Origin of the sequence: Arthrobacter sp. UYEF36, from assembly GCF_040547025.1 — a bacterium.
In the GTDB taxonomy this organism is placed as follows: domain Bacteria; phylum Actinomycetota; class Actinomycetes; order Actinomycetales; family Micrococcaceae; genus Arthrobacter.
Window position 1 is genome coordinate 1 of the sequence record NZ_JBEPOX010000011.1, and the last position, 111,658, is coordinate 111,658.

109 protein-coding genes and 1 pseudogene (1 of these 110 cut by a window edge) are annotated in these 111,658 nt (G+C 68.2%); 29 read left to right on the forward strand and 81 right to left on the reverse strand.

Going from position 1 to position 111,658, the window contains the following annotated elements; translation table 11 throughout:
• Positions 1-436: 436 nt before the first annotated feature.
• The 5 genes from tyrS to ABIB29_RS15515 form a co-directional block, all read right to left on the reverse strand.
• Positions 437-1,750: a tyrosine--tRNA ligase gene (tyrS, locus tag ABIB29_RS15495; RefSeq protein WP_354173701.1), complete on the reverse strand. Its 1,314-nt coding sequence runs from the start codon at positions 1,748-1,750 to the stop codon at positions 437-439.
• Between the two features lie 75 nt (positions 1,751-1,825).
• On the reverse strand, positions 1,826-4,054 hold the full coding sequence (locus ABIB29_RS15500) for a HelD family protein (protein ID WP_354173702.1): 2,229 nt from the start codon (positions 4,052-4,054) through the stop codon (positions 1,826-1,828).
• A 160-nt stretch (positions 4,055-4,214) separates the two neighbouring features.
• Positions 4,215-4,757 (reverse strand): adenine phosphoribosyltransferase, encoded by a 543-nt coding sequence (locus tag ABIB29_RS15505; RefSeq protein ID WP_354173863.1) that lies wholly within the window; start codon positions 4,755-4,757, stop codon positions 4,215-4,217.
• Positions 4,758-4,783: 26 nt separating this feature from the next.
• On the reverse strand, positions 4,784-5,392 hold the full coding sequence (locus ABIB29_RS15510; protein WP_354173703.1) for a hypothetical protein: 609 nt from the start codon (positions 5,390-5,392) through the stop codon (positions 4,784-4,786).
• A gap of 60 nt (positions 5,393-5,452) precedes the next feature.
• Positions 5,453-6,136 (reverse strand): DNA-3-methyladenine glycosylase, encoded by a 684-nt coding sequence (locus ABIB29_RS15515; RefSeq protein WP_354173704.1) that lies wholly within the window; start codon positions 6,134-6,136, stop codon positions 5,453-5,455.
• Between the two features lie 88 nt (positions 6,137-6,224).
• Between ABIB29_RS15515 and ABIB29_RS15520 the strand changes: the two genes are divergently transcribed.
• Together ABIB29_RS15520 and ABIB29_RS15525 are read left to right on the forward strand one after the other, a co-directional pair.
• The gene (locus ABIB29_RS15520) at positions 6,225-7,760 is read left to right on the forward strand and encodes a DNA-3-methyladenine glycosylase 2 family protein (protein WP_354173705.1); all 1,536 of its coding nucleotides are present in this window, start codon (positions 6,225-6,227) and stop codon (positions 7,758-7,760) included.
• Positions 7,757-8,278 (forward strand): methylated-DNA--[protein]-cysteine S-methyltransferase, encoded by a 522-nt coding sequence (locus tag ABIB29_RS15525; protein ID WP_354173706.1) that lies wholly within the window; start codon positions 7,757-7,759, stop codon positions 8,276-8,278. Before ABIB29_RS15520 ends, ABIB29_RS15525 begins: the two co-directional genes overlap by 4 nt.
• 72 nt (positions 8,279-8,350) lie before the next feature.
• Here the strand turns inward: ABIB29_RS15525 and ABIB29_RS15530 are convergent, their stop codons facing one another.
• The 10 genes from ABIB29_RS15530 to argC form a co-directional block, all read right to left on the reverse strand.
• Positions 8,351-9,091, reverse strand: coding sequence for a maleylpyruvate isomerase family mycothiol-dependent enzyme (locus ABIB29_RS15530; RefSeq protein ID WP_354173707.1), 741 nt, complete (start codon positions 9,089-9,091; stop codon positions 8,351-8,353).
• A 39-nt stretch (positions 9,092-9,130) separates the two neighbouring features.
• Positions 9,131-9,661, reverse strand: coding sequence for a pyridoxine/pyridoxamine 5'-phosphate oxidase (locus ABIB29_RS15535; RefSeq protein ID WP_354173708.1), 531 nt, complete (start codon positions 9,659-9,661; stop codon positions 9,131-9,133).
• 138 nt (positions 9,662-9,799) lie between these two features.
• Complete coding sequence (gene argH, locus ABIB29_RS15540; RefSeq protein ID WP_354173709.1) at positions 9,800-11,236, reverse strand: argininosuccinate lyase; 1,437 nt, start codon at positions 11,234-11,236, stop codon at positions 9,800-9,802.
• Between the two features lie 5 nt (positions 11,237-11,241).
• A complete protein-coding gene (locus tag ABIB29_RS15545) occupies positions 11,242-12,447 on the reverse strand; it encodes an argininosuccinate synthase (RefSeq protein WP_354173710.1) in 1,206 nt (401 codons plus the stop codon).
• A 104-nt stretch (positions 12,448-12,551) separates the two neighbouring features.
• Complete coding sequence (locus ABIB29_RS15550) at positions 12,552-13,085, reverse strand: arginine repressor (protein WP_354173711.1); 534 nt, start codon at positions 13,083-13,085, stop codon at positions 12,552-12,554.
• Positions 13,085-14,095 carry an ornithine carbamoyltransferase gene (argF, locus tag ABIB29_RS15555; RefSeq protein ID WP_354173712.1) on the reverse strand — a complete coding sequence of 337 codons (1,011 nt, stop codon included), beginning with the start codon at positions 14,093-14,095 and terminating at the stop codon, positions 13,085-13,087. The genes ABIB29_RS15550 and argF overlap by 1 nt, the downstream gene beginning before the upstream one ends.
• A gap of 20 nt (positions 14,096-14,115) precedes the next feature.
• The gene (locus ABIB29_RS15560; RefSeq protein WP_354173864.1) at positions 14,116-15,354 is read right to left on the reverse strand and encodes an acetylornithine transaminase; all 1,239 of its coding nucleotides are present in this window, start codon (positions 15,352-15,354) and stop codon (positions 14,116-14,118) included.
• A 53-nt stretch (positions 15,355-15,407) separates the two neighbouring features.
• Positions 15,408-16,364 carry an acetylglutamate kinase gene (gene argB, locus ABIB29_RS15565; protein ID WP_354173713.1) on the reverse strand — a complete coding sequence of 319 codons (957 nt, stop codon included), beginning with the start codon at positions 16,362-16,364 and terminating at the stop codon, positions 15,408-15,410.
• A 24-nt stretch (positions 16,365-16,388) separates the two neighbouring features.
• The gene (argJ, locus tag ABIB29_RS15570) at positions 16,389-17,555 is read right to left on the reverse strand and encodes a bifunctional glutamate N-acetyltransferase/amino-acid acetyltransferase ArgJ (protein WP_354173714.1); all 1,167 of its coding nucleotides are present in this window, start codon (positions 17,553-17,555) and stop codon (positions 16,389-16,391) included.
• On the reverse strand, positions 17,552-18,583 hold the full coding sequence (gene argC, locus ABIB29_RS15575) for an N-acetyl-gamma-glutamyl-phosphate reductase (protein WP_354173715.1): 1,032 nt from the start codon (positions 18,581-18,583) through the stop codon (positions 17,552-17,554). The genes argJ and argC overlap by 4 nt, the downstream gene beginning before the upstream one ends.
• A 232-nt stretch (positions 18,584-18,815) precedes the next feature.
• Between argC and ABIB29_RS15580 the strand changes: the two genes are divergently transcribed.
• The 4 genes from ABIB29_RS15580 (at position 18,816) to ABIB29_RS15595 (ending at position 26,634) form a co-directional block, all read left to right on the forward strand.
• Positions 18,816-19,907, forward strand: coding sequence for a fatty acid desaturase family protein (locus ABIB29_RS15580; RefSeq protein ID WP_354173716.1), 1,092 nt, complete (start codon positions 18,816-18,818; stop codon positions 19,905-19,907).
• Between the two features lie 235 nt (positions 19,908-20,142).
• The gene (locus ABIB29_RS15585) at positions 20,143-21,105 is read left to right on the forward strand and encodes a quinone oxidoreductase family protein (protein WP_354173717.1); all 963 of its coding nucleotides are present in this window, start codon (positions 20,143-20,145) and stop codon (positions 21,103-21,105) included.
• Between the two features lie 174 nt (positions 21,106-21,279).
• Complete coding sequence (locus ABIB29_RS15590) at positions 21,280-25,203, forward strand: Pls/PosA family non-ribosomal peptide synthetase (RefSeq protein WP_354173865.1); 3,924 nt, start codon at positions 21,280-21,282, stop codon at positions 25,201-25,203.
• 45 nt (positions 25,204-25,248) lie between these two features.
• Positions 25,249-26,634 carry a M1 family metallopeptidase gene (locus ABIB29_RS15595; RefSeq protein ID WP_354173718.1) on the forward strand — a complete coding sequence of 462 codons (1,386 nt, stop codon included), beginning with the start codon at positions 25,249-25,251 and terminating at the stop codon, positions 26,632-26,634.
• A gap of 15 nt (positions 26,635-26,649) precedes the next feature.
• On the opposite strand, the gene ABIB29_RS15600 is transcribed toward ABIB29_RS15595, so the two are convergent.
• From ABIB29_RS15600 to pheS, 5 genes are all read right to left on the reverse strand, one after another.
• Positions 26,650-28,131 carry an HNH endonuclease signature motif containing protein gene (locus tag ABIB29_RS15600; protein ID WP_354173719.1) on the reverse strand — a complete coding sequence of 494 codons (1,482 nt, stop codon included), beginning with the start codon at positions 28,129-28,131 and terminating at the stop codon, positions 26,650-26,652.
• Positions 28,132-28,236: 105 nt separating this feature from the next.
• Positions 28,237-28,494, reverse strand: a complete 258-nt coding sequence (locus ABIB29_RS15605) for a hypothetical protein (RefSeq protein WP_354173720.1) — start codon at positions 28,492-28,494, stop codon at positions 28,237-28,239.
• A 259-nt stretch (positions 28,495-28,753) separates the two neighbouring features.
• Positions 28,754-29,302, reverse strand: a complete 549-nt coding sequence (locus ABIB29_RS15610; protein ID WP_354173721.1) for a 4'-phosphopantetheinyl transferase family protein — start codon at positions 29,300-29,302, stop codon at positions 28,754-28,756.
• Positions 29,303-29,448: 146 nt separating this feature from the next.
• Positions 29,449-31,992: a phenylalanine--tRNA ligase subunit beta gene (pheT, locus tag ABIB29_RS15615; protein ID WP_354173722.1), complete on the reverse strand. Its 2,544-nt coding sequence runs from the start codon at positions 31,990-31,992 to the stop codon at positions 29,449-29,451.
• A gap of 2 nt (positions 31,993-31,994) precedes the next feature.
• Positions 31,995-33,056 (reverse strand): phenylalanine--tRNA ligase subunit alpha, encoded by a 1,062-nt coding sequence (gene pheS, locus ABIB29_RS15620; protein WP_354173723.1) that lies wholly within the window; start codon positions 33,054-33,056, stop codon positions 31,995-31,997.
• Between the two features lie 278 nt (positions 33,057-33,334).
• On the opposite strand from pheS, the gene ABIB29_RS15625 reads away from it, so the two are divergent.
• Positions 33,335-33,841, forward strand: a complete 507-nt coding sequence (locus tag ABIB29_RS15625) for a hypothetical protein (RefSeq protein WP_354173724.1) — start codon at positions 33,335-33,337, stop codon at positions 33,839-33,841.
• 1 nt (position 33,842) lies between these two features.
• Positions 33,843-34,481 (forward strand): SIMPL domain-containing protein, encoded by a 639-nt coding sequence (locus tag ABIB29_RS15630; RefSeq protein WP_354173725.1) that lies wholly within the window; start codon positions 33,843-33,845, stop codon positions 34,479-34,481.
• Positions 34,482-34,529: 48 nt separating this feature from the next.
• On the opposite strand, the gene pcp is transcribed toward ABIB29_RS15630, so the two are convergent.
• Entirely contained in the window at positions 34,530-35,171 is a 642-nt protein-coding gene (gene pcp / locus ABIB29_RS15635; RefSeq protein WP_354173726.1) for a pyroglutamyl-peptidase I, read from the reverse strand.
• 231 nt (positions 35,172-35,402) lie between these two features.
• Between pcp and ABIB29_RS15640 the strand changes: the two genes are divergently transcribed.
• Positions 35,403-36,593, forward strand: coding sequence for an Rv2578c family radical SAM protein (locus tag ABIB29_RS15640; RefSeq protein ID WP_354173727.1), 1,191 nt, complete (start codon positions 35,403-35,405; stop codon positions 36,591-36,593).
• A gap of 8 nt (positions 36,594-36,601) precedes the next feature.
• On the opposite strand, the gene ABIB29_RS15645 is transcribed toward ABIB29_RS15640, so the two are convergent.
• The 4 genes from ABIB29_RS15645 to ABIB29_RS15660 form a co-directional block, all read right to left on the reverse strand.
• The gene (locus tag ABIB29_RS15645) at positions 36,602-37,975 is read right to left on the reverse strand and encodes an NAD(P)(+) transhydrogenase (Re/Si-specific) subunit beta (RefSeq protein ID WP_354173728.1); all 1,374 of its coding nucleotides are present in this window, start codon (positions 37,973-37,975) and stop codon (positions 36,602-36,604) included.
• Entirely contained in the window at positions 37,972-38,289 is a 318-nt protein-coding gene (locus ABIB29_RS15650; protein ID WP_354173866.1) for an NAD(P) transhydrogenase subunit alpha part 2, read from the reverse strand. Before ABIB29_RS15650 ends, ABIB29_RS15645 begins: the two co-directional genes overlap by 4 nt.
• Positions 38,289-39,446 (reverse strand): NAD(P) transhydrogenase subunit alpha, encoded by a 1,158-nt coding sequence (locus ABIB29_RS15655; RefSeq protein ID WP_354173729.1) that lies wholly within the window; start codon positions 39,444-39,446, stop codon positions 38,289-38,291. Before ABIB29_RS15655 ends, ABIB29_RS15650 begins: the two co-directional genes overlap by 1 nt.
• Before the next feature lie 85 nt (positions 39,447-39,531).
• Entirely contained in the window at positions 39,532-39,987 is a 456-nt protein-coding gene (locus ABIB29_RS15660) for a (deoxy)nucleoside triphosphate pyrophosphohydrolase (RefSeq protein WP_354173730.1), read from the reverse strand.
• Positions 39,988-40,158: 171 nt separating this feature from the next.
• Here ABIB29_RS15660 and ABIB29_RS15665 point away from each other — a divergent pair, with 171 nt between their 5' ends.
• Positions 40,159-41,367, forward strand: a complete 1,209-nt coding sequence (locus ABIB29_RS15665; protein WP_354173731.1) for an MFS transporter — start codon at positions 40,159-40,161, stop codon at positions 41,365-41,367.
• 45 nt (positions 41,368-41,412) lie between these two features.
• On the opposite strand, the pseudogene ABIB29_RS15670 reads toward ABIB29_RS15665, so the two are convergent.
• A pseudogene (locus tag ABIB29_RS15670) lies at positions 41,413-41,523 on the reverse strand (cation diffusion facilitator family transporter); the annotation flags it as partial.
• 263 nt (positions 41,524-41,786) lie between these two features.
• On the opposite strand from ABIB29_RS15670, the gene ABIB29_RS15675 reads away from it, so the two are divergent.
• Entirely contained in the window at positions 41,787-42,053 is a 267-nt protein-coding gene (locus ABIB29_RS15675; protein ID WP_354173732.1) for a GlsB/YeaQ/YmgE family stress response membrane protein, read from the forward strand.
• A 110-nt stretch (positions 42,054-42,163) separates the two neighbouring features.
• Here the strand turns inward: ABIB29_RS15675 and ABIB29_RS15680 are convergent, their stop codons facing one another.
• From ABIB29_RS15680 to infC, 4 genes are all read right to left on the reverse strand, one after another.
• The gene (locus ABIB29_RS15680) at positions 42,164-43,078 is read right to left on the reverse strand and encodes a TrmH family RNA methyltransferase (RefSeq protein WP_354173733.1); all 915 of its coding nucleotides are present in this window, start codon (positions 43,076-43,078) and stop codon (positions 42,164-42,166) included.
• A 65-nt stretch (positions 43,079-43,143) separates the two neighbouring features.
• The gene (gene rplT, locus ABIB29_RS15685; RefSeq protein WP_354173734.1) at positions 43,144-43,623 is read right to left on the reverse strand and encodes a 50S ribosomal protein L20; all 480 of its coding nucleotides are present in this window, start codon (positions 43,621-43,623) and stop codon (positions 43,144-43,146) included.
• Positions 43,624-43,742: 119 nt separating this feature from the next.
• Complete coding sequence (gene rpmI / locus ABIB29_RS15690) at positions 43,743-43,937, reverse strand: 50S ribosomal protein L35 (RefSeq protein WP_009358635.1); 195 nt, start codon at positions 43,935-43,937, stop codon at positions 43,743-43,745.
• 115 nt (positions 43,938-44,052) lie between these two features.
• Entirely contained in the window at positions 44,053-45,171 is a 1,119-nt protein-coding gene (infC, locus tag ABIB29_RS15695; protein WP_502915629.1) for a translation initiation factor IF-3, read from the reverse strand.
• 458 nt (positions 45,172-45,629) lie between these two features.
• Between infC and ABIB29_RS15700 the strand changes: the two genes are divergently transcribed.
• Entirely contained in the window at positions 45,630-46,016 is a 387-nt protein-coding gene (locus ABIB29_RS15700; protein ID WP_354173736.1) for a DUF1844 domain-containing protein, read from the forward strand.
• 137 nt (positions 46,017-46,153) lie between these two features.
• Here ABIB29_RS15700 and ABIB29_RS15705 read toward each other — a convergent pair whose 3' ends face one another.
• From ABIB29_RS15705 to ABIB29_RS15740, 8 genes are all read right to left on the reverse strand, one after another.
• The gene (locus tag ABIB29_RS15705) at positions 46,154-47,488 is read right to left on the reverse strand and encodes an MFS transporter (protein ID WP_354173737.1); all 1,335 of its coding nucleotides are present in this window, start codon (positions 47,486-47,488) and stop codon (positions 46,154-46,156) included.
• Positions 47,489-47,548: 60 nt separating this feature from the next.
• Positions 47,549-48,448 carry an SseB family protein gene (locus ABIB29_RS15710; protein WP_354173738.1) on the reverse strand — a complete coding sequence of 300 codons (900 nt, stop codon included), beginning with the start codon at positions 48,446-48,448 and terminating at the stop codon, positions 47,549-47,551.
• A gap of 13 nt (positions 48,449-48,461) precedes the next feature.
• Positions 48,462-49,208, reverse strand: a complete 747-nt coding sequence (gene priA, locus ABIB29_RS15715; protein ID WP_354173739.1) for a bifunctional 1-(5-phosphoribosyl)-5-((5-phosphoribosylamino)methylideneamino)imidazole-4-carboxamide isomerase/phosphoribosylanthranilate isomerase PriA — start codon at positions 49,206-49,208, stop codon at positions 48,462-48,464.
• A gap of 50 nt (positions 49,209-49,258) precedes the next feature.
• Entirely contained in the window at positions 49,259-49,414 is a 156-nt protein-coding gene (locus tag ABIB29_RS15720; protein ID WP_354173740.1) for a CG2302 family histidine operon protein, read from the reverse strand.
• On the reverse strand, positions 49,415-50,170 hold the full coding sequence (gene hisH / locus ABIB29_RS15725) for an imidazole glycerol phosphate synthase subunit HisH (RefSeq protein WP_354173741.1): 756 nt from the start codon (positions 50,168-50,170) through the stop codon (positions 49,415-49,417). It abuts the gene before it with no gap.
• Positions 50,167-50,793: an imidazoleglycerol-phosphate dehydratase HisB gene (gene hisB, locus ABIB29_RS15730; protein WP_354173742.1), complete on the reverse strand. Its 627-nt coding sequence runs from the start codon at positions 50,791-50,793 to the stop codon at positions 50,167-50,169. Before hisB ends, hisH begins: the two co-directional genes overlap by 4 nt.
• Before the next feature lie 65 nt (positions 50,794-50,858).
• On the reverse strand, positions 50,859-51,977 hold the full coding sequence (locus tag ABIB29_RS15735; RefSeq protein ID WP_354173743.1) for a histidinol-phosphate transaminase: 1,119 nt from the start codon (positions 51,975-51,977) through the stop codon (positions 50,859-50,861).
• 56 nt (positions 51,978-52,033) lie between these two features.
• A complete protein-coding gene (locus tag ABIB29_RS15740) occupies positions 52,034-52,522 on the reverse strand; it encodes a LysM peptidoglycan-binding domain-containing protein (protein WP_354173744.1) in 489 nt (162 codons plus the stop codon).
• 359 nt (positions 52,523-52,881) lie between these two features.
• Here ABIB29_RS15740 and lexA point away from each other — a divergent pair, with 359 nt between their 5' ends.
• Positions 52,882-53,634 (forward strand): transcriptional repressor LexA, encoded by a 753-nt coding sequence (lexA, locus tag ABIB29_RS15745; RefSeq protein WP_354173745.1) that lies wholly within the window; start codon positions 52,882-52,884, stop codon positions 53,632-53,634.
• Between the two features lie 79 nt (positions 53,635-53,713).
• Here the strand turns inward: lexA and ABIB29_RS15750 are convergent, their stop codons facing one another.
• Positions 53,714-55,858, reverse strand: coding sequence for an ATP-dependent DNA helicase (locus tag ABIB29_RS15750; protein ID WP_354173746.1), 2,145 nt, complete (start codon positions 55,856-55,858; stop codon positions 53,714-53,716).
• Positions 55,851-57,419, reverse strand: a complete 1,569-nt coding sequence (hflX, locus tag ABIB29_RS15755; RefSeq protein WP_354173747.1) for a GTPase HflX — start codon at positions 57,417-57,419, stop codon at positions 55,851-55,853. Before hflX ends, ABIB29_RS15750 begins: the two co-directional genes overlap by 8 nt.
• A gap of 464 nt (positions 57,420-57,883) precedes the next feature.
• Here hflX and ABIB29_RS15760 point away from each other — a divergent pair, with 464 nt between their 5' ends.
• Positions 57,884-58,498: a class I SAM-dependent methyltransferase gene (locus ABIB29_RS15760; protein WP_354173748.1), complete on the forward strand. Its 615-nt coding sequence runs from the start codon at positions 57,884-57,886 to the stop codon at positions 58,496-58,498.
• Here the strand turns inward: ABIB29_RS15760 and dapF are convergent.
• The 6 genes from dapF to ABIB29_RS15790 form a co-directional block, all read right to left on the reverse strand.
• Positions 58,479-59,435: a diaminopimelate epimerase gene (gene dapF / locus ABIB29_RS15765; RefSeq protein ID WP_354173749.1), complete on the reverse strand. Its 957-nt coding sequence runs from the start codon at positions 59,433-59,435 to the stop codon at positions 58,479-58,481. The genes ABIB29_RS15760 and dapF overlap by 20 nt on opposite strands.
• A gap of 73 nt (positions 59,436-59,508) precedes the next feature.
• Entirely contained in the window at positions 59,509-60,435 is a 927-nt protein-coding gene (gene miaA, locus ABIB29_RS15770; protein WP_354173867.1) for a tRNA (adenosine(37)-N6)-dimethylallyltransferase MiaA, read from the reverse strand.
• A 61-nt stretch (positions 60,436-60,496) separates the two neighbouring features.
• The gene (miaB, locus tag ABIB29_RS15775; RefSeq protein WP_354173750.1) at positions 60,497-62,071 is read right to left on the reverse strand and encodes a tRNA (N6-isopentenyl adenosine(37)-C2)-methylthiotransferase MiaB; all 1,575 of its coding nucleotides are present in this window, start codon (positions 62,069-62,071) and stop codon (positions 60,497-60,499) included.
• A gap of 39 nt (positions 62,072-62,110) precedes the next feature.
• Positions 62,111-62,596 carry a regulatory protein RecX gene (locus ABIB29_RS15780; RefSeq protein WP_354173868.1) on the reverse strand — a complete coding sequence of 162 codons (486 nt, stop codon included), beginning with the start codon at positions 62,594-62,596 and terminating at the stop codon, positions 62,111-62,113.
• 148 nt (positions 62,597-62,744) lie between these two features.
• Positions 62,745-63,797, reverse strand: a complete 1,053-nt coding sequence (gene recA, locus ABIB29_RS15785; RefSeq protein WP_224049150.1) for a recombinase RecA — start codon at positions 63,795-63,797, stop codon at positions 62,745-62,747.
• Positions 63,798-64,112: 315 nt separating this feature from the next.
• The gene (locus tag ABIB29_RS15790; protein ID WP_354173751.1) at positions 64,113-64,331 is read right to left on the reverse strand and encodes a DUF3046 domain-containing protein; all 219 of its coding nucleotides are present in this window, start codon (positions 64,329-64,331) and stop codon (positions 64,113-64,115) included.
• Positions 64,332-64,375: 44 nt separating this feature from the next.
• Between ABIB29_RS15790 and ABIB29_RS15795 the strand changes: the two genes are divergently transcribed.
• Positions 64,376-64,885, forward strand: a complete 510-nt coding sequence (locus ABIB29_RS15795; protein WP_354173752.1) for a MarR family winged helix-turn-helix transcriptional regulator — start codon at positions 64,376-64,378, stop codon at positions 64,883-64,885.
• Positions 64,886-65,012: 127 nt separating this feature from the next.
• Here ABIB29_RS15795 and ABIB29_RS15800 read toward each other — a convergent pair whose 3' ends face one another.
• The 8 genes from ABIB29_RS15800 to ABIB29_RS15835 all read right to left on the reverse strand — a co-directional run bounded on the left by ABIB29_RS15800 (position 65,013) and on the right by ABIB29_RS15835 (position 73,913).
• Complete coding sequence (locus ABIB29_RS15800; RefSeq protein ID WP_354173753.1) at positions 65,013-65,465, reverse strand: helix-turn-helix domain-containing protein; 453 nt, start codon at positions 65,463-65,465, stop codon at positions 65,013-65,015.
• Between the two features lie 140 nt (positions 65,466-65,605).
• A complete protein-coding gene (locus ABIB29_RS15805; protein ID WP_354173754.1) occupies positions 65,606-66,118 on the reverse strand; it encodes a CinA family protein in 513 nt (170 codons plus the stop codon).
• Positions 66,115-66,756 (reverse strand): CDP-diacylglycerol--glycerol-3-phosphate 3-phosphatidyltransferase, encoded by a 642-nt coding sequence (pgsA, locus tag ABIB29_RS15810; RefSeq protein ID WP_354173755.1) that lies wholly within the window; start codon positions 66,754-66,756, stop codon positions 66,115-66,117. The genes ABIB29_RS15805 and pgsA overlap by 4 nt, the downstream gene beginning before the upstream one ends.
• A gap of 9 nt (positions 66,757-66,765) precedes the next feature.
• Positions 66,766-69,732 carry an FtsK/SpoIIIE family DNA translocase gene (locus tag ABIB29_RS15815; protein WP_354173756.1) on the reverse strand — a complete coding sequence of 989 codons (2,967 nt, stop codon included), beginning with the start codon at positions 69,730-69,732 and terminating at the stop codon, positions 66,766-66,768.
• 173 nt (positions 69,733-69,905) lie between these two features.
• Complete coding sequence (locus ABIB29_RS15820; RefSeq protein WP_354173757.1) at positions 69,906-71,597, reverse strand: ribonuclease J; 1,692 nt, start codon at positions 71,595-71,597, stop codon at positions 69,906-69,908.
• A gap of 60 nt (positions 71,598-71,657) precedes the next feature.
• Positions 71,658-72,566 (reverse strand): 4-hydroxy-tetrahydrodipicolinate synthase, encoded by a 909-nt coding sequence (gene dapA, locus ABIB29_RS15825; RefSeq protein ID WP_354173758.1) that lies wholly within the window; start codon positions 72,564-72,566, stop codon positions 71,658-71,660.
• 78 nt (positions 72,567-72,644) lie between these two features.
• Positions 72,645-73,448 (reverse strand): carbon-nitrogen hydrolase family protein, encoded by an 804-nt coding sequence (locus ABIB29_RS15830; protein WP_354173759.1) that lies wholly within the window; start codon positions 73,446-73,448, stop codon positions 72,645-72,647.
• Positions 73,449-73,508: 60 nt separating this feature from the next.
• Positions 73,509-73,913, reverse strand: coding sequence for a hypothetical protein (locus ABIB29_RS15835; protein ID WP_354173760.1), 405 nt, complete (start codon positions 73,911-73,913; stop codon positions 73,509-73,511).
• Positions 73,914-74,010: 97 nt separating this feature from the next.
• Between ABIB29_RS15835 and ABIB29_RS15840 the strand changes: the two genes are divergently transcribed.
• Positions 74,011-75,285, forward strand: coding sequence for a heparan-alpha-glucosaminide N-acetyltransferase domain-containing protein (locus tag ABIB29_RS15840; protein ID WP_354173761.1), 1,275 nt, complete (start codon positions 74,011-74,013; stop codon positions 75,283-75,285).
• A 31-nt stretch (positions 75,286-75,316) separates the two neighbouring features.
• Here ABIB29_RS15840 and ABIB29_RS15845 read toward each other — a convergent pair whose 3' ends face one another.
• The 7 genes from ABIB29_RS15845 to ABIB29_RS15875 all read right to left on the reverse strand — a co-directional run bounded on the left by ABIB29_RS15845 (position 75,317) and on the right by ABIB29_RS15875 (position 81,090).
• On the reverse strand, positions 75,317-75,799 hold the full coding sequence (locus tag ABIB29_RS15845) for a hypothetical protein (RefSeq protein WP_354173869.1): 483 nt from the start codon (positions 75,797-75,799) through the stop codon (positions 75,317-75,319).
• Positions 75,800-75,804: 5 nt separating this feature from the next.
• On the reverse strand, positions 75,805-76,563 hold the full coding sequence (gene dapB / locus ABIB29_RS15850) for a 4-hydroxy-tetrahydrodipicolinate reductase (RefSeq protein ID WP_354173762.1): 759 nt from the start codon (positions 76,561-76,563) through the stop codon (positions 75,805-75,807).
• Between the two features lie 108 nt (positions 76,564-76,671).
• On the reverse strand, positions 76,672-77,166 hold the full coding sequence (locus ABIB29_RS15855; protein ID WP_354173763.1) for a molybdenum cofactor biosynthesis protein MoaE: 495 nt from the start codon (positions 77,164-77,166) through the stop codon (positions 76,672-76,674).
• Positions 77,156-77,668 carry a MogA/MoaB family molybdenum cofactor biosynthesis protein gene (locus tag ABIB29_RS15860; RefSeq protein WP_354173764.1) on the reverse strand — a complete coding sequence of 171 codons (513 nt, stop codon included), beginning with the start codon at positions 77,666-77,668 and terminating at the stop codon, positions 77,156-77,158. Before ABIB29_RS15860 ends, ABIB29_RS15855 begins: the two co-directional genes overlap by 11 nt.
• The gene (gene moaC / locus ABIB29_RS15865) at positions 77,665-78,168 is read right to left on the reverse strand and encodes a cyclic pyranopterin monophosphate synthase MoaC (protein WP_354173765.1); all 504 of its coding nucleotides are present in this window, start codon (positions 78,166-78,168) and stop codon (positions 77,665-77,667) included. The genes ABIB29_RS15860 and moaC overlap by 4 nt, the downstream gene beginning before the upstream one ends.
• Positions 78,156-79,379 (reverse strand): molybdopterin molybdotransferase MoeA, encoded by a 1,224-nt coding sequence (locus ABIB29_RS15870; RefSeq protein ID WP_354173766.1) that lies wholly within the window; start codon positions 79,377-79,379, stop codon positions 78,156-78,158. Before ABIB29_RS15870 ends, moaC begins: the two co-directional genes overlap by 13 nt.
• A gap of 91 nt (positions 79,380-79,470) precedes the next feature.
• Positions 79,471-81,090 (reverse strand): molybdopterin-dependent oxidoreductase, encoded by a 1,620-nt coding sequence (locus ABIB29_RS15875; RefSeq protein ID WP_354173870.1) that lies wholly within the window; start codon positions 81,088-81,090, stop codon positions 79,471-79,473.
• Positions 81,091-81,297: 207 nt separating this feature from the next.
• Between ABIB29_RS15875 and moaA the strand changes: the two genes are divergently transcribed.
• Together moaA and ABIB29_RS15885 are read left to right on the forward strand one after the other, a co-directional pair.
• Positions 81,298-82,434 carry a GTP 3',8-cyclase MoaA gene (moaA, locus tag ABIB29_RS15880; RefSeq protein ID WP_354173767.1) on the forward strand — a complete coding sequence of 379 codons (1,137 nt, stop codon included), beginning with the start codon at positions 81,298-81,300 and terminating at the stop codon, positions 82,432-82,434.
• Positions 82,435-82,441: 7 nt separating this feature from the next.
• The gene (locus ABIB29_RS15885) at positions 82,442-82,708 is read left to right on the forward strand and encodes a MoaD/ThiS family protein (protein ID WP_354173768.1); all 267 of its coding nucleotides are present in this window, start codon (positions 82,442-82,444) and stop codon (positions 82,706-82,708) included.
• Positions 82,709-82,954: 246 nt separating this feature from the next.
• Here the strand turns inward: ABIB29_RS15885 and ABIB29_RS15890 are convergent, their stop codons facing one another.
• From ABIB29_RS15890 to ABIB29_RS15920, 7 genes are all read right to left on the reverse strand, one after another.
• Positions 82,955-83,440 (reverse strand): DUF1579 domain-containing protein, encoded by a 486-nt coding sequence (locus ABIB29_RS15890; RefSeq protein WP_354173769.1) that lies wholly within the window; start codon positions 83,438-83,440, stop codon positions 82,955-82,957.
• A 26-nt stretch (positions 83,441-83,466) separates the two neighbouring features.
• Positions 83,467-84,810: a M16 family metallopeptidase gene (locus tag ABIB29_RS15895; protein WP_354173770.1), complete on the reverse strand. Its 1,344-nt coding sequence runs from the start codon at positions 84,808-84,810 to the stop codon at positions 83,467-83,469.
• 178 nt (positions 84,811-84,988) lie between these two features.
• On the reverse strand, positions 84,989-87,238 hold the full coding sequence (locus ABIB29_RS15900) for a polyribonucleotide nucleotidyltransferase (RefSeq protein ID WP_354173771.1): 2,250 nt from the start codon (positions 87,236-87,238) through the stop codon (positions 84,989-84,991).
• A 248-nt stretch (positions 87,239-87,486) separates the two neighbouring features.
• A complete protein-coding gene (gene rpsO / locus ABIB29_RS15905) occupies positions 87,487-87,756 on the reverse strand; it encodes a 30S ribosomal protein S15 (protein WP_226760651.1) in 270 nt (89 codons plus the stop codon).
• Between the two features lie 159 nt (positions 87,757-87,915).
• Positions 87,916-89,166 carry a kynureninase gene (locus ABIB29_RS15910; protein ID WP_354173871.1) on the reverse strand — a complete coding sequence of 417 codons (1,251 nt, stop codon included), beginning with the start codon at positions 89,164-89,166 and terminating at the stop codon, positions 87,916-87,918.
• Between the two features lie 62 nt (positions 89,167-89,228).
• Positions 89,229-90,083 (reverse strand): tryptophan 2,3-dioxygenase, encoded by an 855-nt coding sequence (kynA, locus tag ABIB29_RS15915; RefSeq protein ID WP_354173772.1) that lies wholly within the window; start codon positions 90,081-90,083, stop codon positions 89,229-89,231.
• A gap of 129 nt (positions 90,084-90,212) precedes the next feature.
• The gene (locus tag ABIB29_RS15920) at positions 90,213-91,208 is read right to left on the reverse strand and encodes a bifunctional riboflavin kinase/FAD synthetase (RefSeq protein ID WP_354173773.1); all 996 of its coding nucleotides are present in this window, start codon (positions 91,206-91,208) and stop codon (positions 90,213-90,215) included.
• Between the two features lie 236 nt (positions 91,209-91,444).
• On the opposite strand from ABIB29_RS15920, the gene ABIB29_RS15925 reads away from it, so the two are divergent.
• Complete coding sequence (locus tag ABIB29_RS15925) at positions 91,445-92,242, forward strand: DUF937 domain-containing protein (protein WP_354173774.1); 798 nt, start codon at positions 91,445-91,447, stop codon at positions 92,240-92,242.
• A 79-nt stretch (positions 92,243-92,321) separates the two neighbouring features.
• On the opposite strand, the gene ABIB29_RS15930 is transcribed toward ABIB29_RS15925, so the two are convergent.
• Positions 92,322-93,173: a P-loop NTPase family protein gene (locus ABIB29_RS15930; protein ID WP_354173775.1), complete on the reverse strand. Its 852-nt coding sequence runs from the start codon at positions 93,171-93,173 to the stop codon at positions 92,322-92,324.
• Positions 93,174-93,247: 74 nt separating this feature from the next.
• Between ABIB29_RS15930 and ABIB29_RS15935 the strand changes: the two genes are divergently transcribed.
• Positions 93,248-93,445 carry a GNAT family N-acetyltransferase gene (locus ABIB29_RS15935; protein ID WP_354173776.1) on the forward strand — a complete coding sequence of 66 codons (198 nt, stop codon included), beginning with the start codon at positions 93,248-93,250 and terminating at the stop codon, positions 93,443-93,445.
• Positions 93,446-93,492: 47 nt separating this feature from the next.
• On the opposite strand, the gene ABIB29_RS15940 is transcribed toward ABIB29_RS15935, so the two are convergent.
• Entirely contained in the window at positions 93,493-95,211 is a 1,719-nt protein-coding gene (locus ABIB29_RS15940; protein ID WP_354173777.1) for an HNH endonuclease signature motif containing protein, read from the reverse strand.
• A 247-nt stretch (positions 95,212-95,458) separates the two neighbouring features.
• Between ABIB29_RS15940 and ABIB29_RS15945 the strand changes: the two genes are divergently transcribed.
• The 4 genes from ABIB29_RS15945 to ABIB29_RS15960 all read left to right on the forward strand — a co-directional run bounded on the left by ABIB29_RS15945 (position 95,459) and on the right by ABIB29_RS15960 (position 97,759).
• On the forward strand, positions 95,459-96,187 hold the full coding sequence (locus tag ABIB29_RS15945) for a hypothetical protein (RefSeq protein ID WP_354173778.1): 729 nt from the start codon (positions 95,459-95,461) through the stop codon (positions 96,185-96,187).
• A 67-nt stretch (positions 96,188-96,254) separates the two neighbouring features.
• Positions 96,255-96,503 (forward strand): hypothetical protein, encoded by a 249-nt coding sequence (locus ABIB29_RS15950; RefSeq protein ID WP_354173779.1) that lies wholly within the window; start codon positions 96,255-96,257, stop codon positions 96,501-96,503.
• A 262-nt stretch (positions 96,504-96,765) separates the two neighbouring features.
• Positions 96,766-97,257: an NUDIX domain-containing protein gene (locus ABIB29_RS15955; protein WP_354173872.1), complete on the forward strand. Its 492-nt coding sequence runs from the start codon at positions 96,766-96,768 to the stop codon at positions 97,255-97,257.
• A gap of 76 nt (positions 97,258-97,333) precedes the next feature.
• A complete protein-coding gene (locus ABIB29_RS15960) occupies positions 97,334-97,759 on the forward strand; it encodes a VOC family protein (RefSeq protein ID WP_354173780.1) in 426 nt (141 codons plus the stop codon).
• Positions 97,760-97,764: 5 nt separating this feature from the next.
• Here ABIB29_RS15960 and ABIB29_RS15965 read toward each other — a convergent pair whose 3' ends face one another.
• The 3 genes from ABIB29_RS15965 to truB are packed head-to-tail and all read right to left on the reverse strand — an operon-like array spanning position 97,765 to position 99,582.
• Positions 97,765-98,229: a hypothetical protein gene (locus ABIB29_RS15965; protein WP_354173873.1), complete on the reverse strand. Its 465-nt coding sequence runs from the start codon at positions 98,227-98,229 to the stop codon at positions 97,765-97,767.
• 46 nt (positions 98,230-98,275) lie between these two features.
• Positions 98,276-98,629, reverse strand: coding sequence for a hypothetical protein (locus ABIB29_RS15970; protein WP_354173781.1), 354 nt, complete (start codon positions 98,627-98,629; stop codon positions 98,276-98,278).
• The gene (gene truB, locus ABIB29_RS15975; protein WP_354173782.1) at positions 98,629-99,582 is read right to left on the reverse strand and encodes a tRNA pseudouridine(55) synthase TruB; all 954 of its coding nucleotides are present in this window, start codon (positions 99,580-99,582) and stop codon (positions 98,629-98,631) included. Before truB ends, ABIB29_RS15970 begins: the two co-directional genes overlap by 1 nt.
• A 37-nt stretch (positions 99,583-99,619) precedes the next feature.
• Between truB and ABIB29_RS15980 the strand changes: the two genes are divergently transcribed.
• Together ABIB29_RS15980 and ABIB29_RS15985 are read left to right on the forward strand one after the other, a co-directional pair.
• Entirely contained in the window at positions 99,620-100,786 is a 1,167-nt protein-coding gene (locus ABIB29_RS15980; RefSeq protein WP_354173783.1) for a pyridoxal phosphate-dependent aminotransferase, read from the forward strand.
• A gap of 138 nt (positions 100,787-100,924) precedes the next feature.
• Positions 100,925-101,134 (forward strand): hypothetical protein, encoded by a 210-nt coding sequence (locus ABIB29_RS15985; protein ID WP_354173784.1) that lies wholly within the window; start codon positions 100,925-100,927, stop codon positions 101,132-101,134.
• Between the two features lie 45 nt (positions 101,135-101,179).
• Here the strand turns inward: ABIB29_RS15985 and ABIB29_RS15990 are convergent, their stop codons facing one another.
• The 3 genes from ABIB29_RS15990 to ABIB29_RS16000 all read right to left on the reverse strand — a co-directional run bounded on the left by ABIB29_RS15990 (position 101,180) and on the right by ABIB29_RS16000 (position 102,584).
• Positions 101,180-101,527, reverse strand: coding sequence for a CU044_2847 family protein (locus ABIB29_RS15990; protein WP_354173785.1), 348 nt, complete (start codon positions 101,525-101,527; stop codon positions 101,180-101,182).
• Between the two features lie 28 nt (positions 101,528-101,555).
• Positions 101,556-101,993: a thioredoxin gene (gene trxA / locus ABIB29_RS15995; protein ID WP_354173786.1), complete on the reverse strand. Its 438-nt coding sequence runs from the start codon at positions 101,991-101,993 to the stop codon at positions 101,556-101,558.
• Positions 101,994-102,098: 105 nt separating this feature from the next.
• The gene (locus ABIB29_RS16000; protein ID WP_354173787.1) at positions 102,099-102,584 is read right to left on the reverse strand and encodes a nucleoside deaminase; all 486 of its coding nucleotides are present in this window, start codon (positions 102,582-102,584) and stop codon (positions 102,099-102,101) included.
• A gap of 197 nt (positions 102,585-102,781) precedes the next feature.
• Here ABIB29_RS16000 and ABIB29_RS16005 point away from each other — a divergent pair, with 197 nt between their 5' ends.
• Positions 102,782-103,933, forward strand: coding sequence for a ScyD/ScyE family protein (locus ABIB29_RS16005; protein WP_354173788.1), 1,152 nt, complete (start codon positions 102,782-102,784; stop codon positions 103,931-103,933).
• An 84-nt stretch (positions 103,934-104,017) separates the two neighbouring features.
• On the opposite strand, the gene rbfA is transcribed toward ABIB29_RS16005, so the two are convergent.
• The 5 genes from rbfA to rimP all read right to left on the reverse strand — a co-directional run bounded on the left by rbfA (position 104,018) and on the right by rimP (position 110,045).
• Positions 104,018-104,527 carry a 30S ribosome-binding factor RbfA gene (rbfA, locus tag ABIB29_RS16010; protein ID WP_354173789.1) on the reverse strand — a complete coding sequence of 170 codons (510 nt, stop codon included), beginning with the start codon at positions 104,525-104,527 and terminating at the stop codon, positions 104,018-104,020.
• 249 nt (positions 104,528-104,776) lie between these two features.
• Positions 104,777-107,689 carry a translation initiation factor IF-2 gene (infB, locus tag ABIB29_RS16015; protein ID WP_354173790.1) on the reverse strand — a complete coding sequence of 971 codons (2,913 nt, stop codon included), beginning with the start codon at positions 107,687-107,689 and terminating at the stop codon, positions 104,777-104,779.
• A gap of 152 nt (positions 107,690-107,841) precedes the next feature.
• On the reverse strand, positions 107,842-108,183 hold the full coding sequence (locus tag ABIB29_RS16020) for a YlxR family protein (RefSeq protein WP_354173791.1): 342 nt from the start codon (positions 108,181-108,183) through the stop codon (positions 107,842-107,844).
• 264 nt (positions 108,184-108,447) lie between these two features.
• Entirely contained in the window at positions 108,448-109,428 is a 981-nt protein-coding gene (gene nusA / locus ABIB29_RS16025) for a transcription termination factor NusA (protein WP_354173792.1), read from the reverse strand.
• A complete protein-coding gene (gene rimP / locus ABIB29_RS16030; protein WP_354173793.1) occupies positions 109,428-110,045 on the reverse strand; it encodes a ribosome maturation factor RimP in 618 nt (205 codons plus the stop codon). Before rimP ends, nusA begins: the two co-directional genes overlap by 1 nt.
• A 115-nt stretch (positions 110,046-110,160) precedes the next feature.
• On the opposite strand from rimP, the gene ABIB29_RS16035 reads away from it, so the two are divergent.
• Positions 110,161-111,273 (forward strand): ferritin-like domain-containing protein, encoded by a 1,113-nt coding sequence (locus ABIB29_RS16035; protein ID WP_354173794.1) that lies wholly within the window; start codon positions 110,161-110,163, stop codon positions 111,271-111,273.
• Between the two features lie 217 nt (positions 111,274-111,490).
• Positions 111,491-111,658, forward strand: the 5' portion of a protein-coding gene (locus ABIB29_RS16040) for a VIT1/CCC1 transporter family protein (RefSeq protein WP_354173795.1). It continues 564 nt past the right edge of the window; only the first 168 of its 732 coding nucleotides appear in the window; the start codon lies at positions 111,491-111,493; its stop codon lies off the right edge, out of view.

Genomic DNA, 111,658 nt, shown 5'->3' on the forward strand with positions numbered 1-111,658 from the left:
CGGGGTGGCACGATCCAGTCAATTCAACCAATTCAATACAATAAATTGGTATCAACAAACTTGGCACACTATTGAGTTCTCAAACAACAGACACATTCGAAGTACTATTCGAAACAATTCAATGTAATTGAATTCTTTTGTTTCGCTTTTTCTTCGATGCGATATTTGAAGCTTATTTCATTCATATCCACTTTGCAAATCCGGATTTTCACCCGGATTTCACTCGATGGAGCGAATATGCCCAACGAAATGTGAAGCAATTTTTCATTCCTGCGCCACCTGCTCCAGGGGAGCCGAAAGCGCTAGAAGAATTGCTTCTCTAATGTTGTTGGGGTTGGTCGCCACTCTGTGGTGGCGACTCAGAAAACAATACACGCTCCTGCCCGACCTTGCAACCGGGTCGGGCAGGAGCGTGCAGGTGACGTTCGAAGTTGCTCTAGGCCGCGGAGACTTCCACGGTGGCGAGGTTCTTTTTGCCCCGGCGCAGCAGCAGGTAGCGTCCGTGCAGCAGCTGGCCGGGCTCGATCACAGCGTCCGGATCCGCGACCTTGGCGTTGTTGACGTAGGCCCCGCCCTCCCCCACGGTGCGGCGGGCGGCGGATTTGCTCTCCGACAGGCCTGTCGCGACCAGCAGTTCGATAATGCCCAGGCCGCCGGCACCAACGGTGGCCGACGGGAGTTCGGATGTGGCCGCCTTGAGCGTGGCCTCGTCCAGGACACTGAGGTCACCGTTGCCGAACAGCGCGGCAGAGGCTGCGATGACCTTCTCGGTGGCGTCCACACCGTGGACGAGGGAGGTTACCTCGTAGGCGAGCTTCCGCTGTCCTTCGCGGGCGAAGGGCCGCTCGGCTACCGCGGCCTCCAGCGCCTCGATCTCGGCACGGCCCAGGAAGGTAAACACCCTCAGGCGTGCCGCGACGTCACTGTCCGCCGTGTTGAGCCAGAACTGGTAGAAGGCGTACGGGCTGCACATCTCCGGATCGAGCCAGATGGCGTTGCCCTCGCTCTTGCCGAACTTGGTGCCGTCGGCGTTCGTGATGAGGGGGGTACCCAGCGCGTGGACGTGTTTGCCCTCGACCTTGCGGATGAGATCGGTGCCACTGGTGAGATTGCCCCACTGGTCCGAACCGCCGGTCTGAAGGACACAGCCGTAGTCGCGGAACAGCTGCAGGTAGTCCATGCCCTGCAGGATCTGGTAACTGAACTCCGTGTAGCTGATCCCCTCGTCGGAGTTCAGGCGGTTGGCAACAATATCCTTTTTGATCATGGTGCCGACCCGGAAGTGTTTGCCGATACCGCGCAGGAAGTCGATGGCGCTCAGCGGCGCCGTCCAGTCCAGGTTGTTGACCATCCGGGCGGCGTTGTCGCCCTCGAAGCTGAGGAAACGCTGGACCTGGGCCTGCAGTTTCCCGACCCATTCGGCGACCGTCTCGGGGGTGTTGAGCACACGTTCGGCGGTCTGCCGCGGATCTCCGATCAGGCCGGTGGAGCCGCCGACCAGCCCCAGGGGCTTGTGGCCGGCCAACTGGATCCGGCGCATCAGCAGCAGCTGGACCAGGTTGCCCAGGTGCAGGCTTGGTGCGGTCGGATCGAAGCCGCAGTAATAGGTTGCGGGATCGCCGGCGAGGAGCTTTTCCAGCTCCGCCTCATCCGTGGAGACGTGGACCAGGCCTCGCCATTTCAGCTCCTGCCAGACGTTGGCGAAGCTGGGGTCATTCTGCTGGGAACGTAAATCATTTAGCTGGGACACGGAATCTAAGTTAGCAGGATCAAGCCACCGTCAGCGCTTGTGACCGTCAGCGGACCGGGCGCCCGAGGGCGGGACTCAGTCCTCGATGCCGGCCGGCACACCGGCGGAGGCGATGAGCCGAAGCCGCTGGGTGGGCCGGGTCATGGCCACATACAGGTCCCCGACCCGGCCGTGCTCATGGTTGAGCATGGCCGACGGCTCCAGCACCACGACGCCGTCGAACTCCAGGCCCTTGGCCTCCCGGGGGCTGATCACCACGATGTCCTGCACGTAGCTGCCGGCATCCGTGCCGACGCGGCGGCCGTAGACGGCGCGCAGCGCGGCGGTCGCCTCCGGGAGGAGCTCGCCGTCGGCAATGACGGCCAGCAGGCCGCCCTCGAGCGCGCCCAGCTCCTCCGGCAGGACCTCCACGAGCTTGCTGATGACCCCGCCGCGGTCGACGCGGTCGATCACCGGCGACCAGCGGCCCTCCCGGACAGCCTTCGGTGCGGACACCACAAGGCCCGCCGCGTTGGCCATCCGGGCAGCCGCTTCGGCGATCTGCGACGGCGTGCGGTAGTTGACCGTGAGTTCTTCAAGCTGCCAGCGGTCGCCGAACATCGGCGCGAGGGCGCTGTGCCAGGAATTGGCGCCGGCCACGGAACTCGTCTGAGCAATATCGCCCACGATGGTGAAGGACTTCAGCGGGCAGCGGCGGACCAGCAGGCGCCACTGCATCGGCGAGAGCTCCTGGGCCTCGTCCACCACAATGTGCCCGAATGCCCAGCTGCGGTCTGTCGTGGCGCGCTCGGCGGCGGTCAGCCGGGCTTCGCGTTCCTGGTTCTGGTCCACGAGCTCTTCCGCGGAGATCAGGACATCCACGCCGGCTGTTTCCATGTTGACCAGCGTCTGCTTGGCATTCGCCAGGTCACGGGCGCGGTCGTGTTCCTGCTGGGCCAGTCCCCTGCCTGCGGCCGCGTCGAGTTCGCCGAGGAGTTCGGCAGCCTCGTCCAGCAGCGGCACGTCCGCTTCCGTCCACGGGGCGTCGGCGGGCCGGAGCAGCAGTTCGCGCTCGGCCGGGGTGAGGTGGGGGGTGCAGGCTGCCAGGATCGCCGGCCTGCTGAGGAGTTCGCCGATGAGCTTCTCCGGAGTCATCGGCATCCAGCACAGGTTCAGGGCGATCCGCACGTCCCGCGCGGAGCGGACGTCCTCGGCAAGGTAGGAGCGGTCGGCGTTGTTGCCGATGCTGCCGGCTTCCACAAGTTCCGTCATCTGTTCGGTCAGTTCGCGCAGCAGGATCTTGACGAACGAGACCCGGGCCTCGTTGTGCGGCTTGCCGGTCGAGCGGGCCCGGTCCCTGGCCCGGCGGACTTGCCGGGGCGTCAGCAGCAGTTTGCGTCCGTCGACTTCGAGGACGCGGTTTTCCGCCGGAATGCGCTGCCGGTTGGCCACGGCGTGCGCCACGACCTCGGCCATGTCCAGCCTGCCCTTGATGGCCGCGACCTCGGCTTCGGGCTCGGCGACGGCATGGATGCCGGGCATCAGGCGGCCTACGCTCGCCATCACGACGCCGGTTTCGCCGAGCGAGGGCAGGACGCGTTCGATGTACTTCATGAATGACGACGACGGACCCACCAGCAGGACGCCGGCGGTCTTGAGCCGGTCACGGTGGGTGTAGAGCAGATAGGCGGCACGGTGCAGCGCTACGGCGGTCTTGCCGGTGCCGGGACCGCCCTGGACCACAAGGGCGCCGGAGATCGATGAACGGATGATCCGGTCCTGCTCGGACTGGATGGTTCCGACGATGTCCGACATCCGTCCGGTCCGCTTGGAATTCAGGGCCGCCAGCAGGGCGCCCTCGCCCTGGAGGGACTCGTCGTCGGCGAGCAGGTCGGCGTCGAGGACGTCATCCTCGATGGCCTTCACCTCGCGGCCCTGCAGGATCAGGTGGCGGCGGCGGCGCACCCCCTGCCGGTCGAACGCGGTGGCCTGGTAGAAGTGGCCGGCCTCGGGCGCGCGCCAGTCCAGCATGAGGCGCTGGAGGTCGTCGGTGGTGAGGCCGATACGGCCGATGTACTGCGCCTCCCCGGAGTCGAGGTCGAGCCGGCCGAATACGAGCCGGTCGTCGACAGCGTCGAGCTGCGCGAGGCGGTCCTCGTACAGCGCGGCGAACGCGTCCCGCTCGGAGACGTTCTGCATGGTACCCACCGCACCGGCGCGCCGTACCTGCGCCAGCTGGGCGCGCTTTTCCGCCCGCAGCTCATCAAGCCGGGCGTAAAGTCCGGCCACATAGTCGCGTTCATGGGCCAAATCAGCGTCGTGCATCGAACGTTCCCCTATCGAAAAAGACAGACCAACCATTCTACAACCATTTCGGTCTCCCCACCGGCACATGTCAGTTTTTTGCAGGCATTCTACCGAGGCGTCCGGAATCGTCCACCCGCCCCTGCGGCAGCCCGCCGCGGGCCGTGCGTCCGGGTCGGGGCTACAGGCGCAGCAGGGAGCTGACCCGGTGGCCGCCCAGGGCCGAGCGGCCACCGAGTTCGCCGAGTTCCATGACCACGCCCACACCGGCCACCTCGACCCCGCAACGTTCGAACAGCCGCACGGCGGCGCCGAGCGTGCCGCCCGTGGCGAGGACGTCGTCGAGGATCAGGACACGGCTGCCGGGAGCCAGGTCCGTGGTGTGCAGTTCCAGGGTGGCGTTGCCGTATTCCAGCGCGTAGTCCTCGGAGAGGACTTCACGCGGCAGCTTGCCGGCCTTGCGGACCGTGATGACGCCGGTGCCGGTGGCGTACGCCGCGGCGGCGGCCAGCAGGAAGCCGCGGGCTTCCACCCCGGCGACGGCGTCGAACTGGCCCTTGAACGGCTCCACCAGGGCGTTCACGACGGCCTGCAGCGCTGCACCGTCGGCGAAGACCGGGGTCAGGTCCTTGAAAACGATCCCGGGCTTGGGGTAATCGGGGATGGTGGCGCATAGGCTGCTGATCAGCTCGCCCACCGGTGCGTTGGGGTCAATCCGGGACATCGTTCTTTGGTGGTGCTCGCTTTGATTCACCCATCAACCTTACTGGCTGGACCCGCGTCGCTGACCGGTGCGGCCGGTGGCCGCAGCAGCCCATGCGCGAGTGCGTAGTTGACGACTTCGAGGGCCTTGCCGAGTGCGTGCTCCGCGTCGAACCGCCGGGCCGACGCGGATCCCAGGCGGTCGTGGTCCTTTGCCCATTCTGAGCGGTGGAAGCGGTCAGCGTCGCCGTGCAGCAGCCGTCCATAGAGGACGTCCTCGAAAATGTCACGAACGTCCTCCGGGGCTGGTCCGGGCATCACATGCTGCCGGCCCTGGACCATCTCGGCGGTGAACAGATCAGCCACCGCGTCCGTCCCCTCCGCGAGCGTGCGGTCTGCCGTGTAGTTGCAGAGGCGGAGGGCCCGCACCACCAGTTTGAGGGAGACGTGCTCATCCCGGACGATGAACTTGCGCAGCAGGGCAGCCCGGAAGAGTTCCACCCACTGCCGGCGCTCCGCCTCGGGGGTGTCCGCCGGAGCCGGTCCGTCAGCAGTTTCGAACAGCTCGATCATCCGGAAATAGTCGGCGGCCAACTGCGCAAAGATCTCGAGCCTTTCCAGCTCACTGCGTGGTTTCCCGCGCTTGCCCTCACCCATACGATGTCATCCTCCCCGCCGCCGGTCCCAGGGACCGCCGGGACCACCCTGGCTGCCCGGCTAGGCCATCCGCACCTTCGCCGCCTTGTAACGCGAAACCGTCGGGTCACCGCTCAGCCAGAACCGCCAGGGGTAGTCGTGGGTGCCCCCGGCGCCGGAGACGCCGACGCGCGGACCAGCGCTGACGTCCACAGCCTGCTGGGCGGGAAGTTCCAGCCGGAACGGGGCCTGGAGGGCGTCGCGTCCGCTGTCCGCCGTCGTGATGCCGAGTGCTGTGGCGAGCCGGGCCGGGCCGCTCGCCAGGTCCCTGGGGGATTTCGACGTCGGCCGGCGGGTGAGTGCCAGCTCCTCCCCGGACACAATCTCGCCGGCCCGCAGCAGCACGGCGGAGGCCACGCCGGCCGGCCCGCACACGATGTTGGCGCAGTGGTGCATGCCGTAGGTGAAGTAGACGTACAGATGGCCGGCCGCGCCGAACATCGGGGCATTGCGCGCGGTGGCTCCGCGGAAGGTGTGCGAGCCGGGATCCGGGTGCGGCGAGTCATGCGGGCCCAGATAGGCCTCCACCTCCGTGATCCGCACGGACACCGGGCCGCCACTGCCCTCGTGCGTCAGCACCGCGCCGAGCAGCAGGGGCGCCACCTGCCGGGCGTCCAGCGACAGGAGCTCCCGCAGTTCGTCCGCGGGCGGCCCACCGGCAGGGAGTCCACGGCCCGGCGCACTGACAGGGGGCGTCAAAGTCATGCTCCGACTTTAACAAACAGCGTCCTCCCCCCACCACCGTGTCCGATTTCCGCTAGCAGCAGTCCCCGGAAGCTGGCAGGATGAACGCATGGACTTCTGGCAGCGCTACCGAGCAATCGACGCCCGGGACACCCGGTTCGACGGGCAGTTCTACACCGCTGTCCGCACCACGGGCATCTATTGCCGGCCCTCCTGCCCGGCCCGGACCCCCAAAGCCGGGAATGTCACCTTCTACGAAACGTCCGCCGCCGCGCACGACGCCGGCTACCGGGCCTGCAAACGCTGCCTCCCCGAGGCCGTCCCCGGCACCCCGGCCTGGAACGTGCGTTCCGACATCGCCGGCCGCGCGATGCGGCTCATCAACGACGGTGTGATCAACCGCGACGGCGTGGAGGGGCTTGCCGCCCGGCTGGGCTACTCCGCGCGGCAGCTCAACCGGATCCTGAGCCACGAACTCGGCGCGGGACCACTGTCGCTGGCACGGGCCGGCCGCGCCCAGACCGCCCGCACCCTGCTCGTCTCCACGCCCATGAAAGTCGCCGACATTGCCTTCGCTGCCGGCTTCAGCAGCGTGCGCCAGTTCAACGAGACCATCGGCGAGGTCTTCGCCATGACACCCTCGGCGCTGCGGGCCACCGCCCGGCACCACCGTTCCTCCGGCGTGGCCGCGCAGTCGACGACGGCGCTGACGCTGAACCTGCCGTACCGCGAGCCGTTCGACCCGGGGGTCTTCGACTTCCTCGCGGTCCGGGCCATTCCGGGCATCGAGGAAGGCTCGTCCACCTCCTACGCCCGGACCCTGCGCCTGGCCCACGGAGACGCCCGCTTCCGGGTGGACTACGACGCCGGGTCCCCGGGCCGTCCGCTCGTGCTGACCGTCGGCGCCGTCGACCTGCGGGACCTGCCGCCCCTGCTCAGCCGGGTCCGCCGGCTGCTGGACCTCGACGCCGACCCGGTCGCCATCGACGGTGCGCTGGGGTCCGATCCGCGGCTCTCAGCCAGCGTCGCCGCCATTGCCGGGATGCGGATGCCGGGCGCTGTCGACCCCCAGGAGCTGCTGGTCCGGGCCATGATCGGCCAGCAGATCACGGTCGCCGCGGCCCGCACCGCCCTCATCCAACTGTCCGCGGCCGGCAGCGAAAGCCTGGTTCCGGCGGACGGCCTGCACCGGCTGTTCCCGACCGCGGAGCAGATTGCCGGGAACGGCTTTGAACTGCTCCGCGGGCCGCAGCGCCGCATCGATTCCGTCCGCGCCGCCGCCGCGGCGATGGCCTCGGGCGGGCTCGACTTCGGCTACGGCGACGACCTGCCCGGCCTGGAGTCGAAACTGCTGCCCCTCTCCGGCATTGGGCCGTGGACGGTTGGTTACGTGGCGATGCGCGTGATCGGCGCCCCGGATGTCTTCCTGGCCAACGACGCGGCGGTGCGCAATGGCATCCGTGCCCTCGCCCGGGAGTCGGACGGCGCAGCTGTCGTCCCTCAAACCCGCCTCGGTCCTGATTTCCGGGAGCTCAGCCCCTGGCGCTCCTACGCCACGATGCACCTGTGGCGCGCGGCAGCGGCGCGTGCCCCGGCGCGCACGCCGTCCACCGCTCCGAACACTCCGCAGAAAGCGACCCCATGAAAGCCCAGTTGTTGACCTTGTCCACCCCGGACGGCCCGTTCACCATCATTGCCCGGGGCGGGGCCGTCCTGGCCTCGGGGTGGACAGCAGTTCCCGGCGAGTTGACCGGCCAGATCCACACGGACCTGCTGCCCGGCGACTACGAGACCGTCACCGAACTCGGCGGGATCTCTGCGGCGGTCGAGGATTTCTATGCGGGGAATCCCGGGCCCGCAATGGCGGTGCCGGTGCTGCAGAAATCCGGACCGTTCCGGGGACATGCCTGGGACGTCCTCCGGACCGTCGCGCCGGGACACCCTGTGACCTACACCGAGTACGCGGAGCTGTCCGGCAACGTTAAAGCCGTGCGCGCCGCGGCCAGCGCCTGCGCCTTCAACGCTGCAGCACTGTTCGTCCCCTGCCACCGGGTGATCCGCACCGACGGCAGCCTGGGCGGATTCCGCTGGGGACTGGCCATCAAGGAAAGCCTGCTGGACCGGGAGCGCCAAGCGGCCCGCGCCCAAAGTGCGCCGAGGTGAGACTTCGCGCCCATGTCGCGGCGGATCATGGGCGCGAAGTCTGACCTCGGCGTGAAGCTCGGCGCGTGGGACTCAGGGGTTGACAGGAACCCCCGCCGGCCAGGGCAGCAGCGCCGGGAGGTCCACGCCGTCGGCCGCCGCGGTGGCGCGCAGGCTGCCGAGCGTCGGCGTGCGTCCCGCGAGCCAGGCCGCAATATCGGTCAGCATCCCGTTGATGACGGTCGTCCCGCCGCCGGGGGTACCGAGGGACACTGCCGGCAGGCCGAGCGGCTGGAGGACGAACCGCTGCCCTTCCGGCACGCGCGCGGCCAGGAAGTCGAAAAGATGCTCGCAGAAGGGCCGGTTCCAGGTTTCCGGGCCGCGGCCGGTGCCGAGGTCGGTGGCATGGATGACGAGCTCGCGCCAGAGCGCCAGTCCGCCGTCGAAGACGGCTCCCCCGCGGAAGCTGATGGGCGCCCGCCAGCCGCCGTCGTCCAGGGATTCAAAAGCCTGCAGCGCCCGGTCCAGGGCGGCGTCCAAATCGGCCCGGTGTTCCGCGGGGGTGTGCCCGGCGGCCATCCCGATGGCGCGGGTCCGGCCTTCGTAGCCGCCATCGTAGAGCTCGATGGTGTTGCCCTGGGCGGCGTATTCCAGCTGGCGGGCCATCGCGTTGGCGATCCCGCAGACGTGGGCCAGCACGTGGCCGCGGGTCCAGCCCGGCAGTTCCGAGGGGGCCTTGACGTCCTCGTCGGCGAGGCTGGCGGTGATTCCAGCCACGACGCCGGCGGCGCGGCGGAGTTCTTCCAGGAGTTTTTCCGGGGTGATGGTGGTCATGGCGATCATCCTAACCCGCGCGCACTGAATAAATACCGATTAACTGAAAGACTCCGGACCGTAGCGGTGGCGGAGGTGCCGGCGGTCGTGCCGGGCCTGCCAGAACTCGATCTCCCGGGGCCGAAGCGCGTACAGCTGCCAGTCCGGGTTGTCGCTGCCGTCCGCGCCGGGCCGGGCGTGCCAGTCGGACGCGGACGCGGCAGCGGACAGCTCCACCACACTGCCGGCGACACGGACCTGCCGGCCCTGCGGTTGCCAGAAAAAGTTCAGTGCAGCGTGGGGATTGGCCGAGAGTTCGCGGCCCTTCCGGGAGGCGCGGGACGTGGCGAAGTGCCAGCCGTCGTCGTCGATGTCCTTCAGGATCAGCATCCGGGCGGAGGGCCGTCCGAGCTCGTCCGCGGTGGCGAGGCTGCAGGCGTTGGGCTGCGGGACACCGGCGGCCAGCGCCTCTTTGAGCCACTGCCGGAACAGTTCGGCAGGGTCCGTGGGGGCGCCGGCCGGGTCGAAGTCCGGGAGCAGTTCGGGGAAATCGGGCAGGTCACGCAGCAACTGGCGGAAGGTTTCGCTCATGCCGCAATGCTAGCGGGGAGTTTTCGGCGGCAAACGCACAACGCTCCCTCACTTTTGGCAGGAAATCCGCCGACGCTCCTGCAGGCAGTGCAGAAGCGTCGGGGAAAACGCTGCAGGAAGTGAGGGAGCGTGTGGTAGCTACCCGGCGTACGCGCGGACGGCGGCGAGCTCCCCCTCGAGGGCCAGCAGCTGGCGCTCGACGGCGGCCGGTGCGGTGCCGCCCTGGGAGTTGCGGCTGTTCAGCGAGCCCTCGGTGGACAGGACGGTGCGGACCTCCGGCGTCAGGTGCTCCGAAATGGCCGCGTATTCCGCGTCCGTGAGGTCCCAGAGTTCGACGCCGCGGCTTTCGGCCTGCTTGACCGCGGCACCGGAGAGCTCATGCGCCTCGCGGAACGGAACGCCCTGGCGGACCAGCCATTCGGCGATGTCCGTGGCCAGCGCGAAACCCTGCGGCGCCAGGGACTCCATCCGTTCGGTGTTGAACGTCAGCGTCGAGATCATGCCGGAGACTGCCGGGAGCAGGACCTCCAGCGTGTCCGCGGCGTCAAAGACCGGTTCCTTGTCCTCCTGCAGGTCGCGGTTGTACGCGAGCGGCAGGCCCTTCAGGGTGGCCAGCAGCCCGGTCAGGTTGCCGATCAGCCGGCCGGCCTTTCCGCGGGCCAGTTCCGCCACGTCCGGGTTCTTTTTCTGCGGCATGATCGAGGAGCCGGTGGAGTAGGAATCGTGCAGGGTCACGAAGGAGAACTCCTTGGTGGCCCACAGGATGACTTCCTCCGACACGCGGGAAAGGTCCACGCCGATCATGGCCGTGATCCACGCGAACTCGGCGAAGACGTCGCGGGATGCGGTGCCGTCGATCGAGTTGTGCGTGGCGGAGAAGAAACCGAGCTCCGCGGCCACGGCCTCCGGGTCCAGGCCCAGCGAGGAGCCCGCGAGGGCGCCGGAGCCGTACGGCGAGACCCCGGCGCGCTTGTCCCAGTCCGCCAGCCGCTGCACATCGCGCAGCAGCGCCCAGGCGTGGGCCAGCAGGTGGTGGCTGAGCAGCACCGGCTGGGCGTGCTGCAGGTGGGTGCGGCCCGGCATGGCCACGCCCTGGTGCGCCCTGGCCTGGTCCACGAGGGCATCGATCGTGGCGAGCACGCCGCGGGCGATAATCCGGGCGTGGTCGCGGAGGAACATCCGGCCCAGCGTCGCCACCTGGTCGTTGCGGGAGCGGCCCGCACGGAGCTTGCCGCCAAGCTGGGTGCCGGCGCGCTCGATCAGGCCGCGTTCCAGCGACCCGTGCACGTCCTCGTCGGACTCCGCCGGCAGGTACGCTCCGGAGGCGACGTCGTCGTCCAGCCGGCTTAGGGCGTCCAGCATGCCCTCGAGCTCGGTGGCGTCGAGCAGTCCGGCCTTGTGCAGCACGCGGGCGTGCGCCTTGGACCCGGCGATGTCGTAGCGGGCCAGCCGCCAGTCAAAGTGCGTGGACTTGCTCAGCGCGGCGAGGGCGTCGGCGGGGCCGCCGGCGAACCGGCCGCCCCACAGCGCGCCGGTGTTGGTGGCTTCCGACTTGGTGGTTTCCGACTCAGCCACAGAGGCTACTTTCCTGCGACGCGGATGTCGCGGCCGGAGGCCACCTTGGCGGACATGCCCCACAGCTCGATGAAGCCGCGCGCCATCGACTGGTCGAAGGTGTCGCCGGTGTCGTAGGTGGCGAGGTCGAAGTCGTAGAGCGAGGTCTCGGAGCGGCGCCCGTTGACGATCGCCTGGCCGCCATGCAGCACCATGCGGATGTCGCCGGTGACGTAGCGCTGGGTGTCATCGATGAAGGCGTCGAGGGAGCGCTTGAGCGGCGAGAACCACTGGCCGTCGTAGACCAGCTCGGACCAGCGCTGGCCGACGGTGGCCTTGAAACGGGCCTGCTCGCGCTCCACCGTGATGTCTTCGAGGTGCTTGTGCGCGGTGATGAGCGCCATGGCGCCCGGTGCCTCGTAGATTTCGCGGGACTTGATCCCGACGAGGCGGTCTTCGACGACGTCGATGCGGCCGACGCCCTGCGCGCCGGCGCGGCGGTTGAGTTCCTTGATGGCCTGCAGCGGGGTGACCTTGACGCCGTCGATCGCGACCGGGATGCCGGCCTCGAAGGAGATGGTGACCTCATCCGGGGCCGGGGGGAATTCCGGGGTCGCGGTGTAGTCGTAGATGTCCTTGGTGGGGGCGTTCCAGATGTCCTCGAGGTAGCCGGTTTCGACGGCGCGGCCCCAGACGTTCTGGTCGATCGAGTAGGGGTTCTTCTTGGTGGTCTCGATCGGCAGTCCCTTTTCCTCGGCGAAGGCGATGGCCTTGTCGCGGGTCAGGGCGAGGTCGCGGACCGGGGCGATGCACTTCAGGTCCGGGCCGAGGGTCTGGATGCCGACTTCGAAGCGGACCTGGTCGTTGCCCTTGCCCGTGCAGCCGTGGGCCACCGTGGTCGCGCCGAATTCGCGGGCGGCCTTGACGAGGTGCTTTACGATCACCGGGCGCGAGATCGCGGAGACCAGCGGGTAGTGGCCCTGGTACAGGGCGTTGGCCTTCAGCGCGGGCATGCAGTATTCGTCGGCGAACTCGTCGGACGCGTCGGCGACGTAGGCTTCGACGGCGCCGCAGCCCAGGGCGCGCTGGCGGATCGTCTCCAGCGATTCGCCGCCCTGTCCGACGTCGACCGCCACGGCGATAACCTCGGCGCCGGTCGCTTCGCCGATCCAGCCGATGGCCACGGAAGTATCCAGGCCACCGGAGTAGGCCAGCACAATACGCTCAGTCACTTGAAATGCTCCTTAGTTGTTTGGGGAAAATGTCGGGGTAAAAGCTTGTCTACTGAAAGCCTGTCACATCCCTGTGGCAGGCCCAATCTTCAGGCCGGGTAAGGTCAGCCGGTGCCGGCTTCCTCGGCGAGCTGCAGGAAGCGGGCGGCCATGTCGGCCCCGCCGAGCGGATCGCGGGTGACCAGCAGCACGGTGTCGTCCCCGGCGATGGTGCCGAGGATCGAGGGCATCACCGAGTGGTCGATGGCCAGGGCCAGGAAGTTGGCCGCACCCGGCGGTGTCCGCAGCACCACGATGTTGGCGGACGCTTCGGCCGTGACCAGCAGTTCACCGCAGAGCCGGGCCAGCCGCGCGTCGAGGATCTCCTGGGTGACGCCGCTTTTGGCAGCGCGTTCCCCGCCCTCCCCCGGCACCGCGTAGACGAGCACGCCGTCCTTGCCGCGCACCCGCACCGCGCCCAGCTCCACCAGGTCCCGGGACAGCGTGGCCTGGGTGACCTGGACGCCGTCGTCCGCCAGCAGCGCCGCCAGTTCCGCCTGCGAGCGGACCGACTCACCGGTGAGGATCGCGGTGATCCGCGCCTGCCGGGCTGTCTTGGTGGCCGGGCTGGCCCCCGGCGAGGCGGGCTGGACGGACACTATCCGAGTCCTTTCGGTGCCGGCGTCCGATTCGGCGCCAGCCCCTCGACAATAGCCAGCCCGGAGCGGTGCATCAGCCACGCCATCAGGGCTTTCTGGGCGTGCAGCCGGTTCTCCGCCTCGTCCCAGACGATGGACTGCGGGCCGTCGATCACGGCCGCGGCGATTTCGTAGCCGCGGTAGGCGGGCAGGCAGTGCAGCACGACGGCGTCCGGCGCCGCGAGCTTCATCGCGGCCTCGTCCACGGCGTAGCCGCGGAAGAGCTGCAGCCGGGCTTCCTTCTCGTCCTCCTGGCCCATGGACACCCAGGTGTCGGTGGCGACGACGTCGGCTCCGAGCAGCGCCTCGGCGGCGTCCACGGTGACCAGCACCGAGCCGCCGGTCTCCGCCGCACGGTCTTCGGCCGCCGCGATGATGGCCGGGGACGGCAGGTAGCCGTCCGGGCCGGCGATGCGGACATGCATGCCGGCGGTGACGCCGGCCAGCAGGTAGGAGTTGGCCATGTTGTTGGCGGAGTCACCGAGGTAGCTCATGGTGAGGCCCGACAGTTCGCCCTTGTGTTCCTTGATGGTGAGCAGGTCGGCGAGGAGCTGGCAGGGGTGGTAGTCATCGCACAGGGCGTTGATCACCGGCACGCGGGAGTTTTCGGCCATGGCCACAAGCCCGGAGTGGGCGCCGGTGCGCCAGACGATGGTGGACACCATGCGCTCCAGGACCTTGGCGGTGTCCTCGACCGATTCCTTGTGGCCGATCTGCGCCTCACCCGGGTTGATGATGAGCGCGTTGCCGCCCATGTCGGCGACGCCGGCGGCGAAGGAGACCCGCGTCCGGGTGGAGGTCTTGTCAAAGATCACGGCGACGGTCTTGCGTCCGCTGCCTTCCGCGGCGAAGGGCTGCACACTGTAGGGGGCGGCCTTCATCCGGACGGCAAGGTCCAGGACCTCGGCCTGCTCGGCCGGGGTGAGGTCCGTGTCCTTGAGGAAGTGGCGGGTCCGGCTGTTCGAAGTCATGGACGACATTCCGGTCGTGTTCACTGGGCATCCTTTGCGGTCTTCAGGAGGGCGGGCAGTGCCGCGAGGAAGCGGTCGGCCTGTTCGGTGGTGAGGATCAGCGGCGGCGCGAGGCGGATGGTGTGCGGGCCGGGGCTGTTGACGATGAAGCCCGCCGCCAGCCCGGCGGTCACGACGGCAGGGGCGACGTCGGCGTCCAGGTCGAAGCCGATCAGAAGTCCTTCGCCGCGGACCTCGGTGACACCGTCGACCGTTGCGAGGCCGGCACGCAGGTGCTCCCCCACCTCGCGGACGTGGCCCAGGACCTGCTGGTTCTCCAGCACGTGCAGCGTGGCCAGTGCCGCGGCGGTGGCGACGGGGTTGCCGCCGAACGTGGTCCCGTGCTGGCCGGCGGTCAGCAGCGCGGACGTGTCCGGGCCGTAGGTGACGAGGGCACCGATCGGGAAGCCGCCGCCGAGGCCCTTGGCGAGGGTCACGGCGTCGGGCACAATCCCGGCGTCCTCGCTCGCGAGCCACTTGCCGGTGCGGCCGATGCCGGTCTGGACCTCGTCCAGGATCAGCAGGGCCCCGGCGGCGCTGGTGGCCTCCCGGGCGGCCCGCAGATAGCCGGCGGGCAGCGGGCGGACCCCGGCCTCGCCCTGGATTGGTTCGAGGAAGACCGCGGCGACGGTGTCGTCCACCGCGGCGCGCAGGGCATCGACGTCGCCGAAGGGGACGTGTTCGACGCCGCCGGGCAGCGGGGCGAACGGCGCCCGGTAGGCTTCTTTGGCGGTGAGCGCCAGGGCGCCCATGGTGCGGCCGTGGAAGGCACCCTCGAGCGCGATGATTTTGGTGCGCGGTTTCCCTGTGTTGTCCGGGCTGGCGCCATTGTTGCGCCGTGCCAGCTTGAAGGCGGCCTCGACGGCTTCGGTGCCGGAGTTGGCGAAAAACACCTTGGACCCGGCCGGGGCTTTGGTGATCTCCAGCAGCTTCTCGGCCAGCGCGATCTGGGTGGGGCTCGTGAAGAAATTGGAGACGTGGCCGAGGGTGGCGAGCTGGCTGGAGATCACCGAGGTGACGAAGGGGTGCGCATGGCCCAGGGCGTTAACCGCGATCCCGCCGAGCAGGTCCAGGTATTCCTTGCCGTCGGCGTCCCATACCAGGCAGCCGGCGCCGCGGACCAGGACGCGCTGCGGGGTGCCGAAGACGCCCAGCAGGGAGGATGAGTAGCGGGACAGCCATTGCGCGCCGGTGGCGTGCGAGTGGACCATCCCCAGCATCTCCCCCTCCGGGGACTGTTCGAGATCCGTGGTCGGTGTTGTCTCGGTCGGGTTCATTTGGTGTCCTCGTCCGGGACGACCTGGGTGCCGATGCCCGCCGTCGTGAAGGTTTCCAGCAGCATCGAGTGCGGCAGCCTGCCGTCGACGATGTGCGCGCGCTCGACGCCCCCCTCGACGGCCTTGAGGCAGGCTTCCATCTTCGGGATCATGCCTGATTCCAGCCGTGGCAGCAGCTCGCGCAGTTCCGACGCGGTGAGCGAGGAAATCAGCGAGGACCGGTCCGGCCAGTTGGCGAAGAGTCCCTCGACGTCGGTGAGGATCACCAGCTTCGAGGCGCCGAGGGCTTCGGCCAGGGCCGCGGCGGCGGTGTCCGCGTTGACGTTCAGCACCTGGCCGGTGGTCTGCGCCTGTTTTGATCCCGGGTCGCCGGTGCCGTCCTCGAAGATCTCCGGGGCCACCGTGGAGATCACCGGGATGCGCCCGGCTGCGATGATGTCCAGGATTCCCTCGGGGTTCACGCCGATCACTTCGCCGACCAGGCCCAGGTCCACCTCTTCGCCGTCCACGACGGTGCCGGTCCGGACCGCGCGGAGCAGGCCGCCGTCCTCGCCGGACATGCCCACGGCGTAGGGGCCGTGGGAGTTGATCAGGCCGACGAGTTCGCGGCCGACCTGGCCGGTGAGGACCATACGGACCACGTCCATGGCCTCCGGCGTGGTGACCCGCAGCCCGCCCTTGAACTCCGATTCGATTCCGAGCCGGCTGAGCATGGCGTTGATCTGTGGGCCGCCGCCGTGCACCACCACCGGGTGGATCCCGACGTGGTGCAGGAAGACGACGTCTTCGGCGAAGGCGCGGCGGAGCTCGTCGTTGACCATGGCGTTGCCGCCGTACTTGATCACCATGGTGGTGCCGGCGAAGCGCTGGATCCAGGGCAGGGCCTCGATCAGGGTGCCGGCTTTGCTCTGGGCATCCTTCATGGAGGTGGTTGCGCGGGTCTGGGTGTTCATGCTGTTCGTCCCTCCGGGAACTGCCTAGCTGGAGTAGGCGCTGTTTTCGTGGACGTACTCGTGGGTGAGGTCGTTGGTCCAGATCGTGGCCTCGGATTCTCCGGCCTGCAGGTCGATTTCGACCAGGACCTCGCGGGGTTCCAGGTCCACGAGGCCGCGGTCGTCGCCGATACTGCCGTTGCGGCAGATCTGCACGCCGTTCATGGACACGTTGAGCTGGTCGGGCTCGAAGGCGGCGTCGGTGGTTCCGACGGCGGAGAGCACGCGGCCCCAGTTGGGGTCCTTGCCGAAGATCGCGGCCTTGAAGAGGTTGGAGCGGGCGACGGCGCGGCTGACCACTTCGGCGTCCTTTTCGCTGGCGGCGTTGAACGTTCGGATCGCGATGTCGTGGCTGGCGCCCTCGGCGTCGCCGATGAGCTTGCGGGCCAGTTCCGCGCAGACCTGGGTCAGTCCCCTGCCGAAGTCGACGGCGGACGGCACCGCGCCGGACGCTGCGGAGGCGAGCAGCACCACGGTGTCGTTCGTGGACATGCAGCCGTCCGAGTCCGCCCGGTCAAAGGTGACCCGGGTGGCGTCGCGGAGCACAACGTCGAGCATCTCCGGCTGGACATCCGCGTCCGTGGTGAGGACCACCAGCATGGTGGCGAGCCCGGGGGCGAGCATGCCGGCACCCTTGGCCATGCCGCCAATGGCGAATTCCTTGCCGTCGGCGTCGGCGCCGATGAAGACCGCCTGCTTGGGCACGGAGTCCGTGGTCATGATCGCGGTGGCGGCGTCGGGTCCGCCGTCGGTGCTGAGCGCTGCCGTGGCGGCGCCGATCCCGGCGAGGATCTTCTCCATCGGGAGCTGCTCGCCGATCAGCCCGGTGGAGCAGACGAAGACGTCGGTGGCGGAGGCGCCGAGCGCCTCGGCGGTTTTCTCGGCGGTGGTGTGCGTGTTCTGGAAACCCTGCGGGCCGGTGCAGGCGTTGGCGCCGCCGGAATTCAGGATGACGGCGTCCACGCGGCCGTCCTTGACGACCTCGCGGGACCAGTGCACGGGGGCTGCGGCCACCCGGTTGGAGGTGAACACGGCCGCGGCGGCCTTGCCGGGGCCGTCGTTGACCACGAGGGCCAGGTCCGGGTTGCCGGAGGTCTTGAGGCCGGCGGTGACGCCTGCGGCGCGGAATCCCTGGGGGACGGTGATGCTCATGGTGCGACTCCCTGCAGATCGAGGCCGGCGGTTTCCGCCAGGCCGAGGGCAATGTTCATGGACTGCACGGCGCCGCCGGCGGTTCCCTTGGTCAGGTTGTCGATGGCGCAGGTGACGATCACGCGGCCGGTGTGCACGTCGAGTGCGAGCTGCATGACGGCGTGGTTGGACCCCTGCACGGACTTCGTGGAGGGCCAGCGGCCTTCCGGCAGCAGGTGCACAAACGGCTCGTCGTCGTACGCCTCCAGCCAGGCGCGGCGGAGTTCCTCCTCGGTCACACCGGAACGCACCTTCGCCGTGGCGGTGGTGAGGATGCCCCGGCTCATGGGGGCCAGAGTGGGCGTGAAGGACACCGTGACCGGTGCGTTCAGGGCCTTGGACAGTCCCTGCTCGATCTCCGGGGTGTGCCGGTGTCCGCCGCCGACGCCGTACGGGCTCATCGAACCCATGACCTCGGCGCCGATCAGGTTGACCTTGGCGGCCTTGCCGGCCCCGGAAGTGCCGGACGCGGCAACAATAACGACGTCGTCCGCCTGCAGCAGATGGTTGCTGAAACCCGGGGTGAGGGCCAGCAGGGCCGACGTCGGGTAGCAGCCCGGCACGGCGATCCGTTTGGCGCCGCGGAGCGCCTCGCGCTGGCCGGGGAGCTCCGGCAGCCCGTAGGGCCAGGTCCCGGCGTGCGGGGAGCCGTAAAACTTTTCCCAGGCAGCCGGATCAGACAACCGGTGGTCGGCGCCCGCGTCGATGACAAGGGTGCCGGCCGGCAGTTGCGCGGCGATCTCCGCGGAGGCGCCGTGCGGCAGGGCCAGGAACACGACGTCGTGGCCGGACAGGTTCTCCACCGAGGTGTCTTCGAGGATTCGGCTGGCCAAACCGTGGAGATGGGGCTGCAATTCACCTAGTCTGGAACCGGCGTTGCTGTGCGCCGTGATGGCGCCGATCGTCACGTCGGGGTGGCCGGCCAGGAGCCGCAGCACCTCGCCGCCGGCATAACCGCTTGCGCCGGAAACGGCAACAGAAATAGTCATAGCACCGACTATACAGCAAGAGTATGCATAGATGCCGATATTTATGCATCTATTGCTGCGTGTCCGGCCCCGGCCCGGAACCCCCGTCACCGCTCTCCGCCCGCGGCCACCGGCCAGGGTTCGGGAGGGCCGTGCAGGCCGGGGCGTATGCTTGGCGAGAGGGTGATCCAGACCGTGCAGTCCGAGTGTCGGGTGCAGCGCTGCCCGTCAAGAGTTACGAGGAACGCGCTCCATGACCCCCACCACTGCTACGCCGGAGCGACCGAAATCTCGCGTCCGCCAGCCCAACGCCGTCGTCCTGAGCTATTCGGAACTCCTTAAGACCGTCAAGGCAGCGGGCCTGCTCGAACGCCGTGTCGGCTTCTACATCACGGTGTTCTCCGTCCTGGTCCTCCTGATGACGGCCACCTGGTTCGGTTTTGCCCTGATCGGCGACAGCTGGTTCCAGCTCCTCATCGCCGCCGCCCTGGGTATCCTCTGTACCCAGTTGAGCTTCCTGGCCCATGAGGCCGGCCACCGGCAGATCTTCGCCTCACGCCGCGCCAATGACTGGGCCGCACGGTTGCTGGCCACCTCGGTCGCCGGGATCAGCTACTCCTGGTGGGAGCAGAAGCACGGCGCACACCACAACCACCCGAACGTCATCTCCAAAGACCCGGATATTGCCACCGGCGCCATCGCTTTCTTCCCGGAAGCCGCCGCCACCCGGCAGGGACGGTTCTCGTTCCTGACCCGCAAGCAGGGCTGGTTCTTCTTCCCGCTGCTGTTCCTCGTGGGCCTGGGCCTGCAGATCGATTCGATCAAGTTCATCTTCCAGCGCGCCAAGGTCACGCACCGCTGGGTTGAAATCCCGATCCTCGTGGTCCGGCTGAGCCTGCTTCCGGTGCTCGCCTTCACCTTCCTGCCGTGGGGCATGGCCCTCGCGTTCATCGCGGTCCAGCTCGCCGTCTTCGGGTTCTACATGGGGGCCTCCTTCGCCCCGAACCACAAGGGTATGCCGGTCCTGCCGGCCGACAGCCGCGTGGACTTCTTCAGCCGCCAGGTCCTGACGTCCCGGAACATCTCCGGCGGCCGCTTCATGGACATCCTCCTCGGCGGCCTTAACCGCCAGGCCGAGCACCATCTCTTCCCGGATATGGCCCGGCCGCAGCTCGACAAGGCTGCCGTGATCGTCCGCGAGTTCTGCGCGAAGCACCAGGTTCCCTACACCGAAACCACGCTGCTGCAGTCCTACGGCATCATCGTCCGTTACCTCAACGACGTCGGCCTCTCCGCCGGACGCCACTTCGAGTGCCCGATGGCCACCGTCACACGCCGCTACTAAAGCGGCAGCGCGGTTCCGCGGAAGCCTCCCGCCCGAGGCGATGATTTTCCTGTTTGACCCGAAGTGACGGCCGGATACCGGCCGTCACTTCGTCGTTGGCGCCGGTGTCCCTAGGATGGGAGCAGGATGTGGGCCGCGGGATCCGGGCCCGGAAATACTCAGTCCGAAATATTCAGCCGGACGTTCCGCCAGGAAAATCAGTGCCGGACGTTCTGCCCAGGCAAGGAGACACAGGATGCATGCAATCGTCGCCCGCGAGGCCGGGGGCCCCGAGGTCCTCACGCTGGCCCAGGCGGAGCGCCCGGTCCCGGGTCCCGGCCAGCTGCTCGTGAAGGTCGCCGCCGTCGGAGTGAATTTCATCGACACGTACAAGCGCAGCGGAAGCTACAAGGTGGGCTACCCCTTCACCCCCGGATCGGAGGCCTCGGGCACCGTGGAGGAGCTCGGCGGCGGCGTGACCGGCTTCTCCCCGGGTGACCGGGTGGCCACGGCCGAAGGCGTCAACTGCTACGCCGGCTACGCCCTGATCGACGAGGACAAAGCGCTGCCGGTCCCCCACGGTGTGGATGACTTCACGGCCGCTGCCCTGCCGCTGCAGGGCATCACCGCGCACTACCTCATCAACTCCTCCTTCAAGGTCGAGCCCGGCCACACCGTGCTGCTGCACGCCGGCGCCGGCGGCGTCGGACTCCTGCTGATCCAGCTACTCAAGGCCAGGGGCGCGCGCGTCATCACCACCGTCTCCACCGACGAGAAGGAACTGCTGGCCCGCGAGGCCGGCGCCGACCATGTACTGCGCTACGACGGCTTCGCCGCCAGAGTTCGCGAACTGACCGACGGGGCCGGCGCGGACGTCGTATACGACGGCGTCGGAAAAGACACCTTCGACGGTTCCCTCGACGCCCTGCGCATCCGCGGAACCCTGGTGCTCTTCGGTGCCGCCTCCGGCCCCGTGCCGCCCTTCGACCCGCAGCGGCTCAACGCCGGGGGCTCGCTGTACCTGACCCGGCCGACGATCGTCCACTTCCTGCGCAACGCCCAGGAACGCCGCTGGCGCTCGGGCGAGCTGTTCGCCGCGGTGGCCGACGGAAGCCTCAAGGTCCGGATCGGCGCCCGCTACGACCTGGCCGAGGCGGCCCAGGCCCACGACGACCTGGAGCAGCGCCGCACCACCGGCAAGGTCATCCTGGTTCCGTAGATCCTGTACCCGGCAGCAGGGACCACCCCCGGGGAAAAAGCGTGCGAACGACCGGACAGAGGCGGAGTATTAACACAAAGCGAAGCCGGACACCTTCCGTTCACCTAGGCCGGAGACGATCCCCCTGTGACTGAGCAACCACAGCAACCACACCGCAGCGACCTTCCGCGGGCGATCGCCACCGTCAGCCCGGTCTTCTCGGCGCAACTTCCAGGGTCGCTGGCCGCACCGCCGGAGCGGACGCTGGTCGACATCCTGCAGGACACGGCCCGGCGCTTCCCGGACGCCTCCGCCCTCGACGACGGGCACCAGTCGCTCAGTTATGCCCAGCTGCTGACGGCGGTCCGGGCCAAGGCGCGGGAGCTGCACCGGGCCGGGCTGGGCGCCGGGGACAAGATCGGCGTCCGGATTCCCTCCGGCACCAACCAGCTCTTCATCGCCATCCTGGCTGTCCTCCTCATCGGGGCTGCGTACGTCCCGGTGGACGCGGACGACCCGGACGAGCGGGCCCGGCTGGTGTTCGGCGAAGCCCGGGTTGCGGGCACGTTACACGGGACCGGGGAGGTTGTGACGGAGGGCCAGCGGCCCCGCCCGTTCCCGGACCCGCGGCTGCCCGGCCCGGATGACGACGCCTGGGTCATCTTCACCTCCGGCTCCACCGGAACCCCCAAGGGCGTCGCCGTGCAGCACCGTTCCTCAGCGGCCTTCGTCGACGCCGAGGCCCGGATCTTCCTCCAGGACGAGCCGATCGGCCCCCAGGACCGTGTCCTCGCCGGCCTGTCGGTGGCCTTCGACGCCTCCTGCGAAGAAATGTGGCTTGCCTGGCGGCACGGCGCCTGCCTGGTCCCGGCGCCACGGGCCCTGGTCCGGACCGGCATGGACCTCGGCCCCTGGCTGATCAGCCACGGCATCACGGTCGTGTCCACGGTTCCCACCCTCGCCGCGCTCTGGCCGGTGGAGTCCCTGGAGAGTGTCCGCCTGCTAATTTTCGGCGGCGAGGCGTGCCCGCCGGAGCTCGCCGAACGGCTCGCGGTCGAAGGACGCGAGGTCTGGAACACCTACGGCCCCACCGAGGCCACCGTCGTCGCCTGCGCTGCGCCGCTGGGCGGCTCCGGACCAATCCGGATCGGACTGCCGCTGGACGGCTGGGACCTGGCCGTCGTAGACGCTGACACCCTGCCGGTCGCAGAAGGGGAAATCGGCGAACTGATCATCGGCGGCGTCGGCCTGGCCCGGTACCTCGACCCGGCCAAGGACGCCGAGAAATACGCCCCGATGCCGTCGCTCGGCTGGGCGCGCGCCTACCGCTCCGGCGATCTGGTCCGCTACGAGGCGGCCGGGCTGATCTTTCAGGGCCGCGCCGACGAACAGGTCAAACTGGGCGGGCGCCGGATCGAACTCGGCGAGATCGACGCCGCCCTGCAGGCGCTGCCGGATGTGGCCGGTGCGGCCGCGACAGTGCAGACGACGGCGGCCGGGAACCAGATCCTCGTCGGTTACCTGTCCCCCGCCGGTGGCCGGGATCTCGATCTGGTGGCCGCCCGGGAGCTGCTCGGCGAAAGCCTGCCGGCTCCCCTGATCCCGTTGCTGACCGTGGTCGATTCGCTACCCACCAAAACCAGCGGAAAAGTCGACCGGCACGCGCTGCCGTGGCCGCTGCCGGGGGCCGGAGCCGCCGACGCCGCCGCGGCCCCGCTGAACCTCCCGGACGATGCAGCCTGGATCGTGGAGCAGTGGAGTGCCGTGCTCGGCAGTGCCGTGTCCAACCTGGACGCCGATTTCTTCGCTTACGGGGGCGGTTCGCTCGCCGCCGCACAGCTCGTTTCCGCCCTGCGCGTGCGCTACCCCACCATCACGGTCGCCGACATCTACGCCACTCCCCGGGTCGGGGCGCTCATTGACGCCGCGCGCCAGTCGCTGCCCGAGGGCGGGGCGGGCCCGGCCCCGGAACGAACGGTCCGGCGCACGGCCCGCAAGTCACAGGTCTTCCAGACCCTGATGGGCGTTCCGCTGCACATCCTTGTCGGCATGCGCTGGCTGACATACCTGATGGCGGCGAACAATCTGCTCTCATCCCTCGCCGGTTTCACGGCGGCGCCCACCGTGTCCTGGTGGTGGGTGGTTGCCTCCTGGCTCGTCTTCGTCAGCCCTGCGGGCCGGATGGTGATCTCCATCGCCGCCGCGCGGCTCCTGCTGCGCAAGGTGGTGCCGGGAACGTACCCGCGGTCCGGCCGGGTGCACCTGCGCCTCTGGCTGGCGGAACAGATCCAGGACCTGGCCGGCGCCGTGAGCCTGGCCAGCGCCCCCTGGGTGCCGTACTACGCCCGGGCCCTCGGGGCGAAAATCGGTGACGACGTCCAGCTCCACTCGCTGCCGCCCGTCACCGGCCTGCTCTCGCTCGGCAGCGGCTGCAACGTCGAGCCCGAGGTCGATCTGTCCGGCTGGTGGATCGACGGCGACGTCGTCCACATCGGCGCCATCCGTATCGGGCCCGGCGCCACTGTCGGCGCCCGCAGTACCCTCATGCCCGGCGCCACTATCGGCGCCGGGGCCCGGGTGGAACCCGGTTCGGCCGTGCTGGGCAAGGTGAAGTCCGGGCTGCTCGTCGCCGGGTCACCGGCCGAGCGGCGCGGCAAGGCCAAACACTCCTGGCCGGAAACTCCCCCGGAGCACCGGCTGATCGGCCGGCTCTGGTTTGCCGGCTTCGCCACCGCTTCGGCCGCCCTGGCCCTCATTCCCTACGTTTCCGCGGCCGCGGCGGCCCTCGTGGTCTTTGGCTTCATCCGCGGCAGCGCCTCGCTGACCGCCGCGCTGCCCCAGCTGCTGCTGTCCCTGCCGGCGGCGGCCCTGGTCTGGTTCCTGTCCAACCTCGTGCTGATCCTCCTCACCACCCGGTTGCTCGGGGTGGGACTGGCCGAAGGGTACTACCGCGTGCGCAGCAGGATCGGCTGGCAGGTCTGGGCCACCGAACGGGTCCTGGACCTGGCCCGCGACCTGCTGTTCCCCATTTACGCCAGCCTGTTCACGCCCGTCTGGCTGCGCCTGCTGGGCGCCAGGATCGGCAAGAACGTGGAGGCCTCCACGGTCCTGCTGATCCCCAAGATGACCACCGTGGGCGAAGGCGCCTTCCTGGCCGACGACACGATGGTGGCCTCCTACGAGCTCGACGGCGGCTGGTTGCGGATCGCCCCCGCCAAGATCGGCAAACGCTCCTTCCTGGGCAACTCCGGCATGACCGCGGCCGGCCGCAATGTGCCGAAGAACTCCCTCGTGGCGGTGCTCTCGGCAACTCCCGCGAAGGCGAAGGCCGGGACGTCCTGGCTGGGCAGCCCGCCGGTTAGGCTTCGGCGCACCGCCATCGCCTCCGACGACACGAGGACCTACCAGCCGCCGCTGAAGCTCAAAATTGCCCGGGCGCTGTGGGAGCTCTGCCGCTTTGTCCCCGTCGTGGCGACGGTCGCGGTCGCCGCCGGCGTCCTCCTCGCCTTCGACTGGCTCGCTACGGTGTTCAATTACGGCATCGCGGCACTCCTGGGCGGAGTCGTGATCCTGCTCGCCGGCGCCGCGGCGGCGGGCAGCGCCGTCGTCGCGAAATGGCTGCTGGTGGGGCGGATCCGGCCTGGCGAGCATCCGCTGTGGAGTTCCTTCATCTGGCGCAACGAGGTCGTGGACACCTTCATTGAAATGGTCAGCGCGCCCTGGTTCGCGCGCTCGGCGACCGGGACCCCGGCCCTGGTCTGGTGGCTGCGGGCCCTCGGCGCAAAGATCGGCGCCGGAGCGTGGTGCGAAAGTTACTGGCTTCCCGAGGCGGACCTTGTGACCCTGGGCCGGAACTCCACGGTCAACCGCGGCTGCGTGGTCCAGACCCATCTCTTCCACGACCGCGTCATGAGCATCGACACTGTTACGCTCGATGACGGGGCAACGATGGGACCGCACGGAGTCATCCTCCCGCAGGCCCGGATTGGCAAGGGCGGCACCGTGGGCCCGGCCTCCCTCGTGATGCGGGGTGAGACGGTTCCCGCCGCGAGCTACTGGATGGGCAATCCGGTGAGCCCGTGGGGCGGTCCGGCGGTGCCTGCGCCCAAGCCGAAGTAGCCCCGCGCCGTTCGTCCTGCACCTGCAATCCCGAAAGCCGGTTTGATGAGTTCCAGCCCCCTGAGTTCCGCTCTCGCCGCGGGCGCCGGCAGCGGCCTGCCCGCGGACGAAGCGGCTGGCTCCCCCGATCCCTACCTGCCGGGTCATGGCACGGATGCCTACCGGGTGACCCGCTATGAACTTGAGCTGGACTACAAACTCAGCAGCAACCGCCTGGCGGGACGAGCGGTGGTGCATGCCGTGACGCAACGCCCCACCTCGGCCATAGTGCTGGACCTGACCGGGCTCCGGGCCACCAAGATCCAGCTCAGCGGGCGGAGGGTGCGGAAGTTCAGCCAGCGCGCCGACCAGCTCGTCGTCGTCCCCGATGCCGGCCTGCTGCCGGGTGAGGAATTCACCCTGGACATCCGTTACGAGGGCAACCCCACTCCCCGCCGCGGGCTGTGGGGCGAAGTGGGCTGGGAGGAACTGACCGACGGCGTCCTCGTGGCGGGCCAGCCCAACGGCGCACCGTCCTGGTTTCCCTGCAACGACCATCCGCTGGACAAGGCCAGTTACCGGATCTCGGTGACCACGGATGCGAATTACCGGGCCGTGTGCAATGGGATTCTGATCGCCCGCACCAGCCGGTCCAGCCGCGAGACCTGGGTCTACGAGCAGTCCGAGCCCATGTCCACCTACCTCGCCACGGTCCAGATCGGCCGCTACGAGCTCCTCAGCCTCAACCCCGTCACTGCGGCCGCCCAGGTGCCCCAGTACGCGGCCGTTCCGTCCGCGCTGGCCGACGCCGCCCGGGCGGGACTGGCGAGGCAGCCCGAGATGATGCGCACCTTCATCGACTGCTTCGGACCGTACCCTTTCGCCGAGTACACGGTCGTGGTGGCGGGCGACGAGCTGGAGATCCCGCTGGAGGCGCAGAGCCTGTCCATCTTCGGGCCCAACCATCTGAAGCAGGACTGGGAGTCCCAGCGGCTCATTGCCCATGAGTTGTCCCACCAGTGGTTTGGCAACTCCCTGACGGCGGCCTCGTGGAAGGACATCTGGCTGCACGAAGGATTCGCCTGCTACGCGGAGTGGATCTGGTCCGAAGAGGCCGGCGTCATGACAGTGGCCCGCCGCGCCGCCGGCGCCTGGCGGAAGCTGAACGCCGGCAAGCAGGACCTGCTCGTGGGCGACCCCGGTCCGGAGCTGATGTTCGATGACCGGGTGTACAAGCGCGGCGCCCTGGCGCTGCACGCCCTGCGCCTGCGCTGCGGCGACCTGGCCTTCTTCTCCCTGCTGCATGAATGGGCAAGCCAGAACCGTCACGGCTCCGTTTCGACGCCGCAGTTCATCCTCACCGCGGACCACGCGACCGGCCTCGACACCGAGTCGCTGCTTCACCCGTGGCTGTACCAGGAGTCCCTGCCGCCGCTGCCGCTCAGCGGCTAGGGCGACCAGGTGGGACTACCATCCTGAATCGGCGTGCAGCGTATCGTTCACGCATTGGATCAGGAATGATTCCGGGTAGTGTCCACCGGGAGGCGCCGGCCAGTCGGGTGGTTCCCAGTCCTGCTGTTCGCTGGGGTAGTGCCGTCCTGTCGGTGAGGTCCAGCCCGGCGGTTTGTCTTTACTGGCCCCGGACGGTGTCCAGCCGGAGCCGTGCTTGAGGCGGTGGTGCTTGCGGCACGGCTGTCCGAGATTGTTGATCCCGGTGGTGCCGCCGTCGGCCCAGGCCAGGAGATGGTCGGCCTCGTTGTCCAGAGACGGGTTGTTGCAGCCGGGGAAGGGGCATCTGCCGTCGCGGAGCCGGACCCAGTGGCGCATAGCCTTCGTGAGCCGGTAGCTGGTCCGGCCGATTTCCAGCGGCGCCCCGTCCCGCGGATCCGTCAGAACCCGGTAGAAGGAACCCGCACCGTCGGCGATCAGGGCCCGGGCCATGGACGGCGGAATCGGCCCGTACCCGTCGAGGGTCGCCGGTTCCTCCCCGGCGCCGAGGAGGGACAGGACCGGGACGGTGACCAGGACCTGCGACCGAGGGACCGGCACACCCCCGCACCCGCCGTTGTCATCGGTGCCGGCGGTGAGGAGCAAGGTGGCGGCGATGTCGGCGCGGAGCTGGGTCAGGGTCCGGGGCTCCTCCGGGCCCTGCAGCGCGCGGGCCGCGGCGGTGGTCCGTTCCCAGATCCCCGCGGCGGTATCGGCCGGGAGATACGCGGAGAGCCAGGCCATCCCGTCCCGGTCCGGGACGTACTCGACCCGCCGGTCCGCAGCACACCTGGTGTGGCGTTCTTCGATGCTGACCGGGTGGTGGCGTTCCCGCCAGGCACGTGCCTTGGCGCGGAACCGTCCCGGCACGAGCTCACCGGCCGGGCACCCCCGGGCCGGGCTGGGCGCGTCCGGGTCCAGGAAATGCGCCTCCAATGCAGCCGCCCCGGCCGGATCCAGGTTGCTGGTTTCGTCGACCATGATCCGGGCATGGGCCCAGGAGATCGTCCCGGCCTGCAAAGCTCCCAGGGTCAGCGGGAGCGACGTCGTCAGGGCCTGGCATTCGGACAAGAAGGCGCCGGCGGCGTTTTCGCTGATGGTCAGGACACACGCGACCTCCGCGACCAGGGCCATCTCCTGAACGGCGCGGTCGTGCGGGGACGCCGCCAGCGGCGCGCGGGCCCGGGTTGCCTCCGCGTAATCCGCGGTGAACCTGACCTTCAACGCCGCGCTCCGGGCGTCCCTCCGGGCCAACTCCCCGAGCCCGTCCAGGCACGCATCCGCCAGATCCCGCAACGGATCAGCGCCGGGCAGCGGGCCAGCGACTCCCAGCGGATCGGTGTCGGGTGAATCAGCGTGGTCCTCCCCGGAACCGGTGAGGGCACCAAGTGCAGCAGCGGACGCCGCGGCGGATTCCACCGCCTCCCGGCATTCAATGCTCCACTCTGCCCTGCTATCCACACCCCAAGCATCTCTCCCGGCACTGACAAGAACGGACCTTGCGGACATACACTCGGACCCTGATGCCGGCACTTAGCTGTCCTAAGCCTGCCGGAGGCCACCCTGTTACCTCCTGTGCTGGAGGATGACCCGGGCGGCGTGAAAGATGATCAGCCCCACTCCGAGGCTGGCGAATATGGCGTCTGCCCAGCGCGGCGGCTCTGTGGCAAGCCGGTATACGGCCGGGACCATGATGAACATGGCGACGCCGATACCGATCAAGGCTGAGAACTTAATTCGCCTTTGCTCTTCCGGTGTCGTGGCTGCGAGTTCACTGATGCTGGCGTGATTGTTGGCCGCCCTGCTGTGCTGCTCGGGTTCCATGCGTCTGTCCCCTCAGGCCTGGTGTCCCGAGCCTACGCTAGGCACCCGGCTGCTGCAGAGGGTGCAGTGCCGGGTCCTGACTTGGGTTCCATACCCGTTCCATGGGGGCCCGAATACCGGCCTCAACGTAGATCGGCCTGCGTGTAGCAGAGTCTTTCCTCCGCAAATTTTCCCCCATTGCAGACAAAGCCCTCGTTTGCCAGGGCGCTCCCGGTTTGGACGCAACGAACCTTGACCGTCCCGGCGGGGGTTTGGGCTGCTAGGCCGGGCGCAGGACGGCCAGCGCACCGGCAAAGCCTGCGGGCAGGCCCAGCGCGGCCGTGTCCAGGTCGACGAGGATGGTGCCCTCCCCGGGCTCCGCGTAGGCCTCGACCGAGGCCGGCTCGATGCGCAGTCCGGTGCCGCGGGCCTTCAGCAGGGCTTCCTTGCGGGACCAGGCGGCCGTCCGCCAGAGGATCGCCCGGTCCGGCGCCAGGGCGGCGAGCAGCTGCCGTTCCGCTGGGGTGAGGGCGACGTCGTCGAACCCGGGGAACATCACTCCCGAGCTGTGCTCCAGATCGATGCCGACCGTCGCCCCGGCGCCGCCAGGACCATCGGCGCTGCCGGCGGCCAGCAGGGCCCAGCCGCGGCTGCGCGAAAGGCTCAGGCCGAGGCCGACGGGTCTACCGTCGAACCGGTAGCCGGGCCGGCCGTGGTCAAGCTCCGGGCCCGTTCCGCAGTCCGGGCAGGAATAGGCTGCCGTTAGGTCCCCGGGCCCCACGTCCAGGATCCCGGCGGCGAATTCCCGCAGCGCGATCCGGCCGGCCACGAAGTCACGCCGGGTTGCCGGGTCCGTGATGCCCGCGGCACGCGCGCATTCCGCGGGATCGAGGAAGGCCTCACCGTCCGGTCCGACGTCGGCAAGACGAACGGACCGGACGGTGATTCCGGCGACGGCGAGTGTTCCGCCGTACTCTAGCGTTGGACTGCTCCGAAGCGCTCGTGGGCGACCGCCACGGCGGCCTCGCGGGCGCCGGATGCCTCGTCGGCGGTCAGCGTCCGGTCATCAGCCCGGAAACGCAGGCTGAAGGCCAGCGACTTCTTGCCGTCCTCGATGCCCTTGCCCGCGTAGACGTCGAAGAGTGCGACGTCTTCCAGCAGCTCTCCGGCGCCTTCGCGCAGGGCAGCGAGCACCTCCTCCGCCGGTACCTCCTGGGGCACCACCAGGGCGACGTCCTGGGTGGCCACGGGGTAGGTGGAGATGTGCCGGGCGACGATCACGTCGGCGGCGGCCTCGAAGAGGGCGTCCGCGTTGAATTCGAGCGCCACGGATCGTGCGGGCATGTCGTGGGCGGCCAGCAGCTTGGGGTGCAGCTCACCGGCATGGCCCAGGACCTCCCCGGTGCGGAGCGCCAGCTGCGCGGTCCGACCCGGGTGGAAGGCCTGGTGCTGGCCCTGGCTGATGACGATCTCGACGCCGAGCACGTCGCCGGCGATCCGGGCGATGTCCAGGGCATCAGCCCAGTCCCACGCACGCGGCGCGTGGCCGGCGGCGGCCGGTGAGTCGTGTCCGGTGAGCACGGCGGCGAGATACAGCGGCTGGTCCGGGACGCCGTCGTACAAGCCGTCCAGCACCTCATCGCTCGGCCTGAGGCCAAGCGGCGGGATCGAGGCGGTCCCGAGCGTGTCGCCCGGCAGGAACACCAGGCCTGCCTCGAACAGGGCCAGGTCGCGGAAGCCGCGCGAGTGGTTGCGCTTGGCGACCTCGATCAGGCCCGGCAGGATCGAGGTGCGCAGGTAGCCCTGCTCCTCGCTGATCGGGTTGGCGAGCTTGAGGGCCTTCCGCGGCGATCCTTCCGTGGACACGCCGAAGGTGTCATTGGCGGCCCTGGAGACGAACGGGTACGCCAGGACCTCGGTGAGGCCGGACGCCGCCAGGGACTGCACGAGGCGGCGGCGCTGCTGCTGGACGCGGGTCAGCCCGCGTCCCGGAGGAGCCACCGGCAGGGACGCCGGGATCTGGTCGTAGCCGACCAGACGGGCGATCTCCTCGGAGAGGTCTTCCTTGGTTTCCAGGTCGTTGCGCCAGCTCGGGGCGGTCACGAGGTACCCGCCGTCGTTCTTCACGACGACGGCGCCCAGGTCCCCGAGCGAGGTGAGGATCTGGTCCTCGGTGAAGTCGATGCCGATCCGTTCCGCGGCGAAGGCTGCGGGCAGCCCGACGGTGACAGCGTCCGGTGCGGTTCCGACGTCGGTCCCTTCGGCCACGGCGGTGCCTCCGGCCAGCTCGACCAGGAGGTCCACGACCCGCTGGGCGGCGATGCCGGCGACCTGCCAGTCGACGCCGCGTTCGAAGCGCTTCGAGGCCTCGGACGGGAGTTTGTGGCGGCGGCGGGAGCGCGCGATGGACACTTCGTCGAAGTGCGCAGCCTCAACGAGGATGTTCGTGGTGGAGCCGGACACCTCGGTGGCGGCACCGCCCATCACGCCGGCAATACCGATCGCACCGGAACCGTCGGTGATGAGGAGGTCTTCGACATCGAGCGCGCGTACCTTGGCGTCCAGGGTGGTGAGCTTTTCCCCGGCCACCGCACGGCGGACCACGATGTCGCCGGACAGCGTGTCCAGGTCGTAGCAGTGGGTGGGCTGGCCGAGTTCGAGCATGACGTAGTTCGAAATGTCCACGGGCAGCGAGATCGAGCGGATGCCGGCGAGCCGAAGCCGGGAGGTCATCCACGGGGGCGTCGGCTTGGTGGCGTCAACGCCGCGGACGGTGCGGGCCACAAAGCGGTCACAGCCGGGCTTGCCGTAGATCGGGGCGTCGTCATTGAGTTTGACGCCATATCCGCCGGCCAGTTCCGCCGGAGCCTGCACCTTTGACGCCGGGTCGGTGAAGGACGTGCCGGTGGCGTGGGCATACTCACGGGCCACACCGCGGATCGAGAATGCATAGCCGCGGTCCGGGGTGACGTTGATTTCGGCGGCCTGGTCGTAGAGACCCAGCAGCTCCATGGCGTCGGTGCCGATCTCCGGGTCCAGCCCGATCCGGGACAGCACCAGGATGCCGTCGTGGTCCTCGCCGATGCCGAGCTCGCGCACGGAGGCGATCATTCCGGCGGAGAGGCGGCCGTAGGTCTTCCGCGCGGAGATGTGGAAGTCGCCGGGCAGCACGGCACCGGGGAGGGTGACCACCACCTTGTCGCCTTCCACGAAGTTGTGGGCGCCGCAGATGATGCCCTGGACACCGGAGGGGTCGATGCCCTCGCCGGTGAGGGACTGCTGCTGTCCTTCGGGGACCACCCGGACCTGGCACCAGTTGATGGTTTTGCCGTTCGTCTGGGGTTCCTTGACGATGCTCAGGACCTGGCCCACCACGATGGGGCCCTGGAGGGTGTCCGTCGGCCGGTGGACCGCTTCTTCTTCAAAGCCGACCTTGACCAGGTCCGCCATCACGTCTTCGGCCGTCGCTCCGGCCGGTACCTGCGCAAATTCACGCAGCCAGGAAAGTGGGATACGCACTGTTAGATCTCCATCCCGAAGTGCTCGCTGAAACGTACGTCGCCTTCGATCATGTCGCGCATATCGCCGACCTCGTTGCGGAACATGAGGGTCCGCTCGATGCCCATGCCGAAGGCAAAACCTGAATAGATGTCCGGATCGATGCCCGCGGCGCGGAGCACATTGGGGTTGACCATGCCGCAGCCGCCCCATTCGATCCAGCTGGGACCGCCCTTGGCGCCCGGGTGCCAGATGTCCAGCTCGGCGGAGGGCTCGGTGAACGGAAAGTAGTTGGGGCGCAGCCGGATCTGGGCCTCGTCGCCGAACATTTGGCGCGCGAAGTGCTCCAGGGTGCCGCGGAGGTCCGCCATGCTGAGCTTCTTGTCGATGGCCAGGCCCTCGAACTGGTGGAACACCGGGGTGTGGGTGGCATCGAGCTCATCGGTGCGGAAGACCTTGCCGGGGCACAGCACGTAGATGGGCACTTCGCGTTCCAGCATGGAGCGGACCTGCACCGGGGAGGTGTGGGTGCGCATCAGCAGATGGGCCTCGGGCGGCTCCACGAAGAAGGTGTCCTGCATTTCGCGGGCGGGGTGGTCCGGCTTGAAGTTCAGCGCGTCGAAGTTGAACCACTCGGACTCGACCTCGGGGCCTTCGGCGATCTCCCAGCCCATACCCACGAAGATGTCCGCAACGCGCTCCTGCAGGGTGGACAGCGGGTGCCGTGCACCGGCACGACGGCGGCGCGGAGCGGCCGTTACGTCCACGGTCTCCTCGATAAGGATGCGCGCGTCGTTCTCGGCTTCGAGTACGGCCGTGCGGTCCGCGAGCGCCTTGTTGACGCGTCCGCGGGAGGATCCCATCAGCTTGCCGGCGGCGGCCTTCTGGTCCTTTGGCAGCCCGCCGATTTCGCGGTTGGCGAGGCTCAGCGCGGACTTCTCACCGGTATGCGCGAGGCGCACGGCCTTGAGTTCATCGAGCGTGGCGGCGGCGGCAATGGCGGCAACGGCCTGGTCTACGGCGGCGGTGATGGCGGCTTCATCCAGGGGATTCGGGACGCCGGCGCCCGGCAAAGTTTCAGTCATCTACTGTTCTTAGCTACGAGTCGGTTCATGCCAACGCGCAGGACCTTTTCAGGTGCAGGGACCGGTGCGTTGACAAAGGGCAGGGCTCGCCAAAATCGCTCCGGCGGGCACTCCCCTCCAGTCTAGTTGAAGGGGCTCAGGTGCCCGAACGTGACTGCGCTCCCTCTCCCCCGGGGTTTCCGCTCCGCCGCACACCCCTCCCCTCGGCCCCTTCCGTCCACCCTGTCCCTCCCTCGTTCTTCGTATGCCGCCGGCGGGACCCCGGCTAGCATGGCCTCATGACGCCGGGACAACGGCTGCGGCAGCTGGCCAATGTACTGAATGCAACAACTCCCCTGGGGTTGCTGCTGGCCGGGTGTGCCCGCGCGCCCGTCCGCCGCGGTCCGCGGGGACTGCTGGTTGCCACCGGGTACCGCTGGCGGTTGCCTTTCGCCCGCGCCTTCACGGTCGGCAATGTGGTGATCTTCCGGGCCGGGCCCGCGGTGGTCCTGGCCAACCCGGTGCTGCTGGGGCACGAGGAGCGCCACTGCACCCAGTACGCCTGGTGCCTGGGCCTCCCGTTCCTGCCGCTGTATTTCCTCGCCGCAGGCTGGTCCCTGGCCCGGACGGGCAACCCCGGCACGCGCAACGTCTTTGAGCGGCACGCCGGGCTGCAGGCCGGCGGCTACCCGGAGCTGAACACCGGCGACAACCACACCGGATCCACCACCAGGGGATCCACCCACAGGGGTTTCAAGCACCCCGGCAGGACGGAAACGCCCGCCCGCGAACGGAACGAGGCATGACATGAGCGACAGCCCGAGGACGATCTCCGTCACCGGATCCGGCAACGCGGAAGCCGGACCGGACCTGCTGACACTCTCTATCGGCGTCGAGTGCCGCAGGGAGGACGTCGGCGCGGCGTACGCCGAGGCCGGCCGGGTTTCCGCGGCCATCACGGCGGCACTCCGCGGCTATGGCGTGGCGGACCCGGACATCACGACGTCGGGTCTCAACGTCCGGGCCGAGGTGAACTGGCAGGAGGGCCGGGGGCAGGTCGTCTCGGGCTACCTGGCGTCCAGCGTGCTGGGTGTCCGGATCAGGGAGCTGGGAGCGTCGTCAGACGTCATTGCCGCCGCGGTCGCGGCCGGCGGCAACGATGTCCGGCTCAACGGGCTGGAGCTCGGCTTCGCTGATCCAGCGGCCGTCACCGCCCGGGCCCGCGAAGCTGCCTGGCAGGATGCCCTCACCACGGCCGGGCACTTCGCGTCCCTCGCCGGGGCCTCGCTGGGCAAGGTGGTGTCGCTCACGCAACAAACCGGTTACCCGGTGCCGATCCCGGTGGCGAAAATGCAGCGGGCTGCCGCGGTGGAGTCGCTCACCGTGGAGGCAGGCGAATCCAGCGTCAGCGCCACCGTCAACGTCGTCTGGGAACTGCTCGGCTGAGGCGCCGAGTGACAGGCAGGGTCCGGGACAGTCAGGGTCCGGACCCGGCTAGTGCGTGGCGCCGGCGGCGATCCTGAGGTCTGTTGTCGTCGCCAGGGTGCTGCGGACGACGACGGCGAGCGCCTCCGCCAGCTGTTCCAGCGGCAGCGCCGGATCCGTGCTCCCGGGCGGCAGTTGGGCCGGCTCGTTGGGAACGTGGACAAAGCCGCCGCGGGTTCCGGGCCGAAGCCGCAGGGCGTGCATCAGCCCGTAGAAGAGGTGGTTGCAGACGTAAGTGCCCGCGGTCTGGGATACTTCGGCGGGGATCCCGGCCGCCAGGAGGGCCGCGAGCGCCGCCTTGACCGGAAGGGTGCTGAAGTACGCGGCCGGTCCCCCGGTGACCACCGGCTGGTCCACGGGGGCGTTGCCGGCATTGTCCGGGATCCGCGCGTCGTCGCAGTTGATCGCGATCCGTTCCAGCGAGACCCTGGACCGTCCGCCGGCCTGGCCCGCGCAGACCACCAGGTCCGGGCGGTGCTGCTCAAGCGCGGCTTCCAGCACGCGGACCGCGTCCCCAAAGACGCAGGGCAGCTCCACGGCCTGCGCATCGAGCCCCTCGGCCTGCAGCCTGGCCGCGGCCTCCCGCGCTGCCGACCATGACGGGTTGGTGCTTTCGCCGCCGAAGGGCTCGAAACCTGTCAGGAGAATCATCGCCCCAGCCTAACAAGGCGGCGGAAGGGCAAGCCGGGGACATGCCTGAGGGTATGCCCGAGGGTATGCCCGAGGGCATAACCAGTCCGGCGGGATGTTACCGGTAGTTTGCGGAGTAGCTTCGGCATGGCACATGGGACATGACCGAGCGGCTGATCCCGGCCGGTCACCGCTCTTGAGAGGTCGGCGCGGGTCCTTGACTTAAACTCGAACATACATTCGAATGGAGCCATGAGATGGGACGCACAAGCACTCAAACCCGCGCCCGACGACAAGGCCCCGGGAACCCGCACCGCAAGAACCCGGCCCCCGAGTGACGGGGCACCCGGAGGCCCGAGCGGGCGCAGCCCGTCCCCGGCCACCGATGCCCTGCTGCCCCTGATCGGGCTGGTGCGTTCCGTCACCACCCCCGAGTTTGTCGGCGTCACTTTCCATGAGGTCACCGCCAAATCGGTGCTCAACAAAGTGGCCGCCGGTTCGCGGATGCCGTTCGAGTGGACCATCAACCCTTACCGCGGCTGCAGCCATGCCTGCGTCTACTGTTTCGCCCGGAAGAGCCACACCTACCTCGACTTCGACGCCGGCCTGGACTTTGACAGCCAGGTGGTGGTGAAGATCAACGCCGCCGAGGTCCTGCGCCGGGAACTGGCCAAGCCCTCCTGGGGGCGTCAGCATGTGGCCCTCGGCACCAACACTGATCCCTACCAGCGGGCCGAGGGCCGTTATCAGCTCATGCCGGGCATCATCGGGGCGCTGGCCGATTCCGGCACTCCCCTGTCGATCCTGACCAAGGGCACTCTGCTGGCCCGGGACATCCCGCTCCTGAAGCACGCCGCCGCCCAGGTGCCCGTCGGTGTGGGTATCTCGCTGGCGATGACGGACGAGCACCTCTCCGAAGCCGTGGAGCCCGGCACACCCGGCCCCCGTGCACGCCTCAAGCTGGTCACCCGGCTCCGGGAGGCGGGGCTGCCGTGCGGAGTGATGGCCATGCCCATCCTGCCGTGGCTCTCGGACAGTGACGAGGCCCTGGATTCGCTGTTCGGCTCCCTGGCGGCGGCGGGTGCCACCGGCGTCACCGCGGGCGCCCTCTACCTCAAACCCGGAACCCGGGAATGGTTCATGCAGTGGATCGCCAGGGAACATCCCCAGCTCGCCGGCAAGTACCGGCGGCTGTACGGCACCGGCTCCTACGCTTCCAAGGAGTACCGGGCCTGGCTGTCCGGACGCATCCGACACTTCAAGGCCGTCCACGGCTTCTCCGGCTCGCAGGGCTTCAGCCACCGCGACCTCAAGGACGATCCCGGCAGCAATGACCCCCGGGACGAGGAAGCGCAGTACCCGGCCGGCAGTATCCCCGAAGCGGCCGGGCCCCTCCCCGGCACGGGGCCCGCAACCGCGGCCGCGCAGCCCACCCTGTTCTAGCGGGCCGCCTAGAGGGCCTTCACGGCGCCCAGGACCCGGGTGAGCGAATCCTTGGCGTCACCGAACAGGAGGGTGGTCTTGGGATCAAACAGCAGCTCGTTCTCGATCCCGGCGAAGCCCGGGCGCATGGAGCGCTTGAGGAAGACCACCTGGCCGGCCTGGGCCACCTCAAGGATCGGCATCCCGTAGATCGGGGCTCCGGGCGTGGACTTGGCGGCAGGATTGACCACGTCGTTGGCGCCGACGACGAGCGCCACGTCGGTGTTGGGGAACTCCGGGTTGGCTTCCTCGAGCTCCTTCAGCGCCTCATAGGGAACGTTGGCTTCCGCGAGGAGGACGTTCATGTGGCCCGGCATCCGGCCGGCCACCGGGTGGATGGCAAAGACCACCTCGACGCCGCGGGCCGCCAGGGCCGTGGCGAGCTCGGCGATCGTGTGCTGGCCCTGGGCCACGGCGAGACCGTAGCCGGGGACGATCACCACCCGCTGCGCATAGCCGAGCTGGACGGCGACGTCCTCGGGAGAGGAGGAGCGGACCGGCCGGTCGCTCTGCGCGGTGGATCCCGCCGTCGAGCCGCCCCGGAAGGCACCGAACATGATGCCCGTAACGCCGCGGCCCATGGCGGACGCCATCACCTTGGTCAGGATGGTACCGCTGGCCCCGACGAGGGTGCCGGCGACCAGCAGGAGCACATTTCCCAGCACAATGCCGGACGCCGCGACCGCGAGGCCGGTGAACGCGTTGAGCAGGGAGATCACGATCGGCACGTCGGCCCCGCCGACGGGCAGCACCAGCAGGAGCCCTGCCACGAGGCCCAGCACCAACAGCGTCACGGCCCATCCGACCGACCCCGTGGCCACCACGAGTCCTCCGGCGGCGATGGCGCCCAGCACCACGGCGCCCATCAGCACCGGCATCCCGGGGAAAAGCAGGGGGCGGGTGCTGATCAGCTCCTGCAGCTTGCCGACCGTCACGGCCGAGCCGGCAAAAGACACCGCGCCGACCAGCATGGTGAACACCACGGCCAGCCGCACCCAGGGGTTCTCGCTCTGGCCGAGTTCCAGCACTGCCACCAGCGCTGCGGCGCCGCCGCCGACCCCGTTGAACAGCGCGACCAGCTGCGGCATCTGGGTCATCTGCACGCGCCGGGCCACCGGGACGGCCACGGCGGAACCGACGGCGATCGCGGCGATGATCAGCGGGATGTTGTCCAGCTTCGCGGAGAGGAACACCGTCACCACGGCCACGAGGGCACCGGCCGCTCCGATGGCGTTGCCCCGCCGGGCGGTCCGGGGGGAGCTCAGGCCCTTCAGCGCGAGGATGAAGCAGACGGCGGCCGCCAGGTACAACAGCGCAGTCCATCCGGGGCCGAGGACGCTCATCTGCCCTCCCCACCCTTGCCGGCACGGGGCCGGGCCGGCTTCCGGCTTCCGAACATCTCCAGCATCCGGTCCGTCACGACGAATCCGCCGACCAGGTTGGCGGTCGCCAGCACCACGGCGAGGAGGGCGATCGACAGCAGCCACGGGTCGCTGGCCTGCCCGGCCACGATGATGGCGCCCACCAGGATGATGCCGTGAATGGCGTTGGCGCCGGACATCAGCGGAGTGTGCAGCTTGCTGGTGACCTTGGAGACGACTTCGAATCCTACGAACACGGCGAGCACCACCACGGTCAACAGCGTGATCGGATCCATCATTTGAGGGCCTCCAGTGCTTCGGCGGTTGCGGCGTGCCGCACGGAGCCGCCGTGGGTCAGGCAGGCGCCGGCGACAACCTCGTCGTCGAAGTCCGGGACAACCTTGCCCCCGGCGGTCATGAGGGCCAACAGGTTCGCGACGTTCTTGGCGAACAGCCGGGAAGCATCGGAGGGCATCGCGGAGGCGGCGTCCTGGAGCCCCACCAGGGTCACGGATCCGCCGTCCACCGGGACCTGGAGATCCCGGCCCGCGATGACTCCCTCGACGTTTCCGCCGGATTCCGCGGCCAGGTCGACGACGACCGAGCCGGCCCGCATGCCGGTCACCATCGCCGTCGTCACCAGCAAGGGAGCCGCCCTGCCGGGGATGGCCGCCGTGGTGATGAGGACATCCGCTGCCGCGACATGCGGGGCCAGCAGGGCGCGCTGGCGTGTGGCCCGGTCCTCGCCAAGTTCACGGGCGTAGCCGCCGCTGCCTTCAGCGGACGTGTCCGCAGTTCGGGTGTCGAGCTCCAGATGGATGAACGTGCCGCCCATCGAGGCGACCTCGTCGGCGGAGGCCGCCCGGATGTCGTTGGCAGAGACCCGCGCCCCCAGGCGTTTTGCGGTGCCGATCGCCTGCAGCCCGGCGACGCCGGCACCCAGGATGAGCACCCGTGCCGGCGGGATCGTTCCGGCGGCCGTCATGTACAGCGGGAAGAACCTCGGGTAGCGCAGGGCCGCCTCCAGGACGGCGCGGTAGCCGGAGACCAGGGATTGGGAACTGAGCGCGTCCATGGACTGGGCCCGGGAGATGCGCGGCACCAGCTCCAGCGCGAACGAGGTGACACCCGCGGAAGCGAGGGCGCCCACCCCGGGCAGTTCCGATCCCGGGGAGGCGAAGCCGATGGTGATGGTGCCGGGCCGGAGCCGCCCGGCGGTCTCCGGCTCGAGCGGCCGGACGTGCAGCAGGACATCCAGTGTTTCGGCGGTCAGCTCCGGAACGATCGAGGCTCCCGCCGCGGCGAATGCGGCGTCCGCGTACCCTGCCTCGGCGCCCGCATTGCTCTCCACCGCCACGTCCAGGCCGAGGGCCTTGAGTTGTTGCACCGTTTCCGGCGTGGCGGCAACGCGGCGCTCCCCTGCACGTTGCTCCCGTCTGACACCAACCTGCACGGGTTGCTCCTCTCGATTCGCTTCAGCGTAGTCACATGCTTCACGCTTTGGCGAGAGGTGGGGCCCGGCGGCCCGCGAGCTCAGCTCAGTTCGCGGAAACGGCCGGGGAATCCGCTATCGGCAGCCTGTCCAGCAACGCCTCGACGATCGGCAGGTCAGCCGGGATCCACGGCAGGCCCAGCACCTCATCGCGGTTCCGGAGGTTGACCCAGCGGAGCTCATCGTGGTCCTGGAGGGGGCGGGGAACGCCGTCGAGCAGTTCCGCGAACCACACCCGCATCGCCGCGCGCTCGTTGAGCGGCCAGCCGTCGGCGGATCCGCTGTCCAGTTCGGCGCCGAGCCGGATGCTCACGCCCAGCTCTTCAAGGAGCTCACGGTGCAGGGCCTGCTCGCCCGTCTCGCCGGACTCGACCTTGCCGCCGGGGAACTCCCACATCCCGGCGAAGTGTGGGGGCGCCGTGCGCCGCGCCACGAGCAGCCGTCCGGGGTCGGCCAGGGAGTCCAGTACGGCGCCGCCGACGACGCTGATGAGTCCAGTCACGCCCACAAGTCTAGAGGCGGCGCCCGCTTAGGGGAGAATGGAGGGGCGGCCCTCGACGTGTACCCGGAATACCGAGCGTGCCTGCCCCGTTACACACTTCAGCTCACACATCAGATTTATTTTGCCGCATTCTCCTGGCTCCAGCCGGGGACGTCACCGAAAAGCAGACGAATGACTACCACCACCCACGCCCCGGCGACACCCAAAACCGGCACCCGCCATGTTGCCCTTGCCATCGTTTCCCTTGCCATGGGCGGATTCGGTATCGGCACCACGGAGTTCACCATGATGGGCCTGCTCAAGGAGGTGGAGCAGGGGCTCAACATCAGCACCCCGGAGGCGGGCCACCTGATCTCGGCCTATGCCCTTGGTGTGGTGATCGGGGCACCGCTGCTGGCCGCCGTTGGTGCCAGGATGCCGCGCAAGTATCTGGCCCTGGGACTCATGATGTTCTTCAGCATCGCGAACCTGACGTCCTTCATCGCACCCGACTACGGCACCATGCTGGTGTCGCGCTTCGCCGCCGGGCTGCCCCACGGAGCCTTCTTCGGCGTCGCGGCCGTGATCGCGGCGTCACTGGTCGCTCCTACCAGGCGGGGCTGGGCCATTTCGATGGTGATGGCCGGCCTGACAGTCTCCAACGTCATTGGCGTCCCCTTTGGCACCTGGCTGGGCCAGGCCTATGGCTGGCGGCTGCTGTTCCTGCTGGTGGGCGTCATCGGCATCATCACCCTGGTGATGCTCTGGAAGTTCCTGCCGTTCCAGAAGCCGCACGCCGATGCGAGTTTCCGGCGCGAACTGGGTGCGCTCAAGCGGCTCCAGGTCTGGCTGGCGATCCTGATCGGCATCGTCGGTTTCGGCGGGTTCTTCGCCACTTATACCTACATCGCCCACACCATGACCTCCGTTGCCGGCATTCCCGCGGCCTGGCTCCCGCTGGTCGTCGCGCTCTACGGGCTGGGCATGGTGGCCGGCAACATCGTCGGCGGCCGGATCGCGGACAAGTCCGTAATGGGAACGATCTACTGGGTGCTGCCGGGCATTGCCGTGGCGCTCGTAGTCTACGCCGTGGCCGTGCACTGGCCGTGGTCCGCCTACGTGATGGTCTTCGTCGTCGGCGCCGCCGGGGCACTGCTGGTCCCGGCGCTGCAGACCCGGCTGCTGGATGCTTCCCCGGATGCCCCGTCGCTGGCCTCCTCGCTCAACCATGCGGCCCTCAACGTCGCCAACGCTTTGGGCGCCTTCCTCGGCGGCCTCGTCATCGCCTGGGGGTGGGGCTATGTCGCACCTGCCCTGGTCGGGGCCGTGCTGGCGGTCCTGGGCCTCGGCGTCGCCCTCATCAGCGGACTGGTGGAACGCAAGAGGCCGCTGGTCCGGTAGCCCGCACTGCGGCTACCGCCCAGCGGCCCCTGACAACCGTGGTGGCGCGGATTCGCCGGGCAGCAGCGACTTCGTCTCCACGGCCAGCACGGCGGCGATGGCCACAAGCAGGATGCCGATCATGGCGGTCCCCAGGGCATCCCAGATGCCGTTGCCGTTGCCGTTGCCGAGCGTCATACAAAGGACTCGGCGATGATGGCAGCAGGATCTGGTTGCCGGAGTCAGCGAGCGAGTGGATCGCTTCGGCCGGAGCACCCTTACCCGGCACGGGGAGGCTGCCTGGTTGGCCCGCAGCACCGCTGGTCACCGGGCAGATAACGATTGGGTGTGATCCTGCTGACAAGCAAACTGGCCTATGTTAGCTTGAAGCCATAATCGGGATCCACCATTTGGATGCCGACGAATATGTAGGAGGAGTAATGGGCTTTCTTGGCTGGATCATTCTCGGACTCATAGTAGGTGCAATCGTCAAAGCAGTTATGCCTGGCAGGGTCGGCGGCGGCTGGGTCACCAGCCTCGTGCTCGGTGTTGTCGGCGCAATTGTTGGCGGCTGGATCGGCGACCTTCTGTTCGGCGGCGGCAGGATGGAATTCTGGAATCTCGGTTCCTGGCTCCTGGCCATTGTCGGCGGCCTGGTGGTCGCCCTCGTCTATGGCGCCATCACAGGACGCAACAAGACCAGTTAACTGCACAGGTACGACGGCGGGGGCCCACCTTTCGGTGGACCCCCGCCGTACTTTTTTGCCTCCTGCCGGTGTCCCTCCTGCCGGCCGGAGGAAGGAAAGCTGCAGGGAGCTCAGCCGGGCGGGTTTGTCGCGCCGTCCTGCTGTGCGCGGGCGCTGGCGTAGAGGCAGACCGTCGCCGCGGTGCCAAGGTTCAGGCTTTCGGCTGCCCCGTACACGGGCACGGCCACCCGGTGGTCCGCCAGGGCAAGTTCTTCCTCGGCGAGTCCCTGCGCCTCATTGCCGAAGAGCCATGCCGTCGGCTTCTCCAGCGCGTACTCGGACTCCCGGGGCGGTGCGCCGAGCCGGCGGGCGGCATTCTGGTCCTGCAGCTGGTCCAGGTCGAGGTGGCCCTGGCCGTCGGCGGCCAGCACTCCGATGCCGCGTTCCTTGCAACGGGCCACCAGTTCCTCGATTTCGGCGCCAAGCACCACGGGCAGGTGGAAAAGGGATCCGGCCGTCGACCGTACTGCCTTGGGGTTGTAGATGTCCACGCTGGACGCGGTCAGGACGACGGCGTCCGCGCCGGCTGCGTCCGCTGCCCGCAGCACGGTGCCGGCGTTGCCGGGGTCCCGGACCTGGCAGAGCACGGCGATCAGCCGCGGTCCGGCGTCGAGCACCTGCTCCAGGCTCACGTCCAGGAAGCCGCAGACCGCGAGAATGCCTTGCGGGTTGACGGTGTCCGCCATCGCGGCTAGCACTTCGTCGGTGGCGAGGTAAGCGGTGGTGCCCTCCGCGAGTGTCTCCAGATCCGGGTGCCGGTCCAGGCAGGTCTCGCTCGCGTAGACCTCATAGACGATGCCCGGCTCCCCGGCGGCAAGCCTCTTCTGGTGCAGGACAAGGGCTTCCCGGACCGCCTGCGGGCCCTCCGCCAGGAACTCGCGACGCTTTAAACGGGCCGGGCGCCCGGCAAGCTGTGCCACCTTCCTCACCCGATCAGCTCGGGGATTGGAAAGTGGAAAGTCTTGCGGGCGCCCGGTTTCGTTCATACAAGAACCTTAGTAGCTTTTCCAGCCGGTTCTTGAACGACGCAGTCCGTGAACTGCCTCAGGTACTACTCGGCAGCCTTGTCAGCGGCAGGCTTCTTGGCGGCCGGCTTCTTGGCGGGAGCCTTCTTGGCAGCCGGCTTCTTGACGGCCGGTGCAGCCTCAGCCTGAACGGCCGGAGCGGACGTGTCGGCGGGCAGCGAGTCTTTGGCGATCTTGACCAGCGCGGCGAAGGCGTTGGCGTCAGAGACGGCCAGCTCGGCCAGCATACGGCGGTCAACCTCGACCTCAGCGGCCTTGAGGCCCTGGATCAGACGGTTGTAGGTCAGGCCGTTGGCGCGGGAGGCAGCGTTGATGCGCTGGATCCACAGGCGACGGAAGTCGCCCTTCTTCTTCTTGCGGTCGCCGTAGCTGTACACAAACGAGTGCAGCAGCTGCTCTTTGGCCTTGCGGTACAGGCGTGAACGCTGTCCACGGTAGCCCTTTGCGCGCTCAAGGATAACCCGGCGCTTCTTGTGGGCGTTGACCGCCCTCTTCACACGTGCCACGTGCGTACTCCTTCAGAATTCTGATCCCAAGCGTCTACTGCCGGAACAACCGGCTGGCCTGAGAAGCCTTTTTGGTAGTTGACTGCTGCCAGGTGGCAAACAGTCAGAGAACTTGGAACTTAGATGCCGAGCATCTTCCGGATGACCTTGGCGTCACCCTTGAAGACGATCTTGTCGCCGGCGAGGCGGCGGGTCAGCCTGGAGGACTTGTGCTCGAGGTAGTGGCGGCGGTTGGCCTGCTGGCGGCGCAGCTTGCCGCTGCCGGTCAGCTTGAAGCGCTTCTTAGCACCACTGTGGGTCTTCATCTTCGGCATGGGAACCGATCTCCTTACGTATCCGCAGACAAGGCCTGCAGTCTTTCGTGCAGCCGCCCCTGCGGGCGGCGTGCTGGTTGCTTGCTGCCGGACATTGCTGTCCGGCAGCCCTGGACTAGTTGGTCTTCTTGGTGCCCGGCTTGGCGGCGGCCTTCGGGGCAGCCGGCCGTGCAGCAGGCTTCGGCGCCGCGGGGCGCGGGACCGGCTTCGGTGCAGCAACCGGCTTCGGTGCTGCCGCCGGAGCGGCCTTTTCAGCCTCGGGAACCTTGGCGGCTTCCGGCGCCTTGGCGGCGGCCTTAGGCGCTGCGGGCGCCTTGGCTACTGCCGGCCTTGCGGCGGCTTTCGGGGCCTCAGTCTTCGGGGCCTCAGTCTTCGGTGCCTCGCGCTTCGGGGCGGCCTTGGGGGCCTCCTGCTTCGGCGCTTCCTGGACGGGAGCATTCTCCGCCGGGGCTTCCTCGACCTTGGCCTCGGCGGCCGGGGCCTCCGCGGCTTCAGTCTTGTCGCCCTCGACCTTTTCGGCCGGGGCCTCGGCAACGGCCTCCGCAGCGGGAGCTTCCGCTACGGGCGTCTCCGTCTCGGTTACCTCGGCCTCGGGTGCCTCAGTCCGGACCTGGTAGCCCTCCGGAAGCAGATCGGCGAGCGACTGCGTCAGGGGGGCATCGCCGCCGGACGTGTCAACGCGGCCGCCACCGGAAGCCTTGGCTTCATTCTCGGCCTTGGCGTCCGCACGCTGCGTTGCACGGCGGGCCTCCGCCTTGGCTTCAGCCTTGTTCTTCAGGGGACCGACCACCATGACCATGTTGCGGCCATCGATCCGCGGGCTGGACTCCACGACGCCGACTTCGGCGACGTCGTCGGCAAAGCGCTGGAGCAGGCGGATGCCCATCTCGGGACGCTGCTGCTCACGGCCGCGGAACTGGATCATGGCCTTGACCTTGTCACCGGCGCCGAGGAAGCGGAGCGCGTGTCCGCGCTTCGTCTCGTAGTCGTGGGTGTCGATCTTCAGGCGGAAGCGGATTTCCTTCAGGACCGTGTTGGTCTGGTTCTTCCGGGCTTCGCGCGCCTTGACTGCGGCCTCGTACTTGTACTTGCCGAAGTCCATCAGCTTGCACACCGGAGGCTTGGCCTGCGGTGCAACTTCAACGAGATCAAGATCGGACTCGGCAGCCAAACGCAGGGCATCCTCAATACGGACAACGCCTACTTGCTCGCCTGCAGGGCCGACCAGCCGCACCTCGGGGACGCGGATACGCTCATTGATTCTTGGCTCGCTAATGTTAAAGCTCCTGTGTTCGTGAGGGGTATTCCACCGGCAAAAAGAGAAGGCCCCCAATTGCCGGAGCAATCGAAGGCCTCGAAGATCGGAACTGCCTGCCTCGTATGAGGCGGCATGCATTCTGCCAGGGCTGACGCCCGGGAAAAATGCCCGACCAGGTACCCGGCAACCTTACTTCTTGCGAAGCTTCCCGAAGGAGAGCGGTTGACGCGGGTGGGAGAGAACTCCGCTTGCAAACTGAAAGTCGATTCTACAGAACAAATGCCGTCCGGCGCACCTGCATGACGGGCATGTTGGTTGCGGACGGGTTCCGGCTGTCATACCGCTGCAGCATTACTGAAGGACAGTGATACTAAAGGAAAGCGATACTGCAGCGAAATAACGACAATCAGTCGGTCTGTGACAAGCTTACCAGCATGAGCACTTCAGACAGTAATTCACACGTTTACCAGCCCGCCAGCGCCGAGGGCGACGTCTCGCAGCAGATCCGTGACATCTCCGAGGTGCCCGCGATCGAGGTCATCACCACCGCCGCCGTGCACCTTATGAGCGCCGCCGCCGTGAAGCTCGGCCTGGCCGCCGATGAGAACGCCGAAGAGCTCAAGGACCTGGACGAGGCCCGCAAGCTGATCACGGCCCTGGCCGGCCTGGTCACCGCAGCCGCTCCCGAAATCGGCTCCCAGCACGCCGGACCGTTGCGCGACGGGCTGCGGTCCCTGCAGCTGGCGTTCCGCGAGGAATCCAGTATTCCGGACGCACCGGGCAAGGGCCCGGGCGAGAAGTACACCGGCCCGGTCAACTAAGCACGAACTATTTCCAGCAGCAACGCGGCGGCGGGCGGACCACATCGGTCCACCCGCCGTCGTCGTTAACGCCCCTGCAGTGCGGGCGCCACGCGGCATAGCGTCTTTTTTTCGGTGCTGGTGCGGGTGCTGGTGCGTCAGGCTGCGGCGAGGCGCCGCCGGCGGTGGTGCTGCAGCACGAGCCCCAGCAGGCACAGCGCGACGCCGCCCACCCCCACGGCCACGAATCCGGCCGAGGGACCGACGCCATCGATGAACACTCCGGCGAGGGGCGCGCCGAGCGCGACGCCGCCGGTGAGGGCAGAGCCGTACCAGCCCATCGCCTCGCCGCGGCGGCGCTCGTCGACAAGTTCGGCGACCTTCTCCGAGGCGGCCGACAGCACCGGGGCGCACAGCAGTCCCGGCAGGAGCGAGAGCAGGCTGAGGGTCCAGGTGTCCTGGGCGAAGGCCATCGGAATGGTCAGAGCGGACATCCCCAGCAGCAGCAGGATCGGCGAGATAGGCCGGTGCATGGCGCCGTAGATCACGCCGCCGACCACCGAGGCCCCGCACCAGAAGAGGAAGACCAGTCCGATCTCGGCCTGGTGGCCGCCGGTTTCGAGGGCGGCAACGATCCCGACGTCGGTGCCGCTAAGGACCATGCCGGCCCCGGCGGCGACGGCAAAGACGGCGGCCACGGCGGCCGTGAACCAGGCGAAGTTGTGGATGACCTTGTGCCGCAGCCCGGCCCGCTCGTGGCGTCTGTCCCCGGCGGCGGCCAGCGGGGCGAACTCGGCGGCGGCCTCCTGCAGGTGGGCCGGGGCAGCGGCGACGACGGCAGCCTCGGCGGCTTCCTGCTGGCTGGCCTCGAACTCGGTGTCGGACTCGGCGTCGGACGCAAGGCCAGGCTCCGTGCTGCGGGTCGGCGGGTTGAACCACATCAGGAAAAGCCCGGACACCGAGGTGGCGATGCCGATGACGGTCAGCCCCAGGACCGAGAGTCCGGCGGTCGCGACGAGGGCTCCCGCCGCCGGGCCGATCATAAAGACCAGTTCGGTGGAGATCGCGTCCAGGGCGAAGGCCGTCCGCCGCTGCTCCCCCGTGGCCAGGACGCCGAGGGACTGGCGGACAACGCTGAAGATCGGCAGAGTCAGCAGGCCGCCGACGAACACCAGCGGCAGCAGCAGCTCGTAGGAAACGTGCGGCACCACCGACCAGATGACAGCCTCGGAAATGACCGACGGAATGAGGGCACGCCGCAGGCCGACGGTGTCGACGCGCCGGCCGCGCCAGGGTGCGCCGACGGCAATGCCGATGGTCATCACGGCAGCCGCGGCTCCGGCAGCGGCGTAGCCCTGCCCGAGGGTGAGGACGATGTGCAGGGTCAGCAGGACCCCGGCCGCCGAGTGCGGTATGCGGGCGATCATCCCGACCAGCAGGAGCCGCCTGATCGGCCGAACGGCGAGCAGCTCCCGGTAAAGCGCGAAGTTCACGGACTACATCCTTCTGGTACCGCCTCCGGCAGCACCGGGATCTCCCCCGCCGGCCGTCAGCTACTCCGCTGCGCGCTGCAATTTGACCTCGATCGAATCAACCCGCTCAGCAAATACTTCATTCCGCGCCCAGGCACTGTTGAGCCCGGACACGATGGACTGGACGCCCGCGGCGTCGAGCCCGTCTTCAAGGTAGAGCAGCACGCGGAGTTCCGGGCCGGAGCCTCCGCCCGGCAACGGCGTCCCGTCGGCCGCACGCGAGGCAACTCCACCGCCTGGATGAATTTCAACACGGCGGACCGCGGGAAAGCCAACCGCGGCCGCGCCGAGGCTCCGGGCAAGCTCGGGATCAGCATACGACGGCGTCCAGTCCCGTTGCCGGGCCAGGGCCCACACGGCCGGCCGGCGCACCACGAAGGTCACGTGTGAGCCTGGGTCCAGCACGAGCAGCTCGGCGCCCTCAGCGACCGCGGAGAGTGCGGCGCGGGCGGCGTAGACGGCCACCGGGCGGGCCTGCGGGTGCCAGGCCGCCAGCGCAGCGGCGGAGGTGAAAACCGGCATTGCCGTCCGGCCGTCGGGGGCCTTGAGCGTCACGAGGGCCATGTCCGCCTGTTTGTCGGCATGCAGGCCGTGCGCGCCTTCACCTTCTTCGGCGAGCGTGGCGAGGATTGGCACAAAGACCCGCGCCGTGGCCAGCGCGGCCACCACCGCCGCCTCGTCGCCGTCGCCGGCCGCCAGGGCGGCCAGCGCCGTCAGGTAGCCGGCGTCGGCCGCGCCGTCATCGTCCTCGAAATTGTGGATCCTGGCGTCTTCGCCGGACAGGCTGCGCCCGGCCCAGGGCCGGCCCGCCGAGTCAGCCGCGCCACCCGCGCCGGCCAGGGCCGCCGCGATGTGCCCGGGCAGCGGGCGTGACGTGGCGGGAAGGTCAGCTGCGCGCTCGCCCGCGGGCCGGTGCTCCATGCTGCGGACTTACCTACCGCCGGCCGGCGACGTCGAGGGCCTCCGGCAGCGTGAAGTTTCCGTTGTAGAGGGCCTTGCCGACGATGGCGCCCTCGACGCCGAGCGGCACGAGGGAACGCAAGACCCTGAGGTCATCCAGGCTGGAGATTCCGCCGGAGGCGACCACCGGCTTGCCGGTCTTCTCCACCATCTGGCGCAGCAGTTCGACGTTGGGTCCCTGCAGGGTGCCGTCCTTGGTGACGTCGGTGACGACGTAGCGGGCGCAGCCTGCCTCTTCGAGGCGTCCCAGGACGTCCCAGAGGTCACCGCCCTCCTTGGTCCAGCCGCGGCCAGCCAGCGTGGTGCCGCGGACATCCAGCCCGACGGCGATCCTGTCGCCGAAGCGCTCAATCACCCGGGCAGTCCACTCCGGGTTTTCCAGTGCCGCGGTGCCGAGGTTCACGCGGGCGACGCCGAGCTCCAGGGCCTGCTCGAGCGACTCGTCGTCGCGCAGGCCCCCGGAGAGCTCCACCTTGATGTCGAGCCGGCCGACCACTTCGCGGAGCAGTTCGGCGTTGGAGCCCCGGCCGAAGGCGGCGTCGAGGTCGACGAGGTGGACCCACTCCGCCCCCTGCTGCTGCCAGTTCAGCGCGGCTTCCAGGGGGGTGCCGTAGCTCGTTTCGCTGCCGGCCTCGCCCTGGACGAGGCGGACCGCCTGGCCGTTGACGACGTCGACGGCGGGGAGCAGCTCCAGCACGGGCAGCGGGGTTTCGGTGGTCATCGTGGATCCTCAGTTTTCAGGGTCGGCAGGTGGTCGGGGCGCCGCGGGCGTCAGGCGGACAAGGTCAGGAGGTAGGCGGCGAGCAGCGCCATCCCGGCCAGGACGTAGAACACGGCCTGGACCCAGCGCGGGCTCTTTTGCTGGCGGAAGGACAGCGCTCCGCCGACCAGCAGGCCGGCGAGCCCCATCAGCACGATCGACCACATCTAGGCGGTCCCGGCTTCCGGGGCGGGGGCCGCCGCGGTCCCTGAACGGTCCCGCAGGCCTTCCACCCAGTTGCGCAGCAGGCGTCCACCGGCGTCGCCGGACTTCTCCGGGTGGAACTGCGTGGCGCACAGCGGGCCGTTTTCCACGGCCGCGATGAAGGGGGCACCATGCTCCGACCAGGTGACAAGCGGCGCCGTCATCCGCGGCTGGATAACATCGAAGTCCCACTGCTGGACCCCGTAGGAGTGCACGAAGTAGAAACGCTCGTTTTCGACCCCGGCAAAGAGCTTGGAGCCGGCCGGCACGGACACGGTGTTCCAGCCCATGTGCGGCACGACGTCGGCCGGAAGGAGTTCGACCTTTCCGGGCCACTCCCCCATGCCTTCGGCTTCGGTGCCGTGCTCGACGCCGGCTTCGAAGAGTACCTGGAGGCCCACGCAGATGGCCAGCACGGGGCGTCCGCCGGCGACGCGGCGGCCGATCATGCGGATGGCATCAACGGCTTTGAGCTCACGCATCACCGTTTCGAACGCCCCGACGCCGGGGACCACGAGCCCGTCGGCGTTGAGCACATCCTCCGGCTTGGAACTGAGGATCACCTCGGCGCCGGCGCGTTCGAGGGCGCGCACGGCGGACCGGACGTTGCCGGAACCATAATCGAGGACCGTGACGGTGGGCTTGCCCTCGGCCGACACCGGCTTCCTGCCGGCGTCGGGGTTGATGATGGCGCCGTCCTTCAGCACCTTGCCGGTCACAGCGCGCCCTTGGTCGACGGGATGCCCTCGACCCGGGGATCCGGTTCGATGGCGGCGCGCAGGGCGCGGGCGAAGGCCTTGAACTGGGCCTCGACGATGTGGTGCGGATCCCGGCCCGCTGTGACGTTCATGTGCAGGCAGATTCCGGCGTGCAGGGTGATCGCCTCGAAGACGTGGCGGGTCAGGGACCCGGTGAAGTGTCCGCCGATCAGGTGGTACTCCTGGCCGGCAGGCTCGCCACCGTGCACGAGGTAGGGGCGGCCGGAGACGTCGACGACAGCCTGCGCGAGGGCCTCGTCGAGGGGCACCGTGGCTTCCCCGAAGCGGCGGATCCCGGCTTTGTTCCCCAGCGCGGTGCGCAGGACTTCGCCGAAGGTGATGGCAACGTCCTCGACCGTGTGGTGGACATCAATGTGCGTATCGCCGGTGGCCTTGACCGTCATATCGATCAGGGAGTGCTTGCTCAGCGCCGTCAACATGTGGTCGTAGAACGGAACCGAGGTGCTGATATCAGAGACCCCGGTGCCGTCCAGGTTGATCTCGACCAGCACGGATGACTCGCTGGTGGTCCGCTCCATGCGTGCGGTCCGGCCCTCGGCAGCGGTTGATCCGGTGTTGCTCATGTGGGTGTCCTTTGGATGACGACGGTGCCCGGCGAACAGGGCAGGGTGGATGTCCTGGGTTAAGTCTAGGCTGGCTGCACTGCGCGGCCGGCCAGGATCCGCTCGAGCGCTTCGAGGAAGGCTGTGGTTTCCGTCTCAGTCCCGGCGGTGACGCGCAGGTGCCCGGGAATGCCAACATCGCGGATCAGCACACCGGCGTCAAGCAGGCCCTGCCAGACCTCGTGCGGGTTGTCCAGACCGCCGAAGAAGACGTAGTTCGAGTCGGAGGCGGCCGGCTTGAGGCCCATCCGCTGCAGTTCGGACACGATCCTGTCCCGCTGGCGCTTGATGTCCTCGACGTCGGCCATCAGTGCGACCCGGTGGTGCAGGGCGGCCAGGGCTGCCGCCTGGGTGATGGCCGAAAGGTGGTACGGGAGCCGGACCAGGCGCAGGGCGTCCGTCACCTCGGGCGCCGCCGCCATGTAGCCAACACGGGCGCCGGCAAGGGCGAAGGCCTTGCTCATGGTGCGCGAGACGATCAGCCGTTCCCGGCCGGGCAGCAGCGTGAGCGCGCTCGGCGTGCCGTCGTGGGCGAACTCGTGGTACGCCTCGTCGACAATCACGATGGTCTGGCTGGCTTCGCCGGCCTCATAGACGGCCTCCACGACGTCCAGGCCAAGCCCGGTGCCGGTGGGGTTGTTCGGGGAACACAGGAAGACGATGTTCGGCTGGAGTTCGCGGACCTGGCGGGCGGCCGATTCGGCGCTGAGTCCGTAGTCATCGGCGCGGGCCCCGACGATGTAGCCGGTGTCGGTACCGGAGGCCAGCAGCGGGTACATGGAATACGTGGGAGGGAAGCCGAGGGCGGTGCGCCCCGGGCCGCCGAAGGCCTGGAGGATCTGCTGGAGAACCTCGTTGGAACCATTTGCGGCCCAGATGTTGTCCGCGCCCAGTCCGTGGCCGAGGTATTCCGCGAGGGCTTCGCGCAGTTCCGTGAATTCGCGGTCCGGATAGCGGTTCAAGCCGGCTGCGGCAATCGTAACGGCCTCGGAAATCGCGGCCCGCACGTCGGCCGGGACACCATGGGTGTTTTCGTTGACGTTGAGCAGGATGGGGACGTCCAGCTGCGGCGCGCCGTACGGCGTCAGGCCGCGCAGGTTGGTCCGGAGGGGAAGTCGGTTCAGGCGCTCTAGCTGGTCAGTCACTGCACCAGTTTAAGTGAGATCGCGGCGGGCCCTGAAACTGTGACGGATCCGGGGTGTTACTTGGACGGAATAAAGAGTGCCTGGCCCGGCACGACACGGGCGGCATCCAGGTTGTTCAGCTGGATGATATCGGTGACGACGTCACGGGGGTCGCGCTCCGGCGCCACGGTCTCGGCGATGGCCCAGAGTGACTCACCGGGCTGCACCGTCACGGTGACGGTGGGAGTCAACGACAGGCCGGCAGCGGACTCTGCCGCCTTGGCCGGGGCGTTAAGGAAACCGCTGAAGGACAGAATGAGCGCAGCCAGCAGAATCAGCGGCACCCCGATGAAGACAAAGCGCCCCCGCCGGGTGAGCCGCAGCGGCGCCTGCTTGACCCGCGGCCCGCGGCCTGCACTGTTCCCGCCGGCCGGGACGTGCCGGGCGATGGAGCCCCGCTGGCCAAACCCGCCCTGCTGGCCGGCGGACGCACCGCCGTCGGGGCGGCCGTAGTTGCCGAATGCGTCGCGGCCGAAAGTGTCGTGAAACGCGCTTGATGCTGACATGAACTGAGCCCTCCTGGACCATACTGTGCCGCCCGGCGTACTCCACGTACTTGCCGCCAACCGGCCTAACCTTCGAACAAAGAACCGAACGTCATGCTGTGTCCGAACAGTGATCCATCCTCAAACTGCGAATGAATAGAACACATATTCGAATCCTGCATGTTCTGTTTTAGCACTTACCAACGAACAATGTCGAGACTCGCTAGAACAAATGTTTGAAAAAGCTGTGTGGCTGGCCTACGTTTGAGCTACAGAACAACCACTTCTGCAGTTGATCAGCAGGGTCTGACATTTCAGGCCGGCAGTTCCCGGCAGCCGCAGCCACGGCGGCCGGGCCGAACGGAAAGGCGTTGGCGAACATGGCAGCACCAGCCACTGGCGGCAGGGCCACCCAGCAACGGAGCCCGCAGGCGGCCCGGCCACCCAAGAGCCTCACCGTCCGGCAAAAGAAGATCCTGGAAACCATCCAGCGCTCCGTCACGGACAACGGCTATCCGCCCTCCATGCGCGAGATTGGTGACACCGTTGGCCTGGCCAGCCTCTCCAGCGTCACCCACCAGCTCTCGCAACTGGAGAAACTTGGCTACCTGCGGCGTGACCCCAAGCGCCCCCGGGCCATGGAAGTGCTGATGCCGCTGACCCTCGACGAGGGAACCACGAAGATTTCAGGGGTGGAGAAGTCCGGCGGACTGCGCACGGTCGGCGGATTGTCGGTGTCAGAGCTGGCCAGCGCCACCGACACCGCCATGGTGCCGCTGGTGGGCCGCATTGCCGCAGGCGGGCCGATCCTGGCCGACCAGGTCGTCGAGGACGTGATGCCCTTGCCGCGCCAGCTGGTGGGCCACGGCGAACTCTTTATGCTTAAAGTCGCGGGGGATTCGATGATCGACGCCGCCATCTGCGACGGTGACTGGGTGGTGGTGCGCCGGCAGGGCGACGCCATCAACGGTGACATCGTCGCCGCGCTGCTGGACGACGAGGCGACGGTCAAGACGTTCCGCCAGCGCGACGGCCACACTTGGCTGCTGCCGCAGAACACCCAGTACGAGCCCATCCTCGGCGATCACGCCGTCATCATGGGCAAAGTCGTCTCGGTGCTGCGCTCCCTCTAGGACCGCCCAGGACCGGCACGTCAAGAGCAGCGAAAAGGGCCCCTTCGGCATTGGACGGGGCCCCTCGCGTTCCTGCGGACTACGTGGCGGGCTGCCCGGATTCCTTTGCGAGCCGTGCCAGGGCTGCGTAGGCGATCGCGGGGTCGGTGGTCGGCCAGAACGGCGGCAGGGCGGCGCGGAGGAATCCCCCGTAGCGCTCGGTGGAGAGCCGCGAGTCCAGCACGGCCACCACTCCCCTGTCCGTCGTCGTACGGATCAGCCGGCCGGCACCCTGGGCCAGGCGGATGGCGGCGTGGGTGGCGGAAACGCTCATAAACCCGTTGCCGCCGGCCTGGGCCACCGCACGGGACCGTGCTGTCATCAGCGGATCGTCGGGCCGCGGGAACGGTATCCGGTCGATCACCACGAGGCGGCAGGAGGTTCCTGGCACGTCGACACCCTGCCACAGCGACATGGTGCCAAAGAGGCAGGTGTCGGGTTCGTCGGCGAACTGTTTCACCAGCGCGGTCATGGTCGAATCCCCCTGGCAGAGGATGCTCATGTCCAGCCGCGGGCGCAGGGCTTCAGCGGCCTCCTCGGCGGCGCGCCGGGAGGAGAACAGGCACAGGGCCCCGCCGCCGGAGGCCCGGATCAGCTTCTCGAGCTCGTCGAGGGCCTCCGGGGACATGCCGCGGCCGGGTTTGGGCAGGTGCTTGGCAACGTAGAGGATGCCCTGTTTCGGGTATTCGAAGGGCGAGCCGACGTCGACCCCGGTCCAGCTCGGGGCTCCCGGTCCGACCAGGCCCAGGCCGCCGGCGGCGGGTTCGAAGGCGGATCCGATCGCCAGCGTCGCCGAGGTCAGGATGACGGTGTGGTCCGCGAACAGGCCCTCGCGGAGCCGTCCGGCGACGCTGAGCGGGGCGATGTTGATCAGGGCCGGAGCGGACTCGTCCGGCTGGGAGTAGCCCTGCTGCGGGTCGAAGGTGCTGTTGCGGGAAAACCAGACCACTTCGCGGTTTTCGCGGGCGGCGAGCAGCCGTTCGCAGAGCTCCAGGATCACCATGAGTCGGGAGCGCGCGAGCTGGCGGCCGCCGTCGGCCGTGGTGGCGCTGTCCCCCTTGGAGTCCGAGAGCGCCGCGCGGCAGGCGTCCCGCAGCTGGTCCACGCAGTCGAGTTGTTCGCTGTTGAGGCCGTTGGGCATCAGTCCGCTGGGGACCCCTTCAATGGCAAGTTCGAGGTTGGAGGCGGCATTGTTCAGTGCGTCCACGGTGATGCCGGTGTGCTTCCGGGCTCCGGACGCGGCCGCGTGCACCATCGCGACGGAGAGCTGGCCGGACACGGCACCCGTCACCCGGTCCTGGAGTTCGTGGGCTTCGTCCACCACCACCACGTCGTATTCGGGCAGGACCGCCAGGCCCTCGAAGGCGCTGACGGCCAACATGGCGTGGTTGGTGACGACGACGTCGGCATCTGCGGCGTTCTGGCGGGCCAGTTCGCTGAAGCATTCGGCCGCCAGGGGGCACTTCTGCGCGCCGAGGCACTCCATGGAGGTGACGGACACCTGCCGCCAGGCGCGGTCCGTGACGCCGGGCAGGAGTTCGTCCCGGTCCCCCGTCGCGGTGTCCTCGGCCCATTCGCGCAGCCGGACGACTTCCTTGCCGAGCTGGGACGACGGGCCGCCCATCCCCGCGGCGAAATGCGGCACCGAGGTGTCCTCGCCGAGCGAGAAGAGCTGGCCTTCGGAGGGCTCTTCGGAGGGGAAACCGCCCTCGAGCTTGTGGCGGCACACGTAGTTGGAGCGGCCCTTGACGAGGGCGACCTTGACGGGCCGGTCCAGCGCCGGGGTGATGGTCTTGAGCAGCCGGGGCAGGTCGCGGCCGACGATCTGGGTCTGCAGGGCGAGGGTGGCGGTGGAGACCAGGGTGGGTTTGTCGCTGACGAGCGAATGGGCGATCAGCGGGATCAGGTACGCGAGGGACTTGCCCGTTCCGGTGCCGGCCTGGACCAGCAGGTGGTCGCCGCTGTCGATCGCGTGCGCCACCTGCCGGGCCATCTCGTGCTGGCCGTCGCGGCTCTGGCCGCCCATGCCGGACACGGCACGGTCGAGCAGTTCGATGACGAACTCCCCGCCCGCCCCGCCGCCGGTTCCTGCCGAAGGTGTTCCGGCGGCTTCGGTCCCCGCGGGGTCCGCCCCCGCCTCGCCGCCCGGGCCTGTGTCCGTCCCGGTCACCGCTGCCTTAGTCATTGCTGATGAACGAATCCAGTTCAGCGGCGAATCCTTCGCGCACCATCACGACGGCGCGGGTGCCCGCTTCCTCGTGGTCGAGGCTGAGGATCTCGGCGTCGGTCTCGTGCAGCTTGGAGAGCAGGTCCCCGCGGTTGTACGGGATCATGAGTTCCAGCTTCACGCTGGGCCGCGGGATGCCTTCGCTGATCGCTTTGAGCAGTTCCGGGATGCCTTCGCCCGTGCGTGCCGACACCACCACGTGGCGCGGTTCGCGCTGCTTGAGCCGTTCGATCACGAAGGGATCGGCGGCGTCGGCCTTGTTCAGGACGATGATTTCCGGCACCTTGCGGGCATCGACTTCGCTGAAGACTTTGCGGACCGCGGCGATCTGTCCCTCCGGATCCGGGTGGGAGACATCCACGACGTGCAGGATCAGGTCCGCGTCGGCGACTTCCTCCAGGGTGGAGCGGAAAGCCTCCACGAGCTGGGTGGGCAGCGACCGGACGAAGCCCACGGTATCGGCCAGGGTGTAGCCCAGCCCGTCCGAGGTCTCGGCCTTGCGGACCGTCGGGTCCAGCGTGGCGAACAGGGCGTTCTCCACCAGCACACCGGCGTCGGTCAGCCGGTTCAGCAGCGAGGACTTGCCGGCGTTGGTGTACCCGGCGATCGCTACGGACGGCACGGAATTCCGGCGGCGGTTGGCGCGCTTGGTCTCCCGGGCCGGCTTCATCGCGGCGATTTCACGCCGCAGTTTGGCCATCCGGGTGCGGATCCGGCGGCGGTCCAGCTCGATCTTGGTTTCACCGGGACCTCGCGAACCCATGCCGGCGCCGGCACCGCCCACCTGGCCACCGGCCTGGCGGGACATCGAGTCACCCCAGCCGCGCAGGCGCGGGAGCAGGTATTCGAGCTGGGCCAGTTCCACCTGGGCCTTGCCCTCGCGGCTTTTGGCGTGCTGCGCAAAAATGTCCAGAATCAGGGCCGTGCGGTCGATGACCTTGACCTTGACGATGTCTTCCAGGCTGCGGCGCTGGGACGGTGCCAGTTCGGCGTCGACGACGACGGTGTCTGCGCCGGTGGACATCACAATGTCCTTGAGTTCCTGGGCCTTGCCGGAGCCGAGGAAGGTTCCGGGGTCGGGCTTGGCGCGGCGCTGCACAATCCCGTCGAGGACCTCCGAGCCGGCCGTCTCGGCGAGAGCGGCGAGTTCGCGGAGCGAGTTCTCGGCGTCGGCCAGGGTGCCTTCGGTCCAGAGGCCGGCCAGCACGACCCGCTCGAGCCGCAGCTGCCGGTATTCGACTTCGGTGACGTCTTCGAGTTCCGTGGACAGACCGGCGGTACGGCGCAGCGCGTGCCGTTCCTCGAGGTCCTGCTGGTCACCGTCGTAGTTGCTGTGCTCCTCGTCCTGCCGGGAGATCGCCTGCGCCTTGCCGAGCACCGAGGTGGGCTCGCCGGCAGCCGGGGCCGCCTTCCGGGCAGGGGTGTCCTTGGAAAGGATCCGGTCGATGACAGCCTGGATTTCCGCAGGACTCATGTCCTGGGCTGCTGAATCGGGTCCGGTGTTGGGCTGACTGGTCATGGTCTCCTTTAGAGGTTCGGCAGTTTCAGAATAGTGCCGATCGGTGCTGTCTGGGGCGGTATTCGCGCTGGGCTGACGACTATTCGTCAAAGCGGCCTCCTGGAATGCCCGCGGCAGCGGTGCCGGGGCAAGGGTGGGCTCCGCGAGGGAGCGGTGAGAAGGGGGGAATGGAACCGGCGTGGTGTGGCCTTGAGAAGGGAGGTCTGTCCGCTTGGCCGGGCTCCATGAGCACCGCCAAACTCCAAGTGGATCGGGCGCCAGCGGCTGGGTCCTTTTCAGGTTCATCGCGGGGTGGCGCACTGAGCGGAAGGTTACTACCTGCGTCGCTGCGGGGGCGGGATTTAACCCGTGCCGGCTACTTGGAGTTCAGGAACATGTCTTTAAGACTAGCAGACCCTCCGGTTGCCCCCGTCCGCCCGCCGCGGTTTCGCCTACGGGCCGGGCGCCAACTAATCTGGGCAGTTATGGAGTCTGCACACTATTTCAGCGCCCAGCCGGCCGGGCCCTTCACCCGCAAGCCACTGACCGTGGAGCTTGCCGGTGAGACCCGGCACCTGCAGACGTCCTCGGGCATCTTCAGCCCGGACGGGATCGACAAGGGCACGGCCGTGCTGCTGGCCGAGGCACCCGCCCCGGCCCCGCAGGGAACGCTGCTGGACATCGGCTGCGGCTGGGGTCCGATCGCCCTGACCCTGGCCCTGCGGGCACCGCACGCCCGGGTCTACGCCGTGGACGTCAACGAACGGTGCGTGAGCCTGACCAACGAAAATGCCGCACTGCTGGGACTGGGCAATGTCACGGCCAGCACACCCGACGCCGTCGACCCCGGGCTCCGCTTCGACACGATCTGGTCCAACCCGCCCATCCGGATCGGCAAGGACGAACTCCATGCGCTGCTGCTGCTGTGGCTGCCGCGGCTGGCGCCCGGCGGCTCCGCGTGGCTGGTGGTGCAGAAGAACCTGGGATCCGATTCCCTGCAGCGCTGGCTGGCGGCCGAGCTGGACAGCAGCTTCACGGTGACGCGCGAGAGCACCTCGAAGTCGTTCCGCATCCTTCGGGTCAGGAAAGCGTCCCAGTAGCGACGATCACCGCGGGGCCGCTGAGCTCGACGTGCTCGTGGCCCTCCGCGCCGAGGAAGAACTTCACCCCGACGACGCCGCCAGGGACGTGGACGTTCCACACGTCCGGGGCACTCTGGCCGGCCCAGTGGCGGATCGCGACGGCGGCTGCGCAGGCCCCGGTGCCGCAGGACTGGGTTTCCCCCACGCCCCGTTCATGAACGCGCATGGTGATGGTTCCGACGCCGTCGTGGACCAGCGGCTCGGAGGGGACGACGAACTCGACATTGGTGCCGTGGGGCGGCGTCGGGTCGACGTGGGGTGCGGTAAACAGCTGCGTGGCTTCCAGTTCGGCCAGTTCGGCCAGCGCCACGACGGTGTGCGGGTTTCCCATGCTGACGGACAGGGCCGGCCGTGCGACCTCGAGTCCCGTGGCGCTGACCAGCGAATCCATGGCCCGTGCGGTGGCCTCGCCCGGGAAGATGAACTCCCAGGGACCCATGTCGACGGCGTAGCCGGCGGCGGTGCGTACGATCGTTTTGGCGCCGCCCCGGGTGCCGATGGTCAGCGATTCGCCGGCGGGCAGCTCGACCAGGCCCTCGGTGATCAGGAAGTGCACAAAGACACGGACGCCGTTGCCGCACATCTCGGAAAGTGAGCCGTCGCCGTTGCGGTAGTCCATGAACCACTCGGCGTCCGGATTCAGCGTCAGCAGCTCCTGGCCCTCGGCGAGCAGCCGGGACGGGACGGCACGGATCAGTCCGTCGCCGCCGATTCCGCGGTGCCGGTCACAGAGCGCTGCGACCTGCTCCGGTGTCACTGCCAGGGTGCCGTTGGGGTCGGCCAGGAGCACAAAGTCGTTGCCCGTGCCGTGGCCCTTGGAAAATTTGAGACCGGTCAGGGCTGCAGTGTCACCGGTGGAGTTGCGATCAGCGGCCACGGCCAGGGTTTCGTCCATGCTCCAAGGTTACCGTTCCGGCTCGGGCCGCCAGCAAACCGGCCTGGCAAACCACGCGCCTGACGCGGGACGTTCAGCCGGGGACGGTGCGGGCTGCGGCCTTGGCCACGAGGTCCGGGTCCTGCCAGTCGAGCCAATGGATCCGGGGGTCGGCCCGGAACCAGGTCAGCTGGCGGCGGGCGAACTGCCGGGTCGCGACGATGGTTGCCTCCGCAGCCTGGGCTGCGTCGGATTCCCCGTCGAGGACCCTGAGGAACTGGGCATAGCCGAGGGCCCGCGGTGCCGTCCGGCCTAGCCGGAGTCCGGCGGCGTCGAGCGTCCGGACTTCTTCGAGCAGCCCGCTTTCGACCATGGTGTGGACCCGGCGGGCGAGCCGTTCCCGGAGCTGGCCGCGGTCCACGTCGAGCCCGATCTGCACCGCGGGCTGGACGTACTCGCGGGTGGGCATAAAAGAGCTGAAGGGTCTTCCGGTCAGCTCGAACACCTCGAGGGCGCGGATGATCCGGCGCGCATCGCCAAGCCGGCCGGCGGAGACCGGGTCCACGACTTCCAGCCGCGCCCGCAGCGGCGCCGCTCCACCAGCTTCCAGCTCCGCCTCGAGCCGGCGCCGGATGGCCGGATCCGTGCCCGGGAATTCCAGCACGTCCAGGGCGGCGCGGACGTAGAGCCCGGAGCCTCCGGCCAGGATGGCGCGTTTGCCGCGGGCGTGGATGTCGGCAATAACCGCACGGGCCTGCTGCTGGAACTCCGAGACGCTCGCTTCCTCGGTCACGTCCAGGATGTCCAGGAGGTGGTGCGGCACTCCCCTGCGCTCGGCCACGGTGATCTTGGCGGTGCCGATGTCCATGCCGCGGTAGAACTGCATGGAGTCAGCGTTGATGACCTCGCCGTCAAGCTCCAGTGCCAGCGAGACGGCGAGATCGGACTTGCCGGAGCCGGTCGGCCCGACGACTGCGATCACCGGCGGCGTATCCGTAGTCCGGACCGCACCGGCCTGGATTGCACCGGCCTCCGTGGCCTGCGCTTTGCCCGCGGGGGCGTCCTGCCGATCGGCCACGGCCTTAGCGGCCGCGGACGGGAAGGGCGGGCATGCCCAGGGACACGCCCGTGGTGCCGGTGCCGGATGCCGGAACGGGCGCGCCGCAGGAGTCCGCCTGGGACCTGTCCCAGGCGTCGCCCGCCCGGGAGCGGCGAAGGCTGTAGTCCTCGGCTGACGCCGGGTCGGCCACGAGGTGGAACGCCGCGGCCTCGGTAATTCTCACGGTGACGAGGTCGCCGGGGCGGGGCGTCTCGGCGCCGGCCGGCACGGAGAAGTGGACCAGGCGCTGGTCCTGGGACCGCCCGGAGAGCCGGTGGGTTTCCCCGGCTTTGCGCCCGGACTGGGCCGTGACCATGACCTCTACACGCCGGCCGAGCTGGCGGGCGTTCTCCTCGGCGGCGATCCTGTCCTGCAGGGCGGTGAGGCGTTCGAAGCGTTCCTGCACCACTGCCTTGGGGAGCTGGTCCGGGAGCCCGGCGGCGGGAGTGCCCGGCCGTTTGGAGTACTGGAAAGTGAAGGCGGTGGCGAAGCGGGACTTCTCCACGACGTCGAGCGTGGCCTGGAAGTCCTCCTCGGTTTCACCGGGGAACCCGACGATGATGTCCGTCGAGATGGCGGCGTGCGGGATCTTCTCGCGGACCTTGTCCAGGATGCCCAGGAACTTGGTCGAACGGTACGAGCGCTTCATGTCCTTGAGGACCTTGTCCGAGCCTGACTGCAGGGGCATGTGCAGCTGCGGCATGACGTTGGGGGTCTCGGCCATGGCGTCGATGACGTCGTCGGTGAAGGCGGCGGGGTGCGGGCTCGTGAACCGGACGCGTTCCAGGCCGGCGATGTCACCGCAGGCGCGGAGCAATTTGGAGAAGGCCTGCCGGTCGCCGAATTCAACGCCGTACGAGTTCACGTTTTGGCCCAGCAGGGTTACTTCGATCGCGCCGTCGGCGACGAGGGCCTCGATCTCGGCCAGAATGTCGCCGGGGCGGCGGTCCTTTTCCTTGCCGCGCAGGGCCGGGACGATGCAGAAGGTGCAGGTGTTGTTGCAGCCGACGGAGATCGACACCCAGCCGGAATAGACCGAGTCACGCTTGGTCGGCAGGGTGGAGGGGAAGACGTCGAGGGACTCCAGGATTTCGAGCTGCGCCTCGTTGTTGTGGCGGGCGCGTTCCAGCAGGGCCGGCAGTGCGCCGACGTTGTGGGTGCCGAAGACGGCGTCCACCCAGGGTGCCTTCCTCAGGATGGTGTCGCGGTCCTTCTGCGCCAGGCAGCCGCCGACGGCGATCTGCATTCCAGGGTTGGCGGCCTTGACCGGGGCCAGGATGCCCAGGTTGCCATAGAGCTTGTTGTCTGCGTTTTCCCGCACCGCACAGGTGTTGAAGACCACGACGTCGGCCAGTTCCCCGGCGGCGGGGACGTAGCCGGCGGCTTCGAGCATCCCGGACATGCGCTCTGAGTCGTGCACGTTCATCTGGCAGCCGAAAGTCCGCACCTGGTAGGTGCGGGGCTGCGGGGTGGAGGGCTGCGCCTCCGCGCCAGGGGAAGCCGAGGCGTCCGTGGAAGGGGTGGTGCCGGCTGCTGGGGAGGGAATGGTCAAACTCACCTGTTAAGGGTACCGGGTCGGCACGCTGCCGGAGCGTCCTCAGAAATCAGCGTCGGGCCCTGCATCCGAACCGGTCACGGCTTCGTCGAGGACGTCGCCCACGATCCGGAAGGCCTGGGCTGGCTGGTACCCCTTGCGGGCGAGCATGGAAGCGAGCCGGCGCGTGGTTTTGTCCCGCTCGGCGCGGTCCTCGAAACCGGTCACGCCCCGGAGCTTCCGCTGGACCAGTTCGCGGGCCGCGGCTTCCTCGTCCTCGTCGCTGAGCTGTTCCAGGGCGAGCGACGCGGTGTCCGTGTCGATGCCCTTTTCGGTAAGCTCCCGCCGGAGGGCGCCTTTGGCGAGTTTGCGGCTCTGCGAACGGGACCGCACCCACATCTCGGCGAAGTCGGCGTCGTCAATAAGCTTCACTTCCTCGAAGCGGTCCAACACAGCCTCGGCGACGTCGTCCGGGACGTTGCGCTCGGCCAGTTTGCGGGCGAGCTGCAGCCGGCTCTTGGGCGAGTTCGTCAGTTGCCGAAGGACAATGGCACGCGCAACAGCCGCGGGGTCCGCGTCAGGGTCCGGCCCGGCGGAAGAACCCGTGCGGCGTGTCCCGTCCCCGGCCAGGGCGCCGCCGGCAAAGCCGGGGGCAGGAGTCCCGGGTGGGAATCCTGCCCCTTTGCGCCGTCGGCCGTTAGAAGCCGTCAACGGCCTTCAGCTTCGGTGATGCTTCGGTCTCAGCGGGGGCCTTCACGCCGACGCCGAGCTTTTCCTTGATGAGCCGTTCCAGCTCGGCAGCCAGTTCCGGGTTGTCGCGCAGGAACCGGCGGGAGTTCTCCATGCCCTGGCCCAGCTGGTCGCCGTCGTAGGTGAACCAGGAGCCCGACTTCTTGATCAGGCCGTGCTCGACACCCATGTCGATGATGCCGCCCTCGCGGGAGATACCCTGGCCGTAGATGATGTCGAATTCGGCGATCTTAAAGGGCGGGGCCATCTTGTTCTTGACGATTTTCGCCTTGGTGCGGTTGCCGACGGAGTCCGCGCCCTCCTTGAGGGTCTGGATCCGGCGGACGTCGATGCGGATCGAGGCGTAGAACTTCAGGGCCTTACCACCGGTGGTGGTTTCCGGGGAGCCGAAGAAGACGCCGATCTTTTCGCGCAACTGGTTGATGAAGATGGCCGTGGTCTTGGTCTGGCTCAGGCGGCCGGTGATCTTACGCAGCGCCTGGCTCATCAGGCGGGCCTGCAGGCCCACGTGGCTGTCGCCCATGTCGCCTTCGATTTCCGCGCGGGGAACGAGGGCTGCCACGGAGTCGATGACGATGACGTCAAGGGAGCCCGAGCCGATCAGCATGTCCATGATTTCCAGGGCCTGCTCGCCGGTGTCCGGCTGGGAGACCAGGAGGGCGTCCGTGTCGACGCCCAGCTTGGCGGCGTATTCGGGATCGAGGGCGTGCTCGGCGTCGATGAAGGCTGCGATGCCTCCGAGGCGCTGGGCGTTGGCGACCGCATGCAGCGCCACCGTGGTTTTACCGGAGGATTCCGGACCATAGATTTCCACGACCCGGCCGCGCGGCAGCCCGCCAATTCCCAGGGCGACATCCAGTGCGATGGACCCGGTCGGAATGACCTCGATGGGCGCGCGGACTTCGTCACCAAGGCGCATGACCGAGCCTTTGCCGAACTGCTTGTCAATCTGGGCCAGCGCTGCATCAAGCGCTTTCTGGCGATCCGGGGCTGCGGCCATGGTTCACACCTCTAATACTTTCTCGCTGTGGAGTGGCCGTTCCGGCCCTGTGTCGTGTTCGTGATCAGTGTTGGTGATCGGTGTTCGTGATCAGTCGTTGTGATCAGGAATCCTGATCGGTTCTTCGGTCATTACTGAAGCTACTGGCACCCACCGACAGAGTTGCCTGCTTGCCCCGCGTATGTGGAAAAAGCTCTAAAAAAAGCATAGTCCTACCCGAACAGATATTCGAACAATGAGTGCGGCGTGTCAGGTGCGGTCTGCCGGCACTGTCCCGGAACGGCGCCTGCCGGAGCCGCTTCCGGAGCTCGGGGATCAGCGGGGTTTGACGTCGCGGCCCAGCCGCCGTTCGGGCGGAACATCCTGGACCTCGCACAGCGCGAGCCACACCTGCCGGGGTGGTATCCCGGCGCCTAAGGCCTGCTCCGCGGTCCGGCCGCCTACTCCCGCCAGGACCAGGGAGCTGCTGAGGACCCGCGAGTACCCTGCCCCGAATTCGTCGTCCATTAGGCGCCAAAAGTCACTGATTCGCACCCTTCGAGTCTCTCACGGTACGGGAGGACTCTAGAATGGTTGCCATGAGCAACCCCGCCGAAGGCCCTGGGATCACCGGCGGCCCTGACGATTCGACCGGAACGGCACTGACCGCCGTCGAGCACCAGCTGAGTCTGCTCTGGCGGCGCGCCCGTTCCATCTCACACCACCTCTCCCGCCAGGTTCACCCGGACCTGGAACCGGCGGCGTACGGTCTGCTGTCGGTCATCCGCAAGCAGGGCGCCATGCGGCTGACCGAGCTGGCCTCCAGCATCGGGGTCGGGAAGCCCTCGGTCAGCCGGCAGATCGCTTTCCTGGAACGCCTCGGCCTGGTCTCCAAGGAAGCTGACCCGCTCGACGGCCGCGCGCAGATCATCCGTCTGACGCCCACGGGCGAAGAGCGGATGCACGAGGTGCAGGACGCGCGGCGCGAGGTGTTCCGCGAGCGGCTTGGCGAGTGGCCGCTGGAGGAACTGCAGACCCTGTCCAGCTACATCGCCAAACTCAACGCCACCTATGAGCGTGACGGCTTCCCGCGGGACGAACCCCAATAGACCGGCCGTCCGCCCCCGGACGGCCACTCTAGAGCCGCCGGGCAGGCAGCCGCCGGGCAGGCAGACAGCGCACGCAAAAGACCCCGGCACACCGCCGGGGTCTTTTGTCGAGTGGTGGGTGTCGGGGCTAGCGTGCCCCGGACAGGAGGCCCTTGGCCAATTCCTCGTTGAGGTCGGAGTTGAGCTCACGGTCCAGGTCACGGCCGTAGCGCTGGGCAAAATCCTGCGGGACAGTGTCCGGAACCGCAACTCCCTCGGCGACGGCGACGCGGTCGCTGACCTCGCGGAGCATGCTGGAGAGCGGAACATCGAGGGCCGAGCAGATCGAGGAGAGCAGCTCCGAGGAGGCTTCCTTCTGGCCGCGTTCCACTTCACTCAGGTAGCCCAGTGAAACGCGGGCACTGTGCGAGACTTCGCGGAGGGTACGGCCTTGGCGTTGGCGGACATCGCGCAGTACATCACCGATTTCGTGACGAAGTACAACCATCTTGCGCTCCTTCTGTTCGCTCTTAGCCTGATCGGCGAGGCCCACATCCTTCCAGCGGACAACGCCGTTAACGGATACGGGCTGCTTTACCATCTGTATCGCCTTGCTCCCTCTTTGTGTCGAGCCCGCTGGTCAAAGCGGACACTGATGATGCTTTCATCCTAGGCGCCTCCCTTATTCGGAAGCGACACAATGTAACAACTATTGGGAATCAAGTTTTGTTCCCGGCAACTTTACGCCCGGTAGCTTGCGGAGGCCAAGGCCTCCAGCAGGCGTTCCAGCGCCGCGGCGCAGGCCTGGCCGCGGATGTCCGGCCGGTTGCCCTCGAAGCTGTACCCGAACGACGTCGAGCCCTCCGCGGTGGCGACGCCGATATAGACGGAGCCCACGTCCTTGCCGCCGTGCGGTTCGGGACCGGCGACGCCGGTCGTGGAGACGCCGATGTCGGAGCCGCAGACCCTGCGGGCGCCCTCGGCCATGGCCTCGGCGACCTGGCCATCGACGGCTCCGACGGTGTCCAGCAGTTCCCGGGGCACTCCGAGCACTTCGGCCTTGACCGAGTTCTGGTAGGACACGACACCGCCCTGGAGCATCCCGGACGCGCCGGGATGCTCTGCCAGCACGGCCGCGACCATGCCGGCGGTGAGGGATTCGGCCGTGGCGACGGTCAGGCCGCGGCCGATCGCCCCGGTGACAGCCTCTTGTGCCAGGTGATGCAGGTTGATCGTGCGGTGGGGATTGGTCATGGCTTGCCCTCCTGGAGTTTTTGTTGCTGCGCCCGGATGCCGCTGGCGCGCAGCTTGAGGGCCTCGATGACGTATTCGCCGCCGGTCCAGACCGTGATGGCCAGGGCTACCATCATGACCGCGAAAGCCACGACGCCGAGCCACGGCGCCATCGAAGCCAGCGGGAGGATGTACAGGAAGATGGCCACGGTCTGGATGACGGTCTTGAGTTTCCCGCCGCGCGAGGCCGGGATCACCCCGTAGCGGATGACGAAGAAGCGCAGAGCGGTGACGCCCCACTCACGGACGAGGATCAGGATGGTGACCCACCACGGCAGCTCCCCCAGCAGCGAGAGCATCACCAGGGCGGAGCCGATCAGCAGTTTGTCCGCGATCGGGTCCGCGATCTTGCCGAAGTCGGTGATCAGGCCGCGGCTGCGGGCGATGTCGCCGTCGAGCTTGTCCGTGTAGATCGCGACGGCGAAGGTGGCCGCGGCAATCCAGCGCCAGACGCCGTTCTGGGCGACCAGCCCCGGTGCGTCAAGCAGGAGGAACCAGACGAAGAACGGCACCATCACAATCCGCAGCATCGTCAGGATGTTGGGCAGGTTCCAGATCCGGGACGCGGATCCGGGGCTGTTTGCTTCGGCGCTAGTCACCTTCCTAGGCTACCGTCCGGTGAGCGACCAGGCGTCCTCGGAACCGTCCTCATCATCGGCGGAGCCTCCGGAGCCCCCGTCGGCGCCGTCGTAATACTCCGTGGTCTGGGTCCGCCGGTCCAGGTCGGCGGCGACGAGGTCCTCCGCGTACCCGCCCTGGGCGACGTTCGCATTGGCGTTCTCGCTCAGCGCTGCGGTCTGGGAATCGGCGATGGCGGGCACTTCCATGCCCTTCATGGCTGCGAGAACCGTCGCCAGGTCATCGGGTTTGACCAGGACGTCGCGGGCCTTGGAGCCCTCGGAGGGGCCCACCACACCGCGGGACTCGAGCAGGTCCATGAGCCGTCCGGCCTTCGCGAAGCCGACGCGGAGTTTGCGCTGCAGCATCGAGGTGGACCCGAACTGGGTCGTGACCACGAGCTCGGTGGCCTGCAGCAGGACCTCGAGGTCGTCGCCGATGTCGTCGTCGATCTGCTTCTTCGGCGCCTCCGGGGCGACGTCGTCGCGGTAGACGGCTTTGAGCTGGCCCTTGACGTGCTCGACCACCTTGTGGATTTCGGATTCGGTGACCCAGGCGCCCTGGACACGCATGGCCTTGGAGGCGCCCATCGGCAGGAAGAGCGCGTCGCCCTGGCCGATCAGCTTCTCCGCGCCCGGCTGGTCCAGGACAACGCGGGAGTCGGTGACCGAGGAGGTGGCGAACGCCATCCGCGAGGGCACGTTGGCCTTGATCAGGCCGGTGACGACGTCGACCGAGGGCCGCTGGGTGGCGAGCACCAGGTGGATGCCCGCGGCACGGGCCAGCTGGGTGATGCGGACGATCGAGTCCTCGACGTCGCGGGGGGCGACCATCATCAGGTCGGCGAGTTCGTCGACGATCACCAGGAGATAGGGGTACGGCCGGATGACCCGCTTGGACCCCTCGGGCGGGTGCACCTTGCCGGCGCGGACAGCCTTGTTGAAGTCGTCGATGTGCTTGAAGCCGTAGTTGGCGAGGTCGTCGTAGCGGGCGTCCATCTCGCGGACCACCCACTGCAGGGCTTCGGCAGCCTTTTTGGGGTTGGTGATGATCGGGGTGATCAGGTGCGGGACACCCTCGTAGGCGGTGAGTTCCACGCGCTTGGGGTCCACCATGACCATGCGGACCTCGTCGGGCGTGGCGCGCATCAGGATGGAGGTGATCATCGAGTTCACGAAGGAGGACTTGCCGGCGCCGGTGGCTCCCGCCACGAGCAGGTGCGGCATCTTGGCGAGGTTCGCGACGACGTAGCCGCCCTCGACGTCCTTGCCGACCCCCATGACCATCGGGTGGTCGGTGCGGCGCGCGTTCTGGCTGCGGAGCACGTCACCGAGGGACACGGTCTCGCGGTCCGTGTTGGGGATTTCGATGCCGATGGCCGACTTGCCCGGGATGGGGCTCAGGATGCGCACATCGGAACTGGCGACGGCGTAGGAGATGTTCTTGGACAGCGCGGTGACGCGCTCCACCTTGGTGCCCGGCGAAAGTTCGATCTCATAGCGGGTGACCGTGGGGCCGCGGCTGAAACCGGTGACCTGGGCATCGACGTTGAACTGGTTCAGGGTTTCGGTCAGCGAGGCGACAATCGCGTCGTTGGCCTCGGTGCGTTCCTTGGGGATGGACCCCGGCGTCAGCACGTCCGACGGCGGCAGCGTATAGGTCACGTCGCCGGCGAGCGAGAGCTGTTCGGTGCGCTGCGGAATCGGGGTGGGCAGCGGCGCCGGGGCCACGGGGTTGGAGGGAACCTTCGCGGCGGCGGCCACGGCGGCGGCACCCGGCGCGGGGGCTGCCGGGTTCAGCGAACCGGCGGCCACCATCCCCGGGGTGACGAGCGGGATCGCTTCGGTGGCGTGCTCGCCCGCCGGTCCGGCGGCGCTGCCGGCGGCAGTCCCCAGGCCCTGGGCCGCCTTGATCTTCTCGACGGCGATCTCGGCCTGGGTGGGGCGGCGCACGCCGGGGGCGACGGATTTGGAGCCCGGTTTGGAGCCGGGTTTGGCGCCACCGGCGGATCGGGCGGCTTCGGCTTCCTCATCGGCAATGAGGGCCCGTTCGAAAGCCTCGTCGCCGACGTAGCCCTCGAGTGCGGCGTCCTCGTCCTGGTCCTTGCCGAACAGGCGCCGTCGCTTCTTTTTGGCCGGGGCCGGGGCGTCGCTTTCGTACAGGTAGCTGCGGTCATGGCCATCGCTGTCTGCTTCGTTGTCCTGCAGGTCGATGCCCATGAGGTGCTCGTAGGCGCCCCGCAGCCGGCCCGGGATGGCGCCGAACGGCGTGGCAGTGACGATCAGCAGCGACGTGAAGGCGAGCAGGCCGTACACGGCCAGCGGGACGGCGGGATGGATGGCAGCGAGCGGGGCAGCGGCGAGGTAGCCGAGCATGCCGCCGGCCTGGCGGAGTCCGTCGAATCCCTCGGCGACGGTCGGTTCCCCGCCGATGACGTGGGCCAGGCCGGTGCCGGCGAAGGTCATGATCAGGAAGCCGATCCCGATCCGGTTGTTGCCCCGGCCATCGACGGGCTGGCGGAACAGCCGGAAGGCGCAGACAAACAGCATCAGCGGCAGCAGCAGCGACATCCAGCCGAAGGTGCCGTTGACGATTCCATAGACCATGTCCGGGAACCAGCCCTGGAAACCCCACCAGGCGAAGGTGGCGACAAAGACTCCGAGAGCGAGGTTGAACAGGGCTGCGCCGTCGCGGCGGTCCTCGGGGGCGAGGTCACTGACGTCGTAGCCGATCCGGCGGATTCCCGCCCCGATGACGTGTGCAACGCCCAGCCAGGCGCCCGCCACAACCCGGACCAGCCAGGGCTGTTTGGGTTCGACGGCGGCCAGTTGGCGGGTCCGCGCGGTACCGCCGCTCCTGCTGGTTTTGGACGCAGCCGGGCCGGAGCCCCGAGCCGAAGAGCTGCCTGATTTACCGCTGGGGTTTCCTCTAGGCGCGGAGGAAGTACGTGTCGCCATACCCGCTACGGTACCCGACTCCGGGCCGAAAACCGCGGATTTCCGGGGCTCCGCGGGGACCATGTTGCCGGCCGGGCACGCAAAACGGCCCTCCCGGTCCGCCGCGGGCAGGAGCCTGCGGCAGGCCGGGAAGGCCGTCGTGGTGCGAAGGAAGGCGCTTGGGCCTCCAGGGCTTAGGCCTCCAGGACCACCGGGATGATCAGGGGCTTGCGGCGGAGCTTGCGGTTGACCCAGGTGCCGACCACGCGGCGGACAACCTGCTGCAGCTGGTGCGTGGTGTGGTCCGAGCGGTTGAGCACGGCTTCTTCAAGGGCGGCGTTGATCTTGGGGATGATCTCGTCGAAGACGGAGTCGTCCTCGGCCACGCCGCGGGCGTGGATCTCGGGGCCGGAGACAACCTTGCCGGTGGCGCGGTGGATCACCGTGATGATGGAGATGAAGCCCTCATCGCCGAGCGTCTGGCGGTCCTTCAGGTCCGCTTCCGTGACTTCGCCGACACTGGAGCCGTCGACGTACACGAAACCGACCTCGACCTGGCCGACGATGTCGGCCTGGTGGTCCCGAAGGTCGATGACGGTGCCGTTGTCCGCGAGGAGGATGCTTTCCTCGGGGACGCCGGACTCCAGGGCAATCTTGCCGTTGGCGATCAGGTGGCGCGTCTCGCCGTGCACCGGCATCGCGTTGAGCGGCTCCAGGATGTTGTAGCAGTACAGGAGCTCGCCGGCGGCGGCGTGGCCGGAGACGTGCACCTTGGCATTGCCCTTGTGGATGACGTCGGCGCCGAGCTTGAGCAGGCCGTTGATAATGCGGAACACGGCGTTCTCGTTGCCCGGGATGAGGCTGGACGCGAGGATGACCGTATCGCCCTGGCCGACCACGACGCGGTGGTCACCGTTGGCCATGCGGGACAGGGCCGCCATCGGCTCACCCTGGGAGCCGGTGGACATCAGCACGACGCGGTTGTCCGGCAGGTTGTCGATGTTCTTGATGTCGACCAGGATGCCCGGGGGCACGTCGAGGTAGCCGAGCTTCTCGGCGATGGCCATGTTGCGGACCATCGAGCGGCCGACGAAGGCCACCTTGCGGTTGTGGTTGGCGGCGGCGTCGAGGACCTGCTGGACGCGGTGCACGTGCGAGGAGAAGGACGCGACGATCAGCCGCTTGGAGGCCTGGCCGAAGAGCCGGTCCAGGGTGGGTCCGATTTCCTTCTCGGCGGTGGTGAAGCCCGGCACGTCGGCGTTCGTGGAGTCCGACATGAACAGGTCCACGCCTTCTTCGCCGAGCTTGGCGAAGTGGCGGAGGTCGGTGATCCGGCCGTCCAGCGGCAGCTGGTCCATCTTGAAGTCGCCGGTGTGCAGCACGGTGCCGCCGGAGGTCCGGAGGAACACGGCGAGGGCGTCAGGGATCGAGTGGTTGACGGCCACGAATTCGCATTCGAACGGACCGAACTTCTGCACCTGTCCCTCGGTGACGGTCTGGGTGACCGGCTTGATCCGGTGCTCCAGCAGCTTCGCCTCGATGAGGGCCAGCGTCAGCCGGGAACCCACCAGGGGAATGTCCGCGCGCAGGCGCAGCAGGTACGGAACGGCCCCGATGTGGTCCTCGTGGCCGTGGGTCAGAACGACGGCGACGATGTCATCGAGACGGTTCTGGATGTAGGAGAAATCGGGCAGGATCAGGTCGACGCCGGGCTGGGTTTCCTCCGGGAAGAGGACGCCGCAGTCGACAATGAGCAGCTTGCCGTCGATTTCGAAAACGGTCATGTTGCGGCCGATCTCCCCCAGGCCACCGAGCGGAACGATCCGCAGGGTGTCCTTGAGCAGTTTCGGCGGCGTAACAAGGCCGGGAAGGGCGGTTTGGGTCACAATGCACTACTTTCCAGGCGGTTACCGGCCTGGTCTCTCCTCGTCAGTTGAAACACCTGATCAGGAAAAGACCATTCCGGCTTCCGCCAAGTCCTCGCGGATGGTTTCGATCTCAGCGTCGTCCGGCTCCACGAGGGGCAAACGGACAACCGAGTTGGGCAGGACTCCCTGCCACTTAAGAACTTGCTTCGCAGCAACAGCACCCTGAATATGGGTCATCACTGCACGGACCATGGGGTCCAGTTCGAAATGTATGGTGCGGGCGGTGGCGAAGTCGCCCGCAAGTGCGGCATCGATCATGGCGCGGAACCGCCGCGACGCGACATGCGCGGAGACGCTCACGAGCCCGACGGCGCCCGCTGCCATCCACGGCAGGGTCAGTCCGTCGTCGCCCGAGTAGACGTCCAGGTCAGTGTTCGCGAGGACCCGGGTGATGGCGGCGAAATCGGCCTTGGCGTCCTTGAGGGCCACAATGTTGGGGTGGTCCGCGAGCCGGATCATGGTTTCGGGCAGGATCGGCACGCAGGAACGGCCGGGAATGTCATAGACCATCACGGGGAGATCGGCGGCGTCCGCCACGGCTTCGATGTGCGCCTGGATGCCGGCCTGGCTGGGCTTGTTGTAATACGGGGTGACGATCAGCTGGCCGTGTGCTCCGGCTTTGGCGGCGCGCTTTGCCATTTCAATCGAGTGCGAGGTGTGGTTGGTGCCGGTTCCGGCGATGACCTTGGCCCGGTCCCCGACGGCCTCCACGATCACGCGGAAAAGTTTTTCCTTCTCGTCGTCTTCCAGCGTGGAGGTCTCCCCCGTGGTGCCGGAAATAACGAGGGCGTCGTTGCCGTCGTCGACGAGCTTGTTGGCCAGCTCGGCGTTCTGCTGGTAATCGACTTCACCGTCGGACGTGAAAGGCGTGACCATGGCGGTCACGAGGGTTCCGAACGTGTAAGTGCGAGTATCAGAGTCAGCCATATGAAAAACGTTACCCTGTCCCCGGCGTGATGTGACAATGACGGCGACGTGATGAAGATCAAATCCGGCCCCGGCGCATCATCCGGCGGCCGGACCGCGGGATGCCGGGGCAGCATGATTCCGGGCGGGACGTTCCGGGCCGTAGCGGTCCAGTGCGCTGTGTTGCAGGGTCGCGGTCAGCACTTCGGTCCCCGTGCCGGCCGCTTGCCGGAGCACCAGCCCGTCGGGTCCCCAGAATCCGCTCCCGCCGGCCGACGGCCCGCTGTCGGTGGTGCCGCCGAGGTTGGCCAGCACGCTGAACATCCGGTGGTCCATCGCCCGCGCGCCAAGGTGCAGTGCCAGCCGGTGGTCCTCGCCGGCGGCATAGCGGGCCGAAACGGCGTAGACGTCGGCGCCGGCCGCCGCGGCCCCACCGGCGTGAACCGGACGGGCGGCGTCCAGGCAGATGGCCAAGGCGATCCTCCAGCCGTCCAGGTCCAGGATGACCGCCTGGTCTCCGGCGCGGAAGAAGGGCTGCTCCCGGCCGTGGAGCCACACCTTGAAGCCGGCTTCCAGTCCGCCGTTGGGGTGCAGGGCGAGCGAGGCCAGCCGGGGCGTGCCGTCCGCTTCCCTGAACGGGGCACCGACGACCGCGGTGATCCCGGTCCGCCGGCAGATTTCGCGCAGGCCGTCCAGCCGCGGGTCCCCGGCGGTCACCCACCGCTCCGGGTCCGCCAGCCCCTGGAGGTCGTAGCCGGTCAGGGAAAGCTCGGGGAACACCACCAGCCGGGCACCGTGGTCATCTGCGTCTTCAATGAGGCGGATATGTTCCGCCACGTTGGCGGGAATGCCGCCGTCGAGTGCCGTGTACTGGACGGCGGAGAGCGTCAGCGTGGTGGTCATCCTGCCATCCTAGGCACTGCGTCCCGCCGCGGGCAGGCCAGCCCGGCTGGGGACAGCCCGTCAGACCGCCGGGGCATCACCTCCAGGCGGGGCATCTCCTCCAGGCGGGGTGGCGCAGTAGCGGCCGACCGCGGATTCCCGCAGGGACTCAGCCCATGCCGCGAGCCGCTGGGCGGCCCGCACGTAGTGGAACAGCTCGGTGGGGGTGAGGGAGTCGAGGTCGGTCTCGGCGAGCCGCCGGGCCAGTTCCGCCCCCGGGGCCTGGGCGGAGAGGACGGTGCCCTCGCGCTGCCACTGGACATCCTCCGCGGCTTCGCCGGCCACCAACTGCCGGAACAGGAAATCCACGACGCCGGGACTCATCGCCTTGAGGACACCGGACCCCGCGTCCGGGACGCGCTGTTCCGGCGTGGTGGAGCGGCGCGTCCCTGATGCGGGGAAGACGGGCTCTGGTGTGTTGTTCATGGGCCCATGCTATTCGAACATATATTCGAATACAAGAGTGCCGCGCCCCACCACTTGGGGCAGGCTGCCGCACAGGCCCATATGAGACGATCGAGACATGACCCCGCGCGGAACAGCCTCCTCAGCCAGGACCGCCCGGGGCAGGGGCAGGGCGGGACGTAAAGGCGCAGGCAGCACCACGACCAGCCCCGGATCGCGGCTGTCCGGCATCGACGCTGCCCGCGGGCTGGCCCTGCTGGGCATGATGGCCACCCACGTCTTCCCCACCTTCGAGTCCGATGCCCAGCTCACCCCCACCTGGGTGGGGCTCGTGTTTTCCGGACGCGCCTCGGCCTTGTTCGCCGTCCTGGCCGGAATCGGACTGGCACTGTCCACCGGCAAACAGCGGCCGCTCAAGGGTCCGCAACTGGGGGCTGCCCGCCGGGGTATTGCCCTCCGCGCGCTGGTGGTCGGCGCCGTCGGGCTCTCCATCGGCGGGCTCGAGGTGAACATCGCCATCATCCTGGTCCACTACGCCGTGTTGTTCCTGTGCGTGCTGCCATTCCTCGGCCTGGACGTCAAACACCTTCTGGTGCTGGCCGCCGGCTGGGTGCTGGTGAGCCCGGCGCTCGCCTTCCTGCTGCGGCCCTGGCTCCTCGCCGCCGAACCGCCCCTGCAACTGGGCCATAACCCCAAGTGGGAGGATCTGTCCACCCCGGCAGTGCTCCTCGGGGACCTGTTCCTGACCGGCTACTACCCCGTCCTCCAGTGGATTGCCTATCTGCTGATCGGCCTCGCGATCGGCCGGCTCGCCCTCACCTCAGCGGTGGTCCCGGTCCTGCTGCTGGCGGTGGGAACCGTAGTGGCGGTCCTGGCCAAGTGGTTCAGCGTGGTGATGATGGAGGACCTCGGCGGCCGGGCGGCGCTGCAGGCTTCCCTGCTCAATCCCTCGTACCCGCTGGCGAGCCTCCTGCAGGTCAACCTGGCGGGCGTGAACCAGACCGGCTCCGCCTGGTGGCTCGCCTCCAGCGCCCCGCACTCCGGCACCACACTGGATCTGCTGCACACCTCGGGGGTGGCGGCCGCCGCCGTCGGCGTCTGTCTGCTCCTGGGCCGGCTGGTCCAGCGGACCGGGCTGGACGTGCTGCTCCCGCTGCGGGGTGCCGGCGCCATGACCCTGAGCTTTTACACGGCCCACCTGTGCGTGATGGCCGCGCTGTACGGCCAGCCGCTGCCGTCCGGGTGGACGGTTGAGGGCATCTACTGGGCGCAGGCCGTGGCGATCCTCATCCTGGGCGGAATCTTCGCGGCCCTGGCGTGGCGGGGGCCGCTGGAGTGGGTGGCGCATGCCGCCAACCAGCTCGGCCGCTACCAGCCTGCCCGCATCCGGTAGCTTCCCCGGCGCCTGGCCTGCGGTCCGCGGCTCAGGCCTGGCGGGACCCCGTCCGGTACAGCCGGACGGCGTCGCGCATCGAGGCACGCGCCCGTTTGCGGTCGCCCGCGGCGTCATAGGCGCAGCTGAGCCGGAACCAGGAGCGCCAGTCCTCCGGCGCGGCTTCCGTCTCGGCACGGTATTTCTCGAATTCACGGTCCGCGGCCTCGCGGATGATCCGCCCCGCGGGGGTGCGCGGCAGGTTGTCTTCCGGCAGGCCGCCCTCGGCGTCGAGGATTTTCGCCAGCCGTTCGGTGCGGGCGCCGAACAGCAGCTCGCGGACGAGCGCCCAGGCTCCGATCACCGGCAGGAGCAGATACGCCACGCCAATGGCCTTGGCCACAGGGTTGGCGTCCGTCATCAGCAGCACCGCGCGCTGGAAGGACACCACGAGGTAGAAGACCAGCAGGAGCGTGACGGCACCGACCCAAATCTTGGTGCGGTTGGCTTTGAACGCAGTCAGGACGTTGGCCACGGCGCTCAAAGCCCCAGGTCCAGGTAGCCGTCCAGGCCCACGGTGAGGCCCGGATGGGAGGCCACGTTGCGCACACCCAGCAACACGCCGGGCATAAACGAGGCACGGTCGAAGGAGTCGTGCCGGAGGGTCAGCTGCTCCCCCGGCCCGCCCAGCAGGACTTCCTGGTGCGCCACGAGGCCCCGGAGCCGGACGCTGTGGACTCGGACCCCGTCGACGTCGCAGCCGCGCGCGCCGGGGAGCTCACTCGTGGTGGCGTCGGGGCTGGCCGGGAGGCTTGCGGCAACACGTTCGGCGGAGATCAGCTGCGCGGTGCGCACGGCCGTTCCGGACGGGGCGTCCACCTTGTCCGGGTGGTGCAGTTCGATGATTTCCACCGATTCAAAATAGCGCGAGGCCTTGGCCGCGAAGGCGGAGGCCAGGACCGAGCCGAGCGCGAAGTTCGGGGCGATCAGGACCCCGATGCCGGCCTGGCCGGCGAGAAGCTCCTCGAGCCGGCCCAGCTTCCCCGCATCCCAGCCGGTGGTCCCCACGACGGCGTGCATGCCGTGTTCGACGGCGAACCGGACGTTCGCCTCGGTGCTCCCGGGGACCGTCAGGTCCACCACGATCCGGGCTCCGGCGTCGACGAGGGTATCCAGGGAGTCGTTCCGGCCCAGCGCGGCGACAAGTTTCAGGTCGGCGGCGGCCTCGACGGCGGTCACCGCTTCGGCGCCCATGCGCCCGTTCGCGCCCAGCACGGCGACTGCGAGTTGTTCGGTCATGCCATCAACCCTACCGCCGGGGCGGGTGCCCGCCTGAACCGGCGGCCCCGCGTTACAGGCCTGCCGCACGGTGCTGATCCCTTGATTTGGGGCCGGACTAGGGCCGGACTATTCGCCCGCGCCGACCCACTCGACCGTGCCGTCGGTGAAGAACTGTTCCTTCCAGATCGGCACTTGGGCCTTGACCCGGTCCACGAGCTCCGAGCACACCGCGAAGGCCTGGCCCCGGTGCGCGGCGGAGACGGCGCAGACCAGCGCGGGGTCACCGATCTCCAGCATCCCGATCCGGTGCGCCACCCAGATCCGCACCGGCTGGGCCGGTCCGCTGCCCGGTCCGCTTCCAGGACCGGCTGCGTCTGTCCCGGCGGCCTGTTCGGCGACGAGCTGCGCGACGACGTCGGCCATCACTTGGTGCGCCGTCGGGTGCGCGCTGTAGCTGAGCCGCCGGACCGGTTTGCCGCCGTCGTGGTTCCGGACCACGCCGCTGAAGCTGACCACCGCGCCCGCGGTGTCCGATTCGACCGCGGCAATGGCCTGGTCCACGGAGATGGGTTCGGCGCTGAGCACGGCGTTCAGCACGTCAAAGGTTGAGTCAGTGGCCATGACTGCCCTCCAGCTGGTCGCACAGGTGTCCAAGAATAGGATCCAGCACGCTGAGGCCGTCCATCACACCCTTCGGGGATCCGGGGAGGTTGACGATGAAGGTCTGGCCCGCGGCGCCGGCGTGGCCGCGGCTGAGCATCGCCATCGGGGTCTTGGCGGTCCCGGCCCCGCGGATGCCTTCCATAATGCCCGGGATCTCCCGGTCCAGCAGGGGCAGGGTCTGCTCCGGGGTGGCGTCGGTGGGGCTGAGCCCGGTGCCGCCGCTGGTGATGATGACCGCCGGCGCCTGGGTCAGGAGCGCGCGCAGGGCTGCGCCCACGGCCTCGCCGTCCGGGACCACGAGGGCCGGGTAGGCCTCGAAGCCGTGTTCGGTGAGCCAGTCGATGATGACAGGTCCGGTCAGGTCCTCATAGATGCCGGCCGCGGCCCGGGTGGAGGCGATCACGACGCCGGCCTTCCGCCCGGTGGCTTCGCCGTGCCGGTGTGGTTCGTGCATGCTCATCGTGTCCAGTCCCCGCTCTTGCCGCCGCTTTTGGCCAGCACCTTGATATCCGTCAGCACCGCGTGTTTGTCCACGGCCTTAATCATGTCGTACACGCTGAGCGCGGCCACCGACGCCGCGGTCAGCGCTTCCATCTCGACGCCGGTGAGCCCGCGGGTCTTGACGGTGGCGAAAACGGTGACCGTGTCGATGTCGAGCTCGAAGTCGACGGTGACCTTGGCGATCGGCAGCGGGTGGCACAGCGGGATCAGGTCTGCGGTCTTTTTGGCGGCCATGATGCCGGCGACCCGGGCGACGGCCAGGGCATCGCCCTTGGGCAGGTCCCCCGCGCCGAGCAGGGTCAGGACCTCGGCGGTGCTGCGGACCGTGGCGGTGGCGGTGGCCTCGCGGGTGCTCTCGGCCTTGTTGGACACGTCGACCATCTGGGCCGTGCCGTCCTGCCGGAGGTGGGTCAGGCCTGGGGTTCTTGTTGCGGGGTTTTCTTCGTTCACAGCATCCATACTTCCACCTCGGCGCCTTCGGCGAGCGCGGCAATTCCTTCCGGGACCTGGATCAGGGCGTTGGAGCGCGCCAGGGCGCTGACGAGGTGCGAACCGGCGCCTCCTTCCAGCCGGACAGTGCCGTCGGCCAAGACCGTGCCGCGCCTGACCTGGTGCTTGCCGGCCGGGGACGCCAGCGCCTCGGCCAGCCGTGCCCTGACCACGGGGCGCTGCGCCGGCGAGCCGAAGAGGTCGCCGAGCGCGGGCCGGAGGAACATCTCGAAGGAGACGAGGCAGCTCACGGGGTTCCCCGGGAAGCCGAGGACCGGGACGCCCTCGAAGGTTCCGATCCCCTGCGGGCCGCCGGGCTGCATCGCGACGCCGAAGAACTCGACGTTGTGGCCCTCCATCGCCTGCCGGACCACCTCGTACGCGCCCTTGCTGACACCGCCGGTGGTAACGATCAGGTCCACGTCCGCCGCATGCCGGCGCAGCAGGCCGGCGAGTTCCTCGGGGCGGTCCGTGGAGATTCCGGTCCGGGTGACGTCGAGGCCGGCCTGTCGCATGGAGGATTCCAGCAGGGTGGCGTTGGAGTCGTAAATCTTGCCGGGGCCCAGGGGGCTGCCCGGTTCCACGACCTCGTCGCCGGTGGTGACCAGCAGGATCCGCAGCGCCCGGTGGACCGGGACCTCGGTGAGTCCCAGGGCGGCCAGCAGCCCCAGCTGTCCGGGTCCCAGGTAGGTTCCGGCGGCCAGCGCCAGTTCCCCGGTGCGGATGTCGCTGCCCGCGTCGCGGATGAAGTTCCCGGCCGGGACGGCGGGCAGCCGGACCGTGGCCGGCACGCCGGGCGCGGGGAAGACCGCCGGCAGGGCCTGTTCGATCGGTACGACGGCGTCCGCGCCGGGCGGCATCATGGCGCCGGTCATGATCGGGGCGGCTGTCCCGGGGGCCAGGCCAGGGGGCACAGCACCGGCCGGCACGGGCGCGGCAACGCGGAGTTCAGTGCCGCCGTCGGGCACATCGGCGCTGCGGATGGCGAAGCCGTCCATCTGCGAATTCGGAAAAGGGGGCAGGTCCAGCGGAGCCACAACATCCACCGCGAGTCCCCGGCCCAGTGCCGCGAGGAGCGGGAGCAGTTCGATCCGGTCCGGGCGGCGGAGCGGGGCCAGCAGGTGCCGGACGGACTCGCGGTGCGCTTCCACGGTGACGTGCCGTGTCTGGGTGCGGTGCATGCGTTGGTGACCCCTCGTCGTGAGCCATTGACTGAGTTCGCCGGCGCGGCTCCCTGGCCCGGCTCCACGGCCCGGCGTGGTGGCCGGGCGGTTAGGACTTCACGTCAACTCTAACCGTGTGAAAGCCGGTGGCCCCGTTGGGCGCCACCGGCGCGCGGTCCTCCACCTGCGCGGCGCCGTTGAGGTCCGTGGCGCGGACCTGGACCTCGTACTGGCCGGGAGTCAGCGGCAGTTCCAGTTTCCACTGGTACCAGGTGTCCTGGGAGATCCCGGGAGCCAGCTCCGCTTCCTGCCACGCGCCGCGGTTGACCCGGAGCTCCACCCGGCCGATCCCGGTGTGCTGGGCCCAGGCGACCCCGCCGAATGCCACCGTCCCGGCGCTCGCAGAGCTGCCGTCCCGGGGCACATCGATGCGGGAGGAGGTCTTGATGGGTCCCCTCTCGCTCCAGCCGCGGGGCGTCCAGTAGCCGACGTCGTCCGCGAAGCGCGTCACTTTGAGCTCGGTCACCCACTTGGTCGCCGAGACGTAGCCGTAGAGTCCGGGGACGACCAGCCGGACCGGGAAGCCGTGCTCCAGCGGCAGCGGTTCGCCGTTCATCCCAACAGCCAGGAGCGCGTCCCGGTTGTCCGTCAGCACCTCCAGCGGGGTGCCGGCGGTCCACCCGTCCGCGCTGCGGGACAGGACCATGTCCGCGCCGTCCTTCGGTCCGGCGAGGGCCAGCAGTTCCCGGACCGGCCAGCCGAGCCAGCGGGCGTTGCCGATCAGGTCCCCGCCCACCTCGTTGGAGACGCAGGCGATGGTGATGTGCCGTTCGATCAGGGGTTTGGCCAGCAGCGCGGCGAAGTCCAGTGAGATCTGGCGTTCCACGAGGCCGGTGACCTTCAGGGCCCACTCGCCCGGGTCAAGCACCGGGACGCGCAGTGCGGTGTCGATCCGGTAGAAGTCCCTGTTGGGGGTCACCAGCGGGCCCACGCCGTCCAGCCGGACCTCGGCGCCGGCCGGGATCGGCGGGGCCGGTGACACAGGCACCGGGAGCGCCAGTTTGCTGCGCACTTCATTCACGACGGCGGCCGCTCCCCGGAACGTCGCGGCGAGCACACCGGCGGCCACGGCGACGGCGGCCGTTCCGCCGAGCGCCTGGAAGAAGCGGCGGCGGGATGGAGGCTGCACCGTGGGGGCAGAGCCTTCGGGCGGCGGCCCGGCGGGCGGCGGCCCGGCTTCCGGCGGCCCGGCTTCCGGCGGCCCGGCTTCCGGCGGCCCGGCTTCGGTGCGCCACTCCCCCAGCCGGCCGATGAGCCAGCGCAGCAGGATCATGCCCACGACGGCCGCGAGCAGCGGGACCGGGACCGCGTTCCCGGTCAGTTCAGTCCGGCTCAGGACGGCCACCAGCCCCACCGCGCCGAAGACCGCTATGACGGCTACCCCGGCGAAGCGGCGCCGCAGCTCCACGATCCCGGACAGGGCAGCCAGCGCGGCGATGACGAGGCCCATGCCGCCCAGCAGGGCGGTTTTGTCCGCCGTGCCGAAGAGCGAAATGGCCCAATCCTTGACGCCCGGCGGCACGACGTCGATCACGGCGCCGCCGACGGCGGTCACCGGCGAGAGCGAGGGGCTCACGAGTCCTGCCGCGAGCTCCCCCAGGGCAAGCCCGGTACCGACGGCCACGACTCCGGCGGCGGCTGCCCAGCCGGTCGCCTGGCGGTCCGTCATCCGCGGCCCAGCGGTGTCCGGGCCGGTTGGAAGTGGGCCCGGCTGCCCGTGCTGGGAGGTGTTCACTCCTCCAGCATAGGTTCGCGCCGTCCCGGCCGTATGACCCATGCATGACCCACGGCATCGGGAACCCGGCGGGACCCCCATGGTGCAATCGCCGGGCCCAACAGGAGTGATGCCGGCGCTGAGGTGGCGTAGCCTGACCTTATGAGTGTTCAGCTTGGTATGCCCCAGCCCCGCGCGGATGACGGCCCCGGCGCGGGCACGTCCGGCCCGCAGCTGCCCGGGCGTCCCGCGGGGATGCCCGCCGGGCTCGTCGACCGCTACGGCCGCCGCGCCACGGACATGCGGCTGTCCCTGACGGACAAATGCAATCTGCGCTGCACCTACTGCATGCCGGCCGAGGGCCTGGAGTGGCTGTCCAAGCAGGCGGTGATGTCGGCGGAGGAAATCGTCCGGATCGTCAGGATCGGCGTCGACATGCTGGGCGTGCGCGAACTGCGGCTCACCGGCGGTGAACCGCTGGTCCGGGCCGACCTGCTGGACATCATTTCGGCGCTCCGCCGGGCCCACCCTGACCTTCCGATCTCCATGACCACGAACGCCGTCGGGCTGGACAAGAAAGCCGCCGGGCTCAAGGCCGCCGGGCTGTCCCGGATCAACGTCTCGCTGGACTCGCTCCATGAGGAAACGTTCACCCAGCTGACCCGCCGCCCCTTCCTGAACAAGGTCCTGGCCGGCGTGGACGCCGCCTGGGCCGCCGGGCTGGGCCCCGTGAAACTCAACGCCGTGCTGATGCGCGGCATCAACGACGCCGAGTCGTCGGCCCTGCTGGCCTGGGCGCTGGACCGCGGCTACGAGCTGCGCTTCATCGAGCAAATGCCGCTCGACGCCGACCACGGCTGGACCCGCCGGAACATGATCACCGCCGCGGAGATCCGTGAGCTGCTCTCGGCCGACTACGTGCTCAGCGCTGATCCGCGGGACCGCGACGGCGCCCCGGCCGAACGCTTCGAGGTCCGGGCCCGCGTGCCCGGGACGGCCGAGGCTGCCGGGCCCGTGCTGGGAACCGTGGGGATCATCGCATCCGTGACCGAGCCGTTCTGCTCCGATTGCCGCCGCACCCGCATCACGGCCGAGGGCAAGATCATGAGCTGCCTGTTCTCCCGCGAGGAAGTGGACCTGCTGGGACTGCTCCGTGAGGGCGCGAGCGACGAACAGCTCGCCGGGCGCTGGCAGGACGCCATGTGGATCAAGCCCAAGGCCCACGGCATGGACCACGTCGGTCTGGACGCCCCGGACTTCGTCCAGCCGGACCGCAGCATGAGCGCCATCGGAGGCTGAACCACCTGTGAACGTACGTTATTTCGCTGCCGCGCGCGCTGCCGCCGGCGTCGAGGAGGAACGCTTTGAACTTCCCACGGACGCCACCGTCGACTCGCTCCTGGCGGCGATCCTCGCCGTCGAGCGTCCGGAGCCTCCGGCCGGAACGCCGCCGCTGGCGCGCCTGCTGTCCCGGAGCAGTTTCCTGCTCAACGAAGTGGCCGTGCGGAACCGTGCGGCCGCGCTGAAGCCGGACGACGTCGTCGACGTGCTGCCGCCGTTCGCCGGCGGCTAGGCGAAGCTGTTGCCCGGGCTGCTCAGGGCGTCGCGGTTGCCTCGCTGCGGAATCTGAGCAGGAGAGCTGAATGGGACTGCGCTGAACCTGAATGGTGATTCAGATTACGGCAGTTTCGTGATCCAGCTCACAGCGTGTCAACGGATTTCAGGGCGGCTTTGCAACGTTATGGCAACTTTTTGGGCACGGTCAGGCGGTGACCGCGCTCGACGGCGGCATGACGGCAGCGCAGGGAGGCCAGATGCCTTAGGCGGAAACGGCGGCACCCTGGGCCGCGCGGCGGCAGACCGAGATCATAAGCGGCGTGAATTCGCTCGCGGAGCCCAGCCGGAGTCCGGCGCTGTGCGTCAGCACGCCGTCGTCCACCCGGAAGGTATGGCGGGACGTGCCGCGGTCGCTGCGCCGCTCCATGGTGAGGGTGCCCTCCTGCCAGCTGGCGCGGGCGGGCGCTTCCGGGGGCAGTCCCATGCTGTTGACGTGGTACCAGAGGGTGTCCGGACGGTCCGGGTCCATGGTGAAGACACCGTGGCCCTCGGAGCGGGTGCCGTCGGCTTCCGTGTGCCGGTAGCTGTGGGTAACGGCCAGCCCGGCGGCTGCCCGGGCGAAGGTCACTTCGACGCTGGCAACCCGCGCTGGCCCCCAGGGCGTGGCCTGCCACCGCGTGGTGCCGGTCCAATGCCCCAGGAACGTCTCAAGCGCCTCGTGTGCACTGCCTGGCAGCGGCCGGTCCATATTTTCCTTCCAGGGGTTGGCGGTCGTCAGAGGCCGAAGGTCTCGGTTTCCTCGAAAGGACCCACTACCGTGACGGTCCGCGGGGCGGCTGCCAGTTCGCGGGCCAGCTCCTGGACCTCGGCGGCGGTGACGGCCTTGATCTGGCGCAGGGTCTCGTCGATGTCCTGGTATTCCCCGGAGACAAGTTCGGCGCGGCCCAGCCGGGACATCCGGGAGCCGGTGTCCTCCAGCGCCAGCACGATGCCGCCGCAGAGCTGACCGACCGCCTTGCGGAGTTCCTCCTCGGAAATGCCTCCCCCGGCCAGTTTGTCGAGTTCGGCGCCAAGCAGTTCCAGGACCTGCCGGACTTTCGACGGCGTGCAACCGGCATACATGCCGAAATAGCCGGCGTCGGCGTAGGAGGAGGCGAAAGAGTAGGTGGAGTACACCAGTCCCCGCTTCTCGCGGACCTCCTGGAACAGCCGGGAGGACATGCCGCCGCCGAGCACGGCGTTGAGCACACTCATGACGAAGCGGCGGTCGTCGGTGGCGACGATGGTGGGGCAGCCCATGATGATGTTGGCCTGCTCCACCGGGCGCTTGACCACGTGCAGGCCGGCCGTGCCGGTGATGGAGGCGCGGTCGGTGGAGCGGCGCTGCACGGGCGCTGCGTCGGGTTCAAGGCTCCAGCCGGCGGAGTGCAGGGCATCGACGACGAGTCCGCAGACGACGTCGTGGTCCAGGCCCCCGGCCGCGGTGATCACGAGCTCGTCCGGGCGGTAGTAGCGGCGGTAGTGGTCCCAGACCGAGTCGCGGGCGACGGCCCGGATGGCGTCCGGGGTGCCGCCGATCGGGCGGCCGAGCGGGTGGGTGCCCAGGACGGCGGCGACGAAGTGCTCATGGGCGACGTCGGTGGGGTCGTCGCTGTCCATCGCGATCTCCTCGAGGATGACGTCGCGTTCCTGCTCCATCTCCTGCGGGTCCAGCACGGCGCCGGTGATCATGTCCGCGATGACGTCGATCGCCATGGGAAGGTCAGTGTCCAGCACCCGGGCGAAGTAGCAGGTGCTTTCCTTCGCGGTGGCGGCATTGGATTCCCCGCCGACTTCGTCGAAGGCCGAGGCAATCTCCAGGGCAGTGCGCCGCTTGGTGCCTTTGAACAGCAGGTGCTCCAGGAAATGGGTGGAGCCGTGCTGCCCGGGCGCCTCGTCGCGTGAGCCGACGCCGACCCAGAAACCAATGGTGGCCGAACGCTGGCCCGGCATCGCTTCAGTGAGCACCCGGACGCCGCCGGGCAGGACCGAACGGCGCACCTCGGAACCGCCGTCGGCTCCGTGGATCAGGGTGTCAGCGTGCTGGTTCTGCTCAAGCGGCAGGGGGACGACAGTCATCAAGGCCTTTCAGTAAAAACATGCCAAATCTGCCTGCCATCGTACCAGCGGGACACCGCCCCAACGCTCCGGCCGCGGCACCGCAGCCGGCTGCGACGGCGGCCACCGGCCCCGCCGCCGTTAACGGCGGCGGGGCCGGTGGATAATCCACCGGCCCCGCCCCTTGCTTCAGCTCAGACTACTCTGCGGTCTCCAGGGAGACCTCAGCGGTGTCGGCGTCCTCGGAGCCTGCCTCGTCAGCCACAACGGGTGAGAGGGAGAGCTTGCCGCGGTCATCGATCTTGGTGATTTCCACCTGGATCTTCTGGCCGACGGAGACGACGTCTTCGACGTTGTCCACGCGCTTGCCGCCGGCGATCTTGCGCAGCTCGGAGATGTGCAGCAGACCGTCCTTGCCCGGAGTCAGGGAAACGAAGGCGCCGAAGGTCGTGGTCTTGACGACCGTACCCAGGTAGCGCTCACCGATTTCCGGGATCTGCGGGTTGGCGATGGCGTTGATCGCGGACCGTGCTGCGTCGGCAGACGGGCCGTTCGTGGCGCCGATGTAGACAGTTCCGTCGTCCTCGATCGAGATGTCGGCTCCGGTGTCTTCCTGGATCTGGTTGATCATCTTGCCCTTCGGGCCGATGACCTCGCCGATCTTGTCTACCGGGATCTTGACCGCAATGACCCGCGGAGCGAACTCGGAGAGCTCGTCCGGGGTGTCGATTGCAGAGTTCAGGACGTCCAGGATGTGCAGGCGGGCTTCGCGGGCCTGCTTCAGGGCGGCTGCCAGGACGGAGGCCGGGATGCCGTCGAGCTTCGTGTCCAGCTGGATGGCCGTGACGAACTCGGAGGTACCGGCGACCTTGAAGTCCATGTCGCCGAAGGCATCTTCGGCGCCGAGGATATCGGTCAGGGCGGCGTAGCGGGTCTGGCCATCGACCTGGTCGGAGACCAGACCCATGGCGATACCGGCAACAGCGGCCTTCAGCGGCACGCCTGCGTTGAGCAGGGACAGCGTGGAGGCGCAGACGGAACCCATCGACGTCGAACCGTTGGAGCTGAGAGCCTCAGACACCTGGCGGATCGCGTAGGGGAATTCCTCGCGGGACGGCAGCACCGGCATGATGGCGCGTTCTGCGAGGGCACCGTGGCCGATTTCGCGCCGCTTCGGGGAACCGACGCGGCCGGTCTCGCCGGTGGAGTACGGCGGGAAGTTGTAGTTGTGCATGTAGCGCTTGCGCGTCACGGGAGACAGCGAGTCGATCTGCTGTTCCATCTTCAGCATGTTCAGCGTGGTGACACCCATGATCTGGGTCTCGCCGCGTTCGAAGATGGCCGAGCCGTGGACGCGGGGCAGAACCTCAACCTCGGCGGTGAGCTGGCGGATGTCCGTCAGGCCGCGGCCGTCGATGCGGATCTGGTCCTTGAGGATGCGCTGGCGCACAACCTGTTTGGTGACGGAGCGGAAGGCTGCCGACAGCTCCTTCTCGCGGCCTTCGAACTGGCCGGCGAGGGAAGAGGTCACCTCATCCTTGAGCTCGTCGGAGGCGGTGTCGCGCTCCTGCTTGTCGGCGATCTGGAAGACAGCGGCCAGCTTCTCGGCGGCAGCGGACTCCACAGCGGCGTAAACGTCGTCCTGGTAGTCCAGGAAGACCGGGAACTCGACGGTCGGCTTGGCGGCGCGGGCTGCCAGGTCGGACTGTGCTTCGCAGAGGGCCTTGATGAACGGCTTGGCAGCCTCGAGGCCTTCGGAAACAACCTCTTCGGTCGGGGCGGTGGCGCCCTGTTCCTTGATGAGGTTCCAGGAGTTGTCGGTGGCTTCGGCTTCAACCATCATGATGGCGACGTCATCGCCTGCAACCCGGCCGGCTACGACCATGTTGAAGACGGCGTTCTCAAGCTGGGAGTGCTTCGGGAACGCAACCCACTGCGAGCCGTGCTCGTCGGCGATGAGGGCAACGCGGACGCCGCCGATCGGGCCGGAGAAGGGCAGGCCGGAGAGCTGGGTGGACATTGAGGAAGCGTTGATCGCGACTACGTCGTAGAGCTCGTCCGGGTTGATGGACAGCACGGTGACGACGATCTGGACCTCGTTGCGCAGGCCCTTGACGAAGGCGGGGCGCAGCGGGCGGTCCATCAGGCGGCAGGCCAGGATGGCTTCCGTGGAGGGACGGCCTTCGCGGCGGAAGAACGAGCCCGGGATGCGGCCGGCGGCGTACATGCGCTCTTCGACGTCGACGGTCAGCGGGAAGAAGTCGAAACCTTCACGCGGGTGCTTGCCGGCGGTGGTGGCGGACAGCAGCGCGGTCTCTTCGTCGATGTAGACCATCGCTGCGCCGGCTGCCTGCTTGGCAAGGCGGCCGGTTTCAAAGCGGATTACACGCTTGCCGAAGCGGCCATTGTCAATGACTGCTTCTGAGAACTGGATTTCGGGACCCTCCATAGAGAGTCACCTCCGTTTCATGGTTCACGGAGTCCAGCCGCATCAACCCAGTCCAGCATCTGTCGGCTGGCCTGCACTGCACCCGGTCATCGATCGAGACCCACGGGCTAAGGCTTCATCCCTTGAAGCCGTTCCCGGAGATCACTACCGAAGACCGCGAATGCGTGATGCGGTTGATCCTCCTGTTGAGTTTTTGTTTGAAGAAGGCGGCCCTTTCCGTCACGGAAGGGGCCGCCCCTTAAAGCTGACTAGCGGCGCAGGCCGAGACGCTCGATGAGCGCACGGTAGCGGGTGATGTCAGTGTTCTTGAGGTAGGTCAGCATGCGCTTGCGACGACCAACCATGGCCAGCAGACCGCGCTGGGTGTGGTAATCGTGCTTGTGCACCTTCATGTGCTCAGTGAGATCCTTGATCCGCTGAGTCAGGACTGCAACCTGGACCTCCGGCGAACCGGTGTCGCCCTCGGACGTTGCGAAATCCTTGATGATGGACTGCTTTACAGCGGCTTCAAGTGCCACGATAACTCCTAGAGATGTGCCGTGAGGCCCGAATCAGTAACGCACTGCCGGGGGTGCCGCGCCGGAGATTCCCCACCGAAGGGAGGATTGCCCGTACACAACAAGAGCCAGCCGCCACGGACTGCAGCCGGATCCAACGTTTAGTTTACCGGCACGCCGCTAATCTTGTCGAAACGGCTGGTCCTGCTGCCCGGAAGGGCCCTCCGCCAGCCGTTCGTGGATGGCGGCCAAACCGCCGTACAACTCCGTGAAGGATGTGCTGAGCGGGGACAGGCCGATCCGGATGCCCTGCGGCGCCCGGAAATCCGGAATGACATCCTGTTCCCACAGTGCCGCGGTCATCTCCCGGAACGCCGGGTGGTCCACCGTGATGTGGCTGCCGCGCAGTTCCGGTTCCCGCGGCGTCGAGAGTTCAACGCCCGCAGGGGCGAGCCAGGCGTCGTGGAGCTCGACGGCAAACGCGGTCAACAGTCGTGATTTCTCCCGGACGGCGGCCATGCCCACTTCCTCAATGAGGTCCAGGGTGCCGCGCATGGCGAGCATCCCGAAGATCGCGGGGGTGCCGCTCAGGAAGCCGCGGATCCCCGGGGCGGCCTCATAGCCGGGCCCCATTTCGAAGGCGTCCTTACGGCCCATCCAGCCCCAGATCGGCTGCTGCAGTCCCGGCAGGTGCCGGGCGTTGACGTAGGCGAACGCAGGCGAGCCCGGTCCCCCGTTGAGGTACTTGTAGGTGCAGCCGGCGGCGAAGTCGACGTCGGCCGCGTCCAGGGCGATCTCCACCGATCCGGCGGAATGGCAGAGGTCCCACACCACCAGCGCGCCGGCGTCGTGCACGGCCGCAGTGATGCCCGGCAGGTCCGCGAGGAACCCGGAACGGTAGGCGATCTGACTCAGGACCACGACGGCGGTGGCCGGGCCGGTGGCGGCCCGCACCTGCTCGACGGTCACGCCGGAGGAGGGATCGGCGTCGATCCAGCGCAGAGTGAGGCCCTCTTCGCGGGCGATGCCCTCGACGAGGTAGCGGTCGGTTGGGAAATTGTCCGTGTCCAGCACGATTTCGGTGCGTGCAGGGTCCGTGACCGCGGCCAGCGCGGCCCGGATCAGCTTGTACAGCACCACCGTGGTGGAGTCGGCGATGATGGTCTGCCCCGGAGCGGCGCCGAGGACGGCGCGGCCCAGCTGGTCGCCGATGGCCTGCGGGAGCTCAAGCCATTCCTCGTCCCAGCCGCGGATCAGCCGGCCGCCCCAGCTGTCCTGGATGAAACTGCTGATGTCCGTGACGGTGCGCTTGAGCGGGCGGCCCAGGGAGTTGCCGTCGAGGTAGGACAGGGCGGTGTCGGTGCCGATGAAGTGATCGCGGTAGGCGGCCAGCGGGTCGGCGGCGTCCAGATCGCGGGCGCGCTGGAGCAGGGCTGTGTCGTTGCCGGCGGTGGCCTGTGCCGTGGGCCCCGCCGTCTCCGGCTGAAGGGCGCTCACTGGCCGATCTCCGTCCGGACGGCGAAGAGCTCCGGGAAGAACGTCAGTTCAAGCGCTTTCTGCAGGAAAGCCGCGCCGCTGGAGCCGCCGGTGCCGGACTTCATACCGATGGTGCGCTGCACCGTGCGCAGGTGCCGGAAGCGCCAGAGCTGGAAGTTGTCCTCAAGGTCCACGAGTTCCTCACAGGCCTCGTAGGCGCCCCAGTTGTCCGCGGCGTTCTCATAGATGTACTTGAAGACCGGGACAAGCTCGGCGCAGAACTCGTGCGCCTGGGTGACGTCCCGCTCCAGCAGCGAAGCGGGAACGTCGAAGCCCTGGCGTTTGAGGTAGGCGAGGAAGTCGTCGTAAATGCTCGGGGATTCGAGGAGCTCCAGCAGCATGGCGTGGGCCTCGGGGTCGGACTCGAACACCGGCAGCATCTTGCGGTTCTTGTTGCCGAGCAGGAACTCCACCGCGCGGTACTGGCTGGACTGGAAGCCGGAGGAGTTGCCCAGGAAGCCCCGGAACTGGGAGTACTCGGTGGGTGTGAGGGTGGCCAGCACGGACCACTGCTCGGTGAGGGTTTTCTGGATGTGCTTGACCCTGGCGATCGCTTTCAGGGCCGAGCCGAGGTCGTCGGAGCGGAGCCAGGCGGCGGCGCTGCGGAGTTCGTGCAGGACCAGCTTGAGCCACAGTTCCGTGGTCTGGTGCTGGATGATGAACAGCATCTCGTCGTGGTGCTCCGGGGCGCTCACCGGCTGCTGGGCGCTCAGGAGCGTCGGCAGCTGCAGGTAGGACGCGTAGCTCATCTTTGAGCTGAAGTCCCGGACAATATCCTTGTCCAGCTCCCTGGTGTTTTTCTCGATCGTCACGTTTCTTGCCTTCCTTGCCCAATGGCGGTGCTTCACTGCGCGGACCCGCCGGCGAAACTGCCCGCACGGACCCGCGGTTCTGCCGCGCGTTTGGCGCGGCGGTTTAGCCCTGCGGTTTAACCTGGCGGTTCAGCGCGCGAACAGAATGTTGTGGGCCTGGACCACGTCCAGGCGCATCTGGTCCACCAACGCTTCAGGGCCACGGTACGCCACCATCCCCCGCAGCCGGGCGACGAATTCCACCACTACTGTCTGGCCGTACAGATCGAAGTCCTCGACAGCCTCTTCCGGGCGGTCGATCACGTGCGCCTCCACCTGCCGGCTGACGCCGTTGAAGGTGGGGTTGGAGCCCACGGAGATGGCCGCCGGCCAGCGCGTACCGGCCTGGTCCACGAGCCAGCCGGCGTAGATGCCGTCCGCCGGGATGTAGCCGCTGGCGTCGGAGGCGAGGTTGGCGGTCGGGAAGCCGAGGTCGCGGCCACGCGCGGCACCGTGGACCACCTCGCCGCGCATCCGGTGCGACCTGCCCAGGACGGCGGCCGCAGTGGCGACGTCGCCCTCGCGCAGTGCCTCGCGCACCCAGGTGGAGGAACAGCGGCGGTCCTTGCCGCCGTCGTCGTGCAGATCGCCGTGCAGCGGGAATCCTTCGGAGCCGAACTCGCTGATGACCAGGACCTCGAACCCGAGCTTCCTGCCGAGTTCCTGCATGGTGTCCAGGTCGCCGGAGTTGCCCCTGCCGAACCGGGCGTCGTGGCCGATCACGACGTGGCTGGCCTGAAGGCTGCCGACCAGGACGTTGGCGACGAATTCTTCGGGCGTGAGGCTGGCCAGTTCGAGGGAGTACTTCATGACGAGCACCGCGTCGAGGCCGAGTTCGCCGAGCGCGACCAGCTTGTCCTCCAGGCCCATGATCAGTTCCGGGGCGGATTCGGGCCGGTGGACCTGCGCCGGATGCGGGTCGAAGGTGATGGCGACGGCCCGCGCATGGTTCAGGCGCGCGATGCGGATGAGCTGCGAGAGCACCTGCTGGTGGCCGCGGTGCACACCGTCGAAGTTGCCGAAGGTAACGACGGAAGGACCAAAGTCCGCGGGGACTTCGGACGGATCGTTCCAGATGTGGACCATCAACCTCGCCTTTTGCTGCCTGCCATGTGCGCCTCCGGAGAATCCTGCCTGCTCCGGAACCCTTTTAGATTACCCGTAAACGCGGCCAGGCTCGGACGACGCTGCCCCGCCCCGGGCGGCGTCCTTTCCCGTTCACGACGCCCGGACTACGATGCAAGGGCAAACAGTCCGGCGGCGCCTGCGCAGGCGCCGTTTCCAGCGAGGCCCGCACTGACCTGCGGCTGAAGGAGTACCCCATGACCGAGCTCCACGACATCCTGCGGCAGATCCCGGTGGACCAGATTGCCGGCCTGCTCGGCACCGACCGGCAGACCGCCCAGGCCGCAGTGGAGGCCGCCGTGCCCACGCTGCTGGCCGGCATGCAGAACAATGCACAGGCATCCGACGGCGCCGCCTCGCTGGAGTCCGCGCTCGGCCAGCACCAGGACGGGCTGCTGGAGGGCGGGGTCGATGTCTCGCAGGTGGACACCGCGGACGGTGAAAAGATCGTGAGCCACGTCTTCGGCGGGCAGCAGGACCAGGTCGCCAGCCAGCTGGCCGGGACGTCCCAGCTCGGCGGCGTGGGTGGGGACCTGATGAAGAAGCTGCTGCCGATCCTCGCCCCGATCGTGATGTCCTACCTTGCGAACAAGGTCCTCGGGGGCCGCGGGCAGTCCTCCGGGGCCGGCGGTGCGGGCGGATCCGGCGGCGCGGGTGGCATTGATCTCGGCGGAATTCTGGGCGGGATCCTGGGCGGCGCCGGTGGCGCTGCTGCCGGTGGCGCTGGCGGGATGGGCGGGCTCGGCGATCTGCTGGGCGGGCTGCTCGGCGGCGGCCAGCCGTCGTCGCCGGCAGCCGTGCCGGACGCGGTTCCTGATGCGCGGCGGGACTCCACGCTGGAGCCGCAGGCGTACCCGCAGGGGCAGCAGACCGGCGGCGCCCCGCGCCCCGGTGAGGTGATCGACGTCGACCTCCCGGAGAGCCAGCCGGTGGATAAGAAAAACGACGACGGCGGCCTCGGCGGGATCCTGGGCGGGCTGTTCGGGAAGAAATAGTCCACGGGCCTGCGTTGATTGCCGGGCCGGCGCCGACGGATCGCTGGCGCCGGCCACCGTTGCCGGTTAGCGGCCCACATCAGCGTCCGCAGCGGGCAGTGGTGTGGCCGGCGGCGCGGTGGTTCCGCCAGTGCAGCAGCACGGCGGCCAGGATCAAGGGAACGTGGATCCCCGGGAGGTTCCTTGCGAACCACCGCGGCAGATAGATGTCGGTGACAGAGCCCGTCTCGTCGCCCAGGTCCTTGGCCACGGCGGTAAGCGGGCAGTGAAAGCCGTTGGCGGCAAAAACCAGGGTCTCGGCCGTAACCACGCCCGCGGCCAGGCCCACCCTCCTGTCGGTGCGGCCCCGGGCACCGGCATACAGGACATAGACCATGCAGGCCTCGATCGTGAACCAGGCAAAGGTGTGGAATGCTTTCACGGCCCGCAGCAGGGAAGCACGTTCCGCCTTCCGCAACTCCCGTGGAGCCTTGAGTCCAGCCATGAATCCAGCGTAGGCCGTGTCGGCCGTCGTCCGGTCAGAGGCTTTCGGCCCGCCCGGGCACGGCGCCCGTGGCTGACAGCTCCGCGAGCCAGGCGTCGAGCTGGCGGGGACGCTGGAACAGGACCACGGGGGCATCGCAGCATCTGCGTGGAGGCTGCGCATCACCTGCCGTTTCCGCGTGAACGACCGGAAATGCCACCGGATGATCGAGTCGTGGACGAAGAGCCTGGCAAAGGTCTCACGGTTCCCGTTGCAGACAGGTTCCCGGGTCACAGCCCGCCGCACGGAGCGGCGCGCCAGCCGGGCCAGCGAGAGCCAGCGCGGATAGTCCAGTCCGACGACGAGCTCCGCCCGAGGCAAGACAACGTCCCGCCACACTCCATAGGCACTGTCCAGCACCCAGCGGGGTGGCTTGCGGTACATGTCGGCCGAGTCTGTTGAGTTCATGGATCCTCCCCCTTGATACGGCTCCATCCAGGTTCGGCCGGCTGGTGCGCGTCGGCGCCAGGCTAGCACCTCTCGTGGACCCGGCGTTCCAGAAATCAGGTGCCGGGCGCGGGCTCCTGGAAGCTGTGCAGACGCGGTACCAGCACGTCCGGCAGTTTGTGGTGATCACCGACAACGAACCCGGGCAGCGTACCTTCTACGAGGCCCTCGGCTACACCGAGGGCTCGGATGTCCGGCCTGAACCGGTACGCGTCTTTGCGCAGTTCCGCTAGCCGCAAAGCTCAGGGCTCCACTTTCATCCAAGGCAGAACCCTCAGCCTCACTCCAGCCGGAAGTAGCGCTTTCTCCGTGGCACCCGGCGCGGATCGAGGTGCGGAGGCGGTATGAACCATGGAACGCCGCTTCTCATCTGAATGGACCACTGTTCCTTGTGGATTAGGTGATGGTGATGGGAGCAGAGCAGCGCTCCGTTGCCGGTTCCAGTGCTCCCGCCGCGGGACCAGTAGTTGATGTGGTGGGCCTCGCACCAGGGCGCGGGGATGGTGCACTGGGGAAAGGCACAGCCCCCGTCCCGCGCGATGATGGTCTTGCGGATGTGCGGCGGGAAGACCCGGGCTGCGCGGCCGATGTCGAGGATCCGGCCAACACCCCCCAGCACTATGGGGATGATGTCGGCGTCGCAGGCGATCTTGCGCACGGTGGAGGCTGTGATGGGGCCGGTGAACATCAGCGTCCCGGCGCTGGAGCCAGGGGCGCGTGTCTCCGCGTCGGCGCCCCCGAGCCGTTCCAGCAGTTCGCGGTAGTCAATGGTGACCATCACCTGTGGGCGCAGCCCTCCCGCAGCGGGCAGGTCTCCGGCGGCGAGGGCTACTTTGCAGGCACCGACGAGGCCGTCGAGAAGCCGCTGCGGCCGGGTGCGCTGATCCAGCCGCTCCGCAGCGGCCGCGTCTTCGGCAGCGCCGCCGACGGCGGCGGCACCAGCATCGGCATCGGCATCGGCATCGGCGTCGGCATCGGGGGGCGACTTAGCGTCTTCGCCGGCCTGGGCCGCGGTGCCCATGTCGGCATCGGGACCGGATCCAACGCCGGTCCGCGGGTTGGTGGCAGTGTTCATGACCGTCAGCAAGTGTTCGAACTGGTCGGTCGTGGCGAAAATTTCCAGATGCTGCAGTCCACGGTATGCCCGGCGTATGAAGGCACCCTGGCGCTGGCGCAATTCCTGCTCACTGGGCTCCTCGCCGTCCTGGTCCAAGGCGTCCGTCCAGCGTTTGGCGATCCGGGTCAGGAAGTCCTGGTCATTCTCGACGGCCGTCCGGGTGAGGGCATGCTCCATCCGGGCGGCATCCTCGGGTGTGGCCACGTGGCGAACCCGGTCCAGGGAAATGCTGATAATGGTCGCCGCCCGTGTGGCGACGCCGCCGGCAGCAACCACGGCCGCGAGCTCTTCTTTGACGGCCGGCAGGGGCTGGCCCGACAGGCCCGTGCGCGGCAGGACGTCCGCGACGAGGGCCAGCCGGCGTCGGGCTTCCGGGGCACTGATCCGCAACCGCGCCCGCAGGAATTCCGCGGTGTTGCGATACCCGTCGTCCAACCATCCTGTGGAAGGATCAGCGCCTTCCGGCGCGTTCCAGGTGGGCTCGGACGGAGTACTTTTCTGCGCACTCGCTTCCGTATTCCAGCCGGTGAGCCAGCCGGCCGGCGCGTCAGAACCACACTTCGCGGCGGCAGTCCTGGCTTCAGCCGCTGCCTGGCTTCGGGTCCGGTCGACCGCCGCCGCGGCCACAAGCTGCCAGTAGTCGACCATGCGGGATAACTCCTCCACGCGGCCGGCGAAGTCCGCGGCTTCTGCCGCTCCGAACAGCGCCGCCTGGGCGATCGCCGTCCCGTTTGAACTGCGCAGCAGTGCAAGCGCCCCATCGAGAGCGCAGTCCACGTCCTCCGGCTGGCGCGGGACGGACATGAGCCGGGGAACACCGGGGAGGATCACACCGTCAGGCCGGGTGGCCTGTACCGGAATGAATTCTTCGCTGGCTTCCATGGATAAATTCCATCACGAGGCTGTGACATTTTCGGGGCCCGGCTGCCCGGTAAAGGTGCACGGTTTCCCCGGCCTCAACGATCCGGCAAGGCCAGACTCCTGCGCGTCCTGCTGGGCGTGAGCTCACTGATTGAAAAATAGAAATAAGTCTTTCGTGTTTCATGTAACCAAAGCGGGTGCGCCGGAAACTACAAGAATGAATGGCTACACTTGCCTTCGTAGAAACCACTGGGGGATAAAAATAAACATGAAGTACCAGGCCAGCTCTGTCCGAAATGCATCACTCATTGCTCTTGCGTTAAGTCTTACTCTTTCTGCCTGTGCGCCTGGCAAGCAAGAAGCAGCCCCGTCAGCATCTCCCTTCACCTCGTTCACTGCGACTGAGACTGTTACTGCGACGGCCACAGCAGCTCCTGCCGTAACCACAACGCCGACACCCAGCCTTTCGGCAGTAGTAGAACCAACAGTGGCTCCTGTGGCTCCTGCCCTTGAGCACCCTGGCAACTGGACCATCAAAACCCAGCAAGGTCCGTACCTTGACTATGTGAATGAAACAGATAAGGCAAAATCAGTAGAAGCTCACATCTACGATGAAAAAGGCAACAAGGTTTCAGTCATCTCAAGCGGTGGATACGGCGGCGGGGCAGCAGGACCATCACTACTGACAGTTCTGGACACTCAGCCGGTCCCGAACTTCCCGGCGAGGGACGGAGACACAGTTTTTGCCTTCATTAAGTATGAGAATCCTGTGGACCACTTGGTTTTCTACCGCATGGGCAACATGGGCGCAGCGCTTGTCACTAACGGCGAAGGTACTTCCGGTAGCTATGTTCGCATTGTAGGAAATGGGGCCGCCGAAGCTTATGTTGAATTTGGCACACCTGCATTCAACTCCCTGGAGAGTGCAAAAGCATGGATGAAAACCCAGCAATACAGCCAGCTCAAAGCAATGCTGGCCACTATGCGCTACCTTTAGTCCGGGGTTTTCAGCGGCTTGGCGTTGAGGTGTGTGCTTATAAGGCGAAAGTCCAAAGTTGGGGAGTATGAATATGGTTATTCTTGCTGTTGCCGCGTGGCTCCTGACTGGCATGATCGCAATCCTTGGTGTGAGTGCCGGTGCCACCATTTGGGTCTATATGGAGCCGTTGGTCGATACGGTGCCTGATCCGGCAAGCTACTTTGTCGCCGCCGCTGCCGGCTTCCTTGCGCTGTTCCTTAGCTTGGTTGTCAGTGTCGGCGTGACTGTCCATGCAGCCCGTTGCAACGCAAGCCGAAAAGCCCGATCCATCTGACTCCCATCTTGAATCGGAAAGATTCGTCGAGCCACGATTTCTACGGCTGCAGCGGTGCCGCCTCGACAGCTGGGGCTTTGGGCGCCATGGCCGGCCCCGCGGAGTCACACTCCGGCCGGTACGGGCAGTGTCATGGGAAACTGGAGGCATGGACAGCCCTGTTGCCCCGACCTCCAGCCCGGCCCTCCCCCACAACGCACGGCCCAACGACGCACGGCCCAACGAAGAACAGCCCCCCGCGGCAGAAAGCCACGAGCTCCCCATCGAGCTGCGCCGCCCCCACGGACCCCGAGACCCCGGTGACGCCTGGGTTGAAGGCGACCGCGGACGGTTCTGGGGCCGATTTGGCTCGGCGGGTCTCCTCGTCCACGACCCCGCCAAGGGCATCCTGCTCCAGCACCGCGCCCTGTGGAGCGATCAGGGCGGCACTTGGGGACTCCCGGGCGGAGCCCTGCACCAAGGCGAAGAAGCAGTCCACGGCGCTCTGCGCGAGGCCAAGGAAGAAGCTGCCGTCCCGCCGGAAAACGTCCGTGTCCTGTTCACCTCGGTGTTCGACGTCGGCTACTGGACCTACACCACGGTCGCAGTCGGGGTTGTGGAGGCGTTCGAACCGGAGATCAGCGACCCTGAAAGCCTGGAGCTGCAGTGGGTGCCGGTTGAGCTTGTCGGCGACAAGGAATTGCATCCCGGCTTCGGAGCCGCCTGGCCGGGCCTCCGACGCAGACTATTGGGGCCCGACGCCGGGACGGACTGATCCCACGACGGGGCCGGCGCGGAGGTTGGGGATGGCGGGCATTCCGCACGGGAACAGTCCGTCCTAAGGTTCGGGTATGAGCGAAAATCACACCCCGCCACCTGTCCGGCAGCTGCGCCTCGTCATCGAGACGGAGGACTACGACGCCGCCCTGACCTTCTACCGCGACGTCCTGGGCCTCGTGGAACGTGAGGTTGTCCCGAGCGAGGGTGAAGCACGCATCACGATCCTGGAAGCTGGCCGCGCCAGCCTGGAGCTCTCCAATCCGGCGCAGGTCCGGTACATCGACCAGGTGGAAGCCGACGGTCAGCCGAGCGCCAGGATCCGGGTCGCCTTCGAGGTTGAGGACGCGGAAGCCGCCACGCGGAACCTCGTGGCGGCCGGCGGCACCCTCATCGCGGAGCCACGGCAAACACCGTGGCGGTCCGTGAACTCCAGGCTGAACGGCCCGGCAGGGCTCCAACTCACGGTGTTCCAGGAACTGGACCAGCCCGCGGACTAGGACACTCAGGCCTGCTTCGGCGCGGGACGGCGGCGGTACAGCCAGATGAGGCCCAGGATCGGCAGCAGCAGCGGGATAAACGCGTAACCGCGGCCAAACAGGGACCAGACGGTCTCATGCGGGAAGTTGACCGAGTCGAACATGCTCAGCGCGCCGACCACCAGCACACCCACCAGTTCCACGAGGACCGCCGAAACGGAGACCTTGAACCAGGTGCGGCCGGACTTCGCGAGGGACACTGTCGCCACCAGATAGACGACGGCGGCGAACGCCGAGAGCAGATACGCCAAGGGGGCTTCGGAGAACTTCGTGAGGATCTGGAATCCCGCCCGGGCCGTTGCGGAAATCGCGAACACGGCGTAGACAGCGATCAGCAGCCGGCCGGGGCCGGTGTTGCGCGTGTCTTTCGCCGCCGGGGCCGTCGCCGGGCCGGCAGCCGGACCGCCAGCCGGGGCCGGCGTTGTTCCGATGTCCTTGTGCGAAGGTTTCGCGGTCACGTTGTCTGCCTCTTCCACGTCAGTACCAAATCTGATTCATTCGGGCCGCCATCACCAGGGCGGTGACGCCGACGGCGGCCAGCACGAAGTTGCTCCAGCGGGTGCGTTCCAGGATGGCCCAGTACACCGCGCCCACCGGCAGCAGGAGGGCCGTCAGCAGGTAACCCCAGAACTCCCACGGCTCCCCCGCCATCTGTTCCCCGCCCGCGACCCGGACGATCGAACCGACCAGATAGACCAGCAGGGACAGTTCGACGGCGGCCACCGAGAGGATCGTCGTGTCGTTCGGGGCCTTCTTGAGGATGCCGGCGACCAGGCAGATGACGGTGGAGACCAGGCCGACGACAAGGATGATGTAGAAATACGCGTCCACTACTGCCCGGCCTGCTGTTCCGCCGTCGGCTGTTTGGGCGCGCGTTTCTCATTATCCGGCGCGAACACCAGCACCGGTTTCGCGTAGCTCCCCTTGTCAGCGAGCAGGGCCACGAGGGTCCCGTCCGGGGCGAAACCGGCGGCCGGATTCTCCGGCGTGGCTGCGCCCGCTGTGCCGGCGGCCGAACCCGCGGCGATCCTGCGGCCGAAGGAAATCTCGGTGGTTTCCTCGTCGCTGAGTTCACGGTTGGGCATGAGTGCCCGGGCGGCCTGGGACATTTCCAGCACGTCCAGCTCTTCGGCGAGCTGTTCCAGGGTGCGGGCCTGGTCCAGCGTGTAGGGGCCCACCTGGGTCCGGCGCAGGGCCGTCAGATGACCGCCGACGCCGAGCGCCTCGCCGAGGTCGCGGGCAAGGGCCCGGATGTAGGTGCCGGAGGAACATTCCACGGTCACGTCCACGTCCAGCGCGTCGCCGTCGCGCACCGGACGGAGGCCGTGGACCTCGAAGCGGTGGATGGTGACCGGACGCGCGGCCAGCTTGACCTCTTCGCCGGAGCGGACCCGGGCGTAGGCGCGCTCCCCGTTGACCTTGATGGCACTGACGCTGCTGGGAACCTGCTGGATCTCACCGGTCAGGGCGGCGACGCCGGCCCGGACGGCTTCCTCGGTGACCGCGGCGGCGCTGTGCGTCGCAGTGACCTCGCCTTCGGCGTCGTCCGTCACGGTTGATTCGCCGAGCCGGATGGTGGCCGTATACGTCTTGGAGGTGCCCACAATGTAGGTGAGCAGCCGGGTGGCCTTGTTGATGCCGACCACCAGAACGCCCGTGGCCATCGGATCCAGGGTTCCGGCGTGACCCACCTTTCGGGTACCGGCGAGCCGCCGCATCCGTCCAACCACATCGTGGCTGGTCCAGCCTTGCGGCTTGTCCACTATTACCAGTCCAGAAAGCACGCTCCCCAGTATATCTGCGCCGGTTAGGATGGCAGACATGCCCGAGCTTGCCGCCCACGTCCGCGACGTCCCCATCAACCAGATCCGCGAAATCACCGAAGCCGCCTGGGTAACCCCGGGCGCGGTCGTGTTGAGCATCGGCGAACCGGGTTTCGCCGTCCCCCGCCATATCCTCGAAGCCGGGATGGCCTGCCTGGACCGCGACGAAACGAACTACACTCCGAACGCCGGCATCCCGGCCCTGCGCGAGGCTTTCGCGGCCAGGTTCCGGGAGCACAATGCGACGCCGGTCGGGGCGGACCGCGTCTATGTCGTCGACGGCGCCCAGCAGGGCCTGCATTTCGCGATGAGCCTGCTGCTCTCCCCCGGTGACGAAATCCTGATCCCCAATCCGGGCTACCCGACCTTTGCCATGACGTCCAGCCTGTTGCACGCTGTCCCGGTGCAATACCCGCTGTATCCCGAGCACGACTTCCAGCCCCGGATCGCGGACATCGAGGAGCTCATCACGCCGCGGACCAAGGTGCTGATCCTCAATTCGCCGTCCAACCCGCTGGGCGCCGTGCTGGGCGAGGAGCTCACCCGCAGCCTGGTGGCGATGGCCGTCCGGCACGATCTGTGGATCATCTCCGACGAATGCTATGAGGCGTTCACGTATGACGTCCCGCATGTGAGCCCTGCCCGCTTCGACAGCGACGTCCCGGGCGAGGCCCGCGTCTTCACCTCGCTCACGCTGTCCAAGACCTACGGCCTGACCGGGCTGCGGATCGGCGCGTTGATCTGCCCGCCCGGCCTGGAACAGAAGATGAACAACGTGATGGAGGCGATCGTCTCCTGCGTCGCCTCGCCCTCGCAGTACGCGGCGCTGGCTGCGCTGACGGGCCCGCAGGACTACGTCAGCCACGCCCACGCGCACTACCGGGCCAACCGCGACGCCGCCTCGGCCGTCCTGGCGTACAAAGGGATCCCGTTCCTTAACGCGCAGGGGGCCTTCTACCTCTGGGCGGATGTGTCGCACGTCAGCGGCGGGGACGTGCGGTCCTGGGTCCGCCGCTTCCTGGCCGAGTCCGGGGTGTCCTTTGCCCCCGGCACCGCGTTCGGCTCGATCGGCGAGGGCTGGATCCGGATTGCGCTCTGCAGCAGCCAGGCTGATCTGGTCGAAGGCCTCGGACGCCTCCCGGCCCGGGCCACAGCTGACGGCTGACACCCCGGCCACTGGGTCTCTGTCCCCTACCGCCACGGCACCGCAGCGCCTAACCTGAGCCCAGCACGCAGTCATCGCGTGCGTCGCGGGGCGCACCGTTCCGGGACTGGCGTGTCGGGGTTCGTCAGGGAGGTTGTCATGTGGTGGCAGGACTTGTTATGGGGCATCTGGAACGGGCTCACGGCGTGGATTGTGTTGATCGTGCATGTCTTCGGACAGTGGAGTGAGTTCCCGTTTTACAACACGGCCCGCGCCGGAAACTGGTACGACTTCGGCTTCCTGCTGGGGGTTGGCTCGCCCTTCCTGGGAGGCCTGGGCGCCCGGGGCGCGCGGAGCAGGCGCCGCTGACGGCGCGGCCCCGTGGCACTGCTCACTCCCCTGGGCGGGACGGCTTCACAGCATGATCTCTTCCTCCGGCGACAATTGCGCCGGAGGCGTGTGGGAGAAGGACAGCTTGACGATGAAGTGGGCGTCGGAGCAGTTCTGCGCGATGATGGCCCCCGCCTCACCGGCCAGCTTCACGCCGAATTGAAGCTCCAGGTGTTCCGCGCCGACTTCCTTCAGGACCTCCGCGGCCGCGTTGGCCGCCGGGCGGATGGCGGCGAGGGCGTCCTCCAGCCGCCGCCCGGCGTCGGTGATTCCCTGCTCGTTCCGGGAGGGGCGTTCGACGCCGAAGCTGCTATCCGCGGCCTCGACCAGCACCGTCCCGGAACCCACTTCGTAGCGCAGTATCTCGGTCATTGCTTCCTCCATCTCGCCCGTGGGACGGTCACGGTTTGCCCGCCGCGAGGGCGCCGTCCAGCCATTGGCGCAGGGCCGCCGCCGGCGGGGCGCCCGCCTGCCGGGCGACCACTTTGCCGTCCCTGATCAGCAGCATGGTCGGAATCGCCTGGATGTCGAAGCGCCGTGAGAGCGCCGGTGACTTGTCGACGTCGACCTTGACGAGTTTGACCCGGCCGGCCCGCTCCTGGGCCAGCTTGTCCAGCACGGGACTGACCATGCGGCAGGGACCGCACCAGGCAGCCCAAAAATCGATCAGGGCAGGCGTTGAGGACTGTTCGGCGATCTCCGCGAAGTCGGCATCGCCGGCGTCGACAATCCAGGGCAGGTCCGTGCGGCAGTTGCCGCAGCGCGGATGGCCCGCAGCCGCCGTCGGAATCCTGTTGGTTTTCCCGCACTGGGGGCATGTGATCAGGCCCGAACTCATGGACCGCCGCCTTCCCGAGTGCCCGCAGTCATGGTTCCATGGGACGCCCCCGCGCGGAGCGGGCATAGAGTCCAAAGTCCCCCGGCCAGGCCGTGGTGGCCGCTTTCAGTATTCAATGCGGTCCGGGTTGCCGCGCCAGGCCTGGAAGGGAACCTCCGACGCCGGGACGGCCGTTTGCCGGACCGGCATCAGTTCGGGCCGGGTGCCGTCGAAGTACTCATAGAACAGAGCATCGTCGAAGCCGGCGGCCGCGGCCGCGTGACGGTCCGCGGCGAAATAGACCAGGTCGACGCGGGCCCAGAGGGCTGCTGCAAGGCACAGCGGGCACGGTTCGCAGCTGGCATAGAGCACGGCACCGATGAGGTCGAAGGTGGCGGACGCGGCCGCGGCCGAGCGGATGGCCACCACTTCGGCATGGGCAGTGGGATCGTTGTCCCGTGTGACCTGGTTGACGCCCTCGTGGATCCGCCCGTCGGGAGTCACCACCAGCGCCCCGAACGGTCCGCCGCCGGCGTCCACGTTGGCTGCGGCGAGCCGGATGGCCTGATCCAGGAAGCGGTTGATGTCCGAAGCTGAGGGTGCCGTGACCATGGTCCGATCATAGCCAGCAACGCCGTCCGCCAGGAAAGATCCGCGGTTGCCGCGCGGGCATCGACTTTGCGTCTCGGAAGGCTTAATATCCGCTATGGGGGGCGCCGTGCATAGTCCGGCCGCCACTACACCGGTCTCAAGGGTCTCAAGGGTCTCAAACGATGTGGGTACTTCATCATTCGCCCCGGGAGCCAACCATGAGAAAGAAATTGTCATTGCTCGCCACGGCCGCCACCGCCGCCGTGTTCCTCTCGACCGGGACAGCTGCCGGCGCAGCCCCCGGTGTCCCCTCCGGAGGGGACACCGGAGACGCGGCACCGGTTCTGCTCACCGGCCGGCTGGTGGGTCCGTTGCATGTCAGCGCCGGGCGACACGGCTCGGTCACGGTCAGCGAATCCTTTGCCGGCCGGCTGACCCGGGTCGACTCCGAGGGGAACCAGGCGGTCCTCTACGAATCCCCTGACTGGAGCGTTGCGGGCAACGCCCAGCGGGGTGGGACGACGTATTTCCTGGAAAGCCAGGGCGCCGGACCCCACCCGGCTGAGCTGGCCGGCCACGTCCGCATCATCGACGAGGACTTAAGCCAGCTGACGCTGGGCGATTTCGCCGCCCTGGAAACGGAGGAGAACTCCGACGGCGATACCCGGTACGGCTTCCGTGACCTGCCGGAGGGCTGCGCTGCCGAGCTGCCAGCCAATATGCCTGCCAGCTACATGGGTGAAGTCGATTCGCATCCGTACGGCATCGCCGTCACCGACGGGACCATCTACGTCGCAGATGCCGGGGCGAACAGTGTGGTGTCCGTTGATACCCGGAGCGGCGAGACCGAGACCGTCGCGGTGCTGCCGGCCCGGCCCTACAAGATCACCCCGGAAGCCGCGGCCTCGAACGGGCTTCCCGCCTGTGTTGTGGGAACGACCTATGACTTCGAGGCCGTTCCGACCGATGTCGCCGTCGGGCCGGATGGCTGGCTGTACGTCACGTCGCTCCCCGGTGGACCGGAAGATCCGGCCCTGGGCGCCCGCGGGGCGATCTTCAAGGTGGATCCGGCCGACGGCGAGGTGAAGCTCGTGGCGGATGACATCATGACACCCACGGGACTCGCCCTCGACGACGGCGGCGGGCTTTATGTTGCCTCGCTGTTCGGCGAAGGCGTGCTCAAGATCGACCCGGACTCGGGCGACCAGACGGTGGTGCTCGCGGCCGGATTCGCGGCCGACGTGGACCTCCGCGGAAACACCCTTTATGCCACGGTCAACGCCCTGCCCGGGCCGGCGGGGCCGCCCGACGGCCAGGTGATGTACCTGAATCTGCGGGACGGCCACCATGACGGGGCAAGCAAGTCCTGACCGGGACAGCGCTGCTGCCAGACAGGAATGGCCGGTCCCCTGCCGGGGCCGGCCATTTCCGTGTAGTGCTTCGCTGTTGCCGGACTACTTGTTGCTGTCCTCGTCGACGTCGCCTTCGTCGATGAGGTCCAGGTCCTCTTCGTCGAAGTCGTCCTCGTCGAGCTCCACGTCCTGCGGAGTATCGCTCTTGTAGGGGTCCGCGTCGCCGGCGTGCTTGGCGCTGGCAGCGAGTGCGGCCACCTCGGCGTCGCGCTTCTTCGCAGCCCGGAGCAGTTCCTCCAGGTTGGAGGCGTTGACCGGGATCTGGTCCGCCACGAACTCCAGGGTCGGGGTCAGCCGCACGGTGATGTTCCGCCCGACTTCCTGCCGCAGCACGCCCTTGGCTTTCTCAAGCCCCTTGGCAGCCTCGGCCTGGACCAGCTGGTCACCGAACACGGTGTAGTAGACCGTGGCGTGCTGCAGATCATTGGTCACACGCGCATCGGTAACAGTGACGCCCTCAAGCCGGGGATCCTTGACCCTCCGGCCCAGGGCCTCAGCAACAACAACCTTAATCCGCTGCGCCAACTTGGCAGCCCGTGCGGGATCAGCCATTTCCACTCCTAAAATTTTGGATGTACGACGGCGCGATGGCGGTCTGTGTACACACGTTGGGTTTTAATGCCACGCGCCTAAAGCGAGTCTACGACCGACCCGTTGGGTTTTTTCCGGCGGCCTGGGAGTGGCATCGGGCCTGCCGGAGCCGGACGGTTTGCGATCGAAGATCGAAAACCGTCCGGCGAAGGGGCGGGGCCGCCGGGAAAAACCCAACGGCCCCGCACCTTTTATGCACCAGGCTTCAGACTAGACGCGCGGCTTTTCGCGCATCTCGAAGGTCTCGATGGTGTCACCCTCGTTGATGTCGTTGAACGAGCCAAGACCGATACCACACTCGAAGTCCGTGCGGACCTCGGTGGCGTCGTCCTTGAAGCGCTTGAGCGTCTCAACGGTGAGGTTGTCACCGATGACCTTGCCGTCGCGGCTGACACGGGCCTTCGCGTTGCGTCGGATAACACCCGAGCGGACGATCGAGCCTGCAATGTTGCCGAACTTGGAGGAACGGAACACTTCGCGGACCTCGGCAGTGCCAAGCTGGACCTCTTCGTACTCCGGCTTGAGCATGCCCTTGAGGGCTGCCTCAATGTCATCAATTGCTGCGTAGATGACGGAGTAGAAGCGCATGTCCACGCCTTCGCGGTCTGCCAGTTCGGCAACACGCTCGGCGGGCTTGACGTTGAAGCCGATGATGACGGCGCTGTCGACCGTAGCCAGGTTGACGTCGTTCTGCGTGATCGCACCGACACCGCGGTGGATAACGCGGAGCTGGACACCCTCGCCGACGTCGATCTTGAGCAGCGCGTCTTCGAGGGCTTCCACGGCACCGGACACGTCACCCTTGAGGATGAGGTTGAGGGTGTCGATCTTGCCATCGGCGACGGCCTGGTCGAAGTCTTCCAGGCTGATGCGCTTGCGGCGCTTGGCCAGGGCAGCGTTACGGTCGGCAGCTTCACGCTTCTCGGCGATCTGGCGGGCAGTGCGCTCGTCAGCGGTCACGAAGAAGGTGTCACCGGCGCGCGGGACGTTGGACAGACCCAGGACCTGCACGGGGCGGGACGGGCCGGCCTCGGTCAGGGCGCTGCCGTCGTCGTCGAACATCGCACGGACGCGGCCATGGGCCGTGCCTGCCACGATGGTGTCGCCGACATGCAGGGTGCCGGACTGAACCAGGACGGTGGCAACTGCACCGCGGCCCTTGTCCAGGTTGGCTTCAATCGCGATACCGCGGGCGTCCTTGTTCGGGTTGGCGCGCATGTCCAGGGCTGCGTCTGCGGTGAGCAGAACGGCCTCGAGCAGCTCGTCGATGTTGAGGTTCTGGCGGGCAGAGACCTCCACGAACATGGTGTCGCCACCGTACTCTTCCGGAACCAGACCGTACTCGGTCAGCTGGCCGCGGACCTTTTCCGGGTTGGCGCCTTCCTTGTCGATCTTGTTCACGGCCACGACGATCGGCACGTTGGCCGCCTGCGCGTGGTTGAGGGCTTCAACGGTCTGCGGCATTACGCCGTCGTCCGCTGCGACCACCAGGATGGCGATGTCAGTGACCTTCGCACCACGGGCACGCATGGCGGTGAACGCCTCGTGGCCCGGAGTATCGATGAAGGTGATCTTGCGATCGATACCTTCGTGAGCGTGCGTGACCTGGTAAGCACCGATGTGCTGCGTGATGCCGCCGTGCTCGCCCGCCATAACGTCGGACTTGCGGATGGCATCGAGCAGGCGGGTCTTACCGTGGTCAACGTGACCCATGACGGTGACAACCGGAGGACGTGCCTCGAGTTCCTCATCGCCCTCGGCTTCCAGCTCGGCGTCGAAGTCGATGTCGAAACCGGAGAGCAGCTCGCGCTCCTCATCCTCCGGGGACACGACCTGGAGCTTGTAGCCAAGCTCCTCGCCCAGGAGGGCGAAGGTCTCTTCATCCAGCGACTGCGTGGCGGTAGCCATTTCGCCGAGGTGGAAGAGGACTGTCACCAGTGCGGCGGGGTTCGCCTCGATCTTGTCGGCGAAGTCCGTGATGGACGAGCCACGGCGAAGCCGGACTACGGTGTTGCCGTCGCCGCGGGGCACACTGACGCCACCGAGCGACGGAGCACTCATCTGCTCGAGTTCCTGGCGCTTGGCACGCTTCGACTTGCGCTGCTTGCCACGGCCTGCGCCGCCCTTACCGAAAGCACCCTGGGTGCCACCGCGACCGCGGCCACCCTTGCCGAAGCCACCGCCGGCCGGAGCGCCGCCACCGGTGCCGGGAGCACCGGTACCTGGAGCGCCACCCGGACGGCCCGGGCCGCGGGCTCCGCCACCGGGACGGCCTGCCCCAGCGGGTGCGGGCCGTTCGGTGCGGTTCGGCATCATGCCGGGAGTCGGGCGGTTTCCGCCGGCCCCTGCCGGACGGCCAGCGCCAGCTGCGCCGGCCGGACGCGGTGCGCCCGGACGTGCACCCGGAGCGCCGCCGGTGCGGGGAGCACCCGGACGGGGACCACCAGCGCCTGCTGCGGGACGGGGACCGCCGGGGCGGTCGCCCTCGGTGCGGCTTCCGCCCGGACGCGGCATGCCCTGGGAAGGAGCGAACGGGTTGTTACCCGGACGCGAGGGACGTTCGTTGTCGCCGCCGCGGCCCCGGGGCATGCCCTGGGACGTCGCGAACGGGTTGTTGCCGGGACGGGGACCGCCCGGGCGGGGTGCCGAGCCACCCTGGCGTGCCGGAGCAGCCGGGGTTTCCGCCTTGGGTGCCGGACGTGCGCCGGGCTTGGCGCCCGTGGAGGGCGCAGCCGGAGCCTGGGCGGCGGGAGCTGCCGGGGCGGCCGGAGCCGCCGTCGGGGCTGCCGCGGCGGCAGCGGGTGCCGGAGCAGCTGCTGCCGGAGCCGGAGCTTCAGTCTTGGTTTCCGCAGCCGCCGGCGCTGTGGGTGCAGCCGGAGCCGGCGTGGGCGCCGGACGGTTTGCCGAGGGGCTGGCGGGTGCCTTGGGGGCGGACGCAGGCGCTTCGGACTTCGAAGCTGCTGCTGCGTCGGGGAACGCGTTGCGGAGTTTCCTCACAACGGGGGCCTCAATGGTGGAAGAGGCAGAGCGAACGAATTCGCCCAGTTCCTGCAGTTTGGTTACTGCATCTTTGGAAGTAATACCGAGCTCTTTAGCAAGCTCATGTACGCGGACCTTGGCCACATTTCTCCTGTCTCGGTCCGCACCGAGCCAGGCACGAACCGTCTACTTCTTACTGCGGACCTCCGCCGCGAGTGCAGCTGAAAGGTCCATTGCAGAGCGCAACAAAGTTGTCATCGTTGCGCACTCATCGCTGGGAACTCATCGGGTTTCCATCAGTTTTCTGACCCGCTTTCAGGTTGGACGGTTGTTGCTGCGGCCACCGGGGTGTCCACGGCTTGCGTGCCTGCCATGATCCGGCGTTCGACGTCGGCTGTTCCGGCAGCGCCGTTCAGGGCGCGACCGAACGCTCGACGTTTGACCGCCAGTGCCAGGCACTTTTCGCTGGGGTGCAGCCATGCACCCCGGCCAGCCATCCGGCGTCGTTCATCCACTACGACGGCGGATGAACCGCTGCCGTCGGCGACGAGCCGGAGTAGCTCCGACCGCGACCCCTTTTTCCGGCACCCGATGCAGGTACGCTGCGGCTGATTCTCGAGGTGTTGCACGTGTGCCACTTACGAGTATCTTCCTGCCAGTACATATCTGCCGGCCCCTGGCTTCCGGAGGCGGCCTGGCCAAGGGTTGTGATCAACACCTTCGCCGGACGCAAAACCGGACGCGTAAGGGACACGCGGATACCGGCCGTTAGGCGCGGTCATGTCTATTCTAGCCCCTCAGGCGCCCGGGCCCCGAACTCGCGGGGACACGGACGCTGACGGGCGGGCCTGAACTGTCGCCCGTCGTGTTGCGGCCCCGTTGCCGGAGCCGCCGGTTGGAACTTATTTGTCGCGGCTGACCGCGGCATCCGAGACGATGTCGATCCGCCAGCCGGTGAGCTTGGCGGCGAGACGGGCGTTCTGGCCTTCCTTGCCGATGGCGAGGGAAAGCTGGTAGTCCGGGACCACGACGCGGGCCGAGCGGGTTGCCTCGTCAGTGATGGTGACCGAGTTCACCCGTGACGGGGAGAGAGCGCTGGCGATGAATGTCGCCGGATCGTCGCTGTAATCGACAATGTCGATCTTCTCGTCGTTGAGTTCGTTCATGACCGCACGGACGCGCGAACCCATCTCACCGATGCAGGCGCCCTTGGCGTTGATGCCGGGGTGGTTGGCCTTGACCGCCATCTTGGTGCGGTGCCCGGCCTCACGGGCGAGGGCAACGATTTCCACGGAGCGGTCCGCGATTTCCGGAACTTCCATTTCGAAGAGCTTCCGCACGAGGCCCGGGTGGGACCGGGACAGGGTGATGGACGGACCCTTGGTGCCGCGGTGCACGTCGATCACGAAGGCGCGGAGCCGGTTGCCGTGGATGTACTTCTCCCCCGGCACCTGCTCGGGCGGCGGCAGCAGTGCCTCCACCGTGCCCAGGTTGACCTGGATCATGTGCGGGTTGTTGCCCTGCTGGATGGTTCCGGCCACCAGCTCGCCCTCGCGGCCCTTGAACTCGCCGAGGACGTTGTCGTCCTCAACGTCGCGCAGGCGCTGCAGGATGATCTGCCGTGCGGTGCTGGCGGCGATGCGCCCGAAGCCGGCGGGGGTGTCTTCGAATTCACCGATCGGGGCGCCGTCGTCGTCGATCTCCGTGGCCCAGATGGTCACGTGGCCGCTCTTGCGGTCCAGCTCGGCCCGGGCCTTCTCGAAGGCTCCCGGCGTCTTGTGATACGCCACCAGCAGGGCCTGCTCGATCGTGGGAATCAGGAGATCCAGCGGGATTTCACGCTCACGCTCCAGGAGTCTCAGTGCGCTCATGTCAATATCCATTAGGCCTCCTCAGAAGGTCCATTGTTTGCGTTCTCCAGGCCGGCCTCTTCGAGGTGGCTGAACTCTATCTCGACTTTTCCGCTGCGGATCTTGTCGAAGGGAAGCTTGATGGGTTCGCCCTGTTTGGGCTTCATGCCCTTCTTCACGGCGATCTCGGGGACCAGGGTGACGCCGCCGTCGTCGACGGACTGGACCCGGCCAGTGACGTTCTCGCCCTGCAGGACATTAACTTTGACCATCCGGCCGCGGGCGCGGTGCCAGTGCCGCTCTTCGGTGAGGGGACGGCCGACGCCGGGCGAGGAAACCTCAAGCTCGTAGGGGCGTGAGTCAGTGCTGGGATCGTTGTCCAGGATGTCGGAGAGGGTCTTGGAGATCTCCGCGATGACGTCGAGACCTACGCCGCCCGTTTCGTCCTGCGGCAGGTCCACCACTACGTGGACCACCCGGTTGGCTCCGGCGACGTGAATGGACACGTCCTCCAGGTACAGCCGGTTTGCCAGGACTTCGGGTTCCAGGAGGGCATGCAGCCGCTCGGCCTCGAAGTTGTGAGCGGGTGCGGCTTCAGCCTTCCCCGATCCGGTCCGGTCTGTTGAAGTCGTGGCTTCTGCGTTGGTCATGATGCCGGCCGCCTCCCGTTAGATGATGTTGTGTGTACTAGCCTAGCGATTTTCCGGGCGCCGTGGTGCACTTCAGTTCCCGGCCGGCATGCCAACCATGACAACATGGTCTGTTGTGAAAGACGACAGCCGGGAAAAGCAGCGGCGGAAGCTCATTCCCCGCATCGCCCTCCTGGCCTGCCTCGCCCTCGTGGTCGTGAGCCTCGGGATCGCCTTGAGTCCCCGAAGTCCTGAGGAGCCCGCCGAACCGCCGTTTTCCGAACAGGCACGGTCCGCCGCGCTGGCCGAAACCCTGCGGCTGCGGGCCGCCGGTGAGGCTCTGGGCCGGCCCGCCTCCGGCGACGCGAAGCCCGCCGTCGTTCGGACTGTGAGTTTGCTGACAAGCCAGGCACGGGCCCTCCTGCTGCCGGGCCAGGACGCCACGGCTTCTCCCCTGCCGCCCGGTCCGGCTACCCCGTCTGCTGGTGCTCAGTCTGGTGCTCAGTCTGCTGCTCCCCTGCCGGCGTCGGCGGCCGCGCTGGCAACCGCGCTGGCGGATAGCGCCGGACAACGGCTCGCCGACGCTGCCGTGGCCGACGGCGGGATGGCCCGGCTGCTGGCCGCCGTCGGAACCGCCCAACTGCTGCAGGCATCCTCCCTCGCCGCGGCCGCCGGGGCGCCAGCCCCGGCGGTGCCTGCCCCAGCCGCACCCCGACTGTCCGGGGCATGCCCCAGCGCTGCAGCGCCACCGTCGTCCGCACCGGTGGATGATTCTTCCGCCCCGGCAGGAGCGGACGCCGCTGCAGCGACCCTGCCTGGAGCGCTGGCGGCGGCGGTGGAGACCGAACTGGAAGCCGTCTACGGGTACCAGGTGGCCCTGACCAGGCTGGGTGGCGAAGCGGCCGCCCGGGCGTCGGAGCAGCTCGCCACGCATGAGGCCCTCGCTGTTGGTGCCGAAGCACTGAGCAGGATCCATTGCGCCCCGGTGCCGCCGCGCGAAGCCGGGTACACCATGGCGCAGGGCTTCCTGGCCTCTCCCGCCGCTGGCCTGGGCAGACTGGAAGCCTCGGCGCTGCCGGTCTACGGCGACCTGGTGGCCCTGAGTGAGGGCCAGACCCGCCAATGGGCGATCGCCGGCCTCGCCGGTGCTGCACGCCGGTCCGCCCTTTGGGGTGCGGAGACCGGAGCCCTTCCCGGGCTGACTGCCGATCCGGCGGGGTTCCCCGCGCTGCCGGCACCCGTCCCGTAACTCCTGGGCGGCGGCCGGGCGCCGGGCGTCGGCCGTCCGGGGCGATTTTGCGGCCCGCAGGCCATGAATCCTGCGTCACAGGCGGCGTGTCCGGGTGTAAGTGCCCCCGCCGCGCCGTCCGCGGGAGGTCCGGGTGCCAGGGATTGCGGCGGCGAGGAAGCGCTTAGTTAGGTTCGTCATACTGGCCGGCTGTGGACGCCGGTGCTTTGCTGTACCCATGGACAGTCAAGCCGCCCCCATCCAGCACGAGAACGAGCCCCACCGCAATGACATCGCGCACCGCCTCAACTGGCTGCGCGCCGGTGTGCTGGGCGCCAACGACGGCATCGTCTCCGTCGCGGCGATTGTGGTTGGCGTCGCCGGTGTCACCACGGAGTCCGGCCCC

Bases quoted from the DNA above. Each gene is read 5' to 3' on its own strand.
- argB (WP_354173713.1), bottom strand. From the start codon at position 16,364: ATGAACACCCAGACCCGCGCAACCACCTCCATGAAGGATGCCCAGAGC.
- ABIB29_RS15750 (WP_354173746.1), bottom strand. From the start codon at position 55,858: ATGACTAAGGCAGCGGTGACCGGGACGGACACAGGCCCGGGCGGCGAG.
- ABIB29_RS15560 (WP_354173864.1), bottom strand. From the start codon at position 15,354: ATGCTGGGGATGGTCCACTCGCACGCCACCGGCGCGCAATGGCTGTCC.
- ABIB29_RS15985 (WP_354173784.1), top strand. From the start codon at position 100,925: ATGTGGTGGCAGGACTTGTTATGGGGCATCTGGAACGGGCTCACGGCG.
- ABIB29_RS15945 (WP_354173778.1), top strand. From the start codon at position 95,459: ATGAAGTACCAGGCCAGCTCTGTCCGAAATGCATCACTCATTGCTCTT.
- moaA (WP_354173767.1), top strand. From the start codon at position 81,298: ATGAGTGTTCAGCTTGGTATGCCCCAGCCCCGCGCGGATGACGGCCCC.
- ABIB29_RS15630 (WP_354173725.1), top strand. From the start codon at position 33,843: ATGAGCGACAGCCCGAGGACGATCTCCGTCACCGGATCCGGCAACGCG.
- rpmI (WP_009358635.1), bottom strand. From the start codon at position 43,937: ATGCCGAAGATGAAGACCCACAGTGGTGCTAAGAAGCGCTTCAAGCTG.
- ABIB29_RS15805 (WP_354173754.1), bottom strand. From the start codon at position 66,118: ATGACCAATCCCCACCGCACGATCAACCTGCATCACCTGGCACAAGAG.
- nusA (WP_354173792.1), bottom strand. From the start codon at position 109,428: ATGGATATTGACATGAGCGCACTGAGACTCCTGGAGCGTGAGCGTGAA.
- ABIB29_RS15840 (WP_354173761.1), top strand. From the start codon at position 74,011: ATGACCCCGCGCGGAACAGCCTCCTCAGCCAGGACCGCCCGGGGCAGG.
- ABIB29_RS15515 (WP_354173704.1), bottom strand. From the start codon at position 6,136: ATGACTTTGACGCCCCCTGTCAGTGCGCCGGGCCGTGGACTCCCTGCC.
- moaC (WP_354173765.1), bottom strand. From the start codon at position 78,168: ATGGATGCTGTGAACGAAGAAAACCCCGCAACAAGAACCCCAGGCCTG.
- ABIB29_RS15870 (WP_354173766.1), bottom strand. From the start codon at position 79,379: ATGCACCGCACCCAGACACGGCACGTCACCGTGGAAGCGCACCGCGAG.
- ABIB29_RS15680 (WP_354173733.1), bottom strand. From the start codon at position 43,078: ATGAACGAAACCGGGCGCCCGCAAGACTTTCCACTTTCCAATCCCCGA.
- ABIB29_RS15700 (WP_354173736.1), top strand. From the start codon at position 45,630: ATGAGCACTTCAGACAGTAATTCACACGTTTACCAGCCCGCCAGCGCC.
- rimP (WP_354173793.1), bottom strand. From the start codon at position 110,045: ATGACCAACGCAGAAGCCACGACTTCAACAGACCGGACCGGATCGGGG.
- ABIB29_RS15960 (WP_354173780.1), top strand. From the start codon at position 97,334: ATGAGCGAAAATCACACCCCGCCACCTGTCCGGCAGCTGCGCCTCGTC.
- ABIB29_RS15640 (WP_354173727.1), top strand. From the start codon at position 35,403: ATGAGATGGGACGCACAAGCACTCAAACCCGCGCCCGACGACAAGGCC.
- ABIB29_RS15665 (WP_354173731.1), top strand. From the start codon at position 40,159: ATGACTACCACCACCCACGCCCCGGCGACACCCAAAACCGGCACCCGC.
- ABIB29_RS15795 (WP_354173752.1), top strand. From the start codon at position 64,376: ATGAGCAACCCCGCCGAAGGCCCTGGGATCACCGGCGGCCCTGACGAT.
- ABIB29_RS15760 (WP_354173748.1), top strand. From the start codon at position 57,884: ATGGAGTCTGCACACTATTTCAGCGCCCAGCCGGCCGGGCCCTTCACC.
- argJ (WP_354173714.1), bottom strand. From the start codon at position 17,555: ATGAGCATCACCGTCCCCCAGGGATTCCGCGCCGCAGGCGTCACCGCC.
- lexA (WP_354173745.1), top strand. From the start codon at position 52,882: ATGGCAGCACCAGCCACTGGCGGCAGGGCCACCCAGCAACGGAGCCCG.
- ABIB29_RS15505 (WP_354173863.1), bottom strand. From the start codon at position 4,757: ATGTCCCGGATTGACCCCAACGCACCGGTGGGCGAGCTGATCAGCAGC.
- priA (WP_354173739.1), bottom strand. From the start codon at position 49,208: ATGACCACCGAAACCCCGCTGCCCGTGCTGGAGCTGCTCCCCGCCGTC.
- ABIB29_RS15510 (WP_354173703.1), bottom strand. From the start codon at position 5,392: ATGGGTGAGGGCAAGCGCGGGAAACCACGCAGTGAGCTGGAAAGGCTC.
- ABIB29_RS15990 (WP_354173785.1), bottom strand. From the start codon at position 101,527: ATGACCGAGATACTGCGCTACGAAGTGGGTTCCGGGACGGTGCTGGTC.
- ABIB29_RS15580 (WP_354173716.1), top strand. From the start codon at position 18,816: ATGACCCCCACCACTGCTACGCCGGAGCGACCGAAATCTCGCGTCCGC.
- ABIB29_RS15525 (WP_354173706.1), top strand. From the start codon at position 7,757: ATGAAAGCCCAGTTGTTGACCTTGTCCACCCCGGACGGCCCGTTCACC.
- ABIB29_RS15535 (WP_354173708.1), bottom strand. From the start codon at position 9,661: ATGAGCGAAACCTTCCGCCAGTTGCTGCGTGACCTGCCCGATTTCCCC.
- ABIB29_RS15890 (WP_354173769.1), bottom strand. From the start codon at position 83,440: ATGGACCGGCCGCTGCCAGGCAGTGCACACGAGGCGCTTGAGACGTTC.
- ABIB29_RS15920 (WP_354173773.1), bottom strand. From the start codon at position 91,208: ATGGTCCACATCTGGAACGATCCGTCCGAAGTCCCCGCGGACTTTGGT.
- ABIB29_RS15835 (WP_354173760.1), bottom strand. From the start codon at position 73,913: ATGAACAACACACCAGAGCCCGTCTTCCCCGCATCAGGGACGCGCCGC.
- pcp (WP_354173726.1), bottom strand. From the start codon at position 35,171: ATGATTCTCCTGACAGGTTTCGAGCCCTTCGGCGGCGAAAGCACCAAC.
- argC (WP_354173715.1), bottom strand. From the start codon at position 18,583: ATGACTATTTCTGTTGCCGTTTCCGGCGCAAGCGGTTATGCCGGCGGC.
- hisB (WP_354173742.1), bottom strand. From the start codon at position 50,793: ATGAGCAACACCGGATCAACCGCTGCCGAGGGCCGGACCGCACGCATG.
- ABIB29_RS15830 (WP_354173759.1), bottom strand. From the start codon at position 73,448: ATGACCACCACGCTGACGCTCTCCGCCGTCCAGTACACGGCACTCGAC.
- ABIB29_RS15815 (WP_354173756.1), bottom strand. From the start codon at position 69,732: ATGGCGACACGTACTTCCTCCGCGCCTAGAGGAAACCCCAGCGGTAAA.
- dapF (WP_354173749.1), bottom strand. From the start codon at position 59,435: ATGGACGAAACCCTGGCCGTGGCCGCTGATCGCAACTCCACCGGTGAC.
- ABIB29_RS15740 (WP_354173744.1), bottom strand. From the start codon at position 52,522: ATGTCAGCATCAAGCGCGTTTCACGACACTTTCGGCCGCGACGCATTC.
- ABIB29_RS15530 (WP_354173707.1), bottom strand. From the start codon at position 9,091: ATGACCACCATCACCCCGGAAAAACTCCTGGAAGAACTCCGCCGCGCC.
- ABIB29_RS15940 (WP_354173777.1), bottom strand. From the start codon at position 95,211: ATGGAAGCCAGCGAAGAATTCATTCCGGTACAGGCCACCCGGCCTGAC.
- recA (WP_224049150.1), bottom strand. From the start codon at position 63,797: ATGGCCGCAGCCCCGGATCGCCAGAAAGCGCTTGATGCAGCGCTGGCC.
- ABIB29_RS15925 (WP_354173774.1), top strand. From the start codon at position 91,445: ATGACCGAGCTCCACGACATCCTGCGGCAGATCCCGGTGGACCAGATT.
- ABIB29_RS15500 (WP_354173702.1), bottom strand. From the start codon at position 4,054: ATGCACGACGCTGATTTGGCCCATGAACGCGACTATGTGGCCGGACTT.
- ABIB29_RS15645 (WP_354173728.1), bottom strand. From the start codon at position 37,975: ATGAGCGTCCTCGGCCCCGGATGGACTGCGCTGTTGTACCTGGCGGCC.
- ABIB29_RS15800 (WP_354173753.1), bottom strand. From the start codon at position 65,465: ATGGTAAAGCAGCCCGTATCCGTTAACGGCGTTGTCCGCTGGAAGGAT.
- ABIB29_RS15710 (WP_354173738.1), bottom strand. From the start codon at position 48,448: ATGGAGCACCGGCCCGCGGGCGAGCGCGCAGCTGACCTTCCCGCCACG.
- ABIB29_RS15720 (WP_354173740.1), bottom strand. From the start codon at position 49,414: ATGTGGTCGATCGTGCTGATGGGGCTCGCCGGCCTGCTGGTCGGCGGA.
- ABIB29_RS15900 (WP_354173771.1), bottom strand. From the start codon at position 87,238: ATGGAGGGTCCCGAAATCCAGTTCTCAGAAGCAGTCATTGACAATGGC.
- ABIB29_RS15895 (WP_354173770.1), bottom strand. From the start codon at position 84,810: ATGACTGTCGTCCCCCTGCCGCTTGAGCAGAACCAGCACGCTGACACC.
- ABIB29_RS15855 (WP_354173763.1), bottom strand. From the start codon at position 77,166: ATGGCCACTGACTCAACCTTTGACGTGCTGAACGCCGTGCTCAGCGCC.
- ABIB29_RS16005 (WP_354173788.1), top strand. From the start codon at position 102,782: ATGAGAAAGAAATTGTCATTGCTCGCCACGGCCGCCACCGCCGCCGTG.
- ABIB29_RS15585 (WP_354173717.1), top strand. From the start codon at position 20,143: ATGCATGCAATCGTCGCCCGCGAGGCCGGGGGCCCCGAGGTCCTCACG.
- ABIB29_RS15675 (WP_354173732.1), top strand. From the start codon at position 41,787: ATGGGCTTTCTTGGCTGGATCATTCTCGGACTCATAGTAGGTGCAATC.
- rbfA (WP_354173789.1), bottom strand. From the start codon at position 104,527: ATGGCTGATCCCGCACGGGCTGCCAAGTTGGCGCAGCGGATTAAGGTT.
- argF (WP_354173712.1), bottom strand. From the start codon at position 14,095: ATGACTTCGAACAGCCGGACCCGCCACTTCCTCAAGGACACGGACCTC.
- ABIB29_RS15980 (WP_354173783.1), top strand. From the start codon at position 99,620: ATGCCCGAGCTTGCCGCCCACGTCCGCGACGTCCCCATCAACCAGATC.
- ABIB29_RS15605 (WP_354173720.1), bottom strand. From the start codon at position 28,494: ATGGAACCCGAGCAGCACAGCAGGGCGGCCAACAATCACGCCAGCATC.
- ABIB29_RS15650 (WP_354173866.1), bottom strand. From the start codon at position 38,289: ATGGATCCGATCACGCTGTTGACCGTGGTGGTGCTCGCCGTGTTCGTA.
- dapA (WP_354173758.1), bottom strand. From the start codon at position 72,566: ATGGCTGACTCTGATACTCGCACTTACACGTTCGGAACCCTCGTGACC.
- ABIB29_RS15520 (WP_354173705.1), top strand. From the start codon at position 6,225: ATGGACTTCTGGCAGCGCTACCGAGCAATCGACGCCCGGGACACCCGG.
- pheS (WP_354173723.1), bottom strand. From the start codon at position 33,056: ATGACTGAAACTTTGCCGGGCGCCGGCGTCCCGAATCCCCTGGATGAA.
- ABIB29_RS15875 (WP_354173870.1), bottom strand. From the start codon at position 81,090: ATGACGGACCGCCAGGCGACCGGCTGGGCAGCCGCCGCCGGAGTCGTG.
- ABIB29_RS15595 (WP_354173718.1), top strand. From the start codon at position 25,249: ATGAGTTCCAGCCCCCTGAGTTCCGCTCTCGCCGCGGGCGCCGGCAGC.
- dapB (WP_354173762.1), bottom strand. From the start codon at position 76,563: ATGACCGAACAACTCGCAGTCGCCGTGCTGGGCGCGAACGGGCGCATG.
- hflX (WP_354173747.1), bottom strand. From the start codon at position 57,419: ATGACCAGTCAGCCCAACACCGGACCCGATTCAGCAGCCCAGGACATG.
- ABIB29_RS15860 (WP_354173764.1), bottom strand. From the start codon at position 77,668: ATGAGCATGCACGAACCACACCGGCACGGCGAAGCCACCGGGCGGAAG.
- ABIB29_RS15930 (WP_354173775.1), bottom strand. From the start codon at position 93,173: ATGAACTCAACAGACTCGGCCGACATGTACCGCAAGCCACCCCGCTGG.
- trxA (WP_354173786.1), bottom strand. From the start codon at position 101,993: ATGAGTTCGGGCCTGATCACATGCCCCCAGTGCGGGAAAACCAACAGG.
- ABIB29_RS15950 (WP_354173779.1), top strand. From the start codon at position 96,255: ATGAATATGGTTATTCTTGCTGTTGCCGCGTGGCTCCTGACTGGCATG.
- ABIB29_RS16000 (WP_354173787.1), bottom strand. From the start codon at position 102,584: ATGGTCACGGCACCCTCAGCTTCGGACATCAACCGCTTCCTGGATCAG.
- ABIB29_RS15625 (WP_354173724.1), top strand. From the start codon at position 33,335: ATGACGCCGGGACAACGGCTGCGGCAGCTGGCCAATGTACTGAATGCA.